This is a genomic window from Streptomyces monomycini (assembly GCF_022271435.1).
Taxonomy (GTDB): domain Bacteria; phylum Actinomycetota; class Actinomycetes; order Streptomycetales; family Streptomycetaceae; genus Streptomyces; species Streptomyces monomycini.
The window spans coordinates 1-112829 of the sequence record NZ_JAFIQY010000017.1; the positions used below are offsets into that span (position 1 = coordinate 1).

Annotated in this window: 108 protein-coding genes, 1 tRNA gene and 1 pseudogene (1 of these 110 running past the window's edge); 72 read left to right on the forward strand and 38 right to left on the reverse strand. The window is 72.0% G+C overall.

The genetic code is table 11. The features are described from left to right. Window positions 1-167 precede the first annotated feature (167 nt). From JXZ78_RS20080 to JXZ78_RS20095, 4 genes are all read left to right on the forward strand, one after another. On the forward strand, window positions 168-749 hold the full coding sequence (locus JXZ78_RS20080) for a small secreted protein (protein WP_238783246.1): 582 nt from the start codon (window positions 168-170) through the stop codon (window positions 747-749). A 316-nt stretch (window positions 750-1065) separates the two neighbouring features. After that, on the forward strand, window positions 1066-2616 hold the full coding sequence (locus JXZ78_RS20085; protein ID WP_030019290.1) for a DUF7059 domain-containing protein: 1551 nt from the start codon (window positions 1066-1068) through the stop codon (window positions 2614-2616). A 143-nt stretch (window positions 2617-2759) separates the two neighbouring features. Continuing rightward, complete coding sequence (locus JXZ78_RS20090) at window positions 2760-2951, forward strand: hypothetical protein (RefSeq protein ID WP_030019289.1); 192 nt, start codon at window positions 2760-2762, stop codon at window positions 2949-2951. Window positions 2952-3249: 298 nt separating this feature from the next. Continuing rightward, window positions 3250-3651: a hypothetical protein gene (locus JXZ78_RS20095; protein WP_030019288.1), complete on the forward strand. Its 402-nt coding sequence runs from the start codon at window positions 3250-3252 to the stop codon at window positions 3649-3651. 113 nt (window positions 3652-3764) lie between these two features. Here JXZ78_RS20095 and JXZ78_RS20100 read toward each other — a convergent pair whose 3' ends face one another. After that, window positions 3765-4175, reverse strand: coding sequence for a DUF2752 domain-containing protein (locus tag JXZ78_RS20100; protein WP_030019287.1), 411 nt, complete (start codon window positions 4173-4175; stop codon window positions 3765-3767). 651 nt (window positions 4176-4826) lie between these two features. On the opposite strand from JXZ78_RS20100, the gene topA reads away from it, so the two are divergent. From topA to JXZ78_RS20130, 6 genes are all read left to right on the forward strand, one after another. Then, entirely contained in the window at window positions 4827-7700 is a 2874-nt protein-coding gene (topA, locus tag JXZ78_RS20105; RefSeq protein WP_030019286.1) for a type I DNA topoisomerase, read from the forward strand. Between the two features lie 11 nt (window positions 7701-7711). Next, complete coding sequence (locus tag JXZ78_RS20110) at window positions 7712-7972, forward strand: hypothetical protein (RefSeq protein ID WP_050502304.1); 261 nt, start codon at window positions 7712-7714, stop codon at window positions 7970-7972. Window positions 7973-8036: 64 nt separating this feature from the next. Then, window positions 8037-11477, forward strand: coding sequence for a dTMP kinase (gene tmk, locus JXZ78_RS20115; RefSeq protein WP_238783247.1), 3441 nt, complete (start codon window positions 8037-8039; stop codon window positions 11475-11477). Between the two features lie 205 nt (window positions 11478-11682). Beyond that, window positions 11683-12912: a DNA polymerase III subunit delta' gene (locus JXZ78_RS20120; protein ID WP_030019283.1), complete on the forward strand. Its 1230-nt coding sequence runs from the start codon at window positions 11683-11685 to the stop codon at window positions 12910-12912. Window positions 12913-13109: 197 nt separating this feature from the next. After that, on the forward strand, window positions 13110-14708 hold the full coding sequence (locus JXZ78_RS20125; protein WP_030019282.1) for an alpha/beta hydrolase: 1599 nt from the start codon (window positions 13110-13112) through the stop codon (window positions 14706-14708). A gap of 60 nt (window positions 14709-14768) precedes the next feature. Further along, a tRNA-Thr gene (locus JXZ78_RS20130) sits at window positions 14769-14845 on the forward strand. 1011 nt (window positions 14846-15856) lie between these two features. Here the strand turns inward: JXZ78_RS20130 and JXZ78_RS20135 are convergent. The 11 genes and pseudogenes from JXZ78_RS20135 to JXZ78_RS20185 form a co-directional block, all read right to left on the reverse strand. Continuing rightward, entirely contained in the window at window positions 15857-16417 is a 561-nt protein-coding gene (locus tag JXZ78_RS20135; protein WP_157851521.1) for a hypothetical protein, read from the reverse strand. A 188-nt stretch (window positions 16418-16605) separates the two neighbouring features. Further along, window positions 16606-17520 (reverse strand): hypothetical protein, encoded by a 915-nt coding sequence (locus JXZ78_RS20140; RefSeq protein WP_157851520.1) that lies wholly within the window; start codon window positions 17518-17520, stop codon window positions 16606-16608. Window positions 17521-17666: 146 nt separating this feature from the next. Further along, on the reverse strand, window positions 17667-18749 hold the full coding sequence (locus tag JXZ78_RS20145; protein ID WP_030019279.1) for a hypothetical protein: 1083 nt from the start codon (window positions 18747-18749) through the stop codon (window positions 17667-17669). After that, entirely contained in the window at window positions 18746-19198 is a 453-nt protein-coding gene (locus JXZ78_RS20150; RefSeq protein ID WP_030019278.1) for a DUF6507 family protein, read from the reverse strand. Before JXZ78_RS20150 ends, JXZ78_RS20145 begins: the two co-directional genes overlap by 4 nt. A 126-nt stretch (window positions 19199-19324) precedes the next feature. Next, the gene (locus tag JXZ78_RS20155) at window positions 19325-19636 is read right to left on the reverse strand and encodes a pore-forming ESAT-6 family protein (RefSeq protein ID WP_030019277.1); all 312 of its coding nucleotides are present in this window, start codon (window positions 19634-19636) and stop codon (window positions 19325-19327) included. Window positions 19637-19684: 48 nt separating this feature from the next. After that, window positions 19685-20017: a hypothetical protein gene (locus JXZ78_RS20160; RefSeq protein WP_030019276.1), complete on the reverse strand. Its 333-nt coding sequence runs from the start codon at window positions 20015-20017 to the stop codon at window positions 19685-19687. Window positions 20018-20148: 131 nt separating this feature from the next. Further along, the gene (locus tag JXZ78_RS20165) at window positions 20149-21591 is read right to left on the reverse strand and encodes a DUF6177 family protein (protein ID WP_030019275.1); all 1443 of its coding nucleotides are present in this window, start codon (window positions 21589-21591) and stop codon (window positions 20149-20151) included. 82 nt (window positions 21592-21673) lie between these two features. After that, a complete protein-coding gene (locus JXZ78_RS20170; protein ID WP_030019274.1) occupies window positions 21674-25708 on the reverse strand; it encodes a type VII secretion protein EccC in 4035 nt (1344 codons plus the stop codon). A 37-nt stretch (window positions 25709-25745) separates the two neighbouring features. After that, entirely contained in the window at window positions 25746-26930 is a 1185-nt protein-coding gene (locus JXZ78_RS20175) for a MinD/ParA family ATP-binding protein (protein WP_030019273.1), read from the reverse strand. Window positions 26931-26983: 53 nt separating this feature from the next. Beyond that, window positions 26984-28339, reverse strand: coding sequence for a type VII secretion integral membrane protein EccD (gene eccD, locus JXZ78_RS20180; protein WP_030019272.1), 1356 nt, complete (start codon window positions 28337-28339; stop codon window positions 26984-26986). 197 nt (window positions 28340-28536) lie between these two features. Further along, window positions 28537-28797, reverse strand: a pseudogene (locus JXZ78_RS20185) (hypothetical protein); the annotation flags it as partial. Window positions 28798-28931: 134 nt separating this feature from the next. Here JXZ78_RS20185 and JXZ78_RS20190 point away from each other — a divergent pair. Then, on the forward strand, window positions 28932-29576 hold the full coding sequence (locus JXZ78_RS20190; RefSeq protein ID WP_078624122.1) for a TetR/AcrR family transcriptional regulator: 645 nt from the start codon (window positions 28932-28934) through the stop codon (window positions 29574-29576). 104 nt (window positions 29577-29680) lie between these two features. Here JXZ78_RS20190 and JXZ78_RS20195 read toward each other — a convergent pair whose 3' ends face one another. Then, window positions 29681-31102, reverse strand: a complete 1422-nt coding sequence (locus JXZ78_RS20195; protein WP_050502302.1) for an Asp-tRNA(Asn)/Glu-tRNA(Gln) amidotransferase GatCAB subunit A — start codon at window positions 31100-31102, stop codon at window positions 29681-29683. Next, window positions 31099-31329, reverse strand: coding sequence for a hypothetical protein (locus JXZ78_RS20200; protein ID WP_238783248.1), 231 nt, complete (start codon window positions 31327-31329; stop codon window positions 31099-31101). The genes JXZ78_RS20195 and JXZ78_RS20200 overlap by 4 nt, the downstream gene beginning before the upstream one ends. Before the next feature lie 189 nt (window positions 31330-31518). Between JXZ78_RS20200 and JXZ78_RS20205 the strand changes: the two genes are divergently transcribed. The 3 genes from JXZ78_RS20205 (at window position 31519) to JXZ78_RS20215 (ending at window position 34531) form a co-directional block, all read left to right on the forward strand. Continuing rightward, entirely contained in the window at window positions 31519-32454 is a 936-nt protein-coding gene (locus JXZ78_RS20205) for an MBL fold metallo-hydrolase (protein WP_078624121.1), read from the forward strand. A 187-nt stretch (window positions 32455-32641) separates the two neighbouring features. Beyond that, entirely contained in the window at window positions 32642-33538 is an 897-nt protein-coding gene (locus tag JXZ78_RS20210) for a glycerophosphodiester phosphodiesterase (protein ID WP_030019267.1), read from the forward strand. Window positions 33539-33691: 153 nt separating this feature from the next. Beyond that, window positions 33692-34531, forward strand: a complete 840-nt coding sequence (locus JXZ78_RS20215; RefSeq protein WP_030019266.1) for an arylamine N-acetyltransferase family protein — start codon at window positions 33692-33694, stop codon at window positions 34529-34531. A gap of 52 nt (window positions 34532-34583) precedes the next feature. Here JXZ78_RS20215 and JXZ78_RS20220 read toward each other — a convergent pair whose 3' ends face one another. From JXZ78_RS20220 to JXZ78_RS41260, 6 genes are all read right to left on the reverse strand, one after another. Further along, entirely contained in the window at window positions 34584-35015 is a 432-nt protein-coding gene (locus JXZ78_RS20220) for a RidA family protein (RefSeq protein WP_078624129.1), read from the reverse strand. Window positions 35016-35062: 47 nt separating this feature from the next. Next, entirely contained in the window at window positions 35063-35980 is a 918-nt protein-coding gene (locus JXZ78_RS20225; protein WP_078624120.1) for a DeoR/GlpR family DNA-binding transcription regulator, read from the reverse strand. Window positions 35981-36031: 51 nt separating this feature from the next. Beyond that, window positions 36032-36274, reverse strand: coding sequence for a hypothetical protein (locus tag JXZ78_RS20230; protein ID WP_208870127.1), 243 nt, complete (start codon window positions 36272-36274; stop codon window positions 36032-36034). Window positions 36275-36332: 58 nt separating this feature from the next. Next, window positions 36333-37307: an alpha/beta hydrolase gene (locus JXZ78_RS20235; protein WP_030019262.1), complete on the reverse strand. Its 975-nt coding sequence runs from the start codon at window positions 37305-37307 to the stop codon at window positions 36333-36335. A 70-nt stretch (window positions 37308-37377) separates the two neighbouring features. Then, the gene (locus tag JXZ78_RS20240) at window positions 37378-39048 is read right to left on the reverse strand and encodes a bifunctional 3'-5' exonuclease/DNA polymerase (RefSeq protein WP_030019261.1); all 1671 of its coding nucleotides are present in this window, start codon (window positions 39046-39048) and stop codon (window positions 37378-37380) included. Window positions 39049-39198: 150 nt separating this feature from the next. Then, window positions 39199-39960 carry a hypothetical protein gene (locus tag JXZ78_RS41260; protein ID WP_208870126.1) on the reverse strand — a complete coding sequence of 254 codons (762 nt, stop codon included), beginning with the start codon at window positions 39958-39960 and terminating at the stop codon, window positions 39199-39201. 226 nt (window positions 39961-40186) lie between these two features. Between JXZ78_RS41260 and JXZ78_RS20250 the strand changes: the two genes are divergently transcribed. The 3 genes from JXZ78_RS20250 (at window position 40187) to JXZ78_RS20260 (ending at window position 42821) form a co-directional block, all read left to right on the forward strand. After that, window positions 40187-40954 (forward strand): alpha/beta fold hydrolase, encoded by a 768-nt coding sequence (locus tag JXZ78_RS20250; RefSeq protein WP_030019259.1) that lies wholly within the window; start codon window positions 40187-40189, stop codon window positions 40952-40954. A gap of 326 nt (window positions 40955-41280) precedes the next feature. After that, a complete protein-coding gene (locus JXZ78_RS20255; RefSeq protein ID WP_030019258.1) occupies window positions 41281-42126 on the forward strand; it encodes a nitrilase-related carbon-nitrogen hydrolase in 846 nt (281 codons plus the stop codon). A 104-nt stretch (window positions 42127-42230) separates the two neighbouring features. After that, on the forward strand, window positions 42231-42821 hold the full coding sequence (locus tag JXZ78_RS20260; protein WP_030019257.1) for a Uma2 family endonuclease: 591 nt from the start codon (window positions 42231-42233) through the stop codon (window positions 42819-42821). 56 nt (window positions 42822-42877) lie between these two features. Here the strand turns inward: JXZ78_RS20260 and rpsN are convergent, their stop codons facing one another. Beyond that, window positions 42878-43183, reverse strand: coding sequence for a 30S ribosomal protein S14 (gene rpsN / locus JXZ78_RS20265; protein ID WP_030019256.1), 306 nt, complete (start codon window positions 43181-43183; stop codon window positions 42878-42880). Next, complete coding sequence (gene rpmB / locus JXZ78_RS20270) at window positions 43183-43419, reverse strand: 50S ribosomal protein L28 (protein ID WP_030019255.1); 237 nt, start codon at window positions 43417-43419, stop codon at window positions 43183-43185. Before rpmB ends, rpsN begins: the two co-directional genes overlap by 1 nt. 50 nt (window positions 43420-43469) lie before the next feature. On the opposite strand from rpmB, the gene rpmG reads away from it, so the two are divergent. From rpmG to JXZ78_RS20295, 5 genes are all read left to right on the forward strand, one after another. Then, complete coding sequence (gene rpmG, locus JXZ78_RS20275; RefSeq protein WP_030019254.1) at window positions 43470-43634, forward strand: 50S ribosomal protein L33; 165 nt, start codon at window positions 43470-43472, stop codon at window positions 43632-43634. A gap of 8 nt (window positions 43635-43642) precedes the next feature. Next, window positions 43643-43897 carry a type B 50S ribosomal protein L31 gene (locus tag JXZ78_RS20280; RefSeq protein ID WP_030019253.1) on the forward strand — a complete coding sequence of 85 codons (255 nt, stop codon included), beginning with the start codon at window positions 43643-43645 and terminating at the stop codon, window positions 43895-43897. Beyond that, window positions 43897-45096, forward strand: a complete 1200-nt coding sequence (locus JXZ78_RS20285; protein WP_050502301.1) for a GTP-binding protein — start codon at window positions 43897-43899, stop codon at window positions 45094-45096. The genes JXZ78_RS20280 and JXZ78_RS20285 overlap by 1 nt, the downstream gene beginning before the upstream one ends. 116 nt (window positions 45097-45212) lie before the next feature. Next, complete coding sequence (gene rpsR / locus JXZ78_RS20290) at window positions 45213-45449, forward strand: 30S ribosomal protein S18 (RefSeq protein ID WP_030019251.1); 237 nt, start codon at window positions 45213-45215, stop codon at window positions 45447-45449. A gap of 363 nt (window positions 45450-45812) precedes the next feature. After that, a complete protein-coding gene (locus JXZ78_RS20295; protein ID WP_030019250.1) occupies window positions 45813-46052 on the forward strand; it encodes a DUF397 domain-containing protein in 240 nt (79 codons plus the stop codon). 166 nt (window positions 46053-46218) lie between these two features. Here JXZ78_RS20295 and JXZ78_RS20300 read toward each other — a convergent pair whose 3' ends face one another. After that, window positions 46219-46740 (reverse strand): ATP-binding protein, encoded by a 522-nt coding sequence (locus JXZ78_RS20300; protein WP_030019248.1) that lies wholly within the window; start codon window positions 46738-46740, stop codon window positions 46219-46221. 320 nt (window positions 46741-47060) lie between these two features. On the opposite strand from JXZ78_RS20300, the gene JXZ78_RS20305 reads away from it, so the two are divergent. The 3 genes from JXZ78_RS20305 to JXZ78_RS20315 all read left to right on the forward strand — a co-directional run bounded on the left by JXZ78_RS20305 (window position 47061) and on the right by JXZ78_RS20315 (window position 50197). Then, the gene (locus JXZ78_RS20305) at window positions 47061-47924 is read left to right on the forward strand and encodes a Sco1979 family transcriptional regulator (protein ID WP_033037403.1); all 864 of its coding nucleotides are present in this window, start codon (window positions 47061-47063) and stop codon (window positions 47922-47924) included. Between the two features lie 91 nt (window positions 47925-48015). Further along, complete coding sequence (locus JXZ78_RS20310) at window positions 48016-49473, forward strand: aldehyde dehydrogenase family protein (protein WP_030019246.1); 1458 nt, start codon at window positions 48016-48018, stop codon at window positions 49471-49473. 178 nt (window positions 49474-49651) lie between these two features. After that, a complete protein-coding gene (locus JXZ78_RS20315; RefSeq protein WP_030019245.1) occupies window positions 49652-50197 on the forward strand; it encodes a DinB family protein in 546 nt (181 codons plus the stop codon). Between the two features lie 41 nt (window positions 50198-50238). Here the strand turns inward: JXZ78_RS20315 and JXZ78_RS20320 are convergent, their stop codons facing one another. Further along, window positions 50239-50952 carry a bleomycin resistance protein gene (locus JXZ78_RS20320; RefSeq protein ID WP_030019244.1) on the reverse strand — a complete coding sequence of 238 codons (714 nt, stop codon included), beginning with the start codon at window positions 50950-50952 and terminating at the stop codon, window positions 50239-50241. Window positions 50953-51047: 95 nt separating this feature from the next. On the opposite strand from JXZ78_RS20320, the gene JXZ78_RS20325 reads away from it, so the two are divergent. Continuing rightward, window positions 51048-51689: a PadR family transcriptional regulator gene (locus tag JXZ78_RS20325; RefSeq protein ID WP_030019243.1), complete on the forward strand. Its 642-nt coding sequence runs from the start codon at window positions 51048-51050 to the stop codon at window positions 51687-51689. On the opposite strand, the gene JXZ78_RS20330 is transcribed toward JXZ78_RS20325, so the two are convergent. The 3 genes from JXZ78_RS20330 to JXZ78_RS20340 form a co-directional block, all read right to left on the reverse strand. Continuing rightward, on the reverse strand, window positions 51690-52313 hold the full coding sequence (locus JXZ78_RS20330) for a Uma2 family endonuclease (protein WP_030019242.1): 624 nt from the start codon (window positions 52311-52313) through the stop codon (window positions 51690-51692). Window positions 52314-52421: 108 nt separating this feature from the next. Continuing rightward, on the reverse strand, window positions 52422-53834 hold the full coding sequence (gene gad / locus JXZ78_RS20335; RefSeq protein ID WP_030019241.1) for a glutamate decarboxylase: 1413 nt from the start codon (window positions 53832-53834) through the stop codon (window positions 52422-52424). A gap of 15 nt (window positions 53835-53849) precedes the next feature. Then, the gene (locus tag JXZ78_RS20340; RefSeq protein ID WP_030019240.1) at window positions 53850-54083 is read right to left on the reverse strand and encodes a hypothetical protein; all 234 of its coding nucleotides are present in this window, start codon (window positions 54081-54083) and stop codon (window positions 53850-53852) included. Between the two features lie 362 nt (window positions 54084-54445). Here JXZ78_RS20340 and JXZ78_RS20345 point away from each other — a divergent pair, with 362 nt between their 5' ends. After that, window positions 54446-55495, forward strand: a complete 1050-nt coding sequence (locus tag JXZ78_RS20345; RefSeq protein WP_030019239.1) for a methyltransferase — start codon at window positions 54446-54448, stop codon at window positions 55493-55495. Between the two features lie 50 nt (window positions 55496-55545). Here JXZ78_RS20345 and JXZ78_RS20350 read toward each other — a convergent pair whose 3' ends face one another. Further along, window positions 55546-56130 carry an ATP-binding protein gene (locus JXZ78_RS20350; RefSeq protein ID WP_308281051.1) on the reverse strand — a complete coding sequence of 195 codons (585 nt, stop codon included), beginning with the start codon at window positions 56128-56130 and terminating at the stop codon, window positions 55546-55548. 127 nt (window positions 56131-56257) lie between these two features. Continuing rightward, window positions 56258-56932, reverse strand: a complete 675-nt coding sequence (gene leuE, locus JXZ78_RS20355; RefSeq protein ID WP_030019238.1) for a leucine efflux protein LeuE — start codon at window positions 56930-56932, stop codon at window positions 56258-56260. A 127-nt stretch (window positions 56933-57059) separates the two neighbouring features. Between leuE and JXZ78_RS20360 the strand changes: the two genes are divergently transcribed. Further along, window positions 57060-57818 carry a MerR family transcriptional regulator gene (locus tag JXZ78_RS20360; protein WP_030019237.1) on the forward strand — a complete coding sequence of 253 codons (759 nt, stop codon included), beginning with the start codon at window positions 57060-57062 and terminating at the stop codon, window positions 57816-57818. Between the two features lie 123 nt (window positions 57819-57941). Here JXZ78_RS20360 and JXZ78_RS20365 read toward each other — a convergent pair whose 3' ends face one another. Next, window positions 57942-58313 (reverse strand): YbjQ family protein, encoded by a 372-nt coding sequence (locus JXZ78_RS20365; protein ID WP_030019236.1) that lies wholly within the window; start codon window positions 58311-58313, stop codon window positions 57942-57944. Window positions 58314-58714: 401 nt separating this feature from the next. On the opposite strand from JXZ78_RS20365, the gene JXZ78_RS20370 reads away from it, so the two are divergent. The 10 genes from JXZ78_RS20370 (at window position 58715) to JXZ78_RS20415 (ending at window position 69852) form a co-directional block, all read left to right on the forward strand. Continuing rightward, window positions 58715-59434 carry a DedA family protein gene (locus JXZ78_RS20370; RefSeq protein ID WP_030019235.1) on the forward strand — a complete coding sequence of 240 codons (720 nt, stop codon included), beginning with the start codon at window positions 58715-58717 and terminating at the stop codon, window positions 59432-59434. Between the two features lie 269 nt (window positions 59435-59703). Then, entirely contained in the window at window positions 59704-61491 is a 1788-nt protein-coding gene (locus JXZ78_RS20375; protein ID WP_030019234.1) for a threonine/serine exporter family protein, read from the forward strand. 293 nt (window positions 61492-61784) lie between these two features. Continuing rightward, entirely contained in the window at window positions 61785-63854 is a 2070-nt protein-coding gene (locus JXZ78_RS20380) for an ABC transporter ATP-binding protein (protein WP_308281052.1), read from the forward strand. Next, window positions 63851-65362 carry a phytoene desaturase family protein gene (locus JXZ78_RS20385; RefSeq protein ID WP_050502300.1) on the forward strand — a complete coding sequence of 504 codons (1512 nt, stop codon included), beginning with the start codon at window positions 63851-63853 and terminating at the stop codon, window positions 65360-65362. Before JXZ78_RS20380 ends, JXZ78_RS20385 begins: the two co-directional genes overlap by 4 nt. Window positions 65363-65736: 374 nt before the next feature. Beyond that, complete coding sequence (locus JXZ78_RS20390) at window positions 65737-66504, forward strand: class I SAM-dependent DNA methyltransferase (protein WP_030019231.1); 768 nt, start codon at window positions 65737-65739, stop codon at window positions 66502-66504. 45 nt (window positions 66505-66549) lie between these two features. Continuing rightward, window positions 66550-66927 carry a transposase gene (locus JXZ78_RS20395; RefSeq protein ID WP_078624119.1) on the forward strand — a complete coding sequence of 126 codons (378 nt, stop codon included), beginning with the start codon at window positions 66550-66552 and terminating at the stop codon, window positions 66925-66927. 155 nt (window positions 66928-67082) lie between these two features. Beyond that, on the forward strand, window positions 67083-67991 hold the full coding sequence (locus JXZ78_RS20400) for an alpha/beta fold hydrolase (protein WP_238783250.1): 909 nt from the start codon (window positions 67083-67085) through the stop codon (window positions 67989-67991). Next, window positions 67988-68569 carry a hypothetical protein gene (locus JXZ78_RS20405; protein ID WP_238783251.1) on the forward strand — a complete coding sequence of 194 codons (582 nt, stop codon included), beginning with the start codon at window positions 67988-67990 and terminating at the stop codon, window positions 68567-68569. Before JXZ78_RS20400 ends, JXZ78_RS20405 begins: the two co-directional genes overlap by 4 nt. Before the next feature lie 132 nt (window positions 68570-68701). After that, a complete protein-coding gene (locus JXZ78_RS20410) occupies window positions 68702-68893 on the forward strand; it encodes a linaridin family RiPP (RefSeq protein ID WP_030019228.1) in 192 nt (63 codons plus the stop codon). 98 nt (window positions 68894-68991) lie between these two features. Continuing rightward, window positions 68992-69852, forward strand: a complete 861-nt coding sequence (locus JXZ78_RS20415; RefSeq protein WP_030019227.1) for an HTTM domain-containing protein — start codon at window positions 68992-68994, stop codon at window positions 69850-69852. Between the two features lie 81 nt (window positions 69853-69933). Here JXZ78_RS20415 and JXZ78_RS20420 read toward each other — a convergent pair whose 3' ends face one another. Continuing rightward, complete coding sequence (locus tag JXZ78_RS20420; RefSeq protein ID WP_004571927.1) at window positions 69934-70431, reverse strand: inorganic diphosphatase; 498 nt, start codon at window positions 70429-70431, stop codon at window positions 69934-69936. A gap of 200 nt (window positions 70432-70631) precedes the next feature. Here JXZ78_RS20420 and dacB point away from each other — a divergent pair, with 200 nt between their 5' ends. The 6 genes from dacB to folE all read left to right on the forward strand — a co-directional run bounded on the left by dacB (window position 70632) and on the right by folE (window position 78710). Continuing rightward, entirely contained in the window at window positions 70632-72125 is a 1494-nt protein-coding gene (dacB, locus tag JXZ78_RS20425) for a D-alanyl-D-alanine carboxypeptidase/D-alanyl-D-alanine endopeptidase (RefSeq protein WP_238783262.1), read from the forward strand. A 373-nt stretch (window positions 72126-72498) separates the two neighbouring features. Next, window positions 72499-73641, forward strand: coding sequence for an Rv3626c family coenzyme F420 biosynthesis-associated protein (locus JXZ78_RS20430; protein ID WP_030019225.1), 1143 nt, complete (start codon window positions 72499-72501; stop codon window positions 73639-73641). A 209-nt stretch (window positions 73642-73850) separates the two neighbouring features. Further along, entirely contained in the window at window positions 73851-74939 is a 1089-nt protein-coding gene (gene tilS / locus JXZ78_RS20435; protein ID WP_030019224.1) for a tRNA lysidine(34) synthetase TilS, read from the forward strand. 88 nt (window positions 74940-75027) lie between these two features. Next, window positions 75028-75567: a hypoxanthine phosphoribosyltransferase gene (hpt, locus tag JXZ78_RS20440; protein WP_030019223.1), complete on the forward strand. Its 540-nt coding sequence runs from the start codon at window positions 75028-75030 to the stop codon at window positions 75565-75567. 284 nt (window positions 75568-75851) lie between these two features. Then, window positions 75852-77870, forward strand: coding sequence for an ATP-dependent zinc metalloprotease FtsH (gene ftsH / locus JXZ78_RS20445; protein ID WP_030019222.1), 2019 nt, complete (start codon window positions 75852-75854; stop codon window positions 77868-77870). Window positions 77871-78104: 234 nt separating this feature from the next. Next, the gene (folE, locus tag JXZ78_RS20450) at window positions 78105-78710 is read left to right on the forward strand and encodes a GTP cyclohydrolase I FolE (protein WP_030019221.1); all 606 of its coding nucleotides are present in this window, start codon (window positions 78105-78107) and stop codon (window positions 78708-78710) included. Between the two features lie 196 nt (window positions 78711-78906). Here the strand turns inward: folE and JXZ78_RS20455 are convergent, their stop codons facing one another. After that, window positions 78907-80022 (reverse strand): alpha/beta hydrolase, encoded by a 1116-nt coding sequence (locus JXZ78_RS20455; RefSeq protein ID WP_030019220.1) that lies wholly within the window; start codon window positions 80020-80022, stop codon window positions 78907-78909. Window positions 80023-80162: 140 nt separating this feature from the next. Between JXZ78_RS20455 and JXZ78_RS20460 the strand changes: the two genes are divergently transcribed. The 6 genes from JXZ78_RS20460 to JXZ78_RS20485 all read left to right on the forward strand — a co-directional run bounded on the left by JXZ78_RS20460 (window position 80163) and on the right by JXZ78_RS20485 (window position 85496). After that, a complete protein-coding gene (locus JXZ78_RS20460) occupies window positions 80163-82007 on the forward strand; it encodes a phosphatidylglycerol lysyltransferase domain-containing protein (RefSeq protein WP_050502298.1) in 1845 nt (614 codons plus the stop codon). A 78-nt stretch (window positions 82008-82085) separates the two neighbouring features. Further along, window positions 82086-83006 carry a dihydropteroate synthase gene (gene folP / locus JXZ78_RS20465; RefSeq protein WP_030019218.1) on the forward strand — a complete coding sequence of 307 codons (921 nt, stop codon included), beginning with the start codon at window positions 82086-82088 and terminating at the stop codon, window positions 83004-83006. Next, window positions 83003-83509 (forward strand): nuclear transport factor 2 family protein, encoded by a 507-nt coding sequence (locus tag JXZ78_RS20470; protein WP_030019217.1) that lies wholly within the window; start codon window positions 83003-83005, stop codon window positions 83507-83509. Before folP ends, JXZ78_RS20470 begins: the two co-directional genes overlap by 4 nt. Window positions 83510-83925: 416 nt before the next feature. After that, complete coding sequence (gene folB / locus JXZ78_RS20475; protein ID WP_030019216.1) at window positions 83926-84285, forward strand: dihydroneopterin aldolase; 360 nt, start codon at window positions 83926-83928, stop codon at window positions 84283-84285. Then, the gene (gene folK, locus JXZ78_RS20480) at window positions 84282-84875 is read left to right on the forward strand and encodes a 2-amino-4-hydroxy-6-hydroxymethyldihydropteridine diphosphokinase (protein ID WP_030019215.1); all 594 of its coding nucleotides are present in this window, start codon (window positions 84282-84284) and stop codon (window positions 84873-84875) included. The genes folB and folK overlap by 4 nt, the downstream gene beginning before the upstream one ends. A 138-nt stretch (window positions 84876-85013) precedes the next feature. After that, a complete protein-coding gene (locus JXZ78_RS20485) occupies window positions 85014-85496 on the forward strand; it encodes a DUF3180 domain-containing protein (RefSeq protein WP_030019214.1) in 483 nt (160 codons plus the stop codon). A gap of 30 nt (window positions 85497-85526) precedes the next feature. Here JXZ78_RS20485 and JXZ78_RS20490 read toward each other — a convergent pair whose 3' ends face one another. After that, window positions 85527-86726, reverse strand: coding sequence for an ABC transporter ATP-binding protein (locus tag JXZ78_RS20490; protein WP_238783252.1), 1200 nt, complete (start codon window positions 86724-86726; stop codon window positions 85527-85529). Window positions 86727-86931: 205 nt separating this feature from the next. Between JXZ78_RS20490 and JXZ78_RS20495 the strand changes: the two genes are divergently transcribed. From JXZ78_RS20495 to JXZ78_RS20510, 4 genes are all read left to right on the forward strand, one after another. Then, complete coding sequence (locus tag JXZ78_RS20495) at window positions 86932-87669, forward strand: ABC transporter permease (RefSeq protein ID WP_030019211.1); 738 nt, start codon at window positions 86932-86934, stop codon at window positions 87667-87669. A gap of 4 nt (window positions 87670-87673) precedes the next feature. Then, on the forward strand, window positions 87674-88402 hold the full coding sequence (locus JXZ78_RS20500) for an ABC transporter permease (RefSeq protein ID WP_030019210.1): 729 nt from the start codon (window positions 87674-87676) through the stop codon (window positions 88400-88402). A 107-nt stretch (window positions 88403-88509) separates the two neighbouring features. Then, the gene (locus tag JXZ78_RS20505; RefSeq protein ID WP_050502297.1) at window positions 88510-89535 is read left to right on the forward strand and encodes an ABC transporter substrate-binding protein; all 1026 of its coding nucleotides are present in this window, start codon (window positions 88510-88512) and stop codon (window positions 89533-89535) included. A gap of 64 nt (window positions 89536-89599) precedes the next feature. Continuing rightward, the gene (locus tag JXZ78_RS20510; protein WP_425274950.1) at window positions 89600-91189 is read left to right on the forward strand and encodes a hypothetical protein; all 1590 of its coding nucleotides are present in this window, start codon (window positions 89600-89602) and stop codon (window positions 91187-91189) included. 130 nt (window positions 91190-91319) lie between these two features. Here JXZ78_RS20510 and JXZ78_RS20515 read toward each other — a convergent pair whose 3' ends face one another. Further along, window positions 91320-92516 carry an MFS transporter gene (locus JXZ78_RS20515; protein ID WP_106968731.1) on the reverse strand — a complete coding sequence of 399 codons (1197 nt, stop codon included), beginning with the start codon at window positions 92514-92516 and terminating at the stop codon, window positions 91320-91322. 258 nt (window positions 92517-92774) lie between these two features. Here JXZ78_RS20515 and JXZ78_RS20520 point away from each other — a divergent pair, with 258 nt between their 5' ends. Next, complete coding sequence (locus tag JXZ78_RS20520; RefSeq protein WP_030019206.1) at window positions 92775-93323, forward strand: TetR/AcrR family transcriptional regulator; 549 nt, start codon at window positions 92775-92777, stop codon at window positions 93321-93323. Between the two features lie 123 nt (window positions 93324-93446). Here the strand turns inward: JXZ78_RS20520 and JXZ78_RS20525 are convergent, their stop codons facing one another. Beyond that, window positions 93447-93953: a hypothetical protein gene (locus JXZ78_RS20525; RefSeq protein WP_030019205.1), complete on the reverse strand. Its 507-nt coding sequence runs from the start codon at window positions 93951-93953 to the stop codon at window positions 93447-93449. Window positions 93954-94061: 108 nt separating this feature from the next. Between JXZ78_RS20525 and JXZ78_RS20530 the strand changes: the two genes are divergently transcribed. From JXZ78_RS20530 to JXZ78_RS20540, 3 genes are all read left to right on the forward strand, one after another. After that, complete coding sequence (locus tag JXZ78_RS20530) at window positions 94062-94676, forward strand: TetR/AcrR family transcriptional regulator (protein ID WP_030019204.1); 615 nt, start codon at window positions 94062-94064, stop codon at window positions 94674-94676. Between the two features lie 203 nt (window positions 94677-94879). Beyond that, complete coding sequence (locus JXZ78_RS20535) at window positions 94880-95533, forward strand: GNAT family N-acetyltransferase (RefSeq protein WP_030019203.1); 654 nt, start codon at window positions 94880-94882, stop codon at window positions 95531-95533. A 146-nt stretch (window positions 95534-95679) separates the two neighbouring features. Next, entirely contained in the window at window positions 95680-96234 is a 555-nt protein-coding gene (locus JXZ78_RS20540; RefSeq protein WP_050502296.1) for a DUF4232 domain-containing protein, read from the forward strand. Between the two features lie 47 nt (window positions 96235-96281). Here JXZ78_RS20540 and JXZ78_RS20545 read toward each other — a convergent pair whose 3' ends face one another. Together JXZ78_RS20545 and JXZ78_RS20550 are read right to left on the reverse strand one after the other, a co-directional pair. Continuing rightward, window positions 96282-97424 carry an NADH-quinone oxidoreductase subunit D gene (locus JXZ78_RS20545; protein WP_030019201.1) on the reverse strand — a complete coding sequence of 381 codons (1143 nt, stop codon included), beginning with the start codon at window positions 97422-97424 and terminating at the stop codon, window positions 96282-96284. 126 nt (window positions 97425-97550) lie between these two features. Then, window positions 97551-98552 carry an SAM-dependent methyltransferase gene (locus JXZ78_RS20550; RefSeq protein ID WP_030019200.1) on the reverse strand — a complete coding sequence of 334 codons (1002 nt, stop codon included), beginning with the start codon at window positions 98550-98552 and terminating at the stop codon, window positions 97551-97553. A gap of 162 nt (window positions 98553-98714) precedes the next feature. Here JXZ78_RS20550 and JXZ78_RS20555 point away from each other — a divergent pair, with 162 nt between their 5' ends. The 4 genes from JXZ78_RS20555 to JXZ78_RS20570 all read left to right on the forward strand — a co-directional run bounded on the left by JXZ78_RS20555 (window position 98715) and on the right by JXZ78_RS20570 (window position 102921). After that, complete coding sequence (locus JXZ78_RS20555; RefSeq protein ID WP_030019199.1) at window positions 98715-99926, forward strand: sensor histidine kinase; 1212 nt, start codon at window positions 98715-98717, stop codon at window positions 99924-99926. A gap of 124 nt (window positions 99927-100050) precedes the next feature. After that, the gene (locus JXZ78_RS20560) at window positions 100051-100737 is read left to right on the forward strand and encodes a response regulator (protein ID WP_030019198.1); all 687 of its coding nucleotides are present in this window, start codon (window positions 100051-100053) and stop codon (window positions 100735-100737) included. 248 nt (window positions 100738-100985) lie between these two features. Then, entirely contained in the window at window positions 100986-102023 is a 1038-nt protein-coding gene (locus JXZ78_RS20565) for a methyltransferase (protein ID WP_030019197.1), read from the forward strand. Window positions 102024-102201: 178 nt separating this feature from the next. Further along, the gene (locus tag JXZ78_RS20570) at window positions 102202-102921 is read left to right on the forward strand and encodes a glycoside hydrolase family 75 protein (RefSeq protein ID WP_030019196.1); all 720 of its coding nucleotides are present in this window, start codon (window positions 102202-102204) and stop codon (window positions 102919-102921) included. A gap of 33 nt (window positions 102922-102954) precedes the next feature. Here the strand turns inward: JXZ78_RS20570 and JXZ78_RS20575 are convergent, their stop codons facing one another. After that, the gene (locus JXZ78_RS20575; protein ID WP_030019195.1) at window positions 102955-104067 is read right to left on the reverse strand and encodes a DUF5937 family protein; all 1113 of its coding nucleotides are present in this window, start codon (window positions 104065-104067) and stop codon (window positions 102955-102957) included. Window positions 104068-104615: 548 nt separating this feature from the next. Here JXZ78_RS20575 and JXZ78_RS20580 point away from each other — a divergent pair. From JXZ78_RS20580 to JXZ78_RS20625, 10 genes are all read left to right on the forward strand, one after another. Beyond that, a complete protein-coding gene (locus tag JXZ78_RS20580; RefSeq protein WP_030019194.1) occupies window positions 104616-104963 on the forward strand; it encodes a hypothetical protein in 348 nt (115 codons plus the stop codon). Window positions 104964-105189: 226 nt separating this feature from the next. Beyond that, a complete protein-coding gene (locus tag JXZ78_RS20585) occupies window positions 105190-106290 on the forward strand; it encodes a Rossmann-like and DUF2520 domain-containing protein (protein WP_030019193.1) in 1101 nt (366 codons plus the stop codon). After that, entirely contained in the window at window positions 106287-107312 is a 1026-nt protein-coding gene (panC, locus tag JXZ78_RS20590) for a pantoate--beta-alanine ligase (protein ID WP_030019192.1), read from the forward strand. Before JXZ78_RS20585 ends, panC begins: the two co-directional genes overlap by 4 nt. Beyond that, window positions 107309-109150: an L-aspartate oxidase gene (locus JXZ78_RS20595; RefSeq protein ID WP_238783253.1), complete on the forward strand. Its 1842-nt coding sequence runs from the start codon at window positions 107309-107311 to the stop codon at window positions 109148-109150. Before panC ends, JXZ78_RS20595 begins: the two co-directional genes overlap by 4 nt. Further along, the gene (gene nadC, locus JXZ78_RS20600) at window positions 109147-110184 is read left to right on the forward strand and encodes a carboxylating nicotinate-nucleotide diphosphorylase (RefSeq protein ID WP_030025336.1); all 1038 of its coding nucleotides are present in this window, start codon (window positions 109147-109149) and stop codon (window positions 110182-110184) included. The genes JXZ78_RS20595 and nadC overlap by 4 nt, the downstream gene beginning before the upstream one ends. Window positions 110185-110189: 5 nt before the next feature. Next, window positions 110190-110987: a type III pantothenate kinase gene (locus JXZ78_RS20605; protein ID WP_030025335.1), complete on the forward strand. Its 798-nt coding sequence runs from the start codon at window positions 110190-110192 to the stop codon at window positions 110985-110987. A 174-nt stretch (window positions 110988-111161) separates the two neighbouring features. Continuing rightward, window positions 111162-111770: a hypothetical protein gene (locus JXZ78_RS20610; protein ID WP_238783254.1), complete on the forward strand. Its 609-nt coding sequence runs from the start codon at window positions 111162-111164 to the stop codon at window positions 111768-111770. Window positions 111771-111816: 46 nt separating this feature from the next. Continuing rightward, window positions 111817-111996, forward strand: a complete 180-nt coding sequence (locus JXZ78_RS20615; RefSeq protein WP_003982975.1) for a hypothetical protein — start codon at window positions 111817-111819, stop codon at window positions 111994-111996. Between the two features lie 258 nt (window positions 111997-112254). Continuing rightward, window positions 112255-112791: a BlaI/MecI/CopY family transcriptional regulator gene (locus JXZ78_RS20620; RefSeq protein WP_030025333.1), complete on the forward strand. Its 537-nt coding sequence runs from the start codon at window positions 112255-112257 to the stop codon at window positions 112789-112791. Between the two features lie 9 nt (window positions 112792-112800). Further along, window positions 112801-112829, forward strand: partial view of an amino-acid N-acetyltransferase gene (locus JXZ78_RS20625; RefSeq protein WP_030025332.1) — the 5' portion only. 490 nt of this gene lie beyond the right edge of the window; the window shows 29 of its 519 coding nt (coding positions 1-29); its start codon is at window positions 112801-112803; its stop codon lies off the right edge, out of view.

A 112829-nucleotide genomic window follows, 5' to 3' on the forward strand; every position in this document is an offset into this window, starting at 1 on the left:
GGGCGTGCTTTGAGCACGCCCTCCGCCCGCGCTGCTGTGCGCCCGGCCGCGTCACAGGGCTTGGTGCAAATGGCTGCAATGAGGGGCGCACGGACCGACCGGCTCATGGCCGGGGGCCTTCGGACGTGTATGTTCCGGGGCCGAGAGCCATGGAAGGGACCGATCCGGTGAAGAAGAAGCTTGTGGCCGCGCTGTCCGGCGGCGCGGCACTGATGCTCGCGCTGACCGGCTGCAGCGACGACGGTGACAATAAGCTCGACGCCTGGGCCAAGAAGTTCTGCGACCCCGCCCAGGCCCAGTTCAAGAAGATCCAGGACGCCAACACGTCCATGCAGACGGCCGACAGCGGCGGCACCGACTCCAAGAAGGTCCAGGAGGCCGACTCCAAGGCGTTCCAGCAGATCTCCGACGCCTACGCGTCGCTGGCGAAGTCGCTCGACCAGGCCGGCGCGCCGCCCGCCGAGGGCGGCGAGGAGTCCCAGAAGAACGCGGTCAAGGAGCTCAACGACCTCTCCAAGGGCTACGCCGACCTCAAGAAGCAGGTCGACGGCCTGGACACCGGGGACAAGGGCAAGTTCGCGGACGGTCTGCGGTCGCTGTCCGACGGCATCAACAAGCTCAACAAGAAGAGCGAGCAGGCGTTCAGCAAGCTGGAGTCCGGCGACGTCAAGAAGGCGATGGCGGGGCAGCCCGGCTGCCAGAACCAGAAGGCGACCGAGGGCGGCGGGTCGGCGGCGCCGAAGAAGTAGCCGCGGAAGCGGCCGAGGGGGCGCGGCGGGCGCCGCACGGCCACCGTCCGCGCCCACGAGCGCGCCGGGCACGTCCGACACGCCGTCAGGCGCGTCGTTCCGTGTCCGACACGCCGTCAGGCGGTCCGGCCCGGTCCGCGTCGACACGCCGTCGGTCCCGTGGGCCCGTGCCCGCCCCGCGCCGCCACACGGCCGACACGCCGTCCGCGCACACCGTCGGCCGCGCCCGCCCCGCCGCCCGCGCCCGCCGCGCCCCGGTGGCCGCGGCGCGGCCGGGCCGTGGCCGTTTGTCAGTGGTTGGCCTGACAATGGGAGCGTGAGTACGCACCTCCCCACCGCAGACCTTCGAGACCCCGATTCCGCCGCCCGCACGGCCCGGCTGCGCGACGCGCTGCGCGACGCCGCGTTCACCGCCGACGGCCTGCTGGAGCTGCTCGGCGCGCCCGCCTACGCCGCGCTGGCCCGCAGCGAGACCGTCCCGGCGCTCCGCGCGACCCGGGACGACGGCCCGCTGCCCACCCTGGTGCGGCTGTTCCTGCTCCAGCGCCCGGTGCCGTACGGCCGGGCCGCCGCCGCGCTGCCGGTGGACGACTGCCTCGCCGACGGCTGGCTGGTGCGCGACGGCGACGAGGTCCGGGCGAGCGTCGACGTGCGTCCGTACGGCGGCCCCGACGGCCAGGACTGGTGGATCGTCTCCGACCTCGGGTGCGCGGTCGGTGGCGCGGGCGGCATCCGGGCCGCCGAGGAGGCCGCGGGCGTGGATCGCGCGCAGCTGGTGCTCGGTGTCGGCGGCGCGTCCACGACGCTCGCCGGCATCGCGGTCCGCACCCCCGTCGCCCGGGTCCTCGACCTCGGCACCGGCTCCGGCATCCAGGCGCTGCACGCCTCCGCGTACGCGACGCAGGTCACGGCCACGGACCTGAACCCGCGGGCGCTGCGGATCGCCGGACTGACGCTGGCGCTGTCCGGCGTGCCGGCCGCGGACCTTCGCGAGGGCTCGCTGTTCGACCCGGTGGGCGAGGAGACGTACGACCTGATCGTCTCCAACCCGCCCTTCGTGATCTCGCCGGGCGCCCGGCTGACCTACCGGGACGGCGGGATGGGCGGCGACGACCTGTGCCGCACCATCGTCCAGCAGGCCGCCGACCACCTGAACGACGGCGGGTACTGCCAGCTGCTCGCCAACTGGCAGCACGTCGAGGGCGAGGACTGGCACGACCGGCTGCGCTCCTGGGTGCCGCGCGGCTGCGACGCGTGGATCGTGCAGCGCGAGGTCCAGGACGTGACGCAGTACGCGGAGCTGTGGCTGCGGGACGCCGGCGACCACCGTACGAGCCCCGAGGAGTACGCGGCGCGCTACGACGCCTGGCTGGAGGAGTTCGAGGCCCGCGGGACCAAGGCCGTCGGCTTCGGGTGGATCACCCTGCGCAAGTCCGGCGCGGCGGATCCGTCGATCACCGTCGAGGAGTGGCCGCACCCGGTCGAGCAGCCGCTGGGCACCGCGGTCGTCCGGCATTTCGAACGCCAGGACTACCTGCGCGACACGGACGACGCGGCCCTGCTGGCCGGCCATTTCCGGCTCGCCGACGAGGTCGTGCAGGAACAGGTCGGGCTGCCCGGCGCCGAGGACCCGGAGCACGTGGTCCTGCGGCAGAACCGCGGTATGCGGCGCGCCACGAAGGTGGACACGGTCGGTGCGGGTTTCGCCGGGGTCTGCGACGGCTCGCTGCCCGCCGGACGGATCCTCGACGCGATCGCTCAACTGGTCGGTGAGGACCCGGTGTTGCTGCGCGACCGTACGCCGGACGCGATCCGGACCCTGGTCGAGCAGGGCTTCCTGGAGCCGGTGGCGGCCGGTACGGACTGAGGAACCGGCCCGAGGGCGGCGACGGCGCGAGGCTTCCGGCCCGCAGGAGCGGCGGCGAGGCCGGGCGGGCGGCGATGAAGCCGTACGGGCGGCCTTCACCTCAGGTTCGCCGCCGCGCCGCCCGGGGCTGCCACCCTGCCCGCATGGAGAGTGGTCCCGAGGCGTTCGCCGGGGTGGCCTTCGCGCTGTTCGGCGCCGGCCTGCTGGTGTGGACGGGCGCATGCGTACGGGCCGGGGAGCCGGTCGCCGACGGGGTGGGCCGGTCGTCGGGTACGGCGCTGGCGCTGCTCTTCGGCGTGCTGTTCCTGGGGGCGGGGTGCTGGCTGTTGCTGTAGGGGCGGACGGGGCAGGCTGCCCGGAACGTACGCATGTTTCCAGGGACTCTCGGAAGTGTTCGAAACCCTCCCGAGGGAACGCGTCGGCCTCCCTGTTCGTCTTCGCAAGAAGCGCCCGCGGCCCCGCACTCCGCCATGTTCGTTGCCTGCTCAACTGCTTTGCGGCTGCGGCCTGTTCACTCCTGCCCCACCGGGCAAACCACGCGCAAAACCACTCGCCCGTGAAGCAACCGGAACGGCCATCTGCCCGTGTTCCTGAGTGAAGGCCATCAACCGGCCCAACAGGGAGGAACACGTTATGAACCGTGCATACCGCCTCGCCGCCGCAGGAGTTCTCAGCGCCGCACTCGTCGCCGGGACCGCGGCCGCCGCCTCCGCAGCCCCCGCGTCCCCGGCCGCCCACAGCGTCGCCGCCAAGGCCCCGCAGAAGGCCACGCTCACCGCCAAGGCGAGCACCAGTGCGGTCAAGGCCTGGCAGGAGTTCCGTATCTCCGGCACCTCCACCGGCATCAAGGCCGGCACCAAGGTCACCGTCCAGCAGAAGCAGGGCGCCAAGTGGGTCTCGCTGCCCGCGAGCGTCACCACCAGCAAGACCGGCGCCTACTCGCTCCGCGTCAAGCTGGGCATCAAGGGCGTCAACCAGCTGCGGATCGCCGGCGGTGGCGCGATCTCCCCGGTGATCACGGTCACCGTGCGCTGAAACGCGCCGCAGGGCACCACCACGACGCACGGTACGCCGGGCGCGCCGCTTCCCCCGCGGCGCGCCCGGCGGCCGTTCGCGTACGGGCGCTGGCCGCCGGGCGGAACGCCCGGTCAGCCCGTGAGATTGCGCACCAGCATCCAGACGGCCGCGGCGGCGAGGACGACGACGTTGCCGCGCGCCCCGAGGCGGGCCCGGAACCGGCGCCCGCGCAGTCCCGCGTACAGCCACCGCCCGGTCATGTACGCGGCGGCCGGCACGCCCAGGGACAGCAGGACGGCGTTGTCGTGGAAGGCGGTCACGAGGTCGCCGTGCATCAGGTCATACGCCATCCGGGTCCCGCCGCAGGCCGGGCAGAGCAGCCCGGTCGCCCAGCGGAACGGACACGGAAGCAGTATCTGCCCCGGTTCGTGGGGATCGGTGTGCCACAGGTAGGCCGCGCCGAGGGCACCGACGCCGACGGCGACCGCCGCGCGGCGCAGCGTCGCGTTCCGTACGGCGGTGGGGGAGGAGGGGGCGTTCACGGAGTCCTCACCGCGCCGGGCCCCGACGCGACGACCTGGCGTAGTTGCCCTGATTCAGGACAAACGCGTGCTGCCCGGGCGACGGCCCCCGCCCCGCAAACACCCACCAGCCACTCCAGACATCCCAGATACTCCAGCCACCCCCGCCTCTTCATTCACACCAGCGACTTCCTACCGGTGACATCAGCGACTCCACACCAGCGACTCCACACCAGCGACTTCGCATCAGCCACTCCACTCCACTCCACGCCCCACCCCGCCCCGCCCAGGACGGCGGCACCGGGTGAGAGGGCACGGCCGAGAGGGGACAGTACGGGGTGGGAACGGATACGGCCACCGTCCGGCCCGTCGGCGCCGCCCGCCGGCCGGGCGCCCCGTCGTACCCCCGCCCCGTCGCCGACCGGGACCGCACCGGCTCCGGCACCGGCCCGTGCCCGGCCCGGCGCGGCCTCCCGCACCGGCCCGTGTCCGGTCCGGGCGGCATGAAGGCATGTAGTCGGGTTACCGTTCGAGTGGCGTTGCGGGGTTTTTCCGTTTGACACGAGGGCGGGATGTACCGTCACACTCCGCAGCGTCAAGCGTCACCGCAGTGTCCCCCAGAGCTCCGGCCCGGGGGGTTACCCCCAGCGTCGACCGGAGAGAAGAGCGAAGTTGTCCCCGACCAGCGAGACCGCACAGGGCGGCGGCCGCCGACTCGTCATCGTCGAGTCGCCTGCCAAGGCGAAGACGATCAAGGGCTACCTCGGCCCCGGCTACGTGGTCGAGGCCAGCGTCGGGCACATCCGCGACCTCCCGAACGGCGCGGCGGAGGTCCCGGCGAAGTACAAGGGCGAGCCCTGGGCCCGTCTTGGCGTGAACGTCGACGCCGACTTCCAGCCGATCTACGTCGTCAACAGCGACAAGAAGGACCAGGTCAAAAAGCTCAAGGAGCTGCTGGCCGAGTCCGACGAACTCTTCCTCGCCACCGATGAGGACCGCGAGGGCGAGGCCATCGCCTGGCACCTCCAGGAGATCCTCAAGCCCAAGGTCCCGGTCCACCGGATGGTCTTCCACGAGATCACCAAGGACGCGATCCGCGCCGCCGTCGCCAACCCGCGCGAGCTGAACCAGAAGCTCGTCGACGCCCAGGAGACCCGCCGCATCCTCGACCGCCTCTACGGCTACGAGGTCTCGCCGGTCCTGTGGAAGAAGGTCATGCCGCGCCTGTCGGCCGGCCGGGTGCAGTCGGTGGCCACCCGCCTCGTCGTCGAGCGGGAGCGCGAGCGCATCGCCTTCCGCTCCGCCGAGTACTGGGACCTGACCGGCACGTTCTCCACCGGCCGCGCGGGCGACGTGAGTGACCCGTCCACCCTGGCCGCACGCCTGTCCACGGTCGACGGCCGGCGCGTCGCCCAGGGCCGCGACTTCGGTTCCACCGGGCAGCTCAAGAACAGCGACGTCCTCCACCTGGACGAGGCCGGCGCCCGCGCGCTGGCCACCGCCCTGGAGCACACCGACTTCGCGGTCCGCTCGGTCGAGTCCAAGCCGTACCGCCGCTCCCCGTACGCCCCGTTCCGTACGACCACGCTCCAGCAGGAGGCCAGCCGCAAGCTGGGCTTCGGCGCGAAGTCCACCATGCAGGTGGCGCAGAAGCTGTACGAGAACGGCTTCATCACCTACATGCGTACGGACTCCACGACGCTGTCGGACACCGCGATCTCCGCGGCCCGCGCGCAGGTCACGCAGCTGTACGGCGCCGCGTACCTGCCGGACAAGCCGCGCTCGTACGCCGGCAAGGTCAAGAACGCGCAGGAGGCGCACGAGGCGATCCGGCCTTCGGGTGATCGTTTCCGCACCCCGGCGGAGACCGGTCTGACCGGTGACCAGTTCCGGCTGTACGAGCTGATCTGGAAGCGCACCGTCGCCTCCCAGATGAAGGACGCCACCGGCAACTCCGTCACCGTCAAGATCGGCGGTCGGGCGGCCGACGGCCGGGACGCCGAGTTCAGCGCCTCCGGCAAGACCATCACCTTCCACGGCTTCCTCAAGGCGTACGTGGAAGGCGCCGACGACCCGAACGCCGAGCTGGACGACCGCGAGCGGCGCCTGCCGCAGGTCGCCGAGGGCGACCCGCTGAGCGCGCGGGAGATCACCGCGGACGGCCACGCCACCAAGCCCCCGGCCCGCTACACCGAGGCCACGCTGGTCAAGGAGCTGGAAGAGCGCGAGATCGGCCGCCCGTCGACGTACGCGTCGATCATCGGCACCATCCTGGACCGCGGCTACGTCTTCAAGAAGGGCACCGCCCTGGTGCCGTCCTTCCTGAGCTTCGCCGTGGTCAACCTCCTGGAGAAGCACTTCGGGCGGCTCGTCGACTACGACTTCACCGCCAAGATGGAGGACGACCTCGACCGCATCGCGCGCGGCGAGGCCCAGTCCGTGCCGTGGCTGCGCCGCTTCTACTTCGGCGAGGGCGAGGCGGCCGGTGCCGCCTCCGAGGCCGGCAACGGCGACGGCGACCACCTCGGCGGCCTGAAGGAACTGGTCACCGACCTCGGCGCGATCGACGCCCGGGAGATCTCCTCCTTCCCGGTCGGCGACGGCATCATGCTGCGCGTCGGCCGCTACGGCCCGTACGTGGAGCGCGGCGAGAAGGACTCCGAGGGCCACCAGCGCGCCGACGTGCCGGAGGACCTGGCGCCCGACGAGCTGACCGTCGCCTACGCGGAGGAACTGCTCGCCAAGCCGAGCGGCGACTTCGAGCTGGGCATGGACCCGGACAGCGGCAACCAGATCGTCGCCAAGGACGGCCGCTACGGCCCGTACGTCACCGAGATCCTGCCCGAGGGCACCCCGAAGACCGGCAAGAACGCGGTCAAGCCGCGTACAGCCTCGCTCTTCAAGTCGATGTCCCTGGACACCGTCACCCTCGCCGACGCGCTCAAGCTGATGTCGCTGCCGCGCGTCGTCGGCAAGGACCCCGAGGGCGTCGAGATCACCGCGCAGAACGGCCGCTACGGCCCGTACCTGAAGAAGGGCACCGACTCGCGCTCCCTGGAGAGCGAGGACCAGATCTTCAACATCACGCTGGAGCAGGCCCTCGCCATCTACGCGCAGCCCAAGCAGCGCGGCCGGGCCGCCGCCAAGCCGCCGCTGAAGGAGCTGGGCACCGACCCGGTCAGCGAGCGCCCGGTGGTCGTCAAGGACGGCCGCTTCGGCCCGTACGTCACCGACGGCGAGACCAACGCGACGCTGCGGCGGGACGACGACGTCGAGACGATCACGCCGGAGCGCGGCTACGAGCTGCTCGCCGAGAAGCGCGCGAAGGGCCCGGCGAAGAAGAAGACCGCCAAGAAGGCTCCGGCCAAGAAGACAGCGGCGAAGAAGACGACGGCCGCGAAGAAGGCCCCGGCGAAGAAGACGGCCGCCAAGAAGACGACGGCCGCGAAGAAGACCACGACGGCGAAGAAGACGACCGCCGCCAAGAAGACCACGGCGGCGGCCACCGCTGCGAAGAAGACGGCGGCCGAGAGCGTGGAGAGCTGAGGGGGAGCACGTTGACGTACCGCGTCACCTACACCGTCGAGGCGAAGGCGACTGCTGACGCCATGGCGCCGGAGCGGCGGGACATGCTCGAACGCGGGCTGGCCAAGCTCGCCCTGGACCCGTACCACAAAGCCACGGCGCACATCGGCACGCACGAGGACGACCGCAAGGCCCAGGTGGCACCGGGACTCCTCATCGAGTACGTCGTCGCACACGGTCTGCTCGTCATCGTGGTGATCGAAATCTTCGACGACATACTGCTGGAGGACTGAGCCCACCCGTCCGTGTGTTCGGGCGGAAGCTGGACCTGTCATATCCGGCCGATAGGCTGGCGGGATGACGCGTGCCGAGCTCCCTACGGTCGTGACCCCCACATCCGGCGCCCTCGTCGCGGACTCCCGCGAGCGCGCCGTGCGAGCCCTGCTCCGCTTCCCCCCACTGAAGCGGCTCTGGAGCGCACAGTTCGTCGGGGCGATCGGCGATGCCCTAGCCCTGCTGGTGCTCGTACTGCTGACGCTGCAAGCGGCGGTGTACGTACCCTTCGGCGGCCAGGCGGCCTTCGGCGGCGGCTACCGCGGCGCGGCCCTGGCCGTCGCCGCCGTCTTCGCGGCCCGGATGCTGGCCACCCTGCTCTCCGGGGCGGTGCTGCTGGGCCCGCTGTCCGCGCTGACCGCGCCGTCCGGTCCGCTGGACCGCCGCTGGACCATGATCGGCGCGGACGGGGTGCGGCTGGCGCTGCTGGTCGTGGCCCCGCTGTGGATCGACTGGACCCCTGACACCGCGCTGGTCTGGCTGCTGGTGACGGTCTTCGTCAGCGGCGTGGCCGAGCGCTTCTGGACCGTCGCGCGGGAGAGCGCGGCGCCCGGACTGCTGCCCGCGCCGCCTCCGGCCCCGGTCTCGTCCCCGGCCCGCGGTTCCTCCCCGGCCCCGGTCACGTCCCCGGCCTCGGGGGCGTCCGGCCAGGCGGACCGTACTGAAGGCCCCTCCGTCCGCCCGCTGCCGGACAACCTGGACGCGCTGCGCCGCCTGTCGCTGCGCACCGCCTTCGTCTCGCTGCCGCTGGCCGCCGCCGGACTGATCGTCGTCGCGCTGGTCAGCAGGCTGCTGGCCAATGGCATCGGCTGGTTCGCCGACCACCAGGCCGCGCTCGCCTCGTACGTGGCCTCCGGCCTGTTCGCCGCCTCCATCTCGATCCTGTACTTCCTCGAACTCCCCGGTACGCAGACTCCGCGCCCGCGCTCCCCCCTGGAGGGCCTGCGCCGCCCCAAGAGCGACGGCGGCGTAGACCGCGGCCGGACGAACGCCGTACCGCTGCTGGTCCTGGCCTGCGCGGCGGTGGCCGGCGCGATCGCCGCGGCCGTCTCCGTCGCCGTCCTGCACGCCGGTGACCTCGGCGGCGGACCGGTCGCCTTCGGACTGCTGGTCCTCGGCCTGAGCGCCGGCCCGGTCGCGGGCATCCGCGGCGCGCGCAAGGTGCTGCCCGCGCTGTCCCGGCGCCGCCTGCTGGCCCTCGCCGTGGCCGTCACGGGCCTGGCCCTGCTGGCGGCCGGGCTGGTCCCGGACACCACGACGGTCGTCCTGCTGATGCTGCTCGCCGGAGTGGCGGCGGGCGTCGCGGCCAACACCGGCCACACGCTCCTGGACCAGGAGACCGAAGCGTCCCGCTCGGCCCGGACGACCGATCACCTGCACGCGGTCGTCCGGCTCGTCGTCGCGCTGGCCGTCATCGTCGCGCCGCTGCTCGCCGGGGCCATCGGCCCGCACCACCTGGCGGGCGACAAGAACGTCTTCTCGCACGGCGGCGCGGCCTTCACCCTGATGCTGGTCGGCGCGCTGCTGCTGCCGGTCGCCGCCTGGGTGCTCGGCAAGGTCGACGACCGGCAGGGCGTCCCCCTCGGACGCGACCTGCGCGAGGCCCTGCGCGGCGGTGACCCGGACCAGGCCCCGGCCCCCACCGGCTTCTTCATCGCCCTGGAGGGCGGCGACGGCGCCGGAAAGTCGACCCAGGTCGAGGCGCTCGCCGCATGGATCCGCGGCAAGGGCCACGAGGTCGTGGTGACCCGCGAGCCGGGCGCCACCGCCATCGGCAAGCGGCTGCGCTCGATCATCCTGGACGTGTCCACCTCGGGCCTCTCCGACCGCGCCGAGGCGCTGATGTTCGCCGCCGACCGCGCCGAGCACGTCAACAGCGTGATCCGCCCCGCCCTCGAACGGGGCGCGGTCGTCATCACCGACCGCTACATCGACTCCTCCGTCGCCTACCAGGGCGCGGGCCGCAACCTCGCCCCCACCGAGATCGCCCGCATCTCCCGCTGGGCCACCGACGGCCTCGTACCGCACCTGACCGTGCTCCTCGACGTCTCCCCGGAGACCGCCCGGGAGCGCTTCACGGAGGCCCCGGACCGGATGGAGTCCGAGCCGGCCGAGTTCCACCAGCGCGTCCGCTCCGGCTTCCTGACCCTGGCCGCCGCCGACCCGGCGCGCTACCTGGTCGTGGACGCCGGCCAGGAGCCGGAGGACGTCACCACCGTCGTACGCCACCGCCTCGACCAGGTGCTGCCGCTGTCCGAGGCCGAGGTCAAGGCCCAGGAGGAGGCCCGCAAGGCCGCCGAGGAGGAAGCCCGGCGCAAGGCCGAGGAAGAGGCCGCGCGCAAGGCCGAGGAGGAGCGCAAGGAGCGCGAAAGGCAGGAGCAGCTCGCCAAGCTCCGCGCCGAGGAGGAAGAGCGCAAGCGCCGCGAGATCGAAGAGGCCAAGGCACGCGAAGCTGCCCGCCAGGCCGAGGAAGCCCGCAAGCGCGCCGAGGAGGCCCGCCAGGCCGCCGAGGAGGAGCGTCAGCGGCGCGAAGCCGAAGAGCGCGCGCGCCAAGCCGAACAGGAGCGCCTGCGCAAGCGGGCCGAGGAAGAGGCCCGGCTACGCGCGGAGGCCGAGGAACGCCGCCGGGAGAAGCAGCGCAAGGCCGAAGAGGCCCTGCTGCGCGCCGAGCAGGCTCGCCTGGCAGCCGCGGCCGAAGCAGAGGCCAAGGCCGAGGCCGAGGCGGAGGCCCGGGCCAAGGAGGAGGCCGAGGCCGCCCGCAAGGCCCGCGAAGAGGCGGCCAGGGCGGCGGAGGCTGCGGAGGCTGCGGAGGCGCCTACGACGGAGACGCCGATGGCGGGGCTGGAGCAGCACGGCCGTACGGAGCGGGAGCCGTCGTCCCGTTCGTCCGCGGCCGTGTCCTCGTCCTCCCCGTCCCCGTCCCCCTCCTCGGACGCCGAGGAGACCGCTGTCCTGCCGCAGCACCGGGACCAAGCCCCCGGCGCCTCCGACGAGACCGCGGTGCTGCCGCAGCACCGGGACCAAGCCCCCGGCGCCTCCGACGAGACCGCGGTGCTGCCGTCCGTACGCCCCGAGGCGGGCCAGGGCCGGCAGCGGCACGAGGAGGCGCGGCGCGGGGACGACCCGGCGGACCGGGTGCCCGAGTGGATGTTCCGCAAGGAGCACGACGGCCGTACGGGGGAGCGGGGCGCGTCCCACGCTCCGGGTGGCCACGGCGCCTCCCACGCCTCCCACGCCTCTCATGCCTCCCACGACTCCGGTGTCGCGGGCGCGGAACGTACGAGGGAACTCCCGCAGATCGACCCGGCCACCGGCGAACCGGTCCAGCCCGCACCGCGCCGCCGCCCGGCCTGGGCGGAGGAGACCCCGCTGGACGACCTGCCGACGCTGGCCGACGAACTCCTCGGCCCGCGCGAGGACGAGGACGAACAGCAGGGCCGCGGCCGGCGGGGGCGCCGGGGCTGAGGCGGGCGGTCGATGTGTCCGTAAGAAGGTGAGCCCCTGGGATCCGTCTCCGACGGATCCCAGGGGCTCACCCCTCTCCCTCCCTGCCCGCGTTGTCAGTGGGAGGCCCCACAATGGAACGAGCGTGGGGCGCTGGGTGACGGCGCGGAAGAACGAGCGTCGCGCGACGGCACGGGCAGGACGGACAGGAACGGCGGGCAGCGAGATGGCTGTGTGGGACGACGTGGTCGGGCAGGAGCGCCTGACGGAGCAGCTTGCCGCTGCCGCACGCGACGCGGACGCGCTGGTCACCGCGGAGGGCGCGGCCGCGAACGGCGCCGACCCGATAGCGCAGTCCGGCGCGTCGAAGATGACGCACGCCTGGCTGTTCACCGGCCCGCCCGGCTCGGGCCGGTCCACCGCCGCCCGCGCCTTCGCCGCCGCGCTCCAGTGCGTCAGCCCGGACCGCGCGCTCGGCGGCGCCCCCGGCTGCGGCTTCTGCGACGGCTGCCACACGAGCCTGGTGGGCACCCACGCCGACGTCGAGGTCGTCCGTACGGACCTGCTCTCGATCGGTGTGAAGGAGACCCGCGACCTGGTCCGCCGCTCCTCCATGTCGCCGTCCGGCGGCCGCTGGCAGGTCATCGTCCTGGAGGACGCCGACCGCCTCACCGAGGGCGCGGGCAACGTCCTCCTCAAGGCCGTCGAGGAGCCCGCTCCCCGTACGGTCTGGCTGCTGTGCGCCCCCTCCATCGAGGACGTCCTGCCCACGATCCGGTCCCGCTGCCGGCACGTCACCCTGCGCACGCCGCCGGTGGCCGCCGTCGCCGACGTCCTGATCCGCCGGGACGGCATCGACCCCGACGCCGCAGCGGCCGCCGCCCGGGCCACCCAGGGACACATCGGCCGTGCCCGCCGCCTGGCCACCGACGAGCGCGCCCGCGCCCGCCGTGACGCCGTCCTCAAGCTGCCCCTGCGCGTCGACGACATCGGCGGCTGCCTCAAGGGCGCCCAGGAACTGATCGACGCCGCGACGGAGGACGCCAAGCAGGTCGCGGAGGACGTCGACACCAAGGAGACGGAGGAGCTGCGCGCCGCCCTCGGCGCCGCCGCCGGCACGGGCGGCCGGCTGCCGCGCGGTACGGCGGGCGCCATGAAGGAGCTCCAGGACAGGCAGAAGCGCCGCTCCACCCGTACGCAGCGCGACAGCCTCGACCTCGCCCTGACCGACCTCACCGGCTTCTACCGCGACGTCCTCGCCGTCCAGCTGAACGCCACGGTCCCCCTCGCCAACGACGAGGTCCGCGACAGCGTCCGGCGTATCGCCTCCTCCTCGACCCCGGAGCGCACCCTGCGCCGGATAGAGGCGGTCATTGCCTGCCGCCAGGCCCTCGACCGCAATGTGGCGCCCCTCCTGGCGGTCGAGGCGATGACCGCCGCCCTCCGCAAGGGCTGAGACCCACCCGTCCCTCCCCGGCCACACCCCTCACCCGTACGAGCGTACCCACTCACCCCCACGGACCGTCCCGACCCGGATACGCTCCGTCCACCACCCTCAGCCAACCTGACGCCCCACCACCCCCACCACAACCCTTCCCCTCCTCCTTCCACTCCTTCCACTCCTTCCTCTCCTCAGGGACCGAGGGACCGCCCATGGCCACCAGCCGCCTGCTCCGCACCGCCGGTACCGTCCTGACCGCTACCGCGCTCCTCGTCTCCGGCTGCTCTTCGGGGGACTCCTCGCCCGGCGCCGCGGCCTCCGGACAGCCGCCACACGGCCGTACGGGCGCCGACGCCATGCCCGACGCGGCGACGGCCACCCTCAAGCCCCTCCCCACCGCCGTCCCGGCCGCCCTCCGCCCGTATTACGACCAGAAGCTCACCTGGCGCGAGTGCGGCATCGTCGGCTTCGAGTGCACGACGATGAAGGCCCCCCTCGACTACGCGAAGCCCAGCGCCGCCACCGACCTGAAGCTGGCCGTCTCCCGCAAGAAGGCCACCGGCCCGGGCAGCCGCCTCGGCTCCCTCATGGTCAACCCGGGCGGTCCGGGCGGCTCGGCGATCGACTACCTCCAGCAGTACGCGCCACAGCCCGACGCCGTCCGGGCCCGCTACGACATGGTCGCCATGGACCCGCGCGGCGTGGCCCGCAGCGAGCCGGTCAGCTGCCTGTCCCCCTCCCAGATGGACGCCTACACCCGCGTCGACCAGACCCCCGACTCGGACGCCGAGGTCGACCGCCTCGTCAGCGCCGTGCGCGACTTCACCCGGGGGTGCCGCGCCCGCACCGGAGCCCGCCTCGGCCACGTCTCGACCGCCGAATCGGCCCGCGACATGGACGTCCTGCGCGCCGTCCTCGGCGACGACAGACTCACCTACGTCGGCGCCTCCTACGGAACCTTCCTCGGCGCGACCTACGCCGGCCTCTTCCCCTCCCGCGTCGGCCGCCTCGTACTCGACGGCGCGATGGACCCCTCCCTGCCCGCCCGGACGACGAACCGCGACCAGACCGCCGGCTTCAACACCGCCTTCACCGCCTTCGCCAAGGACTGCGCCAAACAACGCGACTGCCCCCTGGGCACCAGCGGCCCCGACGAAGCGGGCCGCCGTCTCTCCGCCCTCTTCAAACAGCTCGACGCCCACCCCGCCCCCGCCGGCGGCTCCCGCACCCTCACCGAATCCCTCGCCACCAGCGGCGTGACGGCCGCCATGTACGACGAGGGCGCCTGGCCGGTGCTGCGCGAATACCTCGCCCAGGCCCAGAAGGGCGACGGCCGCGGCCTGCTCGCCCTCTCCGACTCCTATTACGAGCGCGACCCCGACGGCACCTACGCCAACCAGATGTTCGCCAACCCCGCCGTGAACTGCCTCGACCTCCCCGGCGCCTTCTCCGGCCCCGACGAGGTACGCGCCGCCCTGCCGGCCTTTCGCAAGGCCTCCCCGGTCTTCGGCGAAAGCTTCGCCTGGGCCGCCCTGAACTGCGCGTACTGGCCGGTCGAGCCCACCGGCGAACCCCACCGCATCACCGCCGAGGGCGCCGCCCCGATCCTGGTCGTCGGCACCACCCGCGACCCGGCCACCCCCTACCCCTGGGCCCGCTCCCTGGCCTCCCAGCTCTCCTCCGCCACCCTCCTCACCTACGAGGGCGACGGCCACACCGCCTACGGCCGCGGCAGCGACTGCACCGACACCACCATCAACACCTACCTCCTCGAAGGCACACCCCCACCCCCCGACAAACACTGCACCTGACCCCACCCCAACCCGGTTCGGACCACCCCCATCCGATGTGTAGACTGGGCTCCGCACCACGCCGCCTTAGCTCAGTCGGCCAGAGCGACGCACTCGTAATGCGTAGGTCGGGGGTTCGACTCCCCCAGGCGGCTCCACTGGAAGCCAGGTCACGTAGAACGTGACCTGGCTTCTTTGTTGTTGCCTGGAAGCCGGCGGCTGCTGACGCGATGAAGTCAGTGACGTGGATTACATCGATCGGCCCCGATAGTCCCACCGCGAGATCCAGAATGCCCGAACACGGCATCCTTCACCCGATCGAGTGACGCCGCAAAGGCAGATATCTTGGATTTCCCCGGATCGCCATACTCGGCTGCGAATGGACAGTGAAGGCGGGAGAGCGAGTAAAGCCAGATGTCTTCGACTGCATCGAACGGAAGGTGCGGAAGATCTTCGGAGAAGCGCCGGTGTGCGTGCACGTGGGAGATGTAAAGGAGTGTGAGATCAAGCGTCATCCCACCTATCCGAAGTTCCGTGCCGAGGCTATATCGTCCGGAGTCCGGTCAGCTTCGAGTTCCCGGTTGTGGGAGTCCATGATTGCCATGGGCAGGTTGTCCGACCTGGATGGCGACAGTACGTGGCGATTGGTCATACTCGAATCCGGGGTGAGCGGCTCGGCGCGCTGTATCAGCGGCTGGGGCACTTCGATGCCGTACGGAGCTTCCATGACCAACTTCGCTCCGGTAGCCGTTCGGGGACGGTGAGCCAGGCGGTGAGGTCCTTCGGCCTGCTCCGATCACGAATATCCAACCCGAAGCTCTCCTATTACGCCTCGGACCTCTACCCCTCGTTCATCGGCCTCCGAGAAGCCGCCGGTGTGATGGGCATTGCTGAATCCGCCGCGCACCGTCTCATCAGGGCAGGTCAGTTCCCGTTCCCCGTGGCGAGGGCGGGACGCAGCTACAAGGTGTCTGTCAAAGCGTTGATGCACTTCAAGGACATTCCGGATGCCATCGTCCATGTCGACGACATCGAGAGCGGGTGCCCTCCACGCGGGCGGCGGAGCGCCGTGAGCCCAAGGGGCCATGCCCGTCACCGCTGTCGAGACTGATCATGTTGCGGCAGCGTCGGCAGATGCCTTCTGTCCGTCCGGGTTATTGCGCTCCGCTCTACTGAGCAGCGTTGACCACGGTCGCTCCGATGAGGTTGGCTGCCACCATCTCATCGAGTTCCACGAGGCCCGACTCCTTGACCGCGGGTTCCGTGTCGGGGATCCGGTCCGTCGGCACCCATCGGGCGCTGCGGTCGAACGCCTCGTCGTGCTGCTCGCTTCGCAGCTTGCGGCGCCTCAGTAGCGGGCCTTGGCGGTGGGCTTCGGTGTAGTAGGAGATACGTCCTTCGGCGTCGACGGCATCAAGAACGGTGCTGCTAAGAATTTCGAGGGGCGGGGTGCCCAGGTGGCCCTCCAGGGTTCCGGGCCGGAAGAGCACTCCGGTCAGATCGAGGAACCCCGCGTTGTCACGGACGAACTCTCCCCCCCGCTCGTAGAAGAGGACCAGCGGCTCGTAGAGATCAGGAAGATCGGGGACCGCTGCCGGGGTCTGCCTGCGGAGTTCAGCAAGACGTACCGCGCCCGCACAGGTGCGTTTGACGGCGTCGTTGGGTGCATGGCTCAGGAAAGTCTGGAGTTCCTCGTTGAACTCCGGAGACAGGTGAGGTTCCGGGGTCATGTACTGAGTGGCGTCAAAGAAGGGCCACTCGTTCTCGGCCGAGTAAGTTCGAGCCCACATGGCAGCCCGACGCATGTACTCACGCAGCAGAATTCGGCGTGACATGACATGCCCGAACGCTTGATCCCAATCGCCCATCCAGGTTACCGCTCGAAGGCGATCGAGCGTAGGGGATGTCGTTCGGTCGTTCACTTCAGATCAATTCCCTTCGATTGCAGCTCCTGGAAGAGGGCTGCCACTACCTCATCGATGTTCGAGAGGTTGGGCGCCAGCTCGACGTTCGGAACATCGAAGCCCATGCTGCGCAGGTGGTTGAGTCCGCCTCTGTTCTCACTGGCTGCGAGCTCGTGGGCGCCCGCGTCGGACGGCTCACGAGGCCAGGCGCGATAGTACCCTGACTCGTCCGGATTCTGGAAATGTTCCCAAAGGTGCGGCTCGTCGCGCAAATATGGCACGCCGGCTTCGATCAGATGGCTTTCCATGTACTCGTGGGCGATATAGCGCTCGAACTTTATTGTTTCCTCAGGTGACAGGCTGCGCTGCCCTGCTGCCTGCCAAATCTCAGCCAGGTCGCCGCGGGGTGTGAAGTATGCCAAGCGTGTTGCGCCGGGCCCCTGCGTGACCAGATGCTTGGTGAGGAAAAAGTGGGACCGTACACGGTCCAGCACTTGCGTATTGATGCCGGTGTTACTCGAAATTGCGTTGATGTCCAGGGCGTTCGGGTTTGCGCGCACCTCGTCGTAGAAGCGTGCCGCCTGGGCATCTTCGGGAGCAGGCTCCTCGACATACCGAGCGCCGTCCGGTCTGGCTTCAGAATTGCCAGGAAGAGGCGAATTCTCGGAGTCGTGCCGAACCGATTCATGGCCGAGCGCATCGTCGCCGGTGTGACGGAGGCTGTCCAAGTCGCCGGTGCCGGGCAGGTCATGTGACCCGCCGGCGCCGAGGGGGCTGTCCCCCTTGTGCGGGGTGGACGGATCGCCGCCGGGACTGTCGCTGCCGCTGCGGGCTTCGGTGGTGTGACCAGCTCCAGAGGTGTGGTCCGACCCGCCGGTGTCAGGTGTGTGTGAGGCACTTTCGTCCGGAGAGTGCTTGTTGACGGGCATGTGGTCGACGGTGCTGCCGATGGAGTGGCTACCCGTGTTGTCGCTTCTGCCGCCACCATGCCCGGGCTCACTCCCGCCCTGCTTCACTTCGGGCATCTCCGACCCGACGCGAACAACTTCGTCCCCCCGCCCACCGACACCCGCCATCACCGGCTCTTCCCGATGGCTCGGAGAGTTGACCCGGGGCTGGTCCGCGCCCTCCGTCGGCCTGGACGTGATGTCTCTCGGTGCTGTCTGTGCGTGTTGTTCGATGCTGCCGTCCGGCTGCCGCCGCGGGTGAGGAGGGCGGTGAGGACGTTGAAGGCGGCGGCGCCCGCGGCGCGGGAGTTGTTGGAGCCCCATTGGTCCCAGGCCAGCATGGCCTTGCCGGTCTCGACCATCGCCGTCCGGGAGTCCCGCAGCCAGGAGGGGAGCATGTTGGCGGGCATGGTCAGGTAGGCGGCGCCCAGGCCGGGCATGGTGGCGATGGTGATGGCGGTGGAGAGCTTGGCCAGGTTGACCCAGGCTGCGCCGGCGGCGTCCCAGCCGTCGACGCCGACGAGGGTGCCCAGGCCCCTGACGGTGCCCCACAGTCCGTCGACGACGACTCCCTTGCCGAAGTCGTAGACGTGCTCCCACACCTGCCAGGCGGGGACCGACTCCTCGACCGCGTCTCCCCAGGGCAGGCTCTTGGACTGTTTGAGGGCTTCGGCGTCGTAGCCGTACATGCCCTTCTGGTTGGTTCCGTCGTTCTTCCTGAGCGGCGTGCCGCCGACCAGGGCGACGATCTTCGCGTGGCACTCGCTCTCGGCCGTCTGGAAGGCGGACCAGACTTCGGCGATCTTGTTGCGGCGGGCGAGGTTCTCGTCGGTCAGATCGCCGTCCTCGTTCCAGTCCTCGTCGGCGGCCTCGTTGGCCCGGAAGTCGGCGGCTTCCTGCCGGAGCCGGTTCAGCTGGTCGACCAGCGGGGTGATCTCCTGGGCGTAGGTGCCCAGGGCCTTGGAGACGGTCTGCATCTCGTCGCCGAGGGTCCGTGCCGTGCGCGCCACCGGTTCGGTGACGGCGAACAGCTGCTCGGCCTCGGGGGCCTTGTAGAAGGCGGACAGGCCGCCGAAGGACGTGTGGACGTCCGAGCCGGCGGTCCTGACCTTGGTGCCGCCCTGGGCCAGTGACGTCACCTTGGCCTGGAGGCTGCCCAGGTCACCGGTGTAGACCGGCACCTCGGCCGGGTCGACCGGCGCGTTGCTCACTGCTTCCCCCCGAAGGTCTTCAGAGCGTCCAGCCGCACGGCCCGGGCGGCGTTCTGGGCGTTCCTGGCCGATTCCAGGTCACCCTCGACGTACTCGTTGGTGGCCTGGGCGGCGCCCAGGACGGCGGCCTGGACCCGGTCGGCCATCACCTTGATGTCTTTCTGGCGCTGGGAGGCGTACTCGACCAGCGCGGCGGCGACCGGACCCGTCGCCTTCTGCGGCATCCTGTCGGGAGCGACCGGACCCACCGGCTTGGCCGTCGTCAGTACCGGCACCCCGCCCGGCAGCGTCGTGGCCTGCGAACCCGGCACGGCCGTGCCGGCCACCCGGGCCGCCTCCTGGAGATCCGTGAGCAGCGTGTTGAGGGCCTTGCCCAGATCTTCGGCATGCGTGCCGACGACCTTCAACTGGCCCTGGACCCCCTGTGGCTGAATGTCCCATGACGCCATGTATGCCCCCCTGGCTGCAAAACTGTAGCGCCGCCCGCACGCACCGTGCGGCGGCGCCGTCACCCCCGTGGCTTTCCAGCCGCCGACGCGTCACGGAGAAGCGTTCCCCCGACGCGCCGGGCCGGCTCAGCCGATGTTGTCGACCGCGGCCTTCGCGCGGGCGAGCGTCTGGTGCGCGGTTCCGTCGTTCTTCTCCAGGGTCGTGCGCAGGAGCTGGATGATGCTCCTGACCTCCTGGGACGCCCGGTTCCAGCGCAGTTCCTTGCCGTGGTACTCGTCCGCGACACCGTCCGCCGTGAAGTCGGCCATCGCGGCCTTCACCTGCGCGTCGCGTTCCGTGATCACCTGTTCCAGGCGTGCGATCACGGCCTGGATGTTGCCCTGTGCCTCCGCCGACGCGCCCGTGTCGTACGAACGGCGGTCCATTCCAGCTGCCATGACGATCATCCCCCTGAGGTTTCCGGTTCCTTCTTCGGCAGCCGGCCGTCAGCGGCCGGAGAAGCGCGCCGCGTCGAAGTTCGCCGCCGCCATCTGCGACCGGGCGTTGTCGGCCTGCTCCTGGTCACCGGAGCCGAACGCCGACTCCATGCCCGACTGGCCGCCGACGATCGCGGACAGCGCGCTGTTCAGGGCCGCCGTGATCTCGTCGGCGCGCGACTTGAACGAGTCGAACGCGGCCTTGCCCGATCCGTTGAACTTGCTCTCCAGCGGCTGCGCGGCCTGCACGAGCTGATGGATCAGAGCCCCCAGCTCCGAACCCGAACCCTGGGACTGCGACCTCAGGGTCGAGAGTGTCTGTGCCCCCATGTCGAACTTCATCGGGCCCCCTGCCAGACGTGACATTCATATGTAGGTTCATCTCTATCAACTCGGGTATCACTGGTGCAATCCGTAATGCGTTGCTGTGACACACCTATGACGTCCGGGCGGCACATGCCTTTTCGGGCGCATCACGGACTCTGCTCAAAGCCTTCTCCGGCCCCTTTCAGATGGCGCATCAGGTGCTCGAAATCCCGCCAGCCCGACAGGTCCGACGGGTCACCGGGCAGCGGGTAATACAGGGCGGGCCTGGTCTTCGGGCCGAGGCGGACCGGCGCTTCGGCCAGCGGGGTACGCAGAGCGCGGTCACCGGGCATCCGACGGACCTCGTCCGCACCGAGCACGAACGCCACGGGCACGCCCGGGCCTTCGAAACGGGGCGGCACCGCGAGATCGCGGCGGGCCTTGCGGATCTGTACGAGCATCGACCGGAGTCCGTGACGGCTGGCCAGTACTTCCGCGACCCGGGGCACCGACTCGACCGGCGGCTCCTCGACCGCCCCGTAGCCGAACATCAGCCTGACGTCTTCCTCCACGCCTGCCTTCGTACGGCTGATGCGCACCGTGGCGAGACCCGGCCGGGCCGGGCTGCCGACCACCACGACCCAGGTGGGCTCGGGCGCTCTGGCGTAGGCGAGGTCGGTCATGTGGCGCGGCGACCAGGGGAGGCCGGCGGGTTCCGCGGTTCCCCAGCCGGCAGGGGGCTCGCCGGTCAGCTCGCGCCACACCGCTTCCAGCGCGCCGCCGAGTACCAGCCGTTCGTGTGCGGGGTGGACGGTGCGGAAGCTGACGGCCAGCTGCCGCTCGCCGGTGGGCACGGCTTCCTGGAAGGCGGCGGCCACGGTGGAGCGCGGATCGTCCGGGGTCGCGTCGGCGGCCGCGACCGGTGCGAACATCTCGCCCTGCCAGCGCAGTACGGCCCCGGTCAGCCCGTCGTAGTAGCCGTCCCGATCGTCCTGCACGACCCAGCGCGACGGCCAGGTGCCCAGGTTGTCCCGGACGGCGGGGGAGAGGGTGGTGCCCGCCGGGGTGACGACCTGGAGGCCCAGTTCGGCGCGCGCGGCGAAACGGAAGGCGTCGGACAGCCAGGCGGTCATGGCGACCACCGGCCGGTCCTGGATCACGACGGCGACCTTGTCCGTGAGGACGTCGACGGCGGGCTGGGCGGTGGCGGGCTCGGGTACGACACCCATACCGTCGGACGGCACGACGGCCAGGCTGCGCGCCGCCTCCGGGGGCCAGGCGGTGCCGCCGGACAGCGAGGCCAGCCGGGCCGCGAACGTGCCCGCGAGCCGCTCGGCCTGTTCGACGCCGGTGGCGGCCCGGGCCTCCGTCCACCAGTAGGGAAGCGGTGGCGCCGTGGCCCCGAGCAGCCGCTCGGCCTCGCCGTCGACCTGTATGAGCAGGGGAGCCTCCACCGAGACGAGCGGGCGCCCCTCCGTGTCGCAGAGGCGCAGGACCGCGCCCTCTCCCGTCGTGTCGAGGAGCTTGTCAGGGCCCCCGGAGAGCAGGCCCGCGAGCAGGCTCCAGGGGTCGGGCATACGTTCCGTGAGGGCGATGACGTCCTTGGTCATGGGGTCGTCCGGTCCTTCGTCGTTCGTGGCTCGGCCGCCGCGGTCCGGGTGGATCGCCTGCGCGCGGGAGCAGTCGGGCGGGTCACTCGGGGGCGTACACGGTCTGGATGAGGCGGTGGGGGCGGCCCCTGCGGACGAGTACGCCGCGGCCGGCGGGCTGCTGGGACGCGTACAGGCCGGGGAACAGCTGGCCCTCGCCGCGGTCGCCCGCCATGAGGAGCGCCGCGGCCCCCGATTCGCGCAGGCTCTGCACGAGCGGCTCGTACATGCCGCGTGAGGCGCCTGCCACGCGGCGCGTCAGGACGAAGTGCAGGCCGATGTCCGCGGCGGCCGGGATGTACGGCAGGAACGGAGCCAGTGGCGCCTGGCCCGCGGTGGTCAGGACGTCGTAGTCGTCCACGAGGACCACGATCCGCGGGCCGCCGCCCCAGCTGCCGGGCTCCAGTTCCTCCAGGCGCGCGGTGTCGTCGGGCAGCCGCTGCTCCAGTACGGTCGCGATGCCGTTGGCGAGGCCCGCGCACAGCTTGGTGTTGTACGCGTAGCCGCCGTTGAACTCTTCGGGGATCGCGCCGCGCAGGCCGCGTCGCGGGTCCATGACGGCGAAGACCAGCTCGTCCTCGCCGTAGCGGTCGACGAGGCCGCCGGCGACGGCCTTCAGGAGGTTCGTCTTGCCGCACTCGCTGTCGCCGAGGACCAGCAGGTGCTGGTCGTGGGCGAACAGGTCGAGCAGGATGGGTTCGAGCGCCGCCTGGTCCAGGCCGATCGGCACGCGCGTGGGTTCGGCCGCCGGGCCCGGCAGGAGCTGGGGCTCCAGGAGGTGCGGGAGGACCCGTACCGGCTGGGCGACCTCGCCGCTCCACGACGCGCGGACCGTGCGGGCCGTCCGCTCCAGGACCGCGCCCAGCTCCGCGGTGTCGGCGATGCCGTCCGTACGGGGCAGCGCGGCCTGGGCGAAGAGCCGTCCGTCGGTGAGGACGCGGCCGGGCTCGTCCGGGGAGAGGGTGGCGGCGAGCTTGTGGTCGATGCAGGACTCGCCGGGATCGTTCAGCCGCAGCTCGACGCGGGTGCCGAAGTTCGACTGGACGGCGATGCGCGCGTCGTTCCAGCGGAGCATGGCGGCGACGACGTGGACGCCGTAACCGCCGCCGCGTCTGAGGATGTCGGCGACGTCGTCGTCCAGTTCCTCGAAGTCGTCGCGCAGACCGCCGAACCCGTCGATGACCAGCACGATCTCGGCGGAGGGCAGCTCGGGCAGCCGGCCCGCGGCGTGCAGGGTCCGCAGCTGGTCGAGGGAGTCGATGGCGTGCTCACGGAAGAGGTCTTCGCGGGCCGTGAGCATGGTCCGTACCTCTTCGACGGTCCGTGCCGCGCGTTCCCGGTCGGCCCGTCCCGCGACCCCGCCGACGTGCGGCAGGGCCGAGAGCGCCTGGAGGCCGCCGCCGACCAGGTCGAGGCCGTAGACGCCGACCTCCTGCGGGGTGTGGGTCAGTGCGAGCGAGAGGACGAAGGTGCGCAGGAGGGTGGTCTTGCCGGACTGCGGTCCGCCGATGAGCGCGGCGTGGCCGCCGGCCACGGTGAGGTCCAGGTACCACTGGCCCTGCCACTGTCGGGCCGGGTCGTCCAGCAGACCGAGCGGGACCCGGAGCGGGGACCGTTCCGCGCCCGCGGTCCGGCCGCCGTCCGTCTTCGCGGCTGCTCCCGTGGCGCGTCCCCTCCTGTCCAGGAGCTGGAGTCCGCGTCGCCCCACGTCCAGCGGTCCGGCGGCGGTGTCCAGGGCGATCGCGCCGGGCAGCGGAGGCAGCCAGATCCGGCGTACCGTGCCGGGGGCCTCTGCCAGCTGCCCGACCATGACGCTCAGCTCGGTCGGTCCGGTCTCACGGCGGCGTGCGGCCGGTTCCTCGACGTCCGTGCCCTGCCCGTCGCCCGTGGTGTTGAAGGCTTCGTAGCGAAGGACGCGAGGCCCGCTGGTCTCCTCGTCCGAGCTGGGTACGGGGCCTCGGTAGGGGCCCGACACATAGCTCGCCTTGAAGCGGTCGTAGTGGCTGGTGTCGACCTTGAGGTAGCCGAAACCGGGCAGCGGCGGCAGGTGGAAGGCGTCCGTGGTGTCCAGGACCGTACGGGACTCGTCGGCGGAGAAGGTGCGCAGGCCGAGCCGGTACGAGAGGTAGGTGTCCAGCCCTTTGAGGTTGCCGCCCTCGATGCGCTGGCTGGAGAGCAGCAGATGGACGCCGATGGAGCGGCCGATGCGGCCTATGGACAGGAACAGGTCGATGAAGTCCGGCCTGGCCGTGAGCAGTTCGCCGAACTCGTCGATGACGACGAACAGATGCGGCAGCGGATCCAGGTCGGGCCGCCGGCTGCCGCGCAGGGCGGCGTAGTCACCGATGTCGGCGATGTTGCCGGCGTCCTTGAGGAGCTGCTGGCGGCGCTTGACCTCGCCGGCGAGCGAGGCGTGGACGCGTTCGACCAGGCCGGCCTGGTTCTCCAGGTTGGTGATGACACCGGCGACGTGCGGCAGGTCCGCGAACGGCGCGAAGGTCGCCCCGCCCTTGTAGTCGACGAGGACCAGGGCGAGGTCCTCCGGCGGGTGCGTGGCCACCAGGGCGAGGACGAGGGTGCGCAGCAGCTCCGACTTGCCGGAGCCGGTGGCACCGACGCACAGGCCGTGCGGGCCCATGCCCAGCTCCGACGACTCCTTCAGGTCCAGCAGCACCGGCTCGTGGGAGTCGTTGACGCCGATCGGTACGCGCAGGAAGGCACGCTCGCCGCGCGGCGCCCACAGGCTGGGGACGTCGAGCCGCGCCACGTCGTCGATGCCGAGGAGGCCGGCGAACCCGACCGGCCCGGACAGGGGCGCGTCGACGAGCGACTCGGCGGACAGGCGCAGCGGCGCCAGCATCCGCGCCAGCCCTTCGGCGAACGGGACGCTCACCTCGTCCACGGTGCCGTGCGCGCCGACCGGTTCCGGTTCGCGCAGGTCTTCGACGGTCACCTGGTCGCCGTCGACGGTGATCCGGACGCTGACCTGCCCCGGCTCCTGGACCCGCCGGTCGAGCAGGTGCAGGACGGTGACGGCCATCTCCCGCAGGCTCACCGCCTCGTCGGGACGCGGGAGTTCGACGGCGTCCGCCCCGTGCCCGTCGGCGACGACGAGCAGCCGGGACGTCAGGGACAGGGCGTCCTTGCCGGAGAGACCGCGCCGCACCTCCGCCGCGTACGAGGCGCGCCGGCGCAGTTCGGGGCCGAGCTGCCGGGCGAGCTGCGGCGCGGAGGGCGCGATGCGCCGGGCGGCGACGGGGCCGTCGAACTGCTCCGTGTCGAGCAGGTGCGGCAGCCACTTGGCCCACTCCCAGTCCGCCAGCCGGTGGCCGGGCACGGCGAGCGCCACGCCCACGTCGTCGGGGGCGTGCAGAGCGGCCGTCTGGACGAGCAGGGCGCGCGCGAGGCGCAGGCAGTCCTCACGCGGGCCGATGACGCTGACGTTGCCGACGCGGTCGAGCGGGACGGTGAGCGGGAGATCGGTGCCGGTACGGAAGCGGGCCATCAGGGCCGACGCCTCGTTGAGCATGAAGCGGTCGGGCGGGGTGAGGACGGACGAGCCCTGCTGGGCGATGCGCAGATCGCGTACGGGCATCTCGCCGGTGCCGGCCCGGACGCGCAGGAAGTCGCGGTCGCCGCGCCGGCGCTCCCACAGGCGGGCCGGGTCGCGGGCCATGTCGTACAGGGCGGGCGGCGGCGGGTCGAGGACGTCGGCGCGGCCGCGCCGCTCGCGCTCCTCGGCGGCGAGCTCCTCGCGCAGGTCCTCCAGGTAGGCGAGGTACGCCTCGCGCTGGGTGCGCCGGGTGCGCTGGGCCTTGCCGCGCTGCGAGAGGACGAGCACGACCGAGCCGATGACGGTGACGACCAGGATGATCGCGCCGAGCGCGGCGAACTGGCTGTTGCGTACGACGGTCATCATCACCACGGACGACATGACGCCCGCGACCGGCAGCAGCGACATCGCGACGTTGCCCGCCTTGCCCTCCGGGAGGTTGGGCGGGGCCTCGACGAGGCGTGCCTCGGGGGCGGCCGGGGGCTTGGCGGTCCTGGCCGGGCGGTGGATCAGTCGGGTACTCATCGGCGTCCGTCGTTCACGTTCGGGCTCGGCATCCGGTTCAGTGGCGCTGCTGGGCGAGGTGGAAGATCTCGGCGGCGAGGCGGGCGGCGGCTTTCCTGGTGGGGTGGGCGAGCGAGGCGGTGCGGATCGGGCCGCCGGACGCCAGGTGGCGGTCGTACGGCAGGGTGCGGACGGCCGCCCCGGTGGACCGGAGGTGCCGGGCGGCCGCGGCGAGGTCGATGCCTGGGTGGGGCGTCGGTTCGGTGAGCACGACGACGGTGCCGGCGAGCAGCCGGCGCGGCAGTTCCCGCATCCACCGGAGCACCGCGTACGTACTGCTGACGCCTTCCGGTGTGGCGGGACTGGTCAGTACGCGGCTGTGGGCCGCGGCGAGTGCGACACGGGCGACCTCGGCGGGCAGCGTCTCGCAGTCGACGACCATCACGCCGAAGTAGCGGCGCAGCGCGACCACCGCCCGCTCGTACGCCCGGCTGTCCAGGCTCGTACCGACCCGGCCCTGACTCGCGGGCAGCAGCCAGGCGTTGTCGGGGAGCGGGACCAGGTGTCCGGTGACGTCGGGCAGGGTCATGTCGGGGGTGACCAGGTCGGCGAGGTCCCCGGTGGTCCAGCGCACCGTGTCGGCGCCGAGCCGCAGCGGCAGCGAGCCGAGCGCCGGGTCGGCCTCCAGGAAGAGGACCGGGTCCTGCCGGTAGTGCGCGTACGCGGTGCCGAGCAGCGCGGCGACCGTGGTCTTGCCGGAGCCGCCCCGGATGGAGGTGACGGCGATCTGCCGGCCGGTCGTCACCGGGCGCTGGAGCATTTCGGCGGTACGGGTGGCAGCGGCGACCTCACGGGTGGCCGACGCGTAGAGCGTATGGCGCAGGGTGCGTACGGCCCGCGCGGTGACGGACTCGCCGTGCCGCGGCGTGCGGTCCAGCGCCACGGACGGGCCGTCGCCCAGCACGGGGCGGGCCTCCGGAACGGCGCGGGGCGCGGGAGCCGGGGCGTCTCCGGCCACGTCCCGAGGTGTTGGGTCCTGGCGCTGCCGGCCGGTCCGCCCGGAGGCCGTCGGCTGGGCGTCAGCCCCCTGGACAGGGGCCGGCTCCTGTACGGCCTCCACGGGGCGCTCCAGGCCAGGCGCGGAGTCACTTCGGGCCGGCTCGGCTGTGCTTTCCGCGACCTGGTGAGGAACACCTCTCAGGTCCCGCAGCACATCACTCTGCCAGTCGCCTCCGTTCGGCATACCTGCCCTCCACCCCCAAAGTGCTGCCCCGCCCGGAGCACCCGCGAAACGACTCAGAACCGGTTGAGCAGCTGCCCGTACACACCGAACACCCCGAAGGCGAGCGGGAAGAGTGCCACCATGCCGATGGATTCGGCCAGGTCGGCCACGCGCCGCAGGCGCACCTGCACATGCTCGGGAAACTGCACCGCCAGCACGAGCAGGGGAAGCGCCGCGGCCGCGCACAGCACGGCGAGCGGCCCGGCGGTCCCGGTGCGCTCCATCCACACCACGACGAGCCGTACGACGACGCACGACGCGGCGGCGAAGAGCGCGACGACCTCGGCGACCAGCGGGAAGGCCCGTGCCTTCGACAGCAGCACCACGACGATGAGCGAGGCGAGCGCCACGGACCACACGGACGGTTCTGCCGCCAGAGTGAGCAGCCAGCCCGCGGCGGCCGCCGATATCGCGGTGACCGTCGTCGACAGGGCCAGGCCGCGGTGCGTCACCGCGAGCGCCGTCCCCACCTGGTGGCGGCTGACCGAGGCACCGGCCGAGCGCCGGTCGTCGAGCGCGGTGAGACCGGACGCCATCAGCGCGAGCCGTGGCAGCAGGCCGAGCAGCATCAGGGAGACGACGGCCAGGACCGCGCCGAGCCGGGCCGGTTCGCCCTGTACGGCGGCGACCGCTTCCCACGCGGCGGTGAGCGCGCCCGTGGTCACGGCACCGACGAGGCCGCCCTTGCCCAGCGGCGAGAAGTACCCGAGGAACACCAGCGTCAGGACCAGCGCGCCCGCGACGGCGGCGAGCCGCGCCGGGCCCGGCCAGGCGTACGCGTCGGCGGCCGTCCACGCGGCGAGCACGCCGAGCCCGCCGGCGGCGGCCAGCAGGGCGGTCGCCAGGCCCCGGTTGCCGCGCCCGAGCCTGGCGACCAGCGCGCCGGCCGGCAGCAGCACCAGCGTGACGGCGGACAGCACACCGGCCAGGGTGGCGAGCGCGACCTCACGGCGGGCGAGCAGCGCGGCGGCCACCGCGAAGCCCACGGACGCCGCACCCGCGCCGACCCTGCGCGCGGCGGGCCGCCAGCGCCAAGCCCGTACGCCGAGGTCGTCGGCCACCTGGTCGGTGACGTCGTGCACGACCGGAGCGGGCGGCGCGGAATGCGTCCGGACGAGCCGGAGCACCGCGCCGTCGGCGATCCCGGCGGACGCCAGGGTGCTGTCGTGCGGCAGCGCGGACCCGTCGGACGTGATCAACTGCCGGGACAGCGGGCGGGGCCCGGGCCGGTCGTCCAGCAACGTCAGGATGTCCGGGATCAGCTGACCTATCGGAGTGTCGGAAAGCAGCACGATGTCGGCCCGGCGTCGTTCGCCGACCAACGTCACCCGGCTCAGCCGCGCCTGCGAAGTCGTCGTTCTGCTCACCACTTGCGGGAACCTACCATCGGGGATCCGGCGAACTCCCGGGCCGACCGCACCTGCCGGTGTTCTCGGCCGCCGCTCGTCGCTGTTTCAAGAAAACGCCCCCCACCGGGAGAAGTCCTTTGCGTTTGTCCCCGGAATGCCGCAAAGCCCGCCCGAACCTGATCGGTGGGTTTCCGGGATTCCGCCGACTTGGCGGACTTCGGCGGTTGTTCGTACTGCCGCGCCCGGCGTTGCTGTTTCTCCTGCTCGGCCTTCTGCCGGTCCAGCGTGTGCTGCAAGAACGACCATGCGACGCATCCCGCGCACAGGACGGCCGCGACCGCGATCCCCGCGAATATCTTTCCGAGCCGCTCGTCCACCGTGCGCCGCCCCCGCTGGGCGCCGAAGAGCAGGGCGTCGCGCATCCTGCGCCGGCGGACCGCCACCGACTCCAGTAGTTGACTGTCGTAATCCCGCGCCATTTCGCCCCCCTACCGTGCCTCTGCAACATAGGGCATGGGTGTGACAGAGGCGCACGCGGGCGCTGCCTTTGGCCGGAGGTCGTCGCACCACTGACGCAAAGATTTCGCGTTAAGGTGGAGGGGTGACTGGCAGGATGAAAGAGGGTTCCGGTTCCGGTACCGCGGCCAAGGGGAGCAGGAAGGCTGCTCGGCCCGGTGGCCGCAGCGCGCGGGTGCAGGAGTCGGTGCACCGGGCCGTACGGGAGCTGATCGGTGAGCGCGGGCGGGACGGGCTGACGGTGCCGCTGGTCGCGGCGCGGGCCGGGGTGACGCCGTCGACCGTGTACCGGCGGTGGGGTGACCTCCAGGAACTGCTGTCGGACGTGGCGGTGGAGCGGCTGCGGCCGGAGGGGGCGCCGGAGGATCACGGGTCGCTGCGTGCCGATTTCGGGGCCTGGGCGGAGCAGTTCCTGGAGGAGATGGCCTCCGCCGCCGGCCGTGCGTACATCCGGGACGCGCTGGCGGGCGATCCGGACGGCGGCAACGCCGGGCAGTGTTCCGCGTACGCGGCCGAGCAGGTGCGGATCCTGCTGGGGCGGGCGGCCGGGCGCGGGGAAACCGTGCCGGAACTGGAAGAGGCCATGGACGTGGTCGTGGCGCCGATCATGTACCGGATCCTGTTCCGGCCGGGGGCGGAGACCGCGGTGGGGGAGGAGCAGGCGGGACCGGCCGGGGCGGCCGGCTCCGGGGCCGGCGCGGACTATGCGCGGCGCCTGGTGGAGCGGCTGCTGCCCGGGTGACGGCCAGGTCCGGGTGACGGCCAGGCCCGGGTGACGGCCAGGTCCGGGTGACGGCCAGGTTCGGCCGGTGGTCCGATCCGGCTGATGGCCGGCCCGGCTGACGGTCAGGCCGGGGCTGTCCGTGGCACCGGCCGGTGGGCGGTCTCGTAGGCGTGTCCGAGCTGCAGCAGGGTGGATTCGCCCAGCGGGCGACCGACCAGCTGCATCCCGATGGGCAGGCCCTGGTCGTCGAAGCCGACGGGGACGGAGAGGGCGGGGAAACCGGTGAGGTTGGCGGGGGCGGAGAGGCGTACGTAGGCGTCGGAGACGGGCTCGGTCGAGCCGTCGGGCCAGGCGAAGGCCGTCTGGTCGGCGCGGGCGGCGGTGGCGGGGACGGTGGGGCCGGCGAGCGCGTCGATGCCGTCGAAGAGTTCGAGCCAGGCCTGGTGCATCAGCGTCCGGGTGCGCTGGGCGCGGATGTAGTCGGTGGCCGGGAAGAACTCGCCGGCTTCGAGGAGTATCCGTACGTCGTCGGAGTACAGGTCGGGGACGGCCCGCAGCGTGTCCTGGTGGTACGCGGTGGCCTCGGGGACCATGTGACCCCACTGGGCGGCGTGGACGTACTCCGTCATCGGGACGTGTACGGGTACGGCGGTGGCGCCGAGCGCGGTGAGCGCGTCGACGGCGGCGCGGACCGCGGCCGCCACCTGGGGCCGCACCCGGTCGAAGTAGTAGTTGACGGGGACGCCGATGCGCAGGCCGGTGACCGGCTTGCCGAGGGCGCGGGTGTAGTCCTCGTGCGGGCGGTCCAGGGACGCCGGGTCGCGCGGGTCGTGTCCGGCGAGCGCCTGGAGGACCAGGGCCGCGTCGCCGGCCGTACGGGTGATCGGGCCCACGTGGTCCAGCGACCACGACAGGGAGGTCACGCCGTGCCGGGGGACCAGGCCGTACGTCGGTTTCAGGCCGACCACGTGGTTGAGGGCGGCGGGTACGCGGATCGAGCCGCCGGTGTCGGTGCCGAGGGCGAAGGTGGCCGTGCCGGCCGCGACGGCGGCCGCGGAGCCGCCGCTGGAGCCCCCGGCGACGTGCTCGGGTGACCAGGCGTTACGGGTCTGCGGGGTGGTCAGGCCGTACGCGAACTCGTGGGTGTGGGTCTTGCCGGTCAGCACCGCGCCGGCGGCCCGCAGCCGTTCCGTGACGGCGGCGTCCGCGTCCGGCGTGTGGCCGTCCCGTACCCGGGAGCTCGCCGTGGTCGGTACGCCGGCCACGTCGATCAGATCCTTCAAGGCCACGGGGATGCCGTGCAGCGGGCCGCGGTGGCGCCCGGCGGCGATCTCCCGTTCGGCCTCGGCGGCGGAGGCGAGCGCCGCTTCGCCGGTCACCGTCACGTAGGCGCCGGCCTTCGCCTCCACGGCGGCGATCCGGTCGAGGACGGAGGTGGTGAGTTCGACGGGGGAGAGGGTGCGGTCCGCGATGAGGCGGGCGGCTTCGGTGAGGGAGAGGTGGTAGGGGAGGGGAGTGGGGGTGGAGGAGGGCGCGTGTGTCATGAGGACTTCCGGGGGAGGGGGGAGGTGCGAGGGGCGGCGGTGAAGACAGAGGCGGGTGGTGTGTCGCCCAGAGGCAGGGTGCGGAGGGCGCTGAGGACGGTGTCGATGACGTTCGCGGTGGCGGCGACGCCGGCCAGGCGCTCTTCGGGGAGGGGGAGCCCGGCCCGCCGGGCCAGGTGGGCGATGTCGTCGGGGGTGAGAGCGGAGGAGGTGCGGGAGGGGGGCATGGGGCCTCCGAGGGGGCGACGGGAAGGACGAGTGGGACGCGTTAAAGCTAAGCCTTTGCGTTTGGTGAGCCTAGGGGGCTAGTCTCGGTTAAGGCAAATGCTTAGCTTTTGGCGTCGTGAGGGTGTTCCGGCTCCGGCCCGGTCGTGCCCCTCGCCCCCCCGCCCCGCTCCCACCCGTACGGAGGCCCCATGTCCCCCCGCCCCGCGCAGACCTGGCACATCGGCGACATCGTCGTGCACCGCATCGACGAAGTCGCGCTGCCGCCCGAGACCGGCGCCTGGCTGCTCCCCGAGGCGACGCCGGACCTTGTGGCCGGAACGCCCTGGCTCGCCCCGGAGTTCGCCCGCCCCGACGGCACGCTCCGCGCCGCCGTGCACACCTTCGCGCTGGAGGCCGACGGTTTGCGCGTACTGGTCGACACCGGCATCGGCAACGGGAAGACGCGCGCCAACCCCGCCTGGCACCAGCTCGACACGCCGTACCTCGACCGGCTCACCGCCGCCAGCTTCCCGCCGGAGCGGATCGACCACGTGATCCTTACGCACCTCCACGCCGACCACGTCGGCTGGAACACCCGCCTCGCCCCCGACGGCAGTTGGCAGCCGACCTTCCCGCGCGCCCGCTACCTCACCTCCCGCGCCGAGTACGCCTATTGGTCCGGTGTCGAGATGGAGGAGAGCCGTCGTCAGATGTTCCGCGACTCGGTCGATCCCGTACGGGAACACGGCCTGCTGGACCTGGTCGACGTCACCGCGCCCGGCGTCGAGGTCCTCCCCGGCGTCACGCTCGTCCCGACGCCCGGTCACACGCCCGGCCAGATCGCGGTCGCCCTGCACAGCCGGGGGGAGTCGGCGATCATCACTGGTGACTGCGTGCACCACCCCGTTCAGCTGGCACACCCTCAGTTGTGCAGCAGCGTCGACATCGACCCGGAGGAAGCCGTACGGACGCGGCGGTGGCTGTTCGACGAGGTGGCGCGGAGCGGTGCGCTGATGCTCGGGAGCCACTTCGCGGCGCCGACCGGCGGGCTGGTGCGGCGAGAGGGGGCGGGCTCGGCGGAAGCCGGAGCCGGGAGCGGTACGGGTGAGGGGCGGTACCGGCTGGAGGTCGTCGGTGGCGCGTGACGGTCCCTCACTCCCGCCTGGAAGGACACCACCCCGTACCGGGGCGCCCGGCCCGACGACACGCCGGGGCGTGCACTCCTCGGCGTGCGCGCCCCCGCTTGGCGGCATTCTTGAATGCTTAAGGGCATATCGGGGCAAGGCTGTCGCAGTCGTTGCTGTCTGCGGTGGGCGTGCCCGGGAGGCCCTGATGAACCAGAGATCGTTCCGTATCGCGGCGGCCACCGGATGCGCCCTGCTGGCCGCGGGCCTGACGCCGGTCTGCGCGGGCAGTGCGCAGGCCAGTCCGGGCACCGCCGGCCGGGTGACGGCTCCGCTCGCCGACGCCGTGAACATTCCCTGGCTCTCCGGACCGGTCGTCGTCGCGCACCGGGGCGCTTCCCGGGTGGCCCCGGAGAACACCCTCGCCGCCGTGGACGCGGCGGACCGGCAGGGCTTCAAGTGGGTCGAGAACGACGTGCAGCAGACCCGGGACGGGAAGCTGGTGGTGATGCACGACCCCACGCTGGCGCGGACCACCGACGCCCGGCGCGTGTTCCCCAAGCGGGCGCCCTGGAGGGTGCGGGACTTCACGGCCGCCGAGATCGCGCGGCTGGACGCCGGGACCTGGTTCGGCAAGCGCTACGCGCGCGAACGGGTGCCGACGCTGGCGGAGTTCCTGCGGCGGATGGAGGACCACGACCTGCGGCTGCTGCTGGAGATCAAGAGCCCGCAGCTCTACCCCGGCATCGAGGCCCGCATCGTCAAGGAGCTGGCGGGCGCGGGCTGGCTCGACCGGGGGCACGTGCGCCGCCGGCTGGTGGTGCAGAGCTTCAGCGCCCGCAGTATGCAGACGGTGCACCGGCTGGTGCCGGATGTCCGTACGGGGTTCCTGGGCAATCCGCCGCTGAACGAGCTCGCCTCGTACACGCGCTACGTCGACCAGATCAACCCCCAGCTGTCCAAGGTGAACGCACAGTACGTGGCCGCCGTCCACCGGCTGCGCGGTGTGCACGGCCGCCGGATGGAGGTCTTCGCCTGGGACGTGCCGCTGGGGAACCACGCGCGCATCGCTTCCGCTTACGGCTTCGACGGCGTCATCGTCTGACCGGCATCCGGCATCCGGCATCCGGCACCGCTCCCGCCCCCACCACCCCCGCCCCCGGCCGTCTCGTAAGGTCGCAGGGGCGGCGCGTCGCCGACCGCAGGTGAGCAGGCGCCCCGGGGTGTGGCCCGGGGCACAGAAGGAGCAGGGACCGGCATGACCGACAGCACCTGGAGCGGGGACCAGCTGGACCTCGACGCGTACCTCGCACGGATCGGGTACGAGGGCGAGCGCGCGCCGACGGCGGCCGCCCTGCGGGAGCTGCACGCCCGGCACGCCGCCGCCTTCGCCTTCGAGAACCTGGAGATCGTGCTGGGGCGGCCGGTCCTGCTCGACCTGAAGTCCCTCCAGGAGAAGATGGTCGGCCGCCGCCGCGGCGGCTACTGCTACGAGCAGAACCTGCTGTACGCCGCCGCGCTGGACCGCCTCGGCTTCCGGGTCTCGGGGCTGGGCGCCCGCATCCGGGTGGGAGAGACCAAGATCCGGCCGGTCACCCACGCCCTCCTCAAGGTGCGGCTGGACGGCGAGGACTGGATCACCGACGTGGGCTTCGGCGGCGAGGCGCTGCTGGAGCCGGTCCCGCTGCGCGACGGCATCGAGGTCCGGCAGGGCGGGTGGACGTTCGGCCTGGTGCGGGAGGGGGCGGACGGCACCTGGGTGCTGCGCTCGCGGCACGCGGACGGCTGGTTCGACCTGTACGCGTTCGGTCCGGAGGCCCGTCACCCGGCCGACTACGGCGTCTTCAACTACTACATCTCCACCCACCCGCGCTCGCCGTTCACCGGCCGTACGGTGGTCCAGCAGCCCGGCCCGGACCTGCGGCGCGCCCTGATCGGTACGGAGCTGACGCTGACCCGCCCCGACTGGTCCCGCGAGGTGCGGCAGGTGCCGGCCGAGGAGATCCCGGCCGTACTGGAGACGGACTTCGGGCTCGTACTGGACGCGCGGGACGCGGCCGACCTGGTGGCGCTGCACCGGGAACCGCCGGTGGCCTGAAACGTGCCGGTGGCCTGACGCGTACGGCGGCCGGCAGAGCCCCCGCAAGCCCCTACCGAACGACCGCGATCCCCTCGATCTCCACCAGCGCCGCCTCGTCCCACAGCCGCGTCGCGCCGATCACCGCCATCGCCGGGTAGTCCGTGCCGACCAGCCGCTTCCACACCCGGCCGACAGCTGCCGCGTTGCGGCGGTAGTCGGCCACGTCCACGGCGAAGACGGTCAGCTTGGCCAGGTCGCCGGGGCCCGCGCCGGCGGCCCGCGCCGCGGCCAGCAGATTGGTCAGCGCCCGCTCGAACTGCTCGACGATGCCGTCACCGACGACGCGTCCCGCCCCGTCGAGCGCGGTCTGGCCGGCCAGGAACACGAGGGTGCCGGGAGCGGCCCGTACGGCATGGCTGAAACCCGTCGGCGGCGACAGCTCGGGCGGATTCACCCGCTCGAAGCCGCCGGCCGTCACGGGCGGCTGTCCGTTGCCCGGCACCTGTTCGCCCCGCACGCCCGCCGCGCCCTCTCCGGTACGTTCTTCACTCACGCCCGCCGCGCCCCCTCCGTCGCCAACTCGTACCGTACTCCCAGCGATTGCAGCGCGTCCCGCTCCTCCTGCGGAAGCTGCTCGTCGGAGATGACCAGGTCGAAATCGGCCAGCGGCGCCAGCTCGTACAGCGCCTGGCGGCCGAACTTGGAGTGGTCCACCAGCAGCACCTTGCGCCGCGCCGCGGCCATCAGCGCCCGCTTGACCAGGACGTTCTCCTGCGCCTGGTGGTAGCAGTGGCCGTTGTCGACGGCGGAGGTGGACAGGAAGGCGACATCGGCGCGGAAGCTGCGGGCGATGTCGGCCGTGGACATGCCGAGGAAGGCGTTGAAGGCGGCGTGGTACTCGCCGCCCAGGGCGATCACCCGGATGTCGGGCTCCTCGGCCAGCTCGTTGATGACCTGGAGCGAGTTGGTGATGACCGTGTACGCGCCGCGCGAGGCGAGCGAGCGGGCCAGCGGCAGCGCCGTACTGGAGTCGTCGATGATCACGGCCTGGCCGGGTTCGGCGATGGCCAGCGCGGCCGCGCAGATCGCCTCCTTCGCCGCCACCTGCTCGTTGCCGCGCCAGCGCGCGTTGGACTCGAACAGGGCGTTGGGCGCGGCGGTCGCCCCGCCGCGCACCTTGCGCAGCCAGCCCTGGTGCTCCAGGGAGTCCAGGTCGCGGTGGACCGTCATCTGGCTGACGCCCAGCTCCTGCACCAGGTCCTCGATGCTGACCTGCCCCTCGGCCAGCACCCGGTCGGCGATCCGCTTGCGCCGGTCCTTGGGGCCCAGCTTGGCCTCGGGCGCCGGTGCGGGGGCCGGGCCGCTCTTCGCGTGCTGCGCGGGCTCCGCGGCCGGGGCGGGTGCCGGTGTCCCGGCCGGGGCCGTGGCCGGTGCCGAGGCGTCTGGAGTCCCTCCGGTGTCGGCCAACGCTGATCCCTTTCCGTACGTTCTCGGCTGTCCGCCGAGTCTATGGCGTGGTCACGCCGAGGCCGCCGCCCCGGAGGACGGGTGCCCGCCAAAGGTTCCGGCCACCGCGCAGGGACGGAAACGGGCGAACGCCGTCTCGTGGTGGAACGGCCGGGCCCGGTGCGCCGCGACCGTGTCCCGGTGTCCGGGCCGCCGGTCACCGTAGGCGTACGCCGTCATCGCGCGCAGGCTGCGCCACAGGGAGAAGGGGCCGACGAAGCGCGGTGGCCGGGCCGGCGCGACCGACGCGGTCATAGCCGGGTCGGCGGCGGCCCGGGAGCCGCGGGAGGTGCTGGTCGCGACGAGGTGCGGATCATGCGGGGGCTGGTGGCGACGGCGTCCGGCTGAGCGGCTCGCGGTCGCCGTGGAGCGCGGCGCGCAGCAGGCCCGTCCAGCGGGCCGTCGTCTGCCGCGCGAGGCGGGAGTCCGGCGCGAACATCTCGAAACCGTGCCAGGCCCCCGGTACGTGGTGCAGCGCTACCCGCACCCCGGCGTCCACCAGCCGGCGGGCGTAGGCGAGACCGGTGTCGCGCAGCGGGTCGAGTCCGCAGACGACGACGCAGGCGGCGGGCAGGCCGCGCAGATCGGTGGCGCGGGCCGCGGCCGCGTACGGGTACGCGGCCGCCCCCTCCGGGGCGTAGTGCCGCCAGCCCTGCTGGATGAACGCGCCGTCCGGCAGGCGCGGGTCGCCGTCCGCGGGCGTCGGACCGGTACCCGCCGTGTCGTCCAGGTCGGGTACGACCAGCGACTGGTGGACGAGGGCCGGGCCGCCCCGGTCCCGCGCCATCAGCGCGACGGCGGCGGCGAGCCCGCCCCCGGCGGACTGCCCGCCGACCGCGAGGCGCGCGGCGTCGACACCGAGCGCCGCGGCCTGCCCGGCGGTCCACTCCAGGGCGAGGTGGCAGTCCTCGACCGCCGCCGGGCACGGGTGCTCCGGGGCGAGGCGGTACTCCACCGAGACCACCGCGGCCCGCACCTCGCGGACCAGCTCGATCGCCGTACGGTCCTCACCGGGCGGCGCCTGCCCGAACGTGTAACCGCCACCGTGGAAGTGCAGCACCGCGGGCAGCGGTCCCGGCGCGTCCACCGGCCGGTAGACCTCCACGGCCAGCCGCGAACCGTCCGGCCGCGGCACCGCGAACCGCTCGCTCGCCACCCCGTCGCGGTCCGCGGGGAAGTGGCGGGCGAGGGTGTGCATCCCGGTGCGGGTGCCTTCGATGTCGGCGTACGGGTCGAGAAGCGGAGGCAACTGCTCCAGAACAGGCGCAAGCTCAGGATCGACATGCACAGCAGGCCCTCACTCTCCTCCCTCTCGGGGCGCCCTCGCCGCCCTCCGCCCTCCCGTCTACCCCGCCGCCTCACTTCGCATCGGCGTAACACTCCACCACCGCCGTACTGAACGGAAACCGCACCGGCGTCGCGCCGAACGCCGTGCGCCCCGCCAGCTCGGCGGCCTCCGCGACGGCCGCCGCCACCGTCCCGGCCTCCTCCTCGGGGGCGTGCACGATCACCTCGTCGTGCTGGAAGAAGACCAGCTCCGCCCGGAGCGGCGCCAGCGACCGGCGCAGCGCGGCCAGCATCAGCAGCGCCCAGTCGGCGGCACTGCCCTGCACCACGAAGTTACGGGTGAACCGGCCACGGGCCCGGGCGCCCGCCGTACTGCCGTACGCCGGAACGTCGTCCTCCTGCGGCAGCCCCGCCTCGTCGGGCGGCGCCACGGACGCCGGCGGGCACGTACGCCCCAGCCACGTCCGTACGAGCCGGCCCTCCTCGCCCGCGCGGGCGGCCACGTCCACGTACTCCACCGCGTCCGGATAGCGTCGCCGCAGGTCCGCCATGTGCTTGAGGGCGTCCCCGGACGTCTGGCCGTAAATGGCGCCCAGCAGCCCCAGCTTCGCCTGCGCCCGGTCGCCCCCGAAGGCCCGCGCCGCCAGGTCCGCGTACAGGTCGCGGCCGCTGCCCGCCACCTCCATCAGCCCCCGGTCCCGGGAGACCGCCGCCAGCACCCGCGGCTCCATCTGCTCGGCGTCCGCGACCACCAGCCGCCAGCCCGGATCGGCCACCACGGCCCTGCGGACCACCTTCGGGATCTGGAGGGCGCCGCCGCCGTTGGTCGTCCAGCGGCCCGAGACCGTCCCTCCGGGCAGATACTCAGGGCGGAACCGGCCCTCGTGCACCCACTGCTGCAACCACGCCCAGCCGTGCGCCGTGTGCAGCCGGTACAGGCGCTTGTACTCCAGCAACGGTGCCACCGCCGGGTGCCGGATCTCCTGCAACTCCCACTTACGGGTCGAACGCAGCGCGATCCCGGCTCCGGCGAACGCCTTGACGATCTCACCCGGCAGATCCGGGCGCACCCGTACGCCCTCCCCGAACGCCCGCGAGACCTCCTCCGCCAGCTCCGCCATCCGGCGCGGCTCCAGACCGCCCGGATAGCGCTCGCCGAGCAGCTCGTCCAGCAGCTCCCGGTGCACGTCCGCCCGCCACGGCAGCCCGGCCCGCCGCATCTCCGCGGCCACGAGCGTCCCGGCCGACTCCGCGGCCAGCAGCAGCCGCATCCGGCCCGGGTGCTCGGCCCGCTCCGTACGTTCCAGCTGCCCCGCGTACACCTCCAGCAACGCCGTGAACTCGTCCACCCCCGGCGGCAGCGGCACCGGACCCGGCTCGAACAGCGACGGCTGGGGCTCCGCGCCGCGCACCGGCGGATCGTCGGGCACCGGCAGCCGGTGCCGCCGCGCCCACGCCGCGGCCAGCGACCGCGGCTGGCCCGACTGACCCTCCTCGTGCCCGATCAGCAGCGCCTCGGCCGCCTCGACGTCGTAGCACCGCTCGACACGGACACCTGCCGCGAGCAGCTGCCGGTACGTCTCCGCGGTCGAGCGCCACACCCACCGCTCCGCGTCCGGGCACGCGCGTACGGCCTCCGCCACGCCCGCCGCCCGGACCGGCACCCCCACCGGGCGCCCGGCCGCGTCCACGGCACACGCCGCCACCCGCCCGTCACCCGTTCCCCCGACCACCCACCGCATACGTGTATTTTCCCATTCCGGACTTTTAGTCGGGTTCTTCGCGGGTTCTTCGCGGGCTGCCCGTGGGCTGTTCGTGGACTCCGAAGGCCGGCGTCCGAAGCCCGCCCCGCGCGTCACGTCCCGCAGCGCGCCCCCCTGGCCACCACCCCGTCAGACCGCGACCACCCTCAGCTCCCTCCCCAGACATTTCCCCAGCCTCGCGACCTCCTCCTTCAGCTCCTCCCGCGCCGCTTCCGGGAGAGCGGCACCGTCGAACGCCGATATCTCCAGGGACGACGAGTCCGTCAGCGACCACACCCGACGACCCGGCCCCCGAGCACGACCACCGGGGATGTCCACCCCGTCGCGCGGCTCACCTTCGCGCGGTGGGCGGGCGGGATCAGGCGTGCGTCGAAGGTGCCGGGACCGAGGACGTACTGGTCGAAGCCGGGCAGCAGCCACGCATCGAACACTGCGGGGGTCGCCGGTCCACGCGCGCAGATAGGCGGGGATGGCCAAGGCCGCCGCCTCCTCCGGGGCCGGGACGCCGCGCCGGCCCGGCACCCAGGACCGGGGCGACGTGAACGTCACGTGCTGCCCGCGCGCCGGCCCCTGGCACAGCCGGCCCGTCCACGCCAGCGGCTTCAGCACCGTGCTCCACCCGGACACCAGCTGCTCCCCGAGCCCGTCCAGCCCCTTGCGCGCGAGCACCGCGTCGGTCAGCTCCCGCCGGGTCAGCACCTGCCCGTCCAGGATCTCGTCGACCGCCTCGCCCAGCACCGCCGGCTCCGCCGACGAGGCGACCTGCGCCTGCACCCCCGCCGGCCGCCTGACGATCTCCTCGGCCGACAGGTCCGTACGCGGCAGGAGGCGCTGTCCGCGCAGCCGCCAGGCCGGCACCTGCTCGTGACTCACCCGCACATCCCCGTTCATGTCCCCATTGCACACCACACCACTGACAACGGCCCGTCGCCGCCTCTCCGCTCCGTCCCGTCAAGGCACGCCGTCAACACCGACGTTGGCCGGTTACCTCCCCTACCCGACCCACCCGACTAAGGGGAGAATGCGCGCGCCGACCCAGGTCACGCACCCCGCACCGGCATCCCCGCCCCCGGCGGACAAGACGGCAGTCAAGACGGCAGACAAGGGAGTCGCCCGTATGGCCATCGCGCACCGCGCCATCGGTTCAGGACCGCATCCGGTGATCGTTCTCCACGACTGGTTCGGCACCTCGGCCGGCTGGGGTTCCGTCCTGGACTTCCTGGACCGGACCGCCTTCACGTACGCCTTCCTCGACTGCCGCGGCTACGGCGACCGCAAGTACGTACCGGGCCGCTTCGACCTGCCGGAGATCGCCGGCGACGTGCTGGCCCTCGCCGACCAGCTCGGCTGGGAGCGGTTCTCCCTGGTGGGCCATTCGATGGGCGCCAAGGCGATGCAGCAGGTGCTGGTCCGCGCGCCCCAACGGGTGAACCGGATGCTCGGCCTGGCGCCGGTTCCCGCCGGGGCGTACCCGATGGACGACGCGACGCACGAGCTGTTCTACGGGGCCTCGGCGGACCCGGCCAAGCGGCGCGCCATCATCGACCTGGTCACGGGCCACCGGGCGAGCCCGGTCTGGCTGGACCGCATGGTGCGCCACTCGCTCGACATCTCCCGCGAGGAGGCGCACGCGGCCTATCTGGCCAGCTGGCAGCTGCTCGACCTCTCGGAGGCGGTCGCGGACGCGGCGAAGCGGTACTCCGTCCCCGTACGGGTGATCGTCGGCGCGTACGACCTGGCGCTGACCGCCGATCTGATGCGGGAGACCTGGCAGCGGTGGTATCCGCAGGCCGAGATCGTCACGATCGAGGGGTCGGGGCACTATCCGATGCACGAGACGCCGGTGGCGCTGGCCTCCAGGATGGAGGAGTTCCTCCGCGCCTGAGGCGGCTGAAGCGGCTGAGGCGGCTGGTGTGCCTGACCTAACGGGACACGCCTGATCCGACGGGACACGCCTGATCCGACGGGACACGCCTGATCCGACGGGACACGCCTGATCCGACGGGACACGCCTGATCCGACGGGACACGCCTGATACGCCTGATGCGCCGGTCCGGGGGCCGGGCCTGCCGTCGAACAGGCCCGTGCCCGCATCCTCTGTCAGCATGACTACGTACCGCTCGTAACGCCACAAACCGTGCGCAAGGCGGGCGTACCGCCCGCCACACGCCGTCCCGGCGGGCGCGACGGCCGACGGAGCGAGGTGCGGGCATGCGGGTGGCGCTGGCACAGACGGACTGCGCGCTGGGCGAGGTCGACACGAATCTCGCCACCGCGCGCGAAGAGGTCGAGAAATCCGCCGAACAGGGCGCCGACCTCGTCGTCTTCCCCGAACTGAGCCTGCACGGCTACCACCTGGGCGCCCTGTCCCAAGACGTCTCGGTCGAGGCGCAGGACCCACGGCTGCGCGACCTGAGCCTGCTCGGCCCGGACGTGCTCGTGGGCTTCCACGAGCACACAGTCCTGCGCGCCTACAACACGGCCGCCTACTACGCCGGCGGCACGCTGCTGCACGCGCACCGCAAGCTCTACCTCCCGAACTACCTCTCCTGGGAGGAGCGCAAGCACGTCAGCCCGGGCCAGTCGCTGCGCGCATACGGCCTGACGAAGTCGCCCAGCGGCGGCCGCGGCGCGACGCTGGTCTGCAACGACGCCTGGCAGCCGGTGCTGCCCTGGATCGCGGTGCAGGACGGTGCCGAGGTGCTGTTCGTCCCCACCAACAGCGCCGCCAGCCTCGACCCGGAGGCGATGGACACCGGCTCGTACTGGGACACGCTGCTCTCCTACACGGCGCGGATGCTCCAGTGCTGGATCGTCTTCGTCAACCGCGTGGGCAACGAGCACGGCGCCGCCTTCTGGGGCGGCTCCCGGGTGGTGGACCCGCGCGGCACGGTGGTGGCCCAGGCTCCGAAGTGGGAGACCGCGCTGGTCACGGTGGACATCGACCTGTCCGAGGCCCGCCGCCAGCGCCGCGCCGTCCCCCTGGTCGCGGAGGCCCGCCTCGGCCTCATCGACCGCGAGGTGCGGCGCCTGATCGACGAGGGCGGGGACAGCTGACCCGCGGAAAAGCGGTCGTGTGCTCGAACGGAGGAAAGGTCACCCGAACGCTCGCGTGGCGTCGCCCAAGGCGGCAGTGTCGCTCCGCACGAAGGAGGCCCACCGTGGCACTGACCGTTCCGGACCCCGAACCGTGGGCCGCCGATGAGCGCGCACCCGCATCGGCCGAGGATGCCTTCGAAGCGTTGAGCGCGGCAGCCCCCAAGGGATGGCGCGTGGAGCTGATCGAAGGGGAAATCCACGGGGTACCACCTCCCGTGGGCAGGCACGAAGAGATCGTGTCGGAACTCTCGGGGCAGGTGCGCGATCACCGTAAGGACCTGGGGCGCTACACGAACATCGGACTCTCCGTCCCGGGGGGCTCGTCCACCGGGAAGGTGATCCCCGACCTGGCGGTCGCCCCGAAGGGCAGCTTCGACGACGACATCGGCTTCCACGACCCCTCGCCGGTCATGCTGGTCGTCGAGGTGTTCTCGTCCTCGACGGCGGGGAACGACCGCATCAAGAAGCTGCGCGGGTACGCCCGTGCCGGTATCCCCTGTTACCTGCTGATCGACCGTGCCGCCGACCTCGCCACCCTGTGCGCGGAACCCTCCGGCGACCAGTACCTGAACGTGCGCGAGATCAAGCTGGCAGAGAAGGTCATCTCCCTGCCGGACCCCCTCGATTTCGATCTCGACACCACCCAGTTCTGAGCTGACCGGGCGGCCCGCCCCGAGTTCCGCGAACGGGGCGGGCCGTCCCCTCCCCCCTACCAGCTCGACTTCCGCACCCCCGGCAGGAACCCCGCATGCGCCTGCTCGCGGAGCTTGACCCGGGAGAGGCCGAAGGCGCGGAAGTAGCCGCGCGGGCGGCCGTCGACGCTGTCGCGGTTGCGTACGCGGGTGGCGCTCGCGTCGCGCGGCTGGCGGGCGAGTTCGTGCTGGGCGGCCAGCCGCTCCTGCTCCGGTGTGTGCGGATTGCGGATGACGGACTTCAGCAGGGCCCGCCGGGCGGCGTAGCGGGCCACCGTCGCGCGCCGCTTTTCGTTCTTCGCGATCTTGCTCTTCTTGGCCATCAGACCTTCTCCCCTCGTGCGCGGATGCGGGCGACGGCCGCCTCGATCCCGATCGTGTCCACGGTCTTGATCCCCTTCGCGCTGAGCGTGAGGCGGACGTGCCGGCCCTCGCTCGCCAGCCAGTAGCGCTTGCGCTGGATGTTGGGGTCGAAGCGCCGGGACGTGCGGCGGTGCGAGTGCGAGACGGACTTGCCGAAGCCGGGGCTGCGGCCGGTGAGCTGGCAGTGGGCGGACAAGGTCAGCACCTCCTAATGAAAATGGAAACCATTTCTGTATAGTAGCGCCCATGGCCCGCAACGAACTACGACCCGTGATCAAGCTCCGGTCCACGGCCGGCACCGGCTACACCTACGTCACCCGCAAGAACCGCCGGAACGACCCCGACCGGCTGGTGCTGAAGAAGTACGACCCGGTCGCCGGCCGCCACGTCGACTTCCGAGAGGAGCGCTGAGCAGCGTCATGAAGCCTGGAATCCACCCGCCGTACGGGCCCGTCGTCTTCCGCGACCGGGCCGCCGACTACGCCTTCCTGACCCGGTCGACCGCCACCAGCGACAAGACGGTCGAGTGGGAGGACGGCAACACCTACCCGGTCATCGATGTCGAGATCTCCTCGGCGAGCCACCCCTTCTACACGGGGACGGCGCGGGTGCTGGACACCGCGGGCCGCGTCGAGCGGTTCGAGCGCCGGTACGGGAAGCGCGGGGTCCGCTGATGGGCGGCCCGTCGCGGGAGGACGTCGCCGGCCCCGGAGGCGGCGGCGCGGACCGGCTGTCCGTGGTGATCGTCGGCGGGCTGCACTCGGACGCCCGCCGGACCACCGTGGAGCGGTTGCTGCACGCCGTACCCGGCAGCGTCGCACTCCACCACGATCTCGCCTCCGCCGCTGAAGGAACGGTTCGCCGGACCGTGCGGGACGCCGGCGGGGTGCTCGACACGGGCGAGGCGCCGCTGGTCAACGACTGCGCCTGCTGCGCGCTCCGCGAGGACCTGGTCCCCGAGCTGGAGCGGCTGGCCGCCGGACGCACCTGCCGGCTGGCCGTCGTCGAACTGTGGGACTCCGTGGAGCCCAAGGCCATGGCCGAGGTCGTCACCGCCTGCGGCGGCGAGGCCCTCGCGCTGACCGGCGTGCTCACCGCCGTCGATCCTGCGCTGCTGCTGCCGTACCTGGGCTGCGGCGACGACCTGGCCGAGGCCGGACTCGCCGCGGCCGCCTCCGACCAGCGGACCGTCGCGGACACCTGGGCCCGGCAGCTGGAGTACCCGCCGGTGCTCGCCCTCGTGCCGGGCGAGGAGGAGGGCGACGCCGCCGACCTGGCGCTGCTCGCCCAACTGCACCCGACGGCGCGGCTCGTGGACGTCGACTCCCCGGGCGAGCTGGCCGCGGCGGCCCTCGCCGGGTTCGACGTGGAGGCGGCCGCCGCGCGGCAGCACCCGGCGTGCGCGCTGCTGCCCCAGGAGGCCGACGCGGACGGCGTCGGGACGCTCGTCTGGCACCGTACCCGGCCCTTCCACCCGGCCCGGCTGTACGCGGCGCTGGAGGACCTGACCTGTGTGGCGGCCCGCAGCCGTGGCCGGTTCTGGCTGGCGGACCGGCCGGACACGCTGCTGGCCTGGGACGCGGCGGGCGGCGCCCTGTGCGTCGAGAGCGCCGGGCCGTGGCTGGCCGCGCTGCCGGACGCCGCCTGGGACCTGGTGCCGCCGGTACGCCGCGCCGCGGCCGCCCTGGACTGGCACCCCGAGCACGGGGACCGGGCGCAGCACCTGGTCTTCACCTCGCCGGGGCTGGACCGCGACGGGCTGACGTCGCTGCTGGAGACCTGCCTGCTCACGGACGAGGAGTACGCGGGCGGGCCGGGGGCGTGGAAGCGGCTGGCTCCCGCGTTCGACGAACTCCTCGACCCCGTTCCGTAACGTCCCCTGCCCAGCCCAGCCCAGCCCAGCCCAGCCCAGCCCTGCCCTGCCCCGCTGCCGCCGGCCCTCCGCCCCGGCCCGGCCGCGTCCGATCCGTACCGCCCTCAGGAGCACCGATGCCCCGTCGCCACGACCCCCGCAAGAAGACCGCGCCCCGTCCCAATCCGCTGGACGCGGCGAGGATCACCTACATCGACTACAAGGACACCGACCTGTTGCGGAAGTTCGTCTCGGACCGCGGGAAGATCCGCAGCCGCCGGGTCACCAGGGTGAGCGCGCAGCAGCAGCGGCAGCTGGCCCGCGCTGTCAAGAACGCCCGGGAGATGGCGCTGCTGCCGTACACGTCGAAGTGAGGACGGCGCGGCAGCCCACGGCTGTTTGCCGGGTTGCCGCTGCTTACGGAGAAGCCCGGTCCGTGGCCGGCCTTCCACGACACCGCGCGGTGTTGCGGAAGGCCGGTTCTCTTGTTCCGGGGAACTCTGTCGTCCGCCGATACGTCCCGTGAGCATGGAGTTCGACGAGCTGTGACGGGTGCGCCACGGGCCGTCGTGCACGTGCATCCGACCATGCATCGGCATATGAACGCAGCTATGATCCCCATCAGTTGCAGTTGACACCGGTCTCCGCTGTGCGCACTGCTGCTGACAGACCATCACCGACCGCTCAGCGCGCCACGACCCGTCACCGCTGACCACCGCATCCCCCGGGAGACACCTGTGCCCGACGCATACAACGGCATGGCCGCAACGGATCTCCACGGGGTGACCTGGCAGAAGAGCCGGCACAGCAACTCGCAGGGGTCCTGCGTGGAGTTCGCGCGGCTGCCGGGCGGGGAGATCGCCGTACGCAACTCCCGGTTCCCGGAGGGGCCGGCGCTCGTCTACACGCCGGCCGAGGTCGAGGCGATGATCGCGGGCGTCAAGGACGGCGAGTTCGACCACTTGGTCAGGGACTGACCGGTACGGCCTGAATCGGGAGCGGCCGGTACCCGTACCGGTCGAAACGGTCCGGTCCCGGCCGCGCCGGCGCGCCTGCCCGGACGGTCCCGGCCGTCCGGGCAGGCCGGCGGAGGCTCCGTGGCCCCCGGGCCCCGTGCCCCCGAGGCCCCGGAGCCTCCGCCGCTCACGGCAGCCGGAACTGCGCCCACACGATCTTTCCGTGCGGTGCGCCGGCCAGCGGGTGCCAGCCCCAGCCGTCGCTGAAGGAGTCGACCAGGTACAGGCCGCGTCCCGACTCCGCGCCGGCGTCGGCCGTGGCGGCCTCCGGGGACGCGTCGCTGGAGTCGCGTACCGCGCACACCAGCCGCGACGACCACCGCATCAGATGCAGCCGGGCGGGCGGCGCGTCCGCGTCGGGAAGAGGCTCGTACGCGGCGGGCGCGGGCTCGTGCGGGCCGGGGGCGCCGGCCGCGGAGGCGTGCCGCAGCGCGTTGGTGACCAGTTCGGAGACGACCAGGGCGACGCTGTCGAAGATCTCCTCCAGGTCCCACCGGTGCAGGGTCTCGCCGGTGAACTGCCGCGCGCCGCGCACCGATTCGTAGCGGGGGGCCAGCGAGTAGGACACGGATCCGGAGACAGCCAGGGGGTCGACAGGAGGAAAGCCCTGCCATAACGGCTGGAGCATGGTCAAAACCTTGGTCCCCATGCGAGGCACTCCTGGCGTTCGCGGACGTCAAGACCCCGGCCGGGCAGCCGGATCTGGCGGTCTGGCGGATCTTTCCCGAGCGTGCATGCGTGCGCTGTCCATGGTTCCCAATGCGTACGCCAGATGCAAGGGCAGATGCACGTGCACGCGCCCTGTTTGGGGGCGGCCGTGCCACTTCACGCGTATTTCTTCCTACGTGTTCTTGTGGAGGGCCCGCCCGGACCTCCCGCCTCCGTAACCGGATGAGCACTCAACGAAGCCCGGACGTGGCAGACTGCGGGCCACTGTTGGACGGGGTGGGCCATGGGAGGGTCACAAAGGTGTCCGCAAGCGAATCGAGCGGGTCCGTGGTGCGGCGCATCCTGCTGGGGGCACAGCTCCGCAGGCTGCGTGAATCCCGCGGGATCACCCGCGAGGCGGCCGGCTACTCCATCCGCGCGTCCGAGTCGAAGATCAGCCGGATGGAACTGGGCCGGGTCAGCTTCAAGGCACGGGACGTGGAAGACCTGCTCACGCTGTACGGCGTGAACGATCCGCAGGAGCGCGAGGCGCTGCTGGTGCTGGCCCGCGAGGCCAACGTCGCGGGCTGGTGGCACAGTTACGGCGACGTGCTGCCCGGCTGGTTCCAGACATATGTGGGGCTGGAGGGGGCCGCTTCCCTCATCCGCGCCTACGAGGTGCAGTTCGTGCACGGGCTTCTGCAAACGCAGGAGTACGCGCACGCGGTCGTCCGCCGCGGGATGCCGGGAGCGAGCCCGGCGGAGATCGACCGCCGGGTCGCGCTGCGTCTGGAGCGGCAGAAGCTGCTGCTGGCGGAGCGCCCGCCGGAGTTCCACTGCGTGCTCGACGAGGCGGCGCTGCGCCGACCGTACGGCGACCGGGAGGTGATGCGCGGGCAGCTGCGGCACCTGATCGAACTGTCCGAGCGGCCGAATGTGCGCTTGCAGGTGATGCCGTTCAGCTTCGGCGGGCACGCGGGGGAGAGCGGCGCGTTCACCACGCTCGGCTTCCCGGAGCCCGGCCTGCCCGACGTCGTGTACCTGGAACAGCTGACCAGCGCGCTCTATCTCGACAAGCGCGACGAGGTTGCCCAGTACGCGCGGGTGATGGACCGCCTTCAGGAGGACAGTCCCAATCCGGCCGAGACCAGAGACTTGATACGTGGTCTACTCCAACTGACTTAACTCGTAGGTAGCATGAGTTCCCATCAGGAGTCAGCACCCCCCCGGCCGGGGCGCTGTGACCGGCGCCCTGTCCTCCAGATTGGGATTTCGCATGTCCTACTTCGACGAGTTGGCGTACCAGTACATCGGCGGCGAATGGCGGGCCGGAAGCGGCTCGTGGGACATCGTCGATTTCAATCCCTACGACGGGGAGAAGCTGGCGTCCGTCACCGTGGCCACGGTCGACGAGATCGACCAGGCCTACCGCGCCGCCGAACGCGCACAGGGGGAGTGGGGGGCCACCAACCCGTACACCCGCCGGCTGGTCTTCGAACGCGCCCTGCGGATCATCGACGACCGGGAGCGGGAACTGGGTGCCGCAATCGCCGCCGAGGTCGGCGGCACCCACGCCAAGGTGGCTTTCGAACTCCACCTCGTACGGGAATTCCTGCGCGAGGCGATCCAGTTGTCGCTGCGCGCCGAGGGCCGCATACTGCCGTCCCCGGTGGACGGCAAGGAGAACCGGCTCTACCGGCTCCCGGTCGGTGTCGTGGGCGTCATCAGCCCCTTCAACTTCCCCTTCCTGCTGTCGGTCAAGTCGGTGGCGCCCGCGCTCGCCCTCGGCAACGCCGTGGTCCTCAAGCCCCATCAGAACACCCCGGTCTGCGGCGGCGGCCTGGTCGCCAAGGTCTTCGAGGAGGCCGGGCTGCCCCCGGGCCTGCTGAACGTCGTGGTCACCGACATCGCGGAGATCGGTGACGCGCTCATCGAACACCCGGTGCCGAAGGTGATCTCCTTCACCGGCTCCGAGAAGGTCGGCCGCCATGTCGCGACCGTCGCCGCCTCCCACTTCAAGCGCACGATCCTGGAACTGGGCGGCAACAGCGCGCTGGTCGTCCTTGACGACGCCGACATCGACTACGCGGTGGACGCCGCCGTCTTCAGCCGCTTCGTGCACCAGGGGCAGGTCTGCATGGCCGCCAACCGGGTGCTGGTCGACCGGGCGGTGGAGCAGGAGTTCACCGAGAAGTTCGTCGCCAAGGTCAAGACCCTGAAGGTCGGCGACCCGAGCGACCCGGCCACCCACATCGGCCCGCTGATCAACGAGGGACAGGCGGAGGCCGTCGCCGCGGTGGTGGACCGCGCCGTCGCCGAGGGGGGCACCGCGCTCGTCCACGGCGCCGTGCGCGGCACCCTGGTCGCGCCGACCGTGCTGGCCGGGCTGCCGGAGGACTCCGTGGCGCTCACCCAGGAGATCTTCGGGCCGGTGGTGGCGCTGGTGCCGTTCGACGGTGACGACGAGGCCGTACGGATCACCAACGCCTCGCCGTACGGGCTCAGCGGCGCGGTGCACACCGCCGACATCGAGCGGGGCGTGCGGTTCGCCAAGCGCGTCGAGACCGGGATGATCCACATCAATGACGGCACGGTGCACGACGAGCCGATCGTGCCCTTCGGCGGCGAGAAGGCGTCCGGGCTGGGGCGGCTGAACGGTGACGCGATGGTGGAGGCCTTCACCACCACCAAGTGGATCTCCATCCAGCACGGCCGGTCACGGTTCCCGTTCTAGCCGTGCGCCGCTGGGCCGCTGGGCCGCTGGGCCGCTCCAGCCGTCCCCGCCGCCGGCCCCGCCGGGGGATTTTCCCGGGCGGTGGCCGGTTGAGGACCGTACCTGTCCTCAACGCTTCATAAGTTCTTCGTGTCGGGCCGCGGCACCAGCGCCGCGGCCCCCACGAAAGGCGGACCCCATGCCCACTCACGTTCCGGCCGAAGCCCACGGTGACGAGCGCGGCGCGCTCCTGGCCTTCCTGGAGGCGCAGCGCGGCGGACTGCGCCGGGCCGTGCTCGGCCTCACCGACGAACAGGCCGCGCGGAAGCCGTCCGCCAGCGAACTGTCCCTGTCCGGCCTGATCAAGCATGTCGCGGAGGTCGAGCAGGGCTGGGTGGAGACCGCCCAGGAGAAGCCCCACTCCATCGAGCGGGACATGGACAACTGGCACCTGAGCTTCCAGCTGGAGGGCGAGGAGACCGTCGAGTCGACGCTCGCCTTCTGGGACGAGGTGGCCCGTAGGACCGAGGAGTTCGTCCGCGCGCTGCCCGACCTGAACGCCACCTTCCCGCTGCCCGAGGCGCCCTGGTACCCGCCGAACGCGGTGCAGTCGATGCGCTGGCTCCTGCTGCACCTGATCGAGGAGACCGCCCGGCACGCCGGGCACGCGGACGTGATCCGCGAGTCCCTGGACGGCAAGACGGCCTTCACGCTGGTCGACGAGGAGCGGGCGACGCAGGGCTGATCCGGAGGCTGCGGGCGTGGCCGTGGGCGGTGCCTTCAGCCCTACCCGGCCCGCAGGTCCGCCGCCCGGCGCAGCGCGTCGCGCGCGGACTCCCGGTCAGCGGCGCCGAGTTCGACCGCGTCCGCGCGGTCGAGCCAGGGGACGGCCGCGGGCAAGCCGTCCAACTGGGCAGCCATCTCGGCGCGCAGCAGGAGGAGCCGTACGAGCTGGAGCGGGTCAGGCCCGGCGTCGTCACCCGGCCCGTGCTCCAGGGCCCGGTCGATGATCCGGGCCGCCGCGGCGTGGTCCCCCTTGGACTCGCCGAGCAGCGTGGCCTGGTGGAGGGCCCGCGCGTAGCGCTCCTTCGGGACGGGCGGGTAGTCGAAGCTGTCCCCGATCGGCTGGCCGATCCGTATGCAGTTGCCGCCGGGGTCGGTCATCAGGAACTGCCGCACGCCGTACGCCATGTCCTTCAGCGCCCCGATCCGCGGCAGGCCGCGCGTCGGCACCTTGCCGAACGCGGCCTTCAGGCCCGTCCGGAAGGACGAGTAGAGCCCGTCCACGTCGTCGGTCAGCACGTAGCAGGTGCTGTACGAGGTGGCCGGGTCGTGGGCCTTCATCCCGAAGAACTGCAGCTCGATGCCGCGCAGGCGGACGCCGCAGAACGGGTTCGGGGCGGTCTGGTACGAGGTCACCTCGAACCCGAGGGCCTTGTAGAAGTCGAGGACTTCGTCGATGGAGGGGCACGGGAGGATCGGAATCACAGTCTCGGCCATGCCGGGAGCGTACGGCGCGCCGCAGCAGTAATCAAACTTGAATAGCTGATCGGCTAGGCTGGTGGCAGCGCGAGAGCGAGGGATGCGAGGAGACGATGTCGGCGATCCGGCTGTTGGTTCTGGGGGCCGTGCGCCAGCACGGGCGGGCGCACGGCTACCAGGTGCGCAACGATCTGGAGTACTGGGGCGCCCACGAGTGGTCCAACGCCAAACCGGGGTCGATCTACCACGCGCTCAAGCAGCTGGCCAAGCAGGGACTGATGCGCGCGCACGACATCGCGCCCAGCCCGGCCGGCGGCCCGCCGCGTACGGAGTACGAGCTGACCGAGGCGGGCACGCAGGAGTACTTCGCGCTGTTGCGCGCGTCCCTCTCCCAGCACGACCGCAAGGTCGACGAGCTGAGCGCGGCGATCGGCTTCCTCGTGGACCTGCCGCGCGAGGAGGCCGTGGCCCTGCTGAAGGAGCGGGTGCGGGGCCTGGAGGAGTGGCGGCTCTCGGTCACCGAGTACTACACGCCGGCGGACGGCCCGGAGCAGCTGGGCCACATCGGCGAGATCATGAACATGTGGGTGCACGCGGCGGACGGGGGCGCCGAGTGGACGCGGGGGCTGATCGAGCGGATCGAAGGCGGGGCGTACGTGTTCGCGGGGGAGGGGGAGCCGTTCGTGGGGGTGCTGGCGGAGGGGCAGGTGAATCCGTATGCGACGGGGGAGGCGGATCCGGAGTACGGAGATTGATCAGGCCGGACGCCTCCTGACGAGCGCCTGGAGATCGATCTCCACAGGGTACGGAACGTTCGTCACCAACTTGCCGACGTGGGTGGGCCGCTCCGGGCTCGGAGCGTAGACCCCCGCCTCGTGATGCAGCCAGAACTCGTGCACTACGGGCAGGCCGTCCTCGTCGCGCTCGATACGCCAGTAGGAGCGGATGCCGGCTTCGGCGTACAGGGCCGGCTTGCTGAAGCGGTCGGCGAGGCGCGATCCGTCGGACACGACCTCCACTGCGAGTGCGACCTTCTCCACGGGGATCTGGGCCACCGTGTCGATATCGAGCTCCGACTCGTCGAAGACCACCACGTCGGGCTTGGGGGCGTTGCGTTCATCGATCACGGTGCACTGTTCGACGTTGACGGCGAATGGCTCACGACAGGCGCTCTCCAGCTGGTAATACAGCCGATCCCGTACGCGGTTGTGCCACCACACGGCCATTCCTCGGACCACGACATTCCCATCCAGCAGTTCCCATGCGAACGGCAGCTCCGAATCCTTCACCTGGTCAAACGTCCAGCCGCCCGGCGGCGGGTACATCCAGTTCTCCGGGGTGGCCCGCTCTCCCCGCTCCTGCTCGGCTTCTGCGGCCATTGCTGCTCCCATGCACCGGATCGTGAACGTGTTCGTGGCCTCACGTCCCGAGAACGACCGTAGCGCCACCCGCACGAGTGACGCAGGACGGCGCGCCCTTCAGGGCCCTCAGTGGTGGAACGCGGTGTCCCGCCCCGCCCGTCCCCCCAAAGGTCCGCCCTGCGCCCGAAGTTCCGGAAGCAACCGCTCCAGATCGGCCACGAACAGATCACTCAGATCGTGCGAGAAGCCGTTGCGGCAGACGATCCGCAGGACGGACAGGTCGTCGCGGTCGGGCGGGAAGGTGTACGCCGGGATGAGCCAGCCGCGCTCCCGCATCCGGCGGGACACGTCGAAGACGTCGAAGTTCCGTACGCCGTCGGCCGTGGTGAAGGCGAAGACGGGCAGTTCGTCGCCGCGGGTCAACAGGCGGAAGTCGCCCAGCGCGCCGATCCGGTCGGCGAGCGAGCGGGCCACGTCGCGGGTGGTCTGCTGTACGGCGCGGTAGCCCTCCCGGCCCAGCCGCAGGAACGTGTAGTACTGGGCGACGACCTGGGCTCCGGGCCGGGAGAAGTTGAGGGCGAAGGTGGGCATGTCGCCGCCCAGGTAGTCGACGTGGAAGACCAGTTCCTCCGGCAGGGCCTGCCGGTCGCGCCACAGGGCCCAGCCCACGCCGGGGTAGACGAGCCCGTACTTGTGGCCCGAGGTGTTGACGGAGGCCACGCGCGGCAGCCGGAAGTCCCACACCAGGCCGGGGTCCAGGAAGGGCGCGATCATGCCGCCGGAGGCCGCGTCCACGTGGACGGGGATGTCCAGACCGGTACGTTCCTGGAGGTCGTCAAGGGCCGCGCAGATCTCCGCCACCGGCTCGTACGAACCGTCGAAGGTCGAGCCGAGGACGGCCACGACGCCGATGGTGTTCTCGTCGCAGAGCGCGGCGGCGGACTCGCCGTCCAGGTGGAAGCGGTCGCCGCGCATGGGCACCTGCCGGGCCTCCACCTCCCAGAACGTACAGAACTTCTCCCAGCAGACCTGCACGTTCGCGCCCATGACCAGGTTGGGCCGCGCGCTCGCCGGATAGCGGTCGGCGTTCGCGCGGGACCAGCGGCGTTTGAGGGCCATCCCGGCGAGCATGCACGCCTCGCTGGAGCCGGTCGTCGAGCAGCCGACGGCGGCGGTCGGGTCGGGGGCGTGCCAGAGGTCGGCGAGCATGGCGACGCACCGTTGCTCCAGGTCGGCGGTGCGCGGGTACTCGTCCTTGTCGATCATGTTCTTGTCGCGGCACTCCGCCATCAGGACGTCGGCGTGCGGCTCCATCCAGGTGGTGACGAAAGTGGCCAGATTCAGCCGGGAATTGCCGTCCAGCATCAGTTCGTCGTGCACGAGCTGGTAAGCCGCGCGCGGGGCGGTGGGGCCGTCCGGCAGAGTGTGCCGGGGCGGGGCCGTGGCCATGCCCGCGACCGGGTCGGCCTCGCCGTAGAAGGGGTTGACCGACAGATGCTGCCTGCCGTCCTTGGCGTCTGATCCCTCGTGGAGTGGCATGGTGCGCGCGTACCCTCAGCCGTCCGCGGGAAGCCCTGCCTCCAGGGCGCGGGTGAACTTCACGACATGCCGTTCCCGGGCGCCGGCGGTGGCCCGCGACGCCGGCTCGGCGGCCTTGCGGAGCCGCACCGAGGCGCCGGCCTTCTCGGCGGTTTCCGCGGCGGTCTTGGCACGCCCGGCGACCGTACCGGTCGAGGAGTAGTGGACGACGGCGAGTCGGACGGTGGTGCGTGCGCTGGGCTCGGACATGACGACACCTCCTACGGTGGCGACGATACGTGCATAAGGGGTATTCGGCGCGCCCGCGTACACGCCTGCGTACGCACCCGTACACGCGCCCCCTCCCCGAACCCGCGCCCGCCTCCCGCTTCCGATCGCGGCAGACGCCCGAACGTCAGGCGCCCCGCCCCCTGTCGCGCGGCATGGATGACCCCTCAACAACCGCGCCCCCGGCCCGCATTGCGCAGGTATTGCGCCAACCCGTACGGGAACTTAGTTTTGCCTGACTTATCGCGCGGGACGGGGGACACGGATCCGCCGGACCGCCGTGCCGTCACCCGGCCGCCGGTCCGGCGCGGGAGCGGTGCCCGACGCGACCCGAAGGAGCCGACGTGGAAGCGAACGAGGAACGGGCGACGCCGGCCCGCGAGGCCCGCGCCACCGTCTCCCGGCTGCTGTTCGGGCAGCTGGCCACGTACGCCGTGGGCGCCGCCGCCCGGCTGGGCGTGCTGGACCGCATCGGTGACGGCACCCGTACGGCGGCCGACGTGGCGGCCGCGTGCGGCACCGACCCGCAGGCCACCCTGCGCCTGCTGCGCGCCCTGGCCGCCCTGGACCTGCTCACCGAACACGAGGCGGGCGTCTTCGAGGCCACCGCCGCCGGGGCGCTGCTGCGCCGCGACGCCCCCGACTCGATGGCCACCCTGGCCCGCGTCTTCTGCGAGCCGTTCATGACCCGCGCCCGGGAGCGGGTGGAGGACAGCGTGCGCAGCGGCGCGCCGGCCTTCGACACGATCTTCGGTACGGACTTCTTCAGCCACCTCAAGGGCGAACCGGAGCTGTCGCGGGCGTTCAACACCGCGATGGGCCAGCGCACCCACACCGCCGCCCAGCACGTACCGCCCCACTTCGACTTCGGCCGCTTCACCACCATCGTCGACGTGGGCGGCGGCGACGGCACCCTGCTCGCCGCGATCCTGCGCGCCCACCCCGCGCCGCGCGGCATGATCTACGACAGCGCCGAGGGCCTCGCCCAGGCCCCCGCGAAACTGGCCGCCGCGGGGGTCGCCGACCGCGTGACACTGAAAACCGGCGACTTCTTCGCGTCCGCGCCGCCCGGCGGCGACCTGTACCTCCTCAAGAGCGTCATCCACGACTGGAACGACGAGCGGTGCGCGGGCATCCTGGGCCACATCCGGGCGGTGCTGCCGCCGGACGGCCGACTGCTGATCATCGAGCCGGTCCTCACCGACACGGTACGGCCCGGCGCGACCGCCCTGCCCTACATGAGCGACCTCAACATGCTGGTCACCGTCGGCGGCCGGGAACGCACCCGCGCCGACTTCGAGGATCTGTGCGCCACGGCCGGCTTCAAAATCACCGGCGTCACTCCGCTGCCGACCGCGGATGCGTTGTTCGTGATCGAGGCCGCTGGGATCTGACCGGTACGGAGTCGGTACGGGTACGGACCGGGCGGGGCCCGCCGCACAGGTCACCATGCCGGCTCCGCCCACCCGATTTTTCCGAGCGGACGGTCGGCCACGCCCCAACTGTCTGCGAGAGCTCCGACGATGAGCAGGCCACGGCCTCTTTGGCGGGCTGGTTTACGGGGCTTGTGACGGGGGCGGCGCCGGGGCGCAGCATGTACCTGAATCTGCACTCCGCCCGTGAAAGCGCACATGGTTACGGCTACGGAGCCCCCTGGCTCGGCTCCGTGGCGGCAGGCGTCGGTGACGAGTTCGCTGACGAGAAATTCGACCAGGGCGACCTGTCCTTCGGCGATGCCGGGCACGGATTGCTCGACGACTTGCCGGGCGTACGCGCGAGCCCGCCCGACGCTGCCGGCCGTACCGGGAAACCTTCGCTGCGGGGCGGGAGCGAAAAAGGCACCGAGCGTGGCTACGGAGGTGCCTTGGTCCTGGGTGTTCTCCTTCAGCGGCGCCGAAGTCGCGGCATTCCGGGTGGCCTGCGGCGCTCGACTCGGCCGGGCCGACTGGATCACTGCCGCACACGACGAAGCCGGCGCGGTACTGGCGTCGGGGCATGAGAAGCAGCGGGCGCTTCTCATGCCGGACATCGCTTCCGGGCACTTGGCGTCCGGTCGGATCGACGGGGTCGTGTCGGGGCCCGCACGGATCAGGGTTCTCCCCGTCCCGCGTGACGGTCGGCCCCCGTGGACCGGGCTTACCTTGCCAGCCGTCGCATCAGCCCGAACTCGCCAGTGAAAGCTTCGCCGCGAAGCCCAGGAATGCCGCGCCCGCGCCGGCCGAGAGGCCTGCGGTCAGGCGTTTGCGGCGGCGGAAGGTGGCGGCCAGGTAAGTGCCGCTGAAGATGAGGATCGAGAGGTAGGTGAGGCTGAAGAGCTGGGCCCAGGCGCCGAGGGTGAGGAAGGAGAGGACGGGGTGGGCGTAGGCGGGGTCGACGAACTGGACGAAGAAGGAGATGAAGAAAAGGATCGCCTTGGGGTTGAGGAGGCTGATGACCAGGGCCCGGCGGTACGGGCGTTCGCGGGCTTCCTTGGTGGCGGGGGTTTCGCCGGACGTGGCCTGCTTGCGGAGGGACCTGGCCGTTTCCCGGTTGCGCCACAGGGCCCACGCGCCGCGCAGCATTCCCACCGCCAGCCAGGTGAGATAGCCCGCGCCGGCGAATTTGACGAGGGTGAAGAGGACCGGGCTGGCCTGTAGGAGCGAGGCCACGCCGCCTGCTGACAGGGTCATCAGGACGGTGTCGCCGCACAGTACGCCGGCCGCCGCGCGATAGGCGACGCGCGGGCCGCGGCGGGCGGCCACGGAGACGACGTACAGCGAGTTCGGGCCCGGCAGCAGAATGATGAGCGCGAGGCCCGCCAGGTAGGTCGGAAGATCGGTTATCCCCAGCATGGCGGCAGGATGCCATTCGTGTCCCGTGCGTCCCACAGGTTTCCGGTATACGGACTTGCACCTCACGTGGCGTGAGGATTCATCGTGGAGTGCGTACCGAGAGGGACAAGGGAAGGAGGGCGGGAAGGTGGGTTATTCGGTGGGGCAGGTCGCCGGGTTCGCCGGGGTGACGGTGCGTACGTTGCACCACTACGACGAGATCGGGCTGCTGGTTCCGGGGGAGCGCAGTCACGCGGGGCACCGGCGCTACGGCGACGCCGATCTCGACCGGCTCCAGCAGATCCTGTTCTACCGGGAGCTCGGCTTCCCGCTCGACGAGGTGGCGGCCCTCCTGGACGATCCGGACGCGGACCCGCGGGAGCACCTGCGGCGGCAGCACGCGCTGCTCAGCGCCCGGATCGGCAAGCTCCAGGCGATGGCCGCCGCCGTCGAACACGCGATGGAGGCACGCAAGATGGGCGTCAATCTCACACCCGAGGAGAAGTTCGAGGTGTTCGGGGACTTCGATCCGGACGACTACGCGGACGAGGTGCGCGAGCGCTGGGGGAGCAGCGAGGCGTACCAGGAGTCGCAGCGGCGGACGGCCTCGTACACCAAGGAGGACTGGAAGCGGCTGACGGAGGAGTTCGACGCCGTCCACCGGAAGATGGCCGAGGTGATGGCGGGCGGGCTGCCCGCGGACTCGGCCGAGGCGATGGACGTGGCCGAGGAGCACCGCCGGTTCATCTCGTCCGGCTACTACGACTGCTCGCACGAGATGCACACCTGCCTCGGCGAGATGTACGTCGCGGACGAGCGCTTCACCGCCACCTACGAGGCCATCCGGCCGGGGCTGGCGGTGTACATGCGGGACGCGATGCTGGCCAACGCGGTCCGTATGAGTTGAGTCCGTAGGGGGCCGAGTGCGTATGGCGGTCGAGCCGGACGGGGGCCGGGTCCGTACGGGGCGGGGGAGTGCGTCCCCGGCCCCGCACGGGCGGGGCGGTGTCCGGCGGGGTTCCGAGTGGGCTCAGGCGTTCTTCGGGGTGATCACGACGGCGGTGCCGTACGCGCAGACCTCCGTGCCGACGTCGGCCGCCTCCGTCACGTCGAAGCGGAACATCAGCACCGCGTTCGCGCCGCGCGCCCGCGCCTGTTCCACCAGCCGTTCCATCGCCTGGTTGCGGGTCTCCACGAGCGTCTTGGTCAGGCCTTTCAGCTCGCCGCCGATCATCGACTTCAGCCCGGCCCCGATCTGGCTGCCCAGGTGCCGGGAGCGCACCGTCAGGCCGAAGACCTCGCCGACGACCCGCTGCACCTCGTAGCCGGGGACGTCGTTGGTCGTCACCACCAGCACGTCGGCCTGCGCGGCCTGGCCGCCGCCGAACTCCTCGATGCCCATCGTGTGTCCCGTCCCTCCGTACGGTGAGCCGCCTGGAGGCGGGCTCCTCGCGGGGAGCGTCTCATGGGGGAGCGCCGGGTGGGGGGAATCGGGCGTGTCGGGGAGGGTGGGGGCGGTTGTGTCCGGCCATGGCGGAGACGGAGAGGGCGAGGGGGAGGGAGAGACGCGGCTTTTGTCGCTCGTACGGATGTGGAGGGGCGGGGCCGTACGGAGGCGGCGGAGCCCGCGGCGGGGCGTCCTCGTCCGGCCGTGGCGGGGTCCGGCGCGGGGCGTGCGGGGGCCGCGACGGGCGGCTGGAACCATGGCCCGTCATCCGGCGTTGATAGCTTTGGGCCGCACACTGCGCCTGCATTCCGTCGTACCGCACGATCCGGCGCCCTCGACCCAGGAGCCTTCACCCCGTGAATACTCTCGCGCTCGGCCCCCAGTGGCTGGACCCGGACTACCTGATCGGCACGTTCGGGCTGATCGGCGTGCTGATCATCGTCTTCGCGGAGTCCGGCCTGCTGATCGGCTTCTTCCTGCCGGGCGACTCGCTCCTGTTCACCACCGGCCTGCTGGTGACGACCGACAAGCTGGACAAGCCGCTGTGGCTGGTGTGCCTGCTGATCGTGCTCGCGGCGGTCCTCGGTGACCAGGCCGGCTATCTCTTCGGCCGCAAGGTCGGGCCCTCGCTGTTCAAGCGCCCGGACTCCAAGCTCTTCAAGCAGGAGAACGTGGAGAAGGCGCACGAGTTCTTCGAGAAGCACGGACCGAAGTCGCTGATCCTGGCCCGCTTCGTGCCGATCGTGCGGACCTTCACGCCGATCATCGCGGGCGTGAGCAAGATGAACTACCGCTCGTTCATCACCTTCAACGTCATCGGCGGCACCCTCTGGGGCGCCGGTGTCACCCTCCTCGGCGCCTCGCTGGGCAACATCGAGTTCGTCCACCAGCACATCGAGCTGATCCTCGTCGCGATCGTGCTGATCTCGGTCGTCCCGATCGTCATCGAGTACCTGCGCGCCCGCGGCAAGAACAAGAAGGCCGCCGCCGAGCAGCCGTACGACCCGACGGGCGCCGTCCAGCCGCCCCGCCAGCCGGGCAACGACGGCCGCCGCGGCCGGCACGCCAAGCGCTGAGCGCCGAGCCCGATCGGCGGTACCGCCGGCGGGTGGCGTACGGGACCCTGCGTACGGCGGTGCCGGTGATCCGCAGACAAACGGTCCCGGTGACCGCCGAGCGACGCCTATGGTGCCGCCGGGCCGGGATTCACGGGTTTCCCCTGGGAAGCAGGGGACACTCGCAGCTCATATGAACCTCAGTAAGGGCCCCGCCACGCGCGCCCCTGCCGACCATCAGGCATCGTGTCCTTGACGGTCGGCAGGAGGCGTACGAGGAGCGAAGAGACGTGGCGTCGGACGCACAGCGGGGCCAGCGCGGAACCAACGGCACGAACGGGAAGAACGGCGTGAACGGCGTCAAAGGCGCACACGGCGCCAGCAATGGTACGAACGGCGGAAGCGAGCAGCCCGAGGACCGCAAGCTCCAGTCGGACGAGGCGCGCAGCGCCTTCACCCCGCCGCCCGGCATGCCGTACCCGCAGGTCCCGGAGGAGGAGCACCCCACCTCCGAGTTCGCCCTCCCCGACGGTCTGAAGACGGAGGCGCCGGCCGAGCCGGAAGGCTCCGCCTTCACCCCGCCCGCCGGCACCAGCAGCACCACCGGTCAGCACCAGCTGCCCGACCGGACGCCGGCGGGCTGGCCCGCCTTCACGCCGCCGCACGGCATCCCCGTGATCAGCCTGACCAAGCAGACGCCCTGGCAGGACCGGATGCGCACGATGCTGCGGATGCCGGTCGGCGAGCGGCCGGTCCCCGAGCGGGTGGAGCGCGCCGAGGAGAGCGGTCCCGCGGTGCCGCGCGTCCTGGACCTGACCCTGCGGATCGGCGAGATCCTGCTGGCCGGCGGCGAGGGCGCGGAGGACGTGGAAGCCGCGATGTTCGGCGTCGCACACGCGTACGGGCTGGAGCGCGTCGAGCCGACCGTCACCTTCACGCTGCTGTCGATCTCCTACCAGCCGTCGCTGGTCGACGACCCGGTGACGGCCAGCCGCACGGTACGGCGGCGCGGGGTGGACTACACGCGGCTCTCCGCGGTGTTCCGCCTCGTGGACGACATCACCTCCGACGGCATCACCCTGGAGGAGGCGTACCGCGGCCTGGCCGAGATCCGGCGGAACCGGCACCCCTTCCCGAGCTGGTCGCTGACCATCGCCTCCGGGCTGCTGTCCGGCGCGGCGAGCATGCTGGTCGGCGGCGGGGCGATCGTCTTCATCGCGGCCATGGTCGGCTCGATGCTGGGCGACCGGCTGGCCTGGCTGGCGTCCAGCCGCGGGCTGCCGGAGTTCTACCAGTTCGTGGTCGCCGCCATGCCGCCGGCCGCCATAGGGGTCGCCCTCAGCTTCTCGCACGTCGCCGTGCAGGCGTCCGCGGTGATCACCGGTGGGCTGTTCGCGCTGATCCCGGGGCGGGCGCTGGTGGCCGCCGTGCAGGACGGTCTGACGGGGTACTACATCACCGCGTCGGCCCGCTTGCTGGAGGTCGGCTACCTCATCGTCGGCATCGTCATCGGGGTGCTCGCCGCGCTCTACATCGGGCTCCAGCTCAATCCGGAGTACCTCTACCCGGCCGCCGGGTTCGCGTCGTTCAACGATCCGCCGGTCCAGATCGCGGCCGCGATGATGCTGGCGCTGGCCTTCTGCGTACTGCTCCAGCAGGAACGTCACACCGTGCTGCTCGCCACGCTCAACGGCGGTGTCGCGTGGGTCGTGTACGGGGCGCTCGCCAACGTCAGCGGCATGAACGCGGTGCCCGCCACGGCCATCGCGGCCGGTCTCGTCGGCCTCTTCGGGCAGCTCCTGAGCCGTTACCGGTACGCGTCCGCGCTGCCGTACGTGACCGCCGCGATCGGGCCGCTGCTGCCCGGTAGCGCCACGTACTTCGGGCTGCTCAACTTCGCCCAGGGCGACATCGGCCCCGGCGTCTCGTCCCTGATCAAGGCCGCCTCGCTGGCCCTGGCCATCGCGGTCGGCGTGAACCTCGGCGGCGAGGTGGCCCGCCTCTTCATGAAGGCCCCCGGCGTCACCCAGGAAGAGCCGGGCGAACGGCGCGCCGCGAAGCGGACGCGGGGCTTCTGAGGGGCCGCGGCGCCCGGGGAAGAGGGAACTGCCCGCCACGCCGGCAGCTCCGGCCGTCCGCGGAAAAAGCGCCGGACAGCCAACGCCGGGCACCCAACAAAGCAATTAACTGACGCCGGTCGCGTACGGCCGCTCCACCGCTGAATGGCGTGCGCCGGCGCGGAAATTAACGCATAACTTTACGGCGGGACGCCGTGCTACTTTCGGCCCTCCTGATGACCGGCCCCCACGAGGCAGGGAATTTTTTCCGGCCGCGCGTGCGGCGCGGCCGTCGTCCGACCGGGGGAGCACTCATGGCGAAACGTGCCGGGAACGCGGGGCCGGCCGGCGAGGCCGGACACCGTGCCGGAAAAGGCGCCGGTGCGGTGGCGAGCGTGTTCAAGCAGCACAGCGCCCTGCTGATGGCGGGCGTGCTCCTGGGGCTGCTGGGGGTGGCCGCCTCGCTCACCCAGCCCTGGGCCATCGGAGAACTGATCGCGGCGGCGGGTTCGGGTGACCCGCTCGGCCTGCCCATCGGCCGGCTCGTCGGCCTTTTCTGCGCGGGCGCGCTTTTCTCCTCGCTCCAGTCCTATGTGATCGGGCGGGCCGGGGAGAATATCGTCCACAGTGTCCGCCGGCTGGTGACGGAACGGCTGCTGCGGGCCGACCTCGCCGCATTCGGAAAACATCCGCAGGGCGACATCCTGACCCGCGCGGTCACCGACACCTCGCTGGTGAAGATCGCCCTTTCGCAGAGCCTTGCGCAGCTGATCACCAGTGGCGCCACCGTGACCGGCGGCGTCGTCCTGATGTTCGTCATCGACCCGTGGCTGATGCTCATCACCATGAGCTGCCTCGGGGCCGCCGCCGTCGTCTCCCTGGTGCTCGCCCGCAAGCTGCGCAAGGCGGCCCTGCAGAACCGCGACGACACCGGAGAGTTCGGCAGCGACATCCAGCGCGTACTCTCCGCGCTGCCCACGGTCAAGGCGTCCCGCGCCGAGTCCCGCGAGACCGCCCGTATCGGCGGGCTGGCCGGGAAGGCGCGGCGCTCGGGCATCCGGGTCAACGCCTACAACGCCCTGCTGGTCCCGTCGATGAACGTCGGCACGCAGGGCGCGCTCGCCGTCGTCGTGGGCGTCGGCATGACGTGGGTGGCGCGCGGCGAGATGGACATGGCCGTCCTGACCACGTTCATCATGTACCTGTTCCAGCTGGTGTCGCCGCTGGTGATGTTCTTCATGGCGGTGGGCCAGTTCGTGCAGGGCCGGGCCGCCATCCAGCGGGTCGACGAGCTGGTCGCGCTGCCCCAGGAGGGCGGCGGGACGGCGGCCGTCGGGGGAGCCAGTGGTACGGCGGGCGCGAGGCGCCCGGCGTCCGGCGCGTGGCCGGGGCAGGACCCGCCGGCGGTCGAGTTCCGCGACGTACGGTTCGCCTACCGGCGCGGCCGGCAGGAGGACCGGACGCAGGTGCTCCACGGCGTCTCCTTCAGCGTGCCGGCGCGTGGGCTGACGGCGGTGGTCGGGCCCTCGGGTGCGGGCAAGTCCACCCTGTTCCAGCTGATCGAACGTTTCTACCCGCCGGACGGCGGCCGCATCCTGCTCGGTGGTCAGCCGGTCGAAACGCTGCCGCTCGACACCGTCCGGGGCCTGGTCGGCTACGTCCAGCAGGACAGCGCGGCCATGCGCGGCACCGTGCGGGAGAACCTGACGTACGCCAATCCGCACGCCGGCGAGGACGCCGTCCGGGAGGCGGTGGAGATGGCCGGCCTCGGCTCCGTGGTCGCCGGCCTCCCGCAGGGCCTGGACACCGAACTCGGCGACCAGGGCAGCGGACTGTCCGGCGGTCAGCGCCAGCGGCTGTGCATCGCCCGCACGCTGCTGCAGAAGCCCGCGGTCATGTTGCTGGACGAAGCCACCTCCCACCTGGACTCGGACTCCGAACGCGACTTCCGCGACGTGCTGCGCCGGGTCTCCCGGCAGTGCGCGGTCGTCGCCATCGCCCACCGGATATCCACGGTGATCGACGCCGAGCAGATCGTGGTGCTGGAGGGGGGCAGCGTCCGGGCCACCGGCGCCCATCAGGAGCTGATGGAGCGCGACGGGCTCTACCGCAGGCTGGCGGGCTCGCAACTGCACGCGGGGCCCGGCCTGGCCGGCGCGGCGGGCCTCGTCGGCACGGCGGGTCTCGTCGGCGCGGCGGCCGGTCCGGCGCGCGGGGAACCGGAGACGGCGGCGCACTTCATGACGGCCGGCGGGCCCCCGGCGGGCCGTCCCGGCGGACCTCCGGTGCCCCGGCCCGGTGAGCAGACGATGCGGCTCCAGCCCGTCCGGGGCGGCGAGCAGACGATGCGGCTGCGGCCCGTCAGCAGTGAGGAGCAGCGATGAGCACCAAGAACAGCCCCGACGTCGCCATCGTGGGCACCGGCCCCAACGGCCTCGCGGCCGGAGTGGTCCTGGCCCGCGCGGGCCTGCGCGTGGAGCTGTACGAGGCGGCCGAGTCGATCGGGGGAGGGCTGCGCACCGCCTCCCTCTTCGACAGCGATGTCGTGCACGACATCTGCTCGGCCGTCCACCCCATGGCCGCCGCTTCGCCGTTCTTCCGCGCGTTCGACCTGGCGGGCCGAGGGGTCGAACTCCTGCAACCGGAGATCAGTTACGCCCATCCGCTGGAGGGGGGCCGCGCTGCCCTGGCGCACCGGTCGCTGGCCGAGACCTGCGAGCACCTGGGGCCCGACGGCCCTCGCTGGCGGCGGCTGCTGGGGCCGCTGCTGGAGCACAGCGAAGCGGTCGTCGACCTGATTCTCTCCGGGCAGCGCAGTCTGCCTCGGGATCCTGCGGCCGCGCTGCTGCTGGCGAGCCGGGTGGCCTTGCACGGCAGCGCGCTGGGCGCGGCCCGCTTCCAGGGCGAGGAGGCACCTGCGCTGCTCACCGGTGTCGCCGCGCACGCAGTCGGCAAGCTGCCGAGTCTCGCGTCCGGCGCGGTGGCCATGCTGCTCGGTCACTTGGCGCACGGGACGGGGTGGCCGCTGCCGCGCGGCGGCAGTGGCCGGATAGCGGAGGCGATGGCCGAGGACATCGTCGGGCACGGTGGCGTCTTCCACACCGGGCACTCCGTACGGGACCTGGCGGAACTGCGCGGCGCGCGAGCGGTACTGCTCGACACCAGCCCCAAGGGCTTTCTGGCCCTCGCAGGCAACCGGCTGCCGCGCGCTTACGCCCGCTCCCTGGAACGCTTCCGTTACGGCCCGGGCGCCGCCAAGGTCGACTTCCTGGTCTCCGAGCCGATCCCCTGGTCCGAACCGGCCGTGGGCCGCGCCGGAACGGTGCATCTGGGCGGCACCCACACCGAGATGGTCCGGCAGGAGACGGCGAACGCCCGTGGAGTACGCACCCAGAACCCCTTCGTCCTGGTCGTGGACCCGGCGGTGGCCGACCCGGGGCGCGCGCTGCCCGGCAAGCGCCCGGTGTGGGCGTACGCGCACGTACCGAACGGCGATCCCACCGACCCCTTCGACCGCGTCTGCGCGCAGATCGAGCGCTACGCCCCCGGCTTCCGGGACACGGTCCTCGCACACCGCTCCGTGCCCGCCGCCGCGTACGAGGACTACAACCCCAACTACGTCGGCGGGGACATCGGCTCCGGCGCGATGACGCTCTACCAGAGCATCGCGCGGCCCGCCCCGCGCCTCGACCCGTACCGCACACCGCTGCCGGGCGTCTTCCTGTGCTCCTCGGCCACCCCTCCGGGGCCCAGCGTGCACGGCATGTCCGGCTGTCTGGCCGCGCTCTCCGCGCTCCGGCACCGCTTCGGCACGCGTGAGGTGCCCGGCCTGGCGCCCGGGCCGGTGAATTTCTCCTGTTCGTCGGGCCTTTTCGGTTCTGTGCCCGTATAACGGGATTTTCTGTCACTGAAATGGCGCGGTATCGGCAAAGCGTTGCCCGTCGTCACGCCATGTCGTTTATGCAGTCCATACCTTGAGACATTGGCCTCAGAAGTCACCTGCCTGCAAGAAGGGTTTAATGCACTCCTAAACGGCGCGCATGTCCGTTTGATACGGTGACGAATGAAGCGCTGTCCCCCCACACATGCGCCGTTGCGGCGTTACTGCTGGACGTAAGGCTCTGCCGGTCCGACTGCCGAGCAGTTGACCGCGGTTTCCCTGCGGTCGGCCTGGCTGACGTATTTCCGTCGCGTCCCGTTCCGGCGCCCCTGCGTCACGACGCTCCCATCGGCATGACAGTGGGGACATAGAGAAGGGGAAAACGGGTGGAAAACGGGGTTGAGGACATCGGCTACGGCCGGCAGTTCGAGGGGTGGTACGACCGGCTGCTCCCGGACGAGCGGCTCACGGCCGAAGCGGTGGCCGGGCTGCTGGCCCGCCACCCCGCGCCGGAGGCGGGGACCATCGAATTCGGCGTCGGTACGGGACGGATAGCCATCCCGCTCGCGCAGCGGACCGGCCAGGTGACCGGCGTGGACTCCTCGCCGGAAATGCTGGACGCGCTGCGCGTCAAACTGAAGGACCTGAAGGACGGCGGCACCGTCACCCCGGTGCACGGGGACATCCGCACCTACACCTCGGACTCCCGGTACGGGCTGGTGTACTGCGTCTGCGCGACCCTGTCGGTCCTGACCACGCCGGAGGACCAGCGGCGGGCGGTGGGGCGAGCGGCCGACCTCCTGGTCCCCGGCGGCCGGCTGCTGATCGAGACGCACAACAAGCCGCCGGTCCTGGCGCTGCACGAGGGGCTGACCCGCACCACCTACTTCGTCCCGTACCCGGAGCCGGGTACGGGTGTGCAGACCCACTCCACCCTGCTCGCCGGCGGCCTGTGGCACTGCTCGCACATCCTGTACCAGGCCGACGGCACCACCAGGGTGGGCAGCGAACTCACCCGCCTGACCACGCCGGACGAGGTCGACGGCTACGCCCGCGCGGCCGGGCTGGAGCCCGAGGCCCGTATGTCGCGCTGGGACGGCACCCCCTACAGCGACCGCGCCCCGCTGTTCATCTGCAGCTACGTCAAGCCCTGACAGCAGCAGACACACCGAGACGCGGATGACAGAAGGGGGATCGACGTGGGACGTCCGCCGATATTGCCGACGGATCAGAAGTTCGCTCTGGTACTCAGGGTGCTCACCGGTGAACTGACCGCGGCGGAGGCCGCGCGCAACGCCGGGGTGTCCGAGCAGTCCGTATCCAATTGGCGTCGCCAGTTTATTGAGGGAGCCCGGGCCGGCCTTGCCGGTGAAGGCGGCAGGGACACCGAGGACGCCTCCCGGGTGGCTGAGCTGACTCAAGAAAATGCCACGCTCAAAGCCACGATCGGCGAGCTGTACATAGAACTCCGTAAGTACGGCAGGAGTATGGCCGGCCGCGCCCCGGTACGCGGTGGCAGGACCGCCCGGTCCCAAGATTCAAGTAACCCGTTATTTTATCCCGGCGCTGCGTGCTAGCTTTCCGGGCATCAGTCGCTTCGAATCACGGGGGAGGGAATGTGGCGTCTTTGGAGCGCCAGTTTGGCGTAGGTATGGCCGGACTGGCCGGCGCGAGTCTGCTGACCGGCGCGGTAATGCGGTGCAAAGGCAGACGAGAACGTGCGCGTCGCTACATGCTGCATGAAAGGCCCGACGGCAGCCTCGTAGAGGTCGACGTCCGTATTCCTCCGCAGGCCCGGCGCGTCGTACTGCTCGACAACGGGCTGGGGACGCCCCACGAATACTGGGACTGGGTCTGCGAAGCGCTTCCCCCGGACATGGGGTACGTGAAGTTCAACCGCCCCGGATACGGGCTCAGCTCATCGGCCGCCGGTTACGGCCTGGAGCAGCACTTCACGCTGCTTCAGGAACTGCGCGAAACCTTCACCGGCGACCTTCCGATGGTGCTCGCCGGTCACTCCCTCGGCGGATATCTCGTCGCCGCCTACGCGTCGCGCCACCCCGGCGCGGCGCGGGGCGTGACCTCGGTGGTCATGGTCGACGCCACCGATGTGGCGCATCTGCGCAGCTCCCGGCGTTCCGAGGTCGACCGCTGGTCCCGGCAGTCGATGCTCATGGAGCGGGCGTACGCCATGGCGGGGGTGGCGGCCTTCCGGCCCGCCCTGAACAAGTTCGAGACCTACCGCCAGGAGATCAACCGCAGCTCCCGGGCGTTCCTGGCGGAGCCCCGGACCTGGGCCCTGGCCCACCGGGACTACCGGGACGCGATGACCTACCCGGAACTCACCTCGCTGGACCTGCCGCTGACCGTGGTCACGGCGGAGAACAACCACGGTGACAACGACGCGCACCGCGTGGTCCAGGCCAGGATGACCACCCTTTCCGAGCGGTCCCGGCACCGCTTCGTCGAGGGCTCCGACCACGAGACGATCCTCTCCGTCCAGGTCTTCGCCGAGCAGGTGGCGGAGGCGATCGCCGACGAGCCGCCGGCCGGGCGGGCCGACGGGGAGAGCGGGCGGGCCACCGGTGACCGGCCGGCCGAGGAGAACGGCGGTACGGGAGAGGAGCTGACGTCGGCATGAACGTGACCACGGAACGCGTGAAGACGGCCGCCGTCACGGCTTCGCTCGCCGCCTGGCTCGTCGCGACGGCCGCGGCACAGCTGCCCGAGACACGCTTCGACAACATCCTGTGGTGCGGGAAGCTGCGCATCCCGACGCCGAACTGGCGTTTCTTCGGGCCGAATCCCGGAGTCAAGGACTGCCACCTGCTCTACCGGGACATCGCGGACGGCGAGCCGGGGGAGTGGCAGGAGATCCCGGTCACCCGCGACCGACCCTGGTACGCCCTGGCCTGGAACGCCCGTAACCGGTCCCCCAAGGCCCTGTTCGACGCGATCCAGGGCATCCGGGCCCGTGCGGCGGCCGCCGGCTCGGAGCTGGCGCCCGTGGTGTGGTCGCCCGGCTACCGGCTGCTCTCCGGTTACATCCAGCACCACCTGCCGCACACCGACGGTGCGTCGCACAGTCAGTTCCTGCTGATGCACTCGTATCTCACCGCTCCGGAACACCGGCAGATCGAGCCGTTCTTCGTGTCCGAGGAAATCTCACTGCCCACAGCGGAAGCACCGGATCCGGAAACCTTTCCGCTGGCCGCCTAGAAGAGGGGCTCGGGGGTCCTCTCGGCTGGAAGCCGCGAACTCACTCGGCCGTACCAGGGCCGCGTGAGTCCGTGCCCTCCCGCCGAACGGCTGGAGTTGCTCATCGTGAGAATCCGAGAGAGAGAAGAAAACATGTCCATCCTGGCTGACTTCGCCAACGCCGAGCTCGCCGACGTGAAGCCGGGCCGTATCGGCGCCGACTCCACCCCGACCATGGTCACCCCGCTCGCCACCATCGCCACCCCGGAGGCCACCCCGGTCGGTTTCGCGGCGACCTCGGCGACCGCTGTGGCCCTCGACAAGGTCACCCACAACGTCGGTTGACGGAACCCGGCAGGGGCACGGTGGGCACCTGCGCCCACCGTGCCCCTGCCCCGTGTCGGCCGCCGTAGTCATGTTCGATCCACAGGGAGCACCCACTCATGTTTCTCAGCGCTCCGCCCGAGGTCACGGCTCGCCGAGTGGCTTCGCTGGGCACGCTGGTCTCCGCACTGGAAATGCTGAGCCAGCACCGTAAGTTCGAGGACGGCGAGCTGCTGAGCGGTCAGCTGGGGAGCATGCGCCCCCAGCTGGCCAAACGTTTCCCCCGGCTGACCCGCGCCCTCAGCTCCAAGAAGGCCGCGGTCGCCCTGTACGGCGTCCAGGCGGGTGCTTCCGCCGCCACGCTGGTCTGGGGCCACAAGCGCGGCGTCCGCGCGGCGGGCAGCGCCGTCCTGGCGGCGACCGGCGCGGCCGGCCGGCTGCACACCCCCTTCGGCGGGGACGGTGCCGACCAGCTGCAACAGGTGATCAACGTCGTGCTGGCCTCGACCGGCACCTTCAAGGACGACGAGAAGGCCCGCGACGTGGCCATGCGCGCCCTCGCCCTGGAGACGACCATCTCCTACGTCGCGTCCGGTGTGGTCAAGCTGGTGTCGCCGCTGTGGCTCAGCGGCGAGGCGTTCAGCGGCGTCATCCGTACGCAGAACTACGGTGACCAGCGCGTCTTCAAGCTCGTGCACAAGTACCCGATGGTGGGCAAGGTCGTGACCTGGGGAACGGTCGCCGCCGAGGTCGGCTTCCCGCTGGTCTTCGTGCTGCCGAAGCCCGCGGCCAAGGCGTGGCTCGGCTCGATGACGCTGTTCCACCTGGGCATCGGGCAGTTCATGGGCCTCAACCGCTTCGTGCTGGCCTTCGGGGCCACGCATCCCGCGCTTCTCTACGTCCTCGCCCAGAGCGACAAGCAGACGGCGCTGCCCGGCCCCGCGAAGGCTCCCGCGGCGCTCACCCCTGCCTCCGAGTAGTCACAGCCGCGGGAACGACGAAGGGCGGCACCCCACCGAAGGGGTGCCGCCCGTCCGCGTACACGCAGAGAACCGCGAGGCTCAGTGGTGGGCGCCGCCCTGCGCCTCCAGGCGCTTGAAGGACGCCTCGATCTCGGCCTCGGCCTCGGCGCGGCCGACCCAGTCCGCGCCCTCGACCGACTTGCCCGGCTCCAGGTCCTTGTAGACCTCGAAGAAGTGCTGGATCTCCAGGCGGTCGAACTCCGACACGTGGTGGATGTCGCGCAGGTGCTCCACCCGCGGGTCGGACGCCGGGACGCACAGCAGCTTGTCGTCGCCGCCGGCCTCGTCGGTCATCCGGAACATGCCGATGGCGCGGCACTTGATCAGGCATCCGGGGAACGTCGGCTCGTCCAGGATGACCAGCGCGTCCAGCGGGTCGCCGTCCTCGCCGAGGGTGTTCTCGACGAAGCCGTAGTCGGCCGGGTAGCTGGTCGAGGTGAAGAGTCGACGGTCCAGGCGGATCCGTCCGGTCTCGTGGTCCACCTCGTACTTGTTCCGCGAACCCTTCGGGATCTCGATGGTGACGTCGAACTCCACGGGTGGCTCCTCCATGATCAACACATACGTCTGGTGATTAAGTGTCCCCCACGCAGGTGTGTGGTGGCGAAAGGGGCTGGTCCTAGGTGCCGGAGACCAGGTCGTGGCAGGTCAGGTGGCAGGCCGCGCAGCGGTTGGCGCAACGTTTCGCCCGTACGGCGACGGGTTCGGCGCGGTCGACGGGTTCCGCCGCCGTGTCCATGACCCGATCGGCGGCCGGTTCGGCGCGTTCGGCCTACCGGTCCGCCACGGATTCCACCCGTACCGCCTGGTGGGCGGCCTCCAAGCAGCAGCGGCAGACCGTACGGCTGACGGCCAGCTCCACCGTCCTGGGCCTGCTGGTGGCGGCCGGAGCGGTGGCGGCGGCCGGTCCGTGGGACGCCGGCCAGCGTACGGCGGAGCGCGCCCGCGCCGCGGCGCCCGGCGGAACGCGTGGCGAGCATCACGTTCCGGACGGTCCCGCCGCCGCGCCGCCCGTCCTGGCCGCGCTCGGCACCCCCGCGCCCCCGCCCGGCACCGAGGGCATGCGGAACGCCCTCGCGCCGCTCCTGAGGGACCCGGCGCTCGGCTCGCTGCGGACCGCCTCCGTCGTGGACGCCGCCACCGGCCGCGAACTCTTCGGCGCCGACTCCGGACGGAACGCCACCCCCGCCTCGACGGTCAAGCTCGCCATCGCCACCGCCGCGCTCTCCGCGCTCGGCCCGGAGCACCGCATCGACACCACCGTCGTCGAGGGCGCGGACGGCGGCCTCGTCCTGGTCGGCGGCGGCGACCCCACCCTCACCGCCCGCGCCCCGGAGCAGGACGCCCAGGACCCGCCCGCCAGCCTCCGCACCCTGGCCGACGACACGGCCCGCGTACTCAAGGAGCGCGGTACCGCCACGATCCGCCTCGGCTACGACACCTCCGCCTACACGGGCCCCACCCTCCACCCCATAAGCCCCAACGAGAACATCGCTCCCGTCACCTCCCTCATGGCGGACGAGGGACGCCTCGACACGTCCCGCTCCGGCCCGGCCCCCCGCGACACCGACCCGGCCGAGGCCGCGGCCCGCACCTTCGCGAAACTGCTCACCGACCGCGGCGTAACGGTCGAGGCCCCACCCACCAGCACCACCGCCCCCGCCAAGGCCCGCCGCCTCGCCACCACCCGCTCCCTGCCGCTCTCCGGCCTCGTCGAGCGGATGCTGACCCACAGCGACAACGACATCGCCGAAGCACTGGCCCGCCAGACGGCCCTGGCCACCGGCGAACCGGCGAGCTTCGAGGGCGCCGGCCGGGCCGTCCGCAAGACCCTGGCCACCCTGAAACTCCCGCTGACCGGCACCGCCTTCGAGGACGGCAGCGGCCTGGACCGCGACGACAAGGTCTCCGCCACCCTCCTCACCCGCCTGCTCACCCTGGCCACGTCCCCCGACCACCCCGAACTGCGCCCGGTCACCACCGGCCTGCCGGTAGCCGGCTTCACCGGCACCCTCAGCGGCCGCTACACCGGCGAAAAGGCGGGCGCCGGCACCGTACGCGCCAAAACCGGCACCCTCACCGGCGTGAACACCCTGGCCGGCACGGTCGTGGACACCGAAGGCCGCCTCCTCCTCTTCGCCTTCATGACCAACAACACCACCGACCCCCAGGCCGCCCAACAGGCCCTGGACCGCATGGCCACAGCAGTGGCCAACTGCGGCTGTCGATAAAACCGACCGACCAGCACCACACCACCCACAACAACCCCCACCAACCCTTCCATCCACCCCCCAACGGAAGGGGGCGGGCCGGAGCGGCCTGCCGCGCAGGCCCGCCCCCGCACCTTGACAGCCCCGCGCAGCGGCCACCGCCCGCCGCAGGCGCAACGGACGCGCACCCGAACGCGAACCGGCACCGGCAGTCCGGAAACCCGCGCCCAAAGGGGCGCCCCGCACCCGAAAGCGAACCGGCACCGGCAGTCCGGAAACCCGCGCCCAAAGGGGCGCCCCGCACCCGAAAGCGAACCGGCACCGACAAACCGGGAAACCGCGCCCAAGGGGCGCAGCGCTACCCCCAGCCGATGCGCCCACGTACCGTGAACCCATGACGAGCATCGGTGGTGTGGAGATGGTCGACTGGAACCTCGCGGTAGCGACCGCGACCCGGTTCGTACGGCCGGGACCAGAAGTGAGCCGGGACGAGGCGCGGGCGATCGTCGCCGAGTTGCGGCGGCACGCGAAGTCCTCCGAGGAGCACGTGCGGGCGTTCACCCGTATGGCGCAGCCGGAGGGGGAGCCGGGCGCGGAGCCGGGCCAGCAGGGGCACGACACCCCGGTGCTGGTCGTGGACCGGGCGGGCTGGATCAAGGCCAACGTGGCCGGCTTCCGTGCGGTGCTCAAGCCGCTGCTCCAGAAGATGGAGGAGCGCCGTTCCTCCGTACCGGGCGGCGCGGTGCTGGGGGCCGTCGGCGGCAAGGTGACCGGCGTGGAGCTGGGGATGCTGCTGTCGTTCCTGGCGTCGCGGGTCCTCGGGCAGTACGAGACGTTCGCGCCCGCGAGCCGGGACCTGCCCGCCGCGGCGCGGGGCGGCCGGCTGCTGCTGGTCGCGCCGAACATCGTGCACGTCGAGCGGGAGCTGGAGGTGGACCCGCACGACTTCCGCATGTGGGTCTGCCTGCACGAGGAGACGCACCGTACGCAGTTCACGGCCGTCCCCTGGCTGCGTGATCACATCGAGGGCGAGATCCAGTCCTTCCTCGGCGAGACGGAGATCGACCCGGGCACGCTGCTGGAGCGGCTGCGGGAGGCCGCCCAGTCGCTGACCGGCGGCCGTCCCGAGGGCGAGGAGGGCGACGAGGGCGGCCGCAGCTTCGTCGACCTGGTGCAGACCCCGGCGCAGCGGGAGATCCTGGCGCGGCTGACCGCGGTGATGTCGCTCCTGGAGGGGCACGCCGACTACGTGATGGACGGCGTCGGCCCGGCCGTGGTGCCGTCGGTCGCGGAGATCCGGGAGAAGTTCCAGAAGCGGCGGGCCAGCGGCGCGGGCCGCCTCGACCAGGCGCTGCGCAAGCTGCTGGGGCTGGACGCGAAGCTGCGGCAGTACCGGGACGGCGAGCGGTTCGTCCGGGCGGTGGTCGACGAGGTCGGCATGGACGGCTTCAACCGGGTGTGGACGTCGCCGAACACGCTGCCGACGAAACAGGAGATCGCCAAACCGGCGGACTGGGTCGCGCGGGTGCACCGGTAGGGGGCGGAGCCCGGCGGTGCGCAGTCGTGAGCCGGGCGCACCGCGAGGCTGGTGAACGCTCCCCTCAATCACTCTTCTGAGGGACCGTGACCGCAGGATAGGCGTGCAATGCTCGGGGAACTGCTCGTCTCTGTCACCATCTAGGCACTCTGTGTGACGAAAAAGCCGTAGACGGCCCGAGGCCCCCCAGCTGACGATTGGAAACGGACATGGGTCCCCATCCAGCGGTCGCCGCGATACGCGTGGCGGTCCGCCGCGTACTTCACGACGTACTGAACCACCACACCTCGCACTCCCCGGCCCCCGCGTCCCCCGCGCAGCAGCCGGTCGCCGCGGGCCCCGCGCGGCCCGCCGGGGCGCCGCTGCCGTCCGGGCCGGCGGACGGCCCTCCCCTGGTGCTCGTCGCGTGCTCCGGCGGCGCCGACTCCATGGCCCTCGCCTCCGCACTGGCCTTCGAGGCGCCCCGCCTGGGCGTACGGGCCGGCGGCATCACCGTCGACCACGGCTTGCAGGACGGCTCCGACGCCCGCGCCGCCGAGGTCGTCCTGCGGCTGCGCTCCCTCGGCCTGGATCCGGTCGACGCGGTGGCCGTCGAGGTGGGCCGCTGCGGCGGGCCCGAGGCCGCCGCCCGGGACGCCCGCTACGCCGCGCTGGACGCCGCCGCCGAGCGGCACGGCGCCGCCGCCGTCCTCCTCGGCCACACCCGTGACGATCAGGCAGAGACGGTCCTGCTGGGGCTCGCCAGGGGCTCCGGCACCCGCTCGCTGTCCGGCATGGCGGCGAAGACCGGCCGCGGCGGCCGCTACCGCCGTCCCTTCCTGGAGGTCGACCGGCAGACCGCCCGCAAGGCGTGTCTGATCCAGTCGCTGCCCGTCTGGGAGGACCCGCACAACTCCGACCCGCTCTACACCCGCTCCCGGCTGCGCCACGAGGGCCTGCCCGCGCTGGAGAAGGCGCTCGGCAAGGGCGTCGTGGAGGCCCTGGCCCGTACGGCGCAGCTGTCCCGGGACGACGCCGACGCCCTGGACTCCTGGGCCGCCGACGCCGAGCGCACGGTCCTCGACGAGCGCGGCACGCTCGACGCCACCGCGCTGTACGCGCTGCCCGCGGCCGTCCGCCGCCGGGTGCTGCGCCGGGCCGCCATCGCGGCGGGCGCTCCGGCCGGTTCGCTCTTCGCCCGCCACCTGGAGGAAGTGGACCGGCTGATCACCGGATGGCGGGGTCAGGGCACGGTCAACCTCCCCGGGCGCGTGGGTGTGCGACGCCAGGGTGGCAGACTGGTGATCCGGCAGGGCTGAGCCGCAGGACACCGAAAGGGCACCGCCCCGCCTCACGAGTCTCACGACACCGAACCGAGCGAGAGTGGCACGGGTGGACGACAAGGACATGGGTTCCGACCTTCAGTCGGTGCTCATCAGCAAGGAAGAGATCGACGCCAAGCTGGCGGAGCTGGCGGCGAAGATCGACGCGGAGTACGCGGGCAAGGACCTGCTCATCGTCGGCGTCCTCAAGGGCGCCGTGATGGTCATGGCGGACCTGGCGCGCGCGCTGTCCACCCCCGTCACGATGGACTGGATGGCCGTGTCGTCGTACGGCGCGGGCACCCAGTCCTCCGGAGTGGTGCGCATCCTCAAGGACCTCGACACCGACATCAAGGGCAAGCACGTCCTGATCGTCGAGGACATCATCGACTCCGGTCTGACGCTGTCCTGGCTGCTGTCGAACCTCGGTTCGCGGGAGCCCGCCACCCTTGAGGTCTGCACGCTGCTGCGCAAGCCGGACGCGGCGAAGGTGGCCATCGACGTGAAGTGGATCGGCTTCGACATCCCCAACGAGTTCGTCGTGGGCTACGGCCTGGACTTCGCGGAGAAGTACCGCAACCTGCCCTTCGTGGGCACCCTCGCGCCGCACGTCTACGGCGGCTGAGCGGCGTGGACCCGTCCGGCCGCCCTCGATGCGGCCGGGGCCCGGGGCCGACCGGTGCCCGGCGGCGGGAACCCCTGAGGGGCCGCCGCCGTTGGAGCAGGGAGAACGGCATCCGAAGCTGCATTGTTAACCGTGGGCGGCGTCACCGGGTGACAATGCTGGGGTACCGTCCGAAGGTCAGTCTTTTTTCGGGCCAGTAATACACCGTACGCACGACCAGCCCTCCACAGGGCTGTTGTGCCTCACTGTGGCAGGAGGGACGGGGCCTAGACGGCTCCGTATGGATGGACGTGAAGCGATACTTCCGTGGGCCGGTCATGTGGATCGTGCTGGCCGTCCTCGCCGTGGTCGTGTTGATGCAGGTCGTCGGCTCGTCCGGCGGCTACAAGACGGTGGACACCGGTCAGGTCGTCAAGGCGATCACTGACAACAAGGTGAAATCCGCCGAGCTGACGACCGGCGACGAGAACAAGATCAAGGTCGAGCTGTCGGGCGACAACAAGGTCGACGGCTCCAACAAGCTCCAGGCGAGCTACATCGGCGACCAGGGCGTCGATCTGGCCAAGACTCTGCAGGCCAGGTACCAGACCGGCGAGATCAAGGACGGTTACACCGTCTCCCCGTCGAAGCAGAACCCGTTCCTCAGCATGCTGGTGACGCTGCTTCCCTTCATCCTCATCCCGGTCGTCTTCCTGTTCCTGCTGAACCAGACGCAGGGCGGCGGCTCCCGGGTGATGAACTTCGGGAAGTCCAAGGCCAAGCTGATCACCAAGGACACGCCGAAGACGACGTTCTCGGACGTCGCCGGGTCGGACGAGGCGGTCGAGGAGCTCCAGGAGATCAAGGAGTTCCTCCAGGAGCCGTCGAAGTTCCAGGCGGTCGGCGCCAAGATCCCCAAGGGCGTGCTGCTGTACGGCCCGCCGGGTACGGGCAAGACGCTGCTCGCGCGCGCCGTCGCCGGCGAGGCGGGCGTCCCGTTCTACTCGATCTCCGGTTCCGACTTCGTCGAGATGTTCGTCGGTGTCGGTGCCTCCCGGGTCCGTGACCTGTTCGAGCAGGCCAAGGCGAACGCCCCGGCGATCGTCTTCGTCGACGAGATCGACGCCGTCGGCCGGCACCGCGGCGCGGGCCTCGGCGGTGGTCACGACGAGCGTGAGCAGACGCTGAACCAGCTCCTGGTCGAGATGGACGGCTTTGACGTCAAGGGCGGCGTCATCCTGATCGCCGCCACGAACCGCCCGGACATCCTGGACCCGGCGCTGCTGCGCCCCGGCCGCTTCGACCGGCAGATCGCCGTCGACCGCCCGGACATGCAGGGCCGCCTGGAGATCCTCAAGGTGCACCAGAAGGGCAAGCCGGTCGCGCCGGACGTCGACCTGTCGGCCGTCGCCAAGCGCACCCCCGGCTTCACCGGTGCCGACCTGTCGAACGTGCTGAACGAGGCCGCCCTGCTGACGGCCCGCAGCGACGCCAAGCTGATCGACAACAAGTTCCTGGACGAGGCGATCGACCGCGTGGTGGCCGGACCGCAGAAGCGGACCCGCATCATGTCCGAGAAGGAGAAGAAGATCACCGCGTACCACGAGGGCGGACACGCCCTGGTCGCGGCGGCTTCCCCGAACTCCGACCCGGTCCACAAGATCACGATCTTGTCCCGTGGCCGGGCCCTGGGCTACACGATGGTCCTGCCGGACGAGGACAAGTACTCGACCACGCGCAACGAGATGCTCGACCAGCTGGCGTACATGCTCGGTGGCCGGGCGGCCGAGGAACTGGTCTTCCACGACCCGACCACGGGCGCCGCGAACGACATCGAGAAGGCGACCGCGACGGCCCGTGCCATGGTCACGCAGTACGGCATGACCGAGCGGCTCGGCGCGATCAAGTTCGGCTCCGACAACTCCGAGCCGTTCCTCGGCCGTGAGATGGGCCACCAGCGCGACTACTCCGAAGAGGTCGCCGCGCTGGTCGACGAAGAGGTCAAGAAGCTCATCGAGACCGCGCACAACGAGGCGTGGGAGATCCTGGTCGAGAACCGCGACGTGCTCGACAACCTGGTTCTGCAGCTCCTGGAGAAGGAGACGCTGAACAAGGAAGAGGTCGCCGAGGTCTTCAAGCACATCGTCAAGCGCCCGGCCCGTCCGGCGTGGACCGGTTCCTCGCGGCGGACGCCCTCGACGCGCCCGCCGGTGCTGTCGCCGAAGGAGCTGGCGCCGGCCAACGGCTCCGCCCCCTCGGCCTCCTCGTCCGCCGTCTCGACGGACAAGGCCGAAGCCCCGGAGGACCAGACCCCCGAGGCCTGACCGCCGGACCGCTCACCGCGGTGGTGAACATGGCGACCGGGTCCGCCCGGAAGCAGACCGGGCCCGTACGGAAGATTCCGTACGGGCCCGGTTTTTCGTCGTCGGACGCCCGTTGTGCCGGGGTGCGGTACGGGGTCCACAGCCGCCCCGGAATGAATGTGGCGCCTCACGGGTTCTAGCCTGGACGTGTGGTACTCCGCGTGTGGAGCGGGCGCAACAGGAACGAGGCACGAGATGACCGATCCGGTGACGCTGGACGGCGACGGCAAGATCGGCGAGTTCGACGAGAAGCGCGCCGAGAACGCCGTACGTGAGCTGCTGATCGCGGTCGGCGAGGACCCGGACCGCGAGGGGCTCCTGGAGACGCCGGCGCGGGTCGCGCGGGCGTACAAGGAGATCCTGGCCGGGCTGCGCCAGGAGCCCGAGGACGTCCTGACGACCACCTTCGACCTCGGCCACGACGAGATGGTGCTGGTCAAGGACATCGAGATCGTCTCGCTGTGCGAACACCACCTGCTGCCCTTCCACGGCGTCGCGCACGTCGGCTACATCCCGGCCGACAGCGGCAAGATCACCGGGCTGTCCAAGCTGGCCCGCCTCGTCGAGGTCTTCGCCCGCCGCCCGCAGGTGCAGGAACGCCTCACCACGCAGATCGCGGACTCCCTGATGCGCATCCTGGAGGCCCGCGGCGCCATCGTGGTGATCGAGGCCGAGCACATGTGCATGTCGGTGCGCGGCATACGCAAGCCGGGCGCCAAGACGACCACCTCGGCCGTACGCGGCCAGCTGCGGGACTCCGCGACCCGCTCCGAGGCGATGAGCCTGATCCTGGCGCGCTGACGCCCGGCGGCGGTCCTGAGCCTTCGTACGGCCACGGGCCCGGAGACCGTACGGGACGGCCGGGTGTCCGTACGGGCGGCCGGGCTGCGTACGGGGCTGAAGCGGTCCCGGAGCGCGAGAACGACGTGGGCGGGGCCCGGTGGACATCCACCGGGCCCCGCCCACGTCGTACGCCGCCCCCTGGGGCGATGCTCCGCTACGCCTTGAGGTGGCCGCCCATCCACTCCAAGGCGGCGGGTATCTCACGGCGCCAGGTGTTGAAGTTGTGGCCGCCGCTGTCGAGGATGATCGACGCGATCTTCCCCGGGGACTTGGTCTGCTGGATGAACTTCAGCGTTTCCTGGTAGTTGTCCTCGCCCTGCCTGCTGGAGGTCACGAGGAGGTTCACCGGCGCCGCGGGCAGGTTCTTCTGCCGCCACAGCAGGTTGTTCTCCCGCTCCAGCTGCTTGTCGCCGCCGAAGAGCGCGCCGGTCGAGGCGTCCAGCGGGGCCTTGTACGCGCCGGAGAGGGCCACGCCGGTCGAGAAGGCCTTCGGGTGGCGCATCGGCATCTTCAGGGCGCAGTAGCCGCCCGTGGAGTCCCCCATGACGCCCCAGTTCTGGGCTGCGGTGCCCACCCGGTAGTGGCTGGCTATGTCGTGCCGCACGTCATGGGTGAAGAAGGTCTCGGTCTGCGGGCCGTCCGGGATGTCCACGCACTCGGTGTCGCGCGGCGGCGCGACGGTCGGGCGCATCATCACCAGTATCGTCGGCTTCATCTTGTTCTTGCGGACCAGGTCGTGCTGGGTCTGCGGGAAGTGCAGCTTCTTGTAGAGGGCTTCCGCGGTGCCCGGGTAGCCGGTCAGCACCACGGAGGCGGGGAAACGCTTCTTCGCGTACGCCGGCTGGAAGTACTGCGGCGGCAGGTAGACGAACGCCGGGCTGTTGATCTTGGATTTCTCGCCCTGCAGCAGAACCTTGTCTATCCGGCCGCCCACGTGCGGCTGGGAACCGCCGGGTACGCCGACGTGCTCACTGCCGAGCATCTTCAGCTTGGTGCCGTTCGGGCCGGTCTCGTGATTCGTCACCACGCCGGGCTCCTGCTCCTGGCCGAACAGGTCCGCCCATGATGCGTAGAAACCGAACGAATTGTTCGCGAAGAGGCCGATCGAGGCGAAGATCGACAGTTGGGTCGCCAGCAGCAGACCGATGCGGCCGAGCACCGTGCGCCAGTTCTGCCGGGACAGGCGCGGCCACAGCCAGATCGTGAGAACAAAGAGTGCTACTGCGAAAAGGACGGCCAAGAGCAGCACTTTTTTGCTGGTGAGACCCATGAGGTGCTTTCTTCCGGGCGGCCGGTCATCCGTGCCGCGGGTGGAACCCCGGGCCCTGAAACGCCGTCATACAGGGCGCAAAAGTCCAGATGCTGCGACTAAGACTCGCACGTTCTCTCGACCGGGGCGACGGGAAAGTAATGTCTGACAAGCTAGATGGCGAAAAGTCCGGGACGGTTGCGTGGCGTCCGCCACGCTGGCTGCGCGGCCCCCGCCCGGAAAAGGTGCCGCCACTGGTGGGGACGGCCGGCGCGGTCGTCGGACTGCTGAATCTGGTCGCCGGGCTCTTTCCCCGCTTCCGGCACAGCAGGCTCCATGCCCTGGCGGAGGTCCTGCCGGGTGCCGTGAGCGCCCTGGCGGCGGCCTCCTCCATCGTCGTCGGCATCCTGCTGCTGATGCTCGCCCACGGGCTCAAACGGCGTAAGCGCCGGGCCTGGGTGGCGGCCGTCTCGCTGCTCCCGGTGGGCATCGCTGCCCAGCTCGTCTACCGTCACTCCATCGTGGGCGCGGCCCTCTCGCTGGCCCTGCTGGCCTTCCTGGTGTGGCACCGGCGCGCCTTCGAGGCGCTGCCGGACCCGCGCAGCCGGGTGAAGGCCCTGCTGAACTTCGTCGCCCTGGGCGGCATCAGCTTCGGCCTCGGCCTGGTGATCGTCAACACCCACCCGCACAAGATCATCGGCGATCCGTCGGTGTGGGAGCGGTTCAAGCACGTCATGTGGGGCCTCTTCGGCTTCGAGGGCCCGGTCCGGTACGTGAACAACGTCGACTACACCGTCGGCTACTCGCTCGGCGCGCTCGGCCTGCTGACCGTCGCCACCACCGTCTACCTGGCCTTCCGCCCCGAGCACCCGGCCGCCCGGCTCACCGCGCAGGACGAGGAGCAGCTGCGCGAGCTGCTCGCCAGGCACGGCGGCCGCGACTCCCTCGGCTACTTCGCGCTCCGCCGCGACAAGGGCGTGGTCTTCTCGCCGACCGGCAAGGCCGCCGTCTGCTACCGGGTGATATCCGGCGTGATGCTGGCCAGCGGCGACCCGATCGGCGACGTGGAGGCCTGGCCGGGCGCCATCGAGCGCTTCATGGAGGAGGCGCGGGCGCACTCCTGGACCCCGGCCGTCACCGGCTGCAGCGAGACCGGCGGCCAGGTCTGGACCCGCGAGACCGGCATGGACGCGCTGGAACTGGGCGACGAGGCGATCGTCGACGTGGCGGACTTCACGCTCACCGGCCGCTCGATGCGCAACGTACGGCAGATGGTCAAGCGCATCGAGCGCAACGGCTACGAGACCCGGGTGCGGCGCGTGCGCGACCTGGAGCCCGAGGAGCTGGCGCGTATCCAGCAGGCCGCCGACGCCTGGCGCGACACCGACACCGAGCGCGGCTTCTCCATGGCGCTGGGCCGTATCGACGCCGAGCGGGACGGTGACGCGGTGATCGCCACCGCGCACCTGGCGCCGGCCGAGGGCGAGCAGCCCGGCCCGTTCGGTGACCTGAAGGCCATGCAGCACTACGTGCCGTGGGGCAAGGACGGCATCTCGCTGGAGCTGATGCGCCGCGACCGCGCCGCCGACCCCGGCATGAACGAGCTGCTGATCGTCGCCTCCCTCCAGGCCGCCCCGGACCTGAGGATCAAGCAGGTGTCGCTGAACTTCGCGGTCTTCCGCTCCTCCCTGGAGCGCGGCGAAAAACTGGGCGCGGGGCCGGTCATCCGGATCTGGCGCGGCATGCTGATCTTCCTGTCGCGCTGGTACCAGATCGAGTCGCTGTACAAGTTCAACGACAAGTTCCGCCCGCGCTGGGAGCCGCGCTTCGTGGTCTTCCGCAACAGCCGGGACATCCCGCGCATCGGCCTGGCCGCTCTTCAGGCCGAGGGCTACCTGGAGCTGGGCCTGCCCCGCGCGCTGCGCCGCAAGAAGGCCCCCGAGCCGCGGCCGTGCGCCCACACCCCGGCGCCGATCGGCGCGGATGCCGTCGAACCGGCGGCGTAGCGACGCTCCGTACCCGGTGCGCCGTCCGCCCCTCCCGGGGGTGGGCGGCGCCGCGTCCCGGCCGCCTAGGGTGGGGTCATGAGTACCTTGCGCGGCCGGGTGGCCGGACTTCCGGACTGGGACCGCTGCGCGGTGATGGGCGTGGTGAACGTGACGCCTGATTCGTTCTCCGACGGCGGGCAGTGGTTCGACACCGAGCTGGCAGTCAAGCACGGCCTGGACCTGGTGGCGCAGGGCGCCGACCTGGTGGACGTGGGCGGTGAGTCGACGCGTCCGGGCGCCGCCCGGGTGGACGAGGCGGAGGAGCTGCGCCGGGTCGTGCCCGTCGTACGGGAGCTGTGCGCCGCCGGGGCCGTGGTGTCCGTGGACACCATGCGCGCCTCGGTGGCCGAGCGGGCGGTGGCGGCGGGCGCGCGGCTGGTCAACGACGTCAGCGCGGGCGCGGCCGACCCGGCGATGGTGCCGGTGGTCGCCGCGGCCGGGGTGCCGTTCGTGGTCATGCACTGGCGCGGCCGGTCCATCGACATGAACAACCGGGCCGTGTACGGGGACGTCGTCACCGAGGTGCTCGGCGAGCTGCGGCAGAGCCTGGACCGGGCGGTCGACGGCGGCATCGACCCCGAGCGCATCGTCGTCGACCCCGGGCTGGGCTTCGCCAAGGAGGCCGGGCACGACCTCGCGCTGATCGCGCAGCTGGCGCGGCTGCGGGAGCTGGGCCGTCCCCTGCTGGTGGCCGCTTCGCGCAAACGTTTCCTGGGCAGGGTGCTGGCAGGGGACGCACAGGCCGCTCCGCCGCCCGCCCGCGAGCGGGACGCGGCGACGGCCGCGGTGTCGGCGATGGTCGCGCGGGAGGGAGCCTGGGCGGTGCGGGTGCACGAGGTGCGCGCGAGCGCGGACGCGGTACGGGTCGCCCGTGCCGTCGAAGGCGCGGCGGGACGGACGGACGGGACGAGTGTGACGGGCGCCGCGGGTGCGGCGGACGCGACGGGAGCGGTGTGACTCCACGTACGGACATCGAGCTGGTCGAGCAGGCGAACACCGACCTGTACGAGGCCATGGAGCGCGGTGACCACGCGGCCATGTCCGAGATGTGGATGGACGGCCAGGTGAGCGTGGTGCACCCGGGCTGGCCGGTGCTGCGCGGGCGCGGCGAGGTGCTGCGTTCGTACGCCCTGATCATGGCGAACACCGAGTACATCCAGTTCTTCCTGACGGATGTGGAGATCGACGTCCTCGGCGACACCGCGCTGGTCACCTGCACCGAGAACATCCTCAGCGGCGGGCCCGCGGAGGAGGACGGCTCGGTCGGGCCGCTGATCGGCCAGCTCGTCGTGGCGACCAATGTCTTCCGGCGTACGGAGGAGGGCTGGCGGGTCTGGTCGCACCACGGCTCGCCCGTCCTGGCGGACCAGGACGATGAAGGGGCCGGGGCAGGGGACGGGGACGGCGAGGCCGGACCCGACGACGGGCCGGGCGCCGGGGGTGTGGGCGGCGGGGTCTGAACGTGAAACTCGCGTGAAGACTTCGCGCGTTTTCATGGGCGCCGGGTGACCGTTCCGTGGCGGTACGGTGACCGTCACCAGGCCGACGGCCTGCGGCGACACCGCCGGTCCCGTCAGCGGGAAACGTCAGCGAGGTCGACTCCGGCGCACCCGTTCGAGCCAAGTGCCGTGCGGGTAGGGGTGGGACCGCGGGCCCACGGGTAGTGGCCGCGCGGACGACCGTCTGTACGCCCCGGCAGCAGCGCCTAGCAGTCGTACGGGGCCTTGTCCATGGCCCCCGTGGGCAAGCACTGTCGGTGCTCGCAGGTAGATTCGATGATGGGGCGGCGTGCCGGACGAGTCTCTGGTCCCCGCCCGCAATTCCGACGATCAGTGGTACCAGAGGTGCCAATGGGACCAGTGGGAGTGTGATTCGCGTGGATCGTGTCGCGCTGCGTGGGCTGAAGGCCCGAGGGCACCACGGGGTCTTCCCCCGGGAACGCGAAGAGGGCCAGACCTTCATCGTGGACCTGGTGCTGGGCCTGGACACCCGCCCGGCGGCGGCGACCGACGACCTCGCGAAGACCGTGCATTACGGCGTCGTGGCGGAGGAGGTCGTGGCCGTCGTCGAGGGCGAGCCCGTCGACCTCATCGAGACGCTCGCGGAGCGCATCGCCGGCCAGTGCCTCAAGCACGAGGGGGTCCAGGAGGTGGAGGTGGTCGTCCACAAGCCGGACGCCCCGATCACCGTCCCCTTCGACGACGTGACCATCACCATCACCCGGAGCCGAGTATGACCAGCAGTGACCCGACCGTGCAGCCGGTGCCCACGTCCGTGGTGGAGCGGGTGGACGCCGCGGACGTGACGCTCTCCAACCCGAAACGCGCCGTGATCTCCCTCGGCAGCAACCTCGGCAACCGCCTGGAGACCATCCAGGGTGCCGTCGACGCGCTGGAGGACACCCCCGGTGTCCGCGTCAAGGCCGTCTCGCCGGTGTACGAGACCGAGCCGTGGGGTGTCGACCCCGGCTCGCAGCCGTCGTACTTCAACGCGGTGGTGCTCATCAAGACGACGCTGCCGCCCGCCTCCCTGCTGGAGCGCGGCCAGGCGATCGAGGAGGCCTTCGAGCGCGTCCGTGACGAGCGCTGGGGGCCGCGTACGATCGACGTCGACATCCTGGCGTACCAGGACGTCCTCTCCGAGGACCCGCTGCTGACCCTGCCCCACCCGCGCGCCCACGAGCGCGCGTTCGTCCTGGTGCCGTGGCACGACGTCGACCCGGAGGCGGAGGTCCCGGGCCGCGGCGCGGTTGCGGAGCTGCTCTCGGCGGTCGGCCGCGAGGGAGTCGTCCCGCGGGCGGACCTGGAACTGCGGCTGCCCGAGTAGACGTTGGGACGGTGGGTGCGCCGCCGGCGCCGCACGCCGGACCAAACCTGCCGTGACGCACGCACTCCGCACGACCGCGCGGACACCCGCACGGCGCACCACACGTACGAGGACGAGGGCACAAGGGGCGAACGCTCGGTGAAGCAGCTACACATCAAGGTGCTGGGCGGGCTGTTCCTGGCAGCCGGAGTGCTGGCCTGGGCCGGTGCCCGGCTCTGGGACTCCTTCGGCACGCTTCCCGGCGTGCCGCTGGCCGCCCCCGTCGTCCTGGCCCTGATCGCCGCCGTCCTGGCCGCCACCGCCGTGTCCCTGCGCTCCCGGCTGAAGGCCCAGCGCGAGCGCCGCCCCGACGCCAGGGGCGTCGACCCGCTGGTGGCCGCCCGCGCCGTCGTCTTCGGCCAGGCGAGCGCCCTGGTGGCCTCCGTGGTGGCCGGTGTGTACGGCGGTGTCGGCGTCTTCCTGCTCACCACGGACCTCGCGGTCGAGCCCCGCCGTGACCAGGCCATCCACGCGGGCTTCTCGGTCCTGGCCGGTGCGGCGGTGGTGGTGGCCGCGCTCTTCCTGGAGCGCGTGTGCAAGCTTCCGGAGGACGATGACGAGGCGGGGGCCAGCGCGGCGTAGGGCCGAAAACGGCACCCGCCGCCCCCGGAGCTACGCGCTGGGAACGCTCTCCACCACGACCTCGTCGCGTGCCAGGCGACCCGCGTCGGCCGCCGTGGACCGCCGCAGCGCCGCGTGCAGCGCCGCAGGCGTCAGCACACCGAGGAATCGTTCTTCCTCCAGTACAGCGATCCACCCGGCGTCGTGCTGGAGCATGGTGCTGAACGCCTGCTTCAGCGGCGCCCCGAGCGGCAGCCACGCCTCCATGCGCCGTGCGTGGTCGCGCACCTCTCGCCCGGTCGCCGCCGTCGCCGTCCCGGAGCCCGCGGCCTTCAGGTCCGTGGCCTTCAGGCCCGCCGCCGAGACCCAGCCGTGCAGGGCGCCGTCTGCGTCCAGGACCACGGCCCACGCCGCGCCCTCCTCGTCGAGCCGGGCGGCCGCCCGCGCCGCGTCGTCGTCGAGCCGGACCACCGGCGGCTGCTCCAGGTCACCGGTCTCGATCGGGGTCACCGAGAGCCGCTTGAGCCCGCGGTCGGCGCCGACGAACTCCGCGACGTACGGGGTGGCCGGTGCCCCCAGCACCGTGGCCGGGGTGTCGAACTGCTCGACGCGGCCCGCCCCGTAGACGGCGATGCGGTCCCCGAGCCGTACCGCTTCCTCGATGTCGTGGGTGACGAAGAGCACCGTCTTGTGGAGCGTGGACTGGAGCCGCAGGAACTCCGTCTGGAGGTGTTCGCGGACGACCGGGTCGACCGCGCCGAACGGCTCGTCCATGAGCAGGACGGGCGGGTCGGCAGCCAGCGCGCGGGCGACGCCGACGCGCTGGCGCTGTCCGCCGGAGAGCTGTTCGGGGTAGCGGTCCCCGTACTGCGAGGGATCCAGGCCGACCAGGTCGAGGAGTTCGGCGGCGCGGTCCCTGGCCTTCTTGCGCGGCCAGCCGAGCAGGTGCGGGACGGTCGCGGTGTTCTCCAGCACGGTCTTGTGCGGGAAGAGGCCGACCTGCTGGATGACGTAGCCGATACGGCGGCGCAGTTCCACGGGGTCGATGGTCGATATGTCCGCGCCGTCCAGGTAGATGCGGCCGGCGGTCGGTTCGATGAGCCGGTTGACCATCTTCATCGTCGTGGTCTTGCCGCAGCCCGACGGTCCGACGAGCGTGACCAGCTCGCCCTCCGCGACCTCGAACGAGAGGTCGTCGACGGCGGTGGTGCCGTCGGCGTAGCTCTTGGTGACGTGCTCGAAACGGATCATGGTGGTTTCCCCAGTGTGGCCAGTGTGGACGGTCGCCGGCCGGGTAGGCGCGCTGTGCTCCTCCGGCTCCTGCCCGCGGAATCCGTCCCGTCACGTGCGTCTGGTGACGACTGGATGGCGGGCCGGTCGGATTGTCAGTGGTGGGGGATAGGGTCGCAGACAGTCACCGAAAATGTGAGCGACAGGGCGGGGGAGGTGACCGCGGATGGGTGCGCAGGGCTGCCTGGAGGCGAACGACTGGATCTGCGGTGAGTATGTCCGGACGCGCAGTCAGGAGTTGCTGGACGCCACCGTCCAGCATGTGGGCATCACGCTGGTGTCCGTCGTCATCGGCCTGCTGATCGCCTTTCCGCTGGCGCTCATAGCCCGCCGCTGGCGTGCGGCCGCGGGCCCGGTCCTCGGGTTGACGACGATTTTGTACACGGTCCCTTCGCTGGCGATGTTCGCGCTGCTGACACCGGTCTTCGGCGTCTCGGCCGCCGTGGTCGTCACGGGCCTGGTGCTCTACTCCCTGACGATCCTGGTCCGGAACATCCTCGCCGGGCTGGAGTCGGTGCCGCAGGAGGTCCGGGAGGCGGCGCGCGGGATGGGGTACGGCCCCGTGAAACTGCTGTTCGGTGTCGAACTCCCGCTGGCACTGCCCGCGTTGACGGCCGGTCTGCGCATCGCGACGGTCTCGACGGTGGCGATGACGACGATCGGCGCCGTGGTCGGCTACGGCGGCCTCGGCAATCTCATATCCAGCGGCATGGAGGGCTTCTTCAAGGCGGAGGTGCTGACGGCCTCGGTGCTCTGCGTGCTGCTGGCGGTGGTCGCCGACGTGCTGCTGATCGGCCTGCAGAGGCTGCTGACGCCGTGGACCCGGGCGCAGGCGCGGGCCCGCTCCCGCGCGCGGCGGGAGCGGCGGGCGGCGGACCGGACGGCGAAGAAGGCGGTGGCCTGAGGCGATGGACGCGATAACGGGCGCTTGGGACTGGCTGGCGGCCTCGGCCAACTGGGCCGGGGAGAAAGGGGTGTGGCACCGGCTCGGCGAGCATGTCTACCTCAGCGCGATGTGCCTGGCGATCTCCTGCCTGATCGCCCTGCCGGTCGCCCTGTACCTGGGCCACATCGGCAAGGGCGGGGCGCTGGCGGTCAACATCTCCAACGTGGGCCGCGCGGTGCCGACGTTCGCGGTACTGGTCCTGCTGACGCTCAGTCCGCTGGGTACGGCGGGGGACTGGCCGACGATCATCGCGCTGGTGCTGTTCGCGGTGCCGCCGCTGCTCACCAACGCGTACGTGGGGATGCGGGAGGCCGACCGGGACGTGGTCGAGGCGGCGCGCGGGATGGGCATGTCCGGGCCGCAGCTGCTGCTCCGGGTCGAGCTGCCGCTCGCCTATCCGTTGATCATGACGGGCCTGCGGTCGGCCGGCGTCCAGGTCGTGGCCACGGCGACGCTGGCCGCGCTCGCGGGCGGCGGCGGCCTCGGCCGCATCATCACCGCCGGCTTCGGCAACTACAACACGCCGCAGGTGGTCGCGGGCGCGGTGCTGGTCGCCGTACTGGCGCTGCTGGTCGAAGGGCTGCTGGTGCTGACGGACCGGGCCTTCGACCCGATGCGCCGGGGCCGGAGCCGCTCGCGGAAGTCCCGTACGACGGCCGACGACGCGACACCGGCCGGGAGCCCCGCGTGAGCCGGACGGCTCGCGCGGGGACGGCCCGGCCCGGCGGTGACGCGTCCCGGCCGGGGCCCCGGGGCCGCATCAGAACTTCTTCTCTCCTCCTTGGACGGTGAACCGGTATGAACCAGGACTCGAACAGCCAGCACCACGGGCATCTCCCCATCCGTCGGCCCGGTCGCGGCCGGAGACCGGCCCGCGCCCTGCGGACCGCGCTCGTCGCGGGCACCGTGGTCGCGCTGGCGGGCGGGCTGGCCGCTTGCGGCGGAAAGAGCCTGGAGGAGAAGGGCGGCTCCCAGAGCGCCGGCGGGAAGGGGGACATCGTCATCGGTTCGGCGGGTTTCACCGAGTCGAAGGTGCTCGCGGAGATCTATTCCAAGATCATTAGCGATGCGGGATACCACACCACCGTCAAGACGCTCGCCAATCGTGAGCTGTACGAACCGGCGCTGGAGAAGGGCCAGATCGACGTCGTACCGGAATACGCCTCGACCCTCGCCGAATTCCTCAACGCCAAGAAGAACGGGCCGAAGGCGAAGCCCGTCGCCTCCAGCGACATCGACAAGACGGTCGCGGCGTTGAAGACGCTCGCGGAACCGCGCGGGCTGAAGGTGCTGCCGGCCGGCGAGGCGACGGACCAGAACGCGTTCGCGGTGACCGAGGAATTCGCCGCCCGCCACCACCTCAAGACGCTCTCGGACCTCGGCCGGTCCAAGGAGAAGGTCAGGCTGGCGGCGGGTGAGGAGTGCGAGACGCGGCCGTTCTGCAAGCCTGGCCTGGAGAAGGTCTACGGCATAGCCGTGACGGGCATCGATCCGAAGGGCGTCGGCACCCCGCAGGCCAAGCAGGCCGTCAAGGACGGCACGGACCAGATGGTGCTGACCACCACGACCGACGCCACCCTCGACAACTTCGGCCTGGTGCTGCTGAAGGACGACAAGAAGCTGCAGAATGCCGACAATGTGCTGCCCGTGGTGAATGCCAAGAGCGCCGGCGACAAGGAGATCGAGGCGGCTCTCGGCAAGCTCACGGACAAGCTGACGACCGCCGATCTGATCGAGCTGAACCGCAAGGTCGACGCGGAACGGCAGAAGCCCGAGGATGTCGCGCGCGCATATCTGGAGTCGAAGGGACTGGCGAAGAAGTAACCACCGGGAAACGAACCGGCGGGCGGGGCCCCATAGGTCCCGCACGCACGGTAAGTTTCAGGCCATGCCACGAGGACGCCACCGCCATTCGCCATCCCTGCACCGGCTTCTTCCGCCCGTGACGGTCGCCGGTGCGTCACTAGCCTGTGCCTCGGGTGTCTGGTTCGTCGGCGATGACCTGGCCCAGCGGGTGCTCGCCACGGGCGCGGCGGCTGCCGCGGTCACCGGCTCCGTACTGCTGCGCGCGTGGGACCGTACGGCGGGCAAGAGCGTCGCCGAGCTGAAGAACGCCCGGGTGCGGGACGAGTGGAAGACCGACGAACGCATAGCCGAGCTTGAAACGGACCTGGAGGAGTCCCGCGGGATACGCGGCAAGCTGGACACCAAGCTGCGGGCCAAGCGGGCCGAGCTGGCCCGGCTGCGCAGCGAGCACGCCGAGCTGCTGCGCCGCTACGCCACCGCCGAGACCGAGCGTGCCAGCGCCCTGGAGGGCCGCAGGCTGCTCGCGATCGAGACCGGGACACCCGCCGGGGAGCTGACGGCCGAAACCGCGGACGGCCCGGACGGGAGCGTGCCGGGCGCGCTCACCGCGGGGATGTACCACCGGGCGGCGGAAGCGCTGCGGCAGCTGCCGCGCAACGCGGCCCGGCAGGCCGAGAGCGCGCAGACTCAGGACGGTGAGGACGGCCAGGGGAATCCCGGGGCGGCCACGGAGCGTCCGGCCGCGCAAGGCCGGGCCCGTAGGGCCGCCGTACCGAAGCCGGGCGGGCCGGGGTCGGGCGGTCCGAAGCCGGGTGGTCCTAGGTCGGGTGGTCCGAAGCCTGGGGCGACTAAGGCGGGTGCAGCGGACACGGGTGCAGCGGACACGGACGCGGTGCACGCGGACGCGGCGAAGGCTGGCGGTCCGAAGTCGGGAGCGTCGGAGCTGGGCGGTGCGGAGGCGGGGGCGTCGGAGTCTGCCGCGTCCGGAGTCGCTGACGGGGCGGCGGGCGAGGGTGTCGTCCGTACGGCCGGCGGTGCCGGTCCGAGCCGTGACCAGGGCACTGACCGGGGCTCCGGTGAGCTGCCGGACGCCGGTGCTGAGACCGGTGCCGGTGCGGGGACGGATGCGGGTTCGGCATCGGGCCTGCGGCCGGTTCCGGCTGCCGCGGCCGTCGTCGCGCCCGTGCGGGCCGCGCGGCTGCCTGCCTCCCGCTTGCAGGGCGGCTTCGACTTCTTCGGGACGGCGACCGGCACCGGTGCCGTACGGGACGGGGCACCGCAGGGCGGTCCGGGCGCGGGCGCGCCGTCGACCGTGACGCGGCGGCCGAAGCCGGTCCGGCGGCTGGAGGAGGACCTCGCCGACGTGGTGGGCGACGAGGCGGTCGCCGAACAGTCGGCGCTCGGCCGGGCCCGGGACGGTTCCCCGGAGCCGACGGCGGAGAAGCCGACGGGGAAGAAGCCGGTGACGAAGAAGCCGGTGACGAAGGAATCGGCGACGAAGAAGGCGACGGTCGAGGAGCCGGCGGCGGAGGGTGAGGCCGCGGACGCTCCGGCGGACCGTGCGGCGACCGAGGCCGCTGATGCCGGGAACGGCGAGGTCATCGACTTGACCGCGCACGACGAGACCGAGCAGATCGACTTGGCGGAACTGCGCAGCGCGGTCTCCTCCTGACCCGCGAGCGGGTACGGTTCCGCGGATTCTCCGTTCTCCGTTCTCCGTTCTCCGTTTTCCGTGGCGATGCGCCCGGTGGTGGCGGCCCTGCCCAGCGGCAGGCAGGCCACTGCCGGGCGCATCGTCGCGTTCAGGCCGCGCCCGCCGTCCCCTCTGCCCGGTCAGCCCGCGCCCGTTCCGCCCATGCCTGTTCCGCCCGCGTCCGTTCCGCCTTCGGCCGGTGTACGGCCGTCAGTACGGCGGCGATCAGGGTGAACCCGGCGGCCAGCCACGGCAGCCGGGCCGCGCCCACCGTCTCCAGCCCGATGCCTCCCAGGCCGCCGGCCAGCGACACGGCGAGGTAGAGGGCGGCCGCGTTGAGGGAGACGACCACGGACTGCGCCTGCGGGGCGAGCGCGGCGATCCGGTGCTGCTGCGGTGTGGTCACCGAGAACGACACCCATCCGGAGACCGCCACCGCGAACAGCGCGGCGGGCAGCCACTCCCGGCTCAGCGGCACCAGCCCGAAGATCACGGTGAGCGCGAGCGCGGCGCCGAGCACCACCCGCCGCGGGCCGAAGCGGTCGGCCAGGTGGCCGGCGACCAGGTTCCCGGCCGTGCCGGTGATGCCGAAGACCAGGAGCAGGACGGCGGTCGGGCCGCCGCCGTCGGGGCCGAGCACGGGCCCGTAGACGGCGCTGAGGTACTCGAAGGGGATGTAGATGCCGACGAACACCACGACCGTGACGACGAGCATGTACAGGACGCCGCGGTCCGCCAGCGGGGCGAACCGGCCGCGCAGGCCGCGTGGCGTGTCGGTGTGGATGCGGGGCAGCCGGGCGGCGAGCAGCGGTACGACGAGCAGGGGCAGGACGGTGACCAGCCACATCGTGCTGCGCCAGCCGTACGCGCCGCCGATGGCGGTGCCGAGCGGCGCCCCGAGGATCAGCGCGGAGGTCAGCCCGGTGTTCACCAGGGCGAAGGCGCGTCCGCGGGCTGCCTCGCCGGCCAGGGCCGCGGCGGTGGCCGAGGCGTTCGGGGCATAGAGCGCGGCGCCGGCCGCCGCGACGACCCGGGCGGCCAGCGCGGCCGGGTAGCCGGGGGCGAGCGCCGTGGCCGCGTTGCCGAGTGCGAAGACGACCAGCGCGGTGATCAGCACCGTACGGCGGGACCAGCCCGCGGTGAACGCCGCGAGCAGGGGCGAGAGCACCGCGTAGGCGACGGCGAACACGGTGACCAGCTGTCCGGCGGCGCCGAGTCCGACGTGCAGATCGGCGGCGATGCCGGGCAGGACCCCCGCGATCACGAAGGCGTCGGTGCCGACGACGAACGTCCCTGCGGCGAGCACGGCACCGTGGAAACGCCAGCTTTCCGGCCCGGTGCCGGCGGGCGCCGCCGCTCGGGAGTCCGTCGCCGAAGACTCCGCGGGTGGGGGAGGCGGCAGAACCGGCGGGGGAGAGGACGGGGGCGGTGGCTGGCCGGACGCGCTGTGGCGGGGCATACGGTCTCCAGGCTCCGAGAATGGCACCGATCGGTACCGTCTGCTGGTGAGGCGAGACGGTACCGATCGGTTCCGTACGGAGTCAAGGTTGGTTATCGTGGCCGTATGCCGACCAACGCCCGGGAACGACTCGTCAGGGCAGCCGAGGACCTCTTCTACGCCGAGGGCATCCGTGCCGTCGGTGTGGAGCGGCTGCTCGCCGCCTCGGGGGTGGGCCGGGCGTCCTTCTACCGGCACTTCGCGAGCAAGGACGACCTGGTCGTGGCCATGATCGACGGTTACGGCCGGCGCTGGTTCGACTGGCTGCACGCCGCGGTCGCCGAGCGCGGCGGCACGCCGCTCGCCCTCTTCGACGCCCTCGCCGAACGTTTCTCGGCCGACGACTACCGCGGCTGCGCCGCCATCAACACGATGGTCGAGATCGCGGACCCGGCCAGCGCCGCACACCGCGCCGCCGCCGCCCACAAGCGCACGTTGGCCTCGTACGTCGCCGAACTGCTCACCGAGGCCGGGTATGCGCGCGGCACCCGGGAGTTGGCCGAACAGCTCGTCCTGCTGATCGACGGGGCCCAGGTCACCGCCCTGCGGGAACGTTCGGCGGCGCCCGCTCACCGGGCCAGGGCGGTGGCGGCCGCCCTCCTCGCGGCCGCGTGACTCCCCGGGCCGCGTGAACCCCTGGGCCGCGTGAATCCCTGGGATGCGTGAATCCCTGGGATGCGTGGACCCCTCGGGCCGCGTGGCCCCCTCAGACTGTGTGACGCTCCTCGGCTGCGCGGCTCACCGGAAACGGCGGTCGAGGAAGGCGAGAGGGGACTCCTGTTGCGGCGCGAAGGGCGTGCCCGTCTTCCGCGCGCGGTAGTAGATCAGCAGGGACTCGCCCAGGAAGCTGACACCGATGGTGAGCTGGGTGGGCCGTGCGTACGGGTGCATCCCCAGGTGCTCGGCGACGACCCCGTAACCGGCCGAGACCAGCAGTGACGCGATGACGACGAGGAACGTACGGCCGGTGTAGCGCTGCCACAGGGTGCCGTCCTTCTCGAAGAGGCGTACCAGGGCGCCGCGTGCGGCGCCGAGGCCAAGGCCGAGGAAGGCGCCGGGGACCACCCAGGCGATGTCGGTGCCGGTCACGCCGTCGGCCTTGGTGATGAAGAGGACGCCGAGGCCGGTGAGGACGGCCGGGCCCGCGAAGAGGTCGCGGACATTGACCGGTTCGCCCTTCAGCCGCTTGGCGACGACGAGGACGAGGACCACGGCGATGATCGCCGCGAGCAGCCAGCCGTTCACGATTCCCCCTGACGGCGCCCTGGTGGCGGGCGCCCGACGTTGTTCCGGGCAACTTTTTAGCCCACCCGTGCCAAAAACAATTTAGCTCGGTCGTGCCACAATGGCAACATGCCGAAGATCGTCGACCCCGAAGCCCGCCGCCAGGCCGTCGCCGACGCCGTTCTGCGCGTCATCGGGCGGGAGGGGGTGGAAGGCGCCTCGCTGCGCACCGTCGCCGACGAGGCGCGGCTGGCCGTCGGATCCGTGCGGCACTACTTCCGTGACCATGACGAGGTGCTGCTCTTCACGATGCGCGAGCTGAGCGCGCGGATCGACCGGCGCGTACGGGCCCACGTGGACGGCCTGCTCGACCCGGCCGCGCGGCGGGAGGCGCCCGCGCGGGTGGAGGAACTGCTCGGCGAGTTCCTCGCTCTGGACGAGGAGCGGCGTCAGGAGGCGGTGCTCTGGGCGGCGTTCTGCGGCGCGGCCCGGCTCCGGCCGGAGCTGCGGAAGTGCGCGGTGGAGCTGGAGACCGGCCTGCGAGCCCTGCTGGCGCGGGTGCTGCGCGGTGCGCAGGAAACCGGCGGTCTGCCCGCCGGCCTGGACGTGGACCTGGAGTGCCTGCGGCTGTCCGCCCTGCTGGACGGCCTCAACCTGCGCGCGATGCTGGAGCCGGAGTACGTCACTCCGGAAACGCAGCGGGCGGTGCTGCGCAGGCATTTGCAGGGCTTGAAGGCGGGCTGAGGGCACGCGACGGGGCGAGCTGCGAGCGGGCTGCGGGCAGGTGGCAGGCGGGCTGAGGGCATACGGCGGGCAGGCGGCAGGCGGCAGGCGGGCTGAGGGCAGGCTGCGGGCACGCGAGGGGCAGGCCGGGGGCAGGCCAGGGGCCCACGGCGGGCACGCGAAACAGGTCGACGCCACGAGCCCCCGTTCGGCAGCATTCCGTCATGAGACAGCCTCGCCGACACCACTGGCCCCTCTACGGCATCCGCATCCGCACCCCGCGCCTCGAACTGAGCCTGCCCGGCCTCGACCTCCTCGACGACCTGGCCGCGGTCGCCGCCGACGGCGTGCACGACGCGGCGGAGATGCCGTTCACCGTGCCCTGGACGGACGCGGCCCCGGAGGAGCGCGGGCGCGCGACGTTCCAGCACGTACTCTCCACGGTCGCGGCGTGGCAGCCGGAGAGCTGGACGCTGAGCCTCGCGGTGACACGGGAGGGAAAGGCGGTGGGGCGCCAGGACGTGGTCGGCACCGCGTTCGGGGTGACCAGGGAGGCGGAGACCGGGTCCTGGCTCGGACTGCCCCACCAGGGCCAGGGCATCGGTACGGAGATGCGGGCGGCCGTCCTGCACTTCGTCTTCGACCGGCTCGGCGCGGACACCGTGACCTCCGCCGCGATGACGGACAACGCCCGGTCGCTGGCGGTCTCGCGCAAGCTCGGGTACGTACCGGACGGCGTGCAGGTCGCCGCGGTGCGCGGGCAGGCGCGGACGCTGCAACGGCTGCGGCTGGACCGGGCGGGGTGGGAGGCGCACCGTACGGTGCCGGTCGAGGTGGCGGGATGGACGGAGGAGTGCCGGGCGCTTTTCGGGGCGTGAGCGGGCCGGAAGCGGCGCGGACGCCTGGGTCCGCGCCGTGCCCGTACGGGTACGCTGGCGGCCGGCTTGATCAGTGGTTGGTCAACGTGAGGCGCACGCGGGGTGGAGCAGTGGCCGGAGCAGTCATCGCAGGAGCGGCCCGCCCGGTGACGCGCGCGCTCTCGGCGGCCGTGCTCGGCGTCGTGGCGCTCGCCACCGTCGGCTGTTCGGCGAAGTCCGAGGCGCAGCCGGAGGCGAAGCCCGAGCCCAAGCCGTCCCGTACCGCCCCCGCCTGCCCCGAGGACGGTGTCGTCATCAAGGGCTCTCCGGTGGACGCCGCCATGGGCACCCGCGCGATGGGCATCACCCTGACCAACTGCGGCGAGCGCCCGTACCAGGTGAACGGCTACCCGGGCGTCCAGGTACTCGACAAGGACCGCAAGCCGCTGGACGTGAAGATCAGCCACGGCTCGGACGTCGTGGACGACGTCGGCCCCGAGCCGGTGACGCTCAAGCCGGGCGAGCACGTCAGGGCCGTACTGATGTGGCGCAACCGCGTGACGGACGCGACACACCCCGCGGTGAACGGTGCGTTCCTGGCGCTCACACCGGCCGCGGGCGGCAGCCGTCCGCAGCTGGTCCGTGAGCTGGTCGATCTCGGGTCCACCGGCAAGCTGGGCATCACGGCATGGCACCGGGAGGGGCCCAGACCGCGTACGTAGTCCGGGCGGGCGTACACCCCTTGTGCCGCACCGGACTCCCGGCCCGGCTACTTGTCGATGTCGCCGACCACGAAGAACAGCGAGCCGAGGATGGCGACCATGTCGGCGACGAGCGTCCCCGGCAGCAGCTCGGTCAGCGCCTGGATGTTGTTGTACGACGCCGAGCGGAGCTTGAGGCGGTACGGGGTCTTCTCGCCCTTGGAGACCAGGTAGTAGCCGTTGATGCCGAGCGGGTTCTCGGTCCAGGCGTAGGTCGTGCCCTCGGGCGCCTTCAGGACCTTCGGCAGGCGCTGGTTGATCGGGCCGGGCGGCAGCTCGGCGATCCGGTCCAGGCAGGCGTCGGCCAGCTCCAGGGAGTTGTGGGTCTGCTCCAGGAGGCACTCGAAGCGGGCCAGGCAGTCGCCCTCCTCGCGGGTCACCACCCGCAGCGTGTCCTGGAGTTCCGGATACGCGAGGTAGGGCTCGTCGCGGCGCAGGTCGAAGTCGACACCGGAGGCGCGGGCGATCGGCCCGGAGACGCCGTAACCGTGCACCGCCTCGCGGCTCAGTACGCCGATGCCGCGCGTCCGGCCGCGGAAGATCTCGTTGCCGAGGACCAGCCGGTCGAAGACGTCCATCCGGGAGCGGACCTCGGAGACGGCGTGCCGGGCGCGGCCGAGCCAGCCGGCCGGCAGGTCCTCCTTGAGGCCGCCGACGCGGTTGAACATGTAGTGCATCCGCCCGCCGGAGATCTCCTCCATGACGTTCTGCAGTTCTTCGCGCTCGCGGAAGGCGTGGAAGACGGGGGTGATGCCGCCCAGCTCCAGGGGGTAGGAGCCGAGGAACATCAGGTGGTTGAGGACCCGGTTCAGCTCGGCGAGCAGCGTACGGGTCCACACGGCGCGCTCGGGGACCTCCATGCCGAGCATCCGCTCCACGCCGAGGACCACGCCCAGCTCGTTGGAGAAGGCCGACAGCCAGTCGTGGCGGTTGGCGAGCATGATGATCTGGCGGTAGTCGCGTGCCTCGAAGAGCTTCTCGGCGCCGCGGTGCATGTAGCCGATCACGGGTTCGGCGTGCTGGATGCGTTCGCCGTCCAGGACGAGGCGCAGCCGCAGCACGCCGTGCGTGGAGGGGTGCTGCGGGCCGATGTTCAGCACCATGTCGGTGCTCTCCGCCGCGCCGCCGATGCCGACCGTGGTCTCCGTCATGGGAACAGTCTCGCAGTTCGGGCCGGGGGAGTCCGGTGGGGTCGGGCGGGGGCCGGACGGCAGACGGGCGACCGACGGGCAGGGCCGGGCGGCGGACGGGTTCTTGCCGGGCGGCGGACGGTTTCTTCAGGGGGTGAGGAGGCCCGTACAGACGCCGCCCACCGGTTGCAGGAGCCAGCCGAAGGAGCCGAGGCCCGCCGGGTCGGTCAGCTCCGCCGCCGCGCCCGCCGAGCCGAGGGCCCGTACGTAGGCGGCCGGGTCGCTGGACGCGAGGGAGAGCGGCGGGCGGCTGCCGTCGACGCCGAGGGCGTGCAGCGCCTGCCGCTGGGAGACGCGCTCGGCGCCGGGGCCCGCGCAGGCGTCCAGGGCGACGTGGGCGGTGATGTCGCAGGTCCCGTCGGGTACGGGACGCACCTCGCGGCCCTCGCGGAAGCCGGTGAGGGTGCCGAAGGGCGGGCGGGTGTCCCGGGTGTGCGCGTAGTCGGCGGTGGCGGCGAGGCCGGCGCGCAGGGTGCCGACCGCGCGGGACCAGGCCGCGTCGCGCGGGCGGCCGATCTCGGCGCGCAGCCCGGGGGCGGCGGCCGGCCGGGGCCACCACCGGGAGAGCCACTCGGCGTCCGCGCCGGTGACCGGGGTGCCGAGCCGCTCGGTGCCGTCCGGGCGGACCAGTACGTACCGGGGCACGCCGTCCTCGTCGGTCTCGGCGACGTCGACGGGGACGTTGTCGAGCCACTCGTTGGCGAAGAGCAGGCCGGTCAGGGAGCCGGGCGCGGGCAGGTCCGGGAGCCAGGTGACGCGGTCGTCGAGCCCGGCGGGCCGGGGGGCGCGTTCGACGGCGTAGGGGCGCACGCGGGAGCACACCGGCTCCGGGAGCGCCGCCAGTACTCCGGTCAGCAGCTCGCCACGCCCGGCGCCCACATCGATCAGCGCCAGCTCCGCCGGACGGCCCAAGGACGCGTCGACGCGGCACAGCAGGGTGGCGAGGGCTTCGGCGTACCGGGGGGAGACGTGCACGGAGGTACGGAAGTGGCCGGCGGGGCCCGGCCCGTCGCCGCTGGTGTAGAAGCCGCCGGGGCCGTACAGGGCCCGCTCCGTGGCGTCCCGCCAGCCGCACCAGTCGTGTGTCACCGCACCACGGTACGCGGGGGGCGGGTGGGTGTGCGGACGCGGGCGCGGACGACGACGGGGCCCGGTGCCAGGCCTGTCTCCACCTTGCGGAGTACTCCCGTCCTCCAGGATCGCCCGTCCGGTTGACCCGTACACCTATACGGCCTGCCTACGCTGGGTGACGTGCAGCGTCTCTACGACTTCTTCCGCAGGCATCCGACAGGGGTGGACACCTTCTGGGCCGTCCTCCTGTTCGGTTTCAACTGTCTGATGCTGGTCGCGTCGGCGGATGTGCAGAGCGAGCGCCGGACGATCCTCGATGCTCTCGTCGTCGCCGCGATGTGCCTCACCGTCGCCCTGCGGCGCAAGGCGCCCGAGAAGATGCTGCTGCTGTCCGTCCTGGTCGGCCTCTGCCAGCTGGTGTTCGACGTAGAGCCGAATCCGTCCAACTTCGCCATGCTGGTGACCATTTACACGGTGGCCTCGGGTACCAGGCGCTGGGCCTCGCGTACCGCTCTGGGCGGTGCGCTGATCGGCCCGACGCTCTACGCCGTCCGCAACGGCAACGGTGAGGCTCCGCCCGGCAGCCTGTGGCAAGGGCTGTTCCTCATGGGGCTGCTCACCGTCCCCTTCGTGCTGGCGTGGGTGCTCGGCGACTCGGTCCGTACCCGCCGCGCGTACTGGGCCCAGCTGGAGGAGAAGGCCGCCCGGCTGGAGAAGGAGCGCGAGACCCAGTCGCGGATCGCGGTGGCCGCCGAGCGTGCCCGCATCGCCCGCGAGCTGCACGACGTCGTCGCGCACAACGTGTCCGTGATGGTGGTCCAGGCCGACGGCGCCGCCTACGTCCTGGACGCCGCGCCCGAGCAGGCCAAGCAGGCCCTGGAGACGATCTCCGGCACCGGCCGGCAGGCGCTCGCCGAGATGCGGCGGCTGCTCGGCGTGCTGCGCACCGGCGAACAGCCGGAGAGCGGCGAGTACGTACCGCAGCCCGGCGTCGAGCAGCTGGCCGACCTGATCGACCAGGTGCGGGGAGCCGGACTGCCGGTCGACTTCCAGGTGGCGGGCGAACCGCGCCCGCTGCCCAGCAGCGTCGAGCTGACCGCGTACCGCATCGTGCAGGAAGCGCTGACGAACACCCGCAAACACGGCGGCCCGGACGTCGGCGCCACGGTCCGCCTCGCCTACCGGGACGCCGAGCTGGACCTGCTGGTCGAGGACGACGGGCGCGGCGCCCAGCACGAGCTGTACGAGGGCGGCGGGGCGGACGGCCTCGGCCACGGGCTCATCGGCATGCGCGAACGCGTCGGCATGGTCGGCGGCAGCCTGGACGCGGGGCCGCGGCCGGGAGGAGGCTTCCGGATCAGCGCGGTCCTGCCGCTCACATCGGGGCAGTGAGCCGGAGGCGACACCCCCTCCCCACCCGTACGTACCCTGTTGCCGCGCCGGCGCCGGCCGGCCCTCCCGGCGCCGGGACCACCGGCTCCGCCACCCGCACCGCCGTTGAAAGGGACCTCCTGCCATGACTGTCCGAGTAATGCTCGTCGACGACCAGGTGCTCTTGCGCACCGGTTTCCGCATGGTGCTGGCCGCCCAGCCCGACATGGAGGTCGTCGCCGAGGCCGGTGACGGGGTGGAGGCCCTGGAGGTGCTCCGGTCCACCAAGGTCGACGTCATCCTGATGGACGTGCGGATGCCGCACCTGGACGGGGTGGAGACCACCCGCCGGATCTGTGCGGGCGGCCGGCAGGCGGACGCGCCGAAGGTGCTCATCCTGACCACCTTCGACCTGGACGAGTACGCCTTCTCCGCGCTCAAGGCCGGGGCCAGCGGCTTCATGCTGAAGGACGTGCCGCCGAGCGAACTGCTCGCCGCGATCCGCGCGGTGCGCAGCGGTGACGCGGTGGTCGCGCCCTCGACCACCCGCCGGCTGCTGGACCGGTTCACGCCGATGCTGCCGGCGTCCGCCGCCGAACCGGTCCGCCCGGAGATCGGGCGGCTCACCGAGCGCGAGCGGGAGGTGCTGCTGCTGGTGGCCCAGGGGCTCTCGAACGGCGAGATCGCGGCGCAGCTGGTGCTGTCGGAGGCCACGGTCAAGACGCATGTGGGCCGGATCCTCACGAAGTTGGAGCTGCGGGACCGGGTGCAGGCGGTGGTGCTCGCCTACGAGACGGGACTCGTACGGGCCGGGGGCGGCGCGGGCGCGTAACGGCGTACGGGGCCCGTGCACCGGTTGAGAAAGTCACCGTGGCGCGGGCCATGACGGGGCCTCACGGCCATGTGAAGGGGGCTCCGGGGCATCGGCAGCCGGGCCCGGGGGTGGGCGTCCGGGGTGGTCGCCGACGGCCTTCCGGCGCCCGTCCAGCCCTTTCACTGAACCGTCGAAAACCGCTCTGACCTGGGCAAATAACCGACAATGGCGGGGTGGAGAAAACGCCCGACAGCAGGAGCACACCGATGGCAGCCACCCCCGCCCGACCGGCCTCCGACACCGCCCCGCACGTCCCCGCGACGCCGTTGCACGACCTCATGTACGGCCACCTCTACGCCTCCGCCCTGCGCACCGTCGCCCTGTACGGCATCGCGGACCTCCTGGCCGACGGGCCGCTGCCGGCCGAGGAGCTGGCGGCGCGGTCCGGTACCCAGGCCGGTCCGCTGCGCCGTGTCCTGCGGCTGCTCGCGATGCGCGGTCTGTTCCGTGCGGAAGCGGACGGCACCTTCAGCCTGGAGGAGGGCGGTCAGGCCCTGCGGACGGAGGTGCCGGGCTCGCGGCGCGACGCCGTCCTGCTGTTCACCGACGCCATGTACCGCCGCTCCGCCACGGGGCTGGAGGACACCCTGCGCACGGGCGAGCCCGGCTTCGAGGCCGCGTACGGGACGCCGTTCTTCGCGCACCTGGCCGGTACGCCCGACGCCGGCCGGCTCTTCGACACCGCCATTTCCTCGCTCACCGACGGCGTGAACGAGCAGATCGCCGGCAGCTACCCGTTCCCGGACAGCGGGACGGTCGTCGATGTGGCCGGGGGCCGCGGCGGGCTGCTGCGGGCGGTGCTCGACCGGTCGCCGGGCCTGACCGGGGTGCTCTTCGACCGGCCCGGGACGGTCACCAGCCACCTGCTCGACACCGGTGAACCGGCAGGCCGTTGGCGTACGGAGGGCGGGGACCTCTTCACGGCCGTACCGGAGGGCGGGGACCTGTACCTGCTCAAGAACATCCTGCACGACTGGCCCGACGAGGACTGTCTGCGCATCCTCGGCACCGTGCGCCGGGCCATGGCTCCCGGCACCCGGCTGCTGGTGATCGACGCGGTGCTGCCCGCCGACGGCACCCCGCATCCGGCCGTGCCGCTGGACATCGTCATGCTCATGGTGCTGCACGGCCGCGAGCGCACCGCCGCCGAGTTCGAGGAGCTGCTGTCCCGCTCGGGATTCACGGTGCGGCGCGTCCTGCCGACGCCGTCGCTGACCTCGATCGTGGAGGCGGAAGCGGTCTGAGCCGGGGTGCCGATGGCCGGACCGGCCGGTCGTGACCTACGCCGGACCGGAGGGGCGGGGTGGTGAACAGGCGGTGGTGGGCGCCTGGTTGAGGGGCGTGCGGGGTTGACGGGGGTGGGGGAGCGGAGGAGATTGGGCGCGCTCGGTAAGGAAACTTTCCTAACAGAGAGGCCCTCCTGTGCGCAGACGATCCTTCGCCCTGGCCACCGCCGCCGGAACCGCGCTGCTCGCCGCCGCCGCGCTGCCCGCCGCCGCCCAGCCGGCCGCGACCCCCGCCCCCGCGAGCGCCGTGAGCCGCCCGGGCGTCACCGAGGGCTCGGTCAGCGCCGCCGATCTGCTCGCCAAGGTCACCGACTGCTCGCAGATCTCCCACGGCAAGTACCGCACCGACGAGGAGACATCGGCGACCGTCCCGGTCTGCGGCAAGAAGAACGCCGTGTTCTGGAAGGCGGACATGGACATTGACTGCGACGGCCAGGTCACGGCCAAGTGCAACAAGAACACCGACCCCTGGTTCCAGCCGGAGACCCGCTGGAACCAGTCCGACGGCAAGCCGCTCAACGCCGAGAAGCTGCCGTACGTCGTCGCCCCCTCGGTCAGCGGCATCTGGAACTTCGAGTCCGCGGGCATCAAGGGCGGCGGCATCGTCGCCGTCATCTACAAGAACAAGGTCGAGTACGCGGTCGTCGGCGACAGCGGTCCCGAGAAGATCATCGGGGAGGCGTCGTACGCGGCCGCCAAGGGCCTCGGCATCGACCCCGACCCGGCCACCGGCGGCGCCGAGTCCGGCGTCACCTACATCCTGTTCAAGAACTCCAAGGCGTCCCCCATCGAGAGCCACAGCGACGCCGTCTCCCGCGGCGACGCCCTCGCCAAGAAGTTCCTCCAGGAGAACTGAGCGCCCTGGGCATGCCCCCGGCCGACCGTCGGCTCAGCGCAGCACCCCCTCCAGGAAGTCGCTGCCCAGGCGCGCCACCACCCGGACGTCCAGCTGGTGCAGGACGTACCGGCCGCGGCGGCGGGTCTGGAGCAGCCCGGCCTTCTTGAGGACGGCGAGATGCCGGGAGACCTCCGGCGCGGATATGCCGAGCGAGGTGGCCAGTTCACCGGTCGTGTAGGCGGTACGGGCCAGGTGGCGGCACATGCGTATCCGCATCGGGTGGGCGAGCGCTTCGAGCCGGGACTCGACCAGGGCGATCGAGGCGGGGCCGGCCGGCTCCGGCGCCGCCACGGGATAGTGGATCACCGGGCGCCAGCCCCGCGCGTGCAGCACGCTCAGGTGCGGCCAGCCGAACGAGGTGGGGATGAAAGTGATCCCGGCCCCGACGTCCGGATCCACGGCCGTGCCCTGGCCGTGGGACAGCTTGTCGACGACGATGCGCGACCGGGGCGCGTCCAGCGTCACCGCGGACGACACCTCGGCCAGCGCTTCGGCCAGCCCCTTGTGGCGCAGCACCTCCGCCTTGTGCCGTGCGTCGGCGGCGAGGTGGACGCGGACCCGCTGCCAGACGTCCGCGAAGAACGCCCGCTCGCAGTCCTCCAGCAGGCGGCGTATCCAGGCCCGTACGGCGGGCGGGTCGGCGAGCAGCCGCTGCGCGAAGTCGGCCTGCCGGGGGCCGCGCGCCGTGGCCCGCTCCAGCGCCAGCCGCCGCGCCTCGGCGTCCACCAGCGGCGACGGGCCACCGCGGCAGTACCCGCTGGTGCAGTTGATCTCCAGCGCGGCGTTCACGAACAGCTCGTCGTCGAGCCGGTCGAGCAGGTCCAGGTCCTCGGCGAGCGTCGCCCCGGGCTGCCCGGCGGTGCCCGGCAGCGCGGCGAACGGCATCGTCACGTCGGAGAACGTCGGCCCCCAGAGGAAGTCCGCTTCACACAGCCGGTCGGCCAGGTCGGGTTCGAGCGCACTGGCCGTCGCGGTCGTCCAGCCGTGCAGGCCGGGATGGTGGCCGGGCTCGGCGAGCGCGTGCAGGGCGGCCCCCAGCTCGGCGAGCGGCGACGGGCTGAACACCGTCCGCTCGGCGGGCAGCCCCGCCACATCGATCCACACACTCAACTCTGTCTCTCCCCGTTCCCACTCCGCGTACGGCACCGGCGCCGCACATGCCCTTCGGTCGGCGCGGCGGCCCGGCCGACGCTTGGTCGCGTGGCGGTCAGGCACGGGGCGGGCCGACCGGCCCGGACCGACCCGGGCCGGACCGACCGACCCGGACCGACCGACCCGGATCGACCGACCCGGATCGACCGACCCGGTCCGAACCCGCCCCGACCCGGACCGACCCAGACCGGACCGACCCGCCCGGGACCGGTCCGGACCGGACCGACCCGCCCGGGGCCGAACCGGACCGGACCGACCCGCCCGGGACCGAACCCGCCCCGGACCTCGCCTGCTCCGGAACGCCCGATGCGCTTCCCGGGGCCCTCGCTTCCCGGGGCCCTCGCTTCCCGGGGCCCTCGCTTCCCGGGGCCCCCTCCCCCCCCACCCACCCCCGGCTCTGGTCATCATCATGCGTGAGCCCGTGACGTGCGCCGCCGTCGATTGACGGCTCTCGTCAATCGACGAGCCGCCGGTCGCCGGACGGCCCCACTGTGGTGTCCATGAACGCATCCCAGCAGCACATGCTCGACGCCTACCGCGCGGCCCAGCACGGTGAGAGCGCGCCCGTCCTCCCCGGCGCCGGGGACGTCCAGGCCGTACGCGAGATCCGCCGGTGGCTGCGCTTCCAGGCCGTGGTCACCGCACCCGCCGACCGCCCCCTGGCCCGCCTCCGCCGCGCCGTACACCGGGTCCTCACCCGGCGGCCGGCACGCCCCGTACACCTCCGTCGGACCGCCCGTCCCGCCCAGGCCGAGCCGCTGCCGCACCCCCCTCTCGGTCTGTCCTCCGCTTCCGTCTCCACCCCCACCATGACGGGTCACGCCCGCCTCTGCGACCCCTGTGGATAACCTCCGCGAACACCTCCGTCACCCCTGTGGAAAACAGCCCGGGGAACGGCGGGCGAAGCAGCAGGGGGCGCGCCCGGAACCGCAGCCGGGAACGCGCCCGGCGACGCGGTACGAGACGCCCGTCTCAGCCTGCGCACGGCTCTGAAGAGCGCCGTAAACACTCGCGTAGCATGGCGAACGAATCGTCCGGTACCCCCCGCGGACTGGAACGGAAGGCCGTCGCCGCGTGAACACAACCCCACCCACCGAGGCCCAGGACCGCCCCGCCCGACTGACCGTCGGAGTCGTCGGCGCAGGTCGCGTCGGGCCCGCCCTCGCCGCATCGCTCCAGCTCGCCGGACACCGGCCGGTCGCCGTGTCCGGCGTCTCCGACGCCTCCGTACGGCGTGCGGCGGCGCTCCTGCCCGACGTGCCGGTCGTCTCCCCGGCCGAGGTGCTGCAACGCGCCGAACTGGTGCTGCTCACGGTGCCCGACGACGCCCTGCCCGGGCTCGTCGCGGGCCTCGCCGAGACCGGTGCCGTACGGCCGGGCCAGCTGCTCGTCCACACGTCGGGGCGGTTCGGTACGGCCGTCCTCGACCCGGCCACCCGCGCCGGCGCCCTGCCGCTCGCCCTGCACCCCGCCATGACCTTCACCGGTACGCGCGTCGACGTGCAGCGGCTGGCCGGCTGCTCCTTCGGGGTCACGGCGCCCGAACCGCTGCGGATGGCCGCCGAGGCGCTGGTCATCGAGATGGGCGGGGAGCCGGAGTGGATCGAGGAGGGGGCCCGCCCGCTCTACCACGCGGCGCTCGCCATCGGTGCGAACCACCTGGTCACCCTGGTGGCGCAGGCCATGGAGCTGCTGCGGGAGGCCGGTGTCGGCGCGCCCGACCGGATGCTCGGCCCGCTGCTGGGCGCGGCCCTGGACAACGCGCTGCGCTCCGGTGACGCCGCCCTGACCGGTCCGGTCGCCCGCGGCGACGCGGGCACCGTCGCCGCGCACGTCTCGGAGCTGCGCAAACATGCGCCGCAGAGCGTCGCGGGGTACCTCGCCATGGCCCGTACGACGGCCGACCGCGCCCTGGCGCACGGCCTGCTGAAGCCGGAGCTGGCCGAGGACCTGCTGGACGTCCTGGCGAACGTCGGCGACGGCACCGGCACCAGCGGCATCAGCACCGGAGGCACGCCGCCGTCGCCCGGAGACCACCGCGAAAGCCCGTCCGGCGACCACCGCGAAGGCTCAGACGGCCCTCGCGAAGGCTCGTCAGACGACCGTCGCGAAGACCCGTCCGACGGCCCCCGCGAAGACCCGCCCGGCGACCACCCCGAAGAAGGCGACCGATGAACGCCCCGCGCACGCGCCTGGTGCACACCGCGGCCGAGCTGCGTGCCCTGCCGGACTTTTCCGGGCAGCGGGCCGTCGTCATGACCATGGGGGCCCTGCACGAGGGGCACGCGACGCTGGTCCGCGCCGCCCGCGACCGGGTCGGCCCGGCGGGGCAGGTCGTCGTCACGGTCTTCGTCAATCCGCTCCAGTTCGGCGCGGGTGAGGACCTCGACCGCTACCCGCGCACCCTGGAGGCGGACCTCGCGCTCGCCGGCGCGGCCGGCGCGGACGCCGTCTTCGCGCCCGCCGCCGGTGAGGTCTATCCGGGCGGCGCGCCGCAGGTGCGCATAACCGCCGGTCCCATGGGCGACCTCCTGGAGGGGGCCAGCCGACCGGGCCACTTCGACGGCGTGCTGACCGTCGTCGGCAAGCTGCTGCACCTCACCCGTCCCGACGTGGCCCTCTTCGGCCAGAAGGACGCGCAGCAACTGGCCGTGATAGAGCGCATGGTGGCCGACCTGAACTTCGACGTACGGATCGTCGGCGTCCCCACCGTCCGTGAGGACGACGGGCTGGCCCTGTCCAGCCGTAACCGCTATCTCTCCGCGGCGGACCGCCGGACCGCCCTGGCGCTGTCCCGGGCCCTGTTCGCGGCCCGTGACCGGCTCGCCGCCGAGGAGGCCCTGCGGGACCGTGCCTCGTACGCGACGCACGCGGCCCACCGGGCGCAGGGCCGTTCCGCGGCGCTCGCCGCCCTGGGGGAGGACCGCGCGGCGGCCGACGCGCACGCCCTCGCGCACGCCGCCGCGACCCCGTTGCGCGGCCCTTCGGTGGCGCGGGCGGCGGCCCGTGTCGTCCTGGAGGACGCGGCCCGCCTGGACCCGCCGCTGGCGCTCGACTACGTGGCGCTCGTCGACCCGTCCGACTTCACGGAGGTCACGGACGCGTATGAGGGGGAGGCCGTTCTCGCGGTCGCTGCCAAGGTCGGCACCACCCGCCTCATCGACAACATCCGCCTCACGTTCGGAGCGCCCCGATGAACGGCACCGGCCCCACGGCCACCACCTCCAGCCCCTCCGACCCCGCAGGCACCACCTCCAGCCCCACCGGCCCCGCAGGCCCCGCATCCGGTCCCGCAGGCCCCGCACCCAGCCCCACCGGCCCCACCCCCACCCTCCGCCTCCAGGCCCCCGCCCCCGGCTGGTCCATCGAGGCCGACGTCGTCGTGGTCGGCTCCGGGGTCGCCGGCCTGACCGCCGCGCTGCGCTGCGCCGCCGCCGGCCGCCGTACCGTCGTGGTCACCAAGGCCCGCCTGGACGACGGTTCCACCCGCTGGGCCCAGGGCGGCATCGCGGCCGCGCTCGGCGAGGGCGACACCCCGGAAGAGCACCTGGCGGACACCCTCGTCGCGGGCGCCGGACTGTGCGACGAGGCCGCCGTACGGACCCTGGTCACCGAGGGGCCGGACGCCGTCCGCCGCCTCGTCGCCACCGGGGCGCGCTTCGACACCGAGCCCGGCAGTGACGAGATAGCCCTCGCCCGCGAGGGCGGCCACCACCGCCGCCGGATAGCGCACGCGGGCGGCGACGCGACCGGCGCCGAGATCTCCCGCGCCCTGGTGGACGCCGTCCGTACGCAGGGTCTGCGCACCATCGAGAACGCCCTCGTCCTCGACCTGCTCACGGACGCCGACGGCCGCACGGCCGGTGTCACCCTGCACGTGATGGGCGAGGGCCAGCACGACGGCGTGGGCGCCGTGCACGCCCCCGCGGTGGTCCTGGCCACCGGCGGCATGGGCCAGGTCTTCGCCGCGACCACCAACCCCGCGGTCTCCACCGGCGACGGTGTCGCCCTCGCGCTGCGCGCCGGCGCCGAGGTCTCCGACCTCGAATTCGTCCAGTTCCACCCGACGGTGCTCTACCTCGGTCCGGACGCGGAGGGCCAGCAGCCGCTGATCTCGGAGGCGGTACGCGGCGAGGGCGCCCACCTGGTGGACGCCGACGGCATCCGCTTCATGCTCGGACAGCACGAACTCGCCGAACTGGCCCCGCGCGACATCGTCGCCAAGGCCATCATGCGCCGCGCCCGGGAACAGGGCACCGACCACATGTACCTGGACGCCCGGCACTTCGGCGCCGCCATGTGGGAGCAGCGCTTCCCGACCATCCTCGCCGCCTGCCGCGCCCACGGCATCGACCCGGTCACCGAGCCGATCCCGATCGCGCCCGCCGCGCACTACGCCTCCGGGGGTGTACGGACCGACCTGCACGGCCGGACGACCGTGCCCGGCCTGTACGCGTGCGGCGAGGTCGCGTGCACCGGCGTGCACGGCGCGAACCGGCTGGCCTCCAACTCCCTCCTGGAGGGCCTGGTCTTCGCCGAGCGCATCGCGGACGACATCACGGCCACGCCCGTCCGGCGGCCCGGCCCCGTCGTCGAGCCCGCCGCCGCCCCCGTACCGCTGCTCGCCCCCGAGGCGCGGCCCGTGATCCAGCGGACCATGACCGCCGGGGCAGGAGTGCTGCGCTCCGCCGCGAGCCTCGTCGAAGCCTTCTCCGCGCTGGTCCACATGCAGCGCGCCGCCGCCGACCCGGTCCCGGCCGACGGGCCCAAGCCCGCCGAGCCCGGCGTCGAGGCGTGGGAGGCCACCAACCTCCTGATGGTCGCCCGGGTCCTGGTCAGCAGCGCCCGCAAGCGGGAGGAGACCCGCGGCTGCCACTGGCGCGAGGACCACGCCGACCGGGACGACACCGCCTGGCAGCGGCACTTCCTGGTCACCCATCGCCCGCCGCACACCCTCCACTTCCGTACGACCGACACCGCCGCCTTCCCCGCGACGACCGCCGCACCCGCGCCCGAAACGGAGCCGAACCAGTGAGCACCCCCGACGACCTCTCCCTGCACCAGATCGGCCGTCCGGACCAGGACGCGGACCAGGCCCAGGCCCCGGCCCCGCAAGGCGGCTGCGGCGACTCCTGCGGCTGCGGCGCCGGTGACGGCACGTACGAACTCGACCCGCTCGCCTGCGGGCTGGACCCCGGCCTCGCGGCCCTCCTGGCCGAGGCCGGACTGGACCCCGTACAGGTCGAGGACATCGCCCACATGGCCGTCGAGGAGGACCTCGACCAGGGGGTGGACGTCACCACCGTCGCGACCGTCCCCGAAGACGCGGTCGCCACCGGCGACTTCACGGCCCGTCAGGCGGGGACCGTGGCCGGGCTGCGGGTCGCCGAGGCGGTGCTGTCCATCGTGTGCACCGCGGAGTTCGAGGTCGAGCGGCACGTCGAGGACGGCGACCGCGTCGAGGCCGGCCAGAAGCTGCTCAGCGTCACCACCCGCACCCGCGACCTGCTGACCGGCGAGCGCAGCGCCCTGAACCTGCTCTGCCGCCTGTCCGGCATCGCCACCGCCACCCGCGCCTGGGCCGACGCCCTGGAGGGCACCGGCGCCAAGGTCCGCGACACCCGTAAGACGACGCCCGGCCTGCGGGCGCTGGAGAAGTTCGCGGTGCGCTGCGGCGGCGGCGTCAACCACCGGATGTCGCTGTCGGACGCGGCCCTGATCAAGGACAACCACGTCGTCGCGGCGGGCGGCGTGGCCGAGGCGTTCAAGGCCGTACGGAACGGGTTCCCGGGCGTGCCGATCGAGGTGGAGGTCGACCGGCTGGACCAGATCCCGCCGATCCTCGCCGAGGGCGCCGACCTGATCCTGCTGGACAACTTCACCCCCGACCAGACCCGCGAGGCGGTGGCGCTGGTGGCCGGGAAGGCGATCCTGGAGTCCTCCGGACGGCTCACCCTCGACAACGCCCGCGCCTACGCCGAGACCGGGGTGGACTTCCTGGCCGTGGGCGCGCTCACCCACTCCTCCCCGATCCTCGACATCGGTCTCGACCTGCGCGAGGAGCGCTGACGCAGATGCTGCTCACCATCGACGTAGGCAACACCCACACCGTCCTCGGCCTGTTCGACGGCGAGGAGATCGTCGAACACTGGCGGATCTCCACCGACGCCCGCCGCACCGCCGACGAACTCGCGGTCCTCCTCCAGGGCCTGATGGGCATGCACCCGCTGCTGGGCGAGGAACTGGGCGACGGCATCGAGGGCATCGCCATCTGCTCCACCGTCCCCTCGGTCCTGCACGAGCTGCGCGAGGTCACCCGGCGCTACTACGGGGACGTTCCGGCCATCCTGGTCGAGCCCGGCGTCAAGACCGGCGTGCCGATCCTGATGGACAACCCCAAGGAGGTCGGCGCCGACCGGATCATCAACGCGCTGGCGGCCGTGGAGCTGTACGGCGGGCCGGCCGTGGTGGTCGACTTCGGCACGGCCACCACGTTCGACGCGGTCAGCGCGCGCGGCGAGTACGTCGGCGGGGTGATCGCGCCCGGCATCGAGATCTCGGTGGAGGCGCTCGGCGTGAAGGGCGCGCAGCTCCGCAAGATCGAACTGGCCCGGCCGCGCAGCGTGATCGGCAAGAACACCGTCGAGGCCATGCAGTCCGGCATCCTGTACGGCTTCGCCGGCCAGGTCGACGGGGTCGTCCAGCGCATGGCGCGGGAGCTGGCGGACGACCCGGACGACGTGACGGTGATCGCCACCGGCGGGCTGGCGCCGATGGTGCTCGGCGAGTCCTCGGTCATCGACGAGCACGAGCCGTGGCTCACGCTGATCGGCCTGCGGCTGGTGTACGAGCGCAATGTGACGCGGGGCTGAGGGCGCCCGGCCCGCCCGGCCCGGCCGGTCTCCGCGACGAATTGCCCACTTAGGCCCTATACATACTCACTTCTAACTGAAGAGGCTTTTACTGCTTCCTGCGCGTTCCGCGACACTTGCGCCGTTCTAATGCCGTTAAGCGGATTTTGTCCGGCGGCGGCGTAAGGTCGGCCCATGCCTATGCCATACGGATCCCGCGGCGGTATGGCCTTCAGCGCCGACGAGTTGCGCGTGCTGCGGCGCGCGCTCGCCGCCGCACTCCAGCCGACGCGCCACACGACCGGTGCCCCGACGGGCTACGACACCGACGGCGCCCAGGAGGTCCAGGAGTATCTGCGGCTCGCCGAGGCGGTGGACGAGGCGGCGCGCGAGGGCGGGCGGCTGCGCGCCTTTCTCCTCGCCGACCTCGCCCGCTACCGGGACGCCCTCCCCGGCTCCGCACACGGCTACCTGGGGCAGCTCCAGGAGGCCCTGGCGGCCGGTTACGACCCCGTCCCCGCCGACCTCGCCGCCCTGCGCCTGCTGTGCGCGCGGCAGCGGGGACCTGAGGAACACGCGCGCCGTACCGCCCTGCTGCGCCACTGCGAGCGCCTCGCCGAGCGCTCCGTACGGGCCAGGCTGCGCGCTCTCCCCGGTGGCAGGGTGGCGGACGAGCCCGCGCCCGTCCCCGCGCCGGACCCGCGCCCGAAGGCGCCGCGCCCCGGCCGCCCCGTGCCCACGCCGGGCGAGGTCTTCCCGCCGCGCCGCAAGCCCGTGCGGCCCCCCGCGGCCCGGTCCGCGTGAGCGCTGCGTACTCTGGAATCCTCACTCCCGAAGGAGGCCCCTGGTCATGGATTACGTCGCAGCGCTGGTACCGCCCGTGGTGATGGCCGTGGCGTTCGTCGCGCTCATCGTGACGATCGTGAAGAGCCAGGGTGGCGAGAACAAGTCCAAGGAGGACGCGGCGGTCGACGCCGCGCTGGCCCGCGCCGAGGGCGCCCGCCAGGAGCCCAAGGCACACGGCGCCTGACCCGCGCCGGCCGGGCCCGTCCCGGCCGCCCGCGCCCGGCCCCCGGGTGCCGACGGTGTCCGTCCATCCGTTCGTCCATCCGTTCGGTCACCTGGTCGGCCTTGCGAACAGCACACCTCTGTACGGCCCGAGATTGCGCATCTCGGGCCGTACTGCCTTTTTCCGGGGTAAATCAACCGAGTAAGAACCGGCATTTGCGACATCTCCCACTATTGTGCTGCTGTGCCACGACGCTTGGGTGATCTGGAAGACGCGGTCATGACGCGGGTGTGGGAGTGGAACCGCCCGGTCACCGTTCGGGAAGTCCTGGAAGATCTGCAGAAGGAACGGTCGATCGCCTACACAACGGTGATGACCGTATTGGACAACCTCCATCAGAAGGGCTGGGTGCGCCGTGAAGCCGAAGGGCGCGCCTATCGATATGAGGCGGTGTCCACTCGTGCCGCCTACTCGGCCGCACTGATGAACGAAGCGTGGTCCGCGAGTGACAACCCCGCGGCGGCCCTGGTGGCCTTCTTCGGGATGATGTCGCCGGAACAGCGCCATGCCCTCAGGGATGCCGTGCGTATGGTGCAGGGCGACGAACCGGCGGAACCCGCACCGGCCCCGACGCGGACCGGCCGCGCCGAACGCGAACCGCCCGTACCGGCGGAACGGCCGGACCACGGGGAACGCGCCGGTGAACCGGCCGCGGAACGCGCGCGGGAACCTTCCGTACCCCCGGAACAGGCCGGAGAGGGGGAAGCGGATGCGGGAGAAGTACCCGCCCCGGGATCCGGTGACCCGGGGCGATAGCGTCGCGCCATGCCGCCCCTGACTAATGGACTCACCGT

Bases quoted from the DNA above. Each gene is read 5' to 3' on its own strand.
- JXZ78_RS20090 (WP_030019289.1), top strand. From the start codon at position 2,760: ATGGAGAGTGGTCCCGAGGCGTTCGCCGGGGTGGCCTTCGCGCTGTTC.
- JXZ78_RS20095 (WP_030019288.1), top strand. From the start codon at position 3,250: ATGAACCGTGCATACCGCCTCGCCGCCGCAGGAGTTCTCAGCGCCGCA.
- tmk (WP_238783247.1), top strand. From the start codon at position 8,037: ATGACGCGTGCCGAGCTCCCTACGGTCGTGACCCCCACATCCGGCGCC.
- JXZ78_RS20120 (WP_030019283.1), top strand. From the start codon at position 11,683: ATGGCTGTGTGGGACGACGTGGTCGGGCAGGAGCGCCTGACGGAGCAG.
- JXZ78_RS20125 (WP_030019282.1), top strand. From the start codon at position 13,110: ATGGCCACCAGCCGCCTGCTCCGCACCGCCGGTACCGTCCTGACCGCT.
- JXZ78_RS20135 (WP_157851521.1), bottom strand. From the start codon at position 16,417: ATGACCCCGGAACCTCACCTGTCTCCGGAGTTCAACGAGGAACTCCAG.
- JXZ78_RS20140 (WP_157851520.1), bottom strand. From the start codon at position 17,520: ATGCCCGTCAACAAGCACTCTCCGGACGAAAGTGCCTCACACACACCT.
- JXZ78_RS20150 (WP_030019278.1), bottom strand. From the start codon at position 19,198: ATGGCGTCATGGGACATTCAGCCACAGGGGGTCCAGGGCCAGTTGAAG.
- JXZ78_RS20155 (WP_030019277.1), bottom strand. From the start codon at position 19,636: ATGGCAGCTGGAATGGACCGCCGTTCGTACGACACGGGCGCGTCGGCG.
- JXZ78_RS20160 (WP_030019276.1), bottom strand. From the start codon at position 20,017: ATGAAGTTCGACATGGGGGCACAGACACTCTCGACCCTGAGGTCGCAG.
- JXZ78_RS20165 (WP_030019275.1), bottom strand. From the start codon at position 21,591: ATGACCAAGGACGTCATCGCCCTCACGGAACGTATGCCCGACCCCTGG.
- JXZ78_RS20170 (WP_030019274.1), bottom strand. From the start codon at position 25,708: ATGAGTACCCGACTGATCCACCGCCCGGCCAGGACCGCCAAGCCCCCG.
- JXZ78_RS20175 (WP_030019273.1), bottom strand. From the start codon at position 26,930: ATGCCGAACGGAGGCGACTGGCAGAGTGATGTGCTGCGGGACCTGAGA.
- JXZ78_RS20190 (WP_078624122.1), top strand. From the start codon at position 28,932: ATGAAAGAGGGTTCCGGTTCCGGTACCGCGGCCAAGGGGAGCAGGAAG.
- JXZ78_RS20195 (WP_050502302.1), bottom strand. From the start codon at position 31,102: ATGACACACGCGCCCTCCTCCACCCCCACTCCCCTCCCCTACCACCTC.
- JXZ78_RS20200 (WP_238783248.1), bottom strand. From the start codon at position 31,329: ATGCCCCCCTCCCGCACCTCCTCCGCTCTCACCCCCGACGACATCGCC.
- JXZ78_RS20205 (WP_078624121.1), top strand. From the start codon at position 31,519: ATGTCCCCCCGCCCCGCGCAGACCTGGCACATCGGCGACATCGTCGTG.
- JXZ78_RS20210 (WP_030019267.1), top strand. From the start codon at position 32,642: ATGAACCAGAGATCGTTCCGTATCGCGGCGGCCACCGGATGCGCCCTG.
- JXZ78_RS20215 (WP_030019266.1), top strand. From the start codon at position 33,692: ATGACCGACAGCACCTGGAGCGGGGACCAGCTGGACCTCGACGCGTAC.
- JXZ78_RS20230 (WP_208870127.1), bottom strand. From the start codon at position 36,274: ATGACCGCGTCGGTCGCGCCGGCCCGGCCACCGCGCTTCGTCGGCCCC.
- JXZ78_RS20240 (WP_030019261.1), bottom strand. From the start codon at position 39,048: ATGCGGTGGGTGGTCGGGGGAACGGGTGACGGGCGGGTGGCGGCGTGT.
- JXZ78_RS41260 (WP_208870126.1), bottom strand. From the start codon at position 39,960: ATGAACGGGGATGTGCGGGTGAGTCACGAGCAGGTGCCGGCCTGGCGG.
- JXZ78_RS20250 (WP_030019259.1), top strand. From the start codon at position 40,187: ATGGCCATCGCGCACCGCGCCATCGGTTCAGGACCGCATCCGGTGATC.
- JXZ78_RS20255 (WP_030019258.1), top strand. From the start codon at position 41,281: ATGCGGGTGGCGCTGGCACAGACGGACTGCGCGCTGGGCGAGGTCGAC.
- rpsN (WP_030019256.1), bottom strand. From the start codon at position 43,183: ATGGCCAAGAAGAGCAAGATCGCGAAGAACGAAAAGCGGCGCGCGACG.
- rpmG (WP_030019254.1), top strand. From the start codon at position 43,470: ATGGCCCGCAACGAACTACGACCCGTGATCAAGCTCCGGTCCACGGCC.
- JXZ78_RS20280 (WP_030019253.1), top strand. From the start codon at position 43,643: ATGAAGCCTGGAATCCACCCGCCGTACGGGCCCGTCGTCTTCCGCGAC.
- JXZ78_RS20285 (WP_050502301.1), top strand. From the start codon at position 43,897: ATGGGCGGCCCGTCGCGGGAGGACGTCGCCGGCCCCGGAGGCGGCGGC.
- rpsR (WP_030019251.1), top strand. From the start codon at position 45,213: ATGCCCCGTCGCCACGACCCCCGCAAGAAGACCGCGCCCCGTCCCAAT.
- JXZ78_RS20300 (WP_030019248.1), bottom strand. From the start codon at position 46,740: ATGGGGACCAAGGTTTTGACCATGCTCCAGCCGTTATGGCAGGGCTTT.
- JXZ78_RS20310 (WP_030019246.1), top strand. From the start codon at position 48,016: ATGTCCTACTTCGACGAGTTGGCGTACCAGTACATCGGCGGCGAATGG.
- JXZ78_RS20315 (WP_030019245.1), top strand. From the start codon at position 49,652: ATGCCCACTCACGTTCCGGCCGAAGCCCACGGTGACGAGCGCGGCGCG.
- JXZ78_RS20320 (WP_030019244.1), bottom strand. From the start codon at position 50,952: ATGGCCGAGACTGTGATTCCGATCCTCCCGTGCCCCTCCATCGACGAA.
- JXZ78_RS20325 (WP_030019243.1), top strand. From the start codon at position 51,048: ATGTCGGCGATCCGGCTGTTGGTTCTGGGGGCCGTGCGCCAGCACGGG.
- JXZ78_RS20330 (WP_030019242.1), bottom strand. From the start codon at position 52,313: ATGGCCGCAGAAGCCGAGCAGGAGCGGGGAGAGCGGGCCACCCCGGAG.
- gad (WP_030019241.1), bottom strand. From the start codon at position 53,834: ATGCCACTCCACGAGGGATCAGACGCCAAGGACGGCAGGCAGCATCTG.
- JXZ78_RS20340 (WP_030019240.1), bottom strand. From the start codon at position 54,083: ATGTCCGAGCCCAGCGCACGCACCACCGTCCGACTCGCCGTCGTCCAC.
- JXZ78_RS20350 (WP_308281051.1), bottom strand. From the start codon at position 56,130: ATGTCCGGCATGAGAAGCGCCCGCTGCTTCTCATGCCCCGACGCCAGT.
- leuE (WP_030019238.1), bottom strand. From the start codon at position 56,932: ATGCTGGGGATAACCGATCTTCCGACCTACCTGGCGGGCCTCGCGCTC.
- JXZ78_RS20365 (WP_030019236.1), bottom strand. From the start codon at position 58,313: ATGGGCATCGAGGAGTTCGGCGGCGGCCAGGCCGCGCAGGCCGACGTG.
- JXZ78_RS20380 (WP_308281052.1), top strand. From the start codon at position 61,785: ATGGCGAAACGTGCCGGGAACGCGGGGCCGGCCGGCGAGGCCGGACAC.
- JXZ78_RS20385 (WP_050502300.1), top strand. From the start codon at position 63,851: ATGAGCACCAAGAACAGCCCCGACGTCGCCATCGTGGGCACCGGCCCC.
- JXZ78_RS20400 (WP_238783250.1), top strand. From the start codon at position 67,083: ATGCTGCATGAAAGGCCCGACGGCAGCCTCGTAGAGGTCGACGTCCGT.
- JXZ78_RS20405 (WP_238783251.1), top strand. From the start codon at position 67,988: ATGAACGTGACCACGGAACGCGTGAAGACGGCCGCCGTCACGGCTTCG.
- JXZ78_RS20410 (WP_030019228.1), top strand. From the start codon at position 68,702: ATGTCCATCCTGGCTGACTTCGCCAACGCCGAGCTCGCCGACGTGAAG.
- JXZ78_RS20415 (WP_030019227.1), top strand. From the start codon at position 68,992: ATGTTTCTCAGCGCTCCGCCCGAGGTCACGGCTCGCCGAGTGGCTTCG.
- dacB (WP_238783262.1), top strand. From the start codon at position 70,632: ATGACCCGATCGGCGGCCGGTTCGGCGCGTTCGGCCTACCGGTCCGCC.
- JXZ78_RS20430 (WP_030019225.1), top strand. From the start codon at position 72,499: ATGACGAGCATCGGTGGTGTGGAGATGGTCGACTGGAACCTCGCGGTA.
- tilS (WP_030019224.1), top strand. From the start codon at position 73,851: ATGGGTCCCCATCCAGCGGTCGCCGCGATACGCGTGGCGGTCCGCCGC.
- hpt (WP_030019223.1), top strand. From the start codon at position 75,028: ATGGGTTCCGACCTTCAGTCGGTGCTCATCAGCAAGGAAGAGATCGAC.
- ftsH (WP_030019222.1), top strand. From the start codon at position 75,852: ATGGACGTGAAGCGATACTTCCGTGGGCCGGTCATGTGGATCGTGCTG.
- folE (WP_030019221.1), top strand. From the start codon at position 78,105: ATGACCGATCCGGTGACGCTGGACGGCGACGGCAAGATCGGCGAGTTC.
- JXZ78_RS20455 (WP_030019220.1), bottom strand. From the start codon at position 80,022: ATGGGTCTCACCAGCAAAAAAGTGCTGCTCTTGGCCGTCCTTTTCGCA.
- JXZ78_RS20460 (WP_050502298.1), top strand. From the start codon at position 80,163: ATGTCTGACAAGCTAGATGGCGAAAAGTCCGGGACGGTTGCGTGGCGT.
- folP (WP_030019218.1), top strand. From the start codon at position 82,086: ATGAGTACCTTGCGCGGCCGGGTGGCCGGACTTCCGGACTGGGACCGC.
- folK (WP_030019215.1), top strand. From the start codon at position 84,282: ATGACCAGCAGTGACCCGACCGTGCAGCCGGTGCCCACGTCCGTGGTG.
- JXZ78_RS20490 (WP_238783252.1), bottom strand. From the start codon at position 86,726: ATGATCCGTTTCGAGCACGTCACCAAGAGCTACGCCGACGGCACCACC.
- JXZ78_RS20495 (WP_030019211.1), top strand. From the start codon at position 86,932: ATGGGTGCGCAGGGCTGCCTGGAGGCGAACGACTGGATCTGCGGTGAG.
- JXZ78_RS20500 (WP_030019210.1), top strand. From the start codon at position 87,674: ATGGACGCGATAACGGGCGCTTGGGACTGGCTGGCGGCCTCGGCCAAC.
- JXZ78_RS20505 (WP_050502297.1), top strand. From the start codon at position 88,510: ATGAACCAGGACTCGAACAGCCAGCACCACGGGCATCTCCCCATCCGT.
- JXZ78_RS20510 (WP_425274950.1), top strand. From the start codon at position 89,600: ATGCCACGAGGACGCCACCGCCATTCGCCATCCCTGCACCGGCTTCTT.
- JXZ78_RS20520 (WP_030019206.1), top strand. From the start codon at position 92,775: ATGCCGACCAACGCCCGGGAACGACTCGTCAGGGCAGCCGAGGACCTC.
- JXZ78_RS20530 (WP_030019204.1), top strand. From the start codon at position 94,062: ATGCCGAAGATCGTCGACCCCGAAGCCCGCCGCCAGGCCGTCGCCGAC.
- JXZ78_RS20535 (WP_030019203.1), top strand. From the start codon at position 94,880: ATGAGACAGCCTCGCCGACACCACTGGCCCCTCTACGGCATCCGCATC.
- JXZ78_RS20545 (WP_030019201.1), bottom strand. From the start codon at position 97,424: ATGACGGAGACCACGGTCGGCATCGGCGGCGCGGCGGAGAGCACCGAC.
- JXZ78_RS20560 (WP_030019198.1), top strand. From the start codon at position 100,051: ATGACTGTCCGAGTAATGCTCGTCGACGACCAGGTGCTCTTGCGCACC.
- JXZ78_RS20565 (WP_030019197.1), top strand. From the start codon at position 100,986: ATGGCAGCCACCCCCGCCCGACCGGCCTCCGACACCGCCCCGCACGTC.
- JXZ78_RS20580 (WP_030019194.1), top strand. From the start codon at position 104,616: ATGAACGCATCCCAGCAGCACATGCTCGACGCCTACCGCGCGGCCCAG.
- panC (WP_030019192.1), top strand. From the start codon at position 106,287: ATGAACGCCCCGCGCACGCGCCTGGTGCACACCGCGGCCGAGCTGCGT.
- JXZ78_RS20595 (WP_238783253.1), top strand. From the start codon at position 107,309: ATGAACGGCACCGGCCCCACGGCCACCACCTCCAGCCCCTCCGACCCC.
- JXZ78_RS20605 (WP_030025335.1), top strand. From the start codon at position 110,190: ATGCTGCTCACCATCGACGTAGGCAACACCCACACCGTCCTCGGCCTG.
- JXZ78_RS20610 (WP_238783254.1), top strand. From the start codon at position 111,162: ATGCCTATGCCATACGGATCCCGCGGCGGTATGGCCTTCAGCGCCGAC.
- JXZ78_RS20615 (WP_003982975.1), top strand. From the start codon at position 111,817: ATGGATTACGTCGCAGCGCTGGTACCGCCCGTGGTGATGGCCGTGGCG.
- JXZ78_RS20620 (WP_030025333.1), top strand. From the start codon at position 112,255: ATGACGCGGGTGTGGGAGTGGAACCGCCCGGTCACCGTTCGGGAAGTC.